96 protein-coding genes and 1 pseudogene (1 of these 97 running past the window's edge) are annotated in these 103,206 nt (G+C 62.5%); 44 read left to right on the top strand and 53 right to left on the bottom strand.

All coding sequences use genetic code 11. The features are described from left to right. Window positions 1–58: 58 nt before the first annotated feature. The 7 genes from V3W39_RS20560 to V3W39_RS20530 are packed head-to-tail and all read right to left on the bottom strand — an operon-like array spanning window position 59 to window position 4,625. Entirely contained in the window at window positions 59–1,381 is a 1,323-nt protein-coding gene (locus tag V3W39_RS20560; protein WP_330213222.1) for a FliI/YscN family ATPase, read from the bottom strand. Further along, window positions 1,378–1,956 (bottom strand): FliH/SctL family protein, encoded by a 579-nt coding sequence (locus tag V3W39_RS20555; protein ID WP_330213221.1) that lies wholly within the window; start codon window positions 1,954–1,956, stop codon window positions 1,378–1,380. Before V3W39_RS20555 ends, V3W39_RS20560 begins: the two co-directional genes overlap by 4 nt. Next, window positions 1,949–2,566 carry a type III secretion protein gene (locus V3W39_RS20550; RefSeq protein ID WP_177048577.1) on the bottom strand — a complete coding sequence of 206 codons (618 nt, stop codon included), beginning with the start codon at window positions 2,564–2,566 and terminating at the stop codon, window positions 1,949–1,951. Before V3W39_RS20550 ends, V3W39_RS20555 begins: the two co-directional genes overlap by 8 nt. Beyond that, window positions 2,563–3,345 (bottom strand): type III secretion system inner membrane ring lipoprotein SctJ, encoded by a 783-nt coding sequence (gene sctJ / locus V3W39_RS20545; protein WP_330213220.1) that lies wholly within the window; start codon window positions 3,343–3,345, stop codon window positions 2,563–2,565. Before sctJ ends, V3W39_RS20550 begins: the two co-directional genes overlap by 4 nt. Window positions 3,346–3,349: 4 nt before the next feature. Continuing rightward, a complete protein-coding gene (locus V3W39_RS20540) occupies window positions 3,350–3,787 on the bottom strand; it encodes a hypothetical protein (protein ID WP_330213219.1) in 438 nt (145 codons plus the stop codon). A 9-nt stretch (window positions 3,788–3,796) separates the two neighbouring features. After that, entirely contained in the window at window positions 3,797–4,027 is a 231-nt protein-coding gene (locus V3W39_RS20535; protein WP_177048583.1) for a hypothetical protein, read from the bottom strand. A gap of 31 nt (window positions 4,028–4,058) precedes the next feature. Further along, window positions 4,059–4,625, bottom strand: coding sequence for a type III secretion protein (locus V3W39_RS20530; RefSeq protein ID WP_177048585.1), 567 nt, complete (start codon window positions 4,623–4,625; stop codon window positions 4,059–4,061). Between the two features lie 48 nt (window positions 4,626–4,673). On the opposite strand from V3W39_RS20530, the gene V3W39_RS20525 reads away from it, so the two are divergent. After that, window positions 4,674–5,438 (top strand): tetratricopeptide repeat protein, encoded by a 765-nt coding sequence (locus V3W39_RS20525; RefSeq protein ID WP_330213218.1) that lies wholly within the window; start codon window positions 4,674–4,676, stop codon window positions 5,436–5,438. Between the two features lie 545 nt (window positions 5,439–5,983). Here V3W39_RS20525 and V3W39_RS20520 read toward each other — a convergent pair. From V3W39_RS20520 to V3W39_RS20490, 7 genes are all read right to left on the bottom strand, one after another. Further along, window positions 5,984–6,364 carry a hypothetical protein gene (locus tag V3W39_RS20520; RefSeq protein ID WP_177116252.1) on the bottom strand — a complete coding sequence of 127 codons (381 nt, stop codon included), beginning with the start codon at window positions 6,362–6,364 and terminating at the stop codon, window positions 5,984–5,986. Window positions 6,365–6,378: 14 nt separating this feature from the next. Beyond that, entirely contained in the window at window positions 6,379–7,659 is a 1,281-nt protein-coding gene (locus V3W39_RS20515) for a type II and III secretion system protein family protein (protein WP_177122132.1), read from the bottom strand. Further along, on the bottom strand, window positions 7,656–9,794 hold the full coding sequence (gene sctV, locus V3W39_RS20510) for a type III secretion system export apparatus subunit SctV (protein WP_330213217.1): 2,139 nt from the start codon (window positions 9,792–9,794) through the stop codon (window positions 7,656–7,658). The genes V3W39_RS20515 and sctV overlap by 4 nt, the downstream gene beginning before the upstream one ends. After that, the gene (locus V3W39_RS20505; protein WP_371132102.1) at window positions 9,791–10,126 is read right to left on the bottom strand and encodes a tetratricopeptide repeat protein; all 336 of its coding nucleotides are present in this window, start codon (window positions 10,124–10,126) and stop codon (window positions 9,791–9,793) included. Before V3W39_RS20505 ends, sctV begins: the two co-directional genes overlap by 4 nt. Then, window positions 10,126–10,482: a hypothetical protein gene (locus V3W39_RS20500; RefSeq protein ID WP_177080035.1), complete on the bottom strand. Its 357-nt coding sequence runs from the start codon at window positions 10,480–10,482 to the stop codon at window positions 10,126–10,128. Before V3W39_RS20500 ends, V3W39_RS20505 begins: the two co-directional genes overlap by 1 nt. Before the next feature lie 28 nt (window positions 10,483–10,510). After that, window positions 10,511–11,404, bottom strand: a complete 894-nt coding sequence (locus V3W39_RS20495; RefSeq protein ID WP_259199702.1) for a SctD/MshK family protein — start codon at window positions 11,402–11,404, stop codon at window positions 10,511–10,513. A 115-nt stretch (window positions 11,405–11,519) separates the two neighbouring features. Continuing rightward, entirely contained in the window at window positions 11,520–11,681 is a 162-nt protein-coding gene (locus V3W39_RS20490) for a hypothetical protein (RefSeq protein WP_003207273.1), read from the bottom strand. Window positions 11,682–12,244: 563 nt separating this feature from the next. Here V3W39_RS20490 and V3W39_RS20485 point away from each other — a divergent pair. The 4 genes from V3W39_RS20485 to V3W39_RS20470 all read left to right on the top strand — a co-directional run bounded on the left by V3W39_RS20485 (window position 12,245) and on the right by V3W39_RS20470 (window position 16,832). Beyond that, on the top strand, window positions 12,245–15,463 hold the full coding sequence (locus V3W39_RS20485; protein WP_330213216.1) for a type III effector HrpK domain-containing protein: 3,219 nt from the start codon (window positions 12,245–12,247) through the stop codon (window positions 15,461–15,463). 72 nt (window positions 15,464–15,535) lie between these two features. Then, window positions 15,536–15,991: a winged helix-turn-helix domain-containing protein gene (locus V3W39_RS20480; RefSeq protein WP_177080036.1), complete on the top strand. Its 456-nt coding sequence runs from the start codon at window positions 15,536–15,538 to the stop codon at window positions 15,989–15,991. Between the two features lie 434 nt (window positions 15,992–16,425). Next, on the top strand, window positions 16,426–16,554 hold the full coding sequence (locus V3W39_RS20475; RefSeq protein WP_330213215.1) for a hypothetical protein: 129 nt from the start codon (window positions 16,426–16,428) through the stop codon (window positions 16,552–16,554). A gap of 143 nt (window positions 16,555–16,697) precedes the next feature. Beyond that, window positions 16,698–16,832, top strand: a complete 135-nt coding sequence (locus V3W39_RS20470) for a hypothetical protein (protein WP_330213214.1) — start codon at window positions 16,698–16,700, stop codon at window positions 16,830–16,832. A gap of 255 nt (window positions 16,833–17,087) precedes the next feature. Here the strand turns inward: V3W39_RS20470 and V3W39_RS20465 are convergent, their stop codons facing one another. Both V3W39_RS20465 and V3W39_RS20460 read right to left on the bottom strand, forming a co-directional pair. Continuing rightward, window positions 17,088–17,954 (bottom strand): Dyp-type peroxidase, encoded by an 867-nt coding sequence (locus tag V3W39_RS20465; RefSeq protein WP_177048062.1) that lies wholly within the window; start codon window positions 17,952–17,954, stop codon window positions 17,088–17,090. Between the two features lie 28 nt (window positions 17,955–17,982). Continuing rightward, window positions 17,983–18,705 (bottom strand): ArsR/SmtB family transcription factor, encoded by a 723-nt coding sequence (locus V3W39_RS20460; protein WP_177112698.1) that lies wholly within the window; start codon window positions 18,703–18,705, stop codon window positions 17,983–17,985. Window positions 18,706–18,831: 126 nt separating this feature from the next. Here V3W39_RS20460 and V3W39_RS20455 point away from each other — a divergent pair, with 126 nt between their 5' ends. The 3 genes from V3W39_RS20455 to V3W39_RS20445 all read left to right on the top strand — a co-directional run bounded on the left by V3W39_RS20455 (window position 18,832) and on the right by V3W39_RS20445 (window position 23,024). After that, window positions 18,832–20,094 carry an MFS transporter gene (locus V3W39_RS20455; RefSeq protein ID WP_330213213.1) on the top strand — a complete coding sequence of 421 codons (1,263 nt, stop codon included), beginning with the start codon at window positions 18,832–18,834 and terminating at the stop codon, window positions 20,092–20,094. 78 nt (window positions 20,095–20,172) lie between these two features. Then, a complete protein-coding gene (locus V3W39_RS20450; RefSeq protein WP_177112694.1) occupies window positions 20,173–21,798 on the top strand; it encodes an NADP-dependent glyceraldehyde-3-phosphate dehydrogenase in 1,626 nt (541 codons plus the stop codon). 164 nt (window positions 21,799–21,962) lie between these two features. Further along, the gene (locus tag V3W39_RS20445; RefSeq protein WP_177112692.1) at window positions 21,963–23,024 is read left to right on the top strand and encodes an FUSC family protein; all 1,062 of its coding nucleotides are present in this window, start codon (window positions 21,963–21,965) and stop codon (window positions 23,022–23,024) included. Here the strand turns inward: V3W39_RS20445 and V3W39_RS20440 are convergent, their stop codons facing one another. Next, window positions 23,025–23,888, bottom strand: coding sequence for a LysR family transcriptional regulator (locus V3W39_RS20440; protein ID WP_177112690.1), 864 nt, complete (start codon window positions 23,886–23,888; stop codon window positions 23,025–23,027). Between the two features lie 105 nt (window positions 23,889–23,993). Here V3W39_RS20440 and V3W39_RS20435 point away from each other — a divergent pair, with 105 nt between their 5' ends. After that, window positions 23,994–24,839 carry an alpha/beta fold hydrolase gene (locus V3W39_RS20435; RefSeq protein WP_330213212.1) on the top strand — a complete coding sequence of 282 codons (846 nt, stop codon included), beginning with the start codon at window positions 23,994–23,996 and terminating at the stop codon, window positions 24,837–24,839. 32 nt (window positions 24,840–24,871) lie between these two features. On the opposite strand, the gene V3W39_RS20430 is transcribed toward V3W39_RS20435, so the two are convergent. Continuing rightward, the gene (locus V3W39_RS20430; protein WP_330213211.1) at window positions 24,872–26,212 is read right to left on the bottom strand and encodes a hypothetical protein; all 1,341 of its coding nucleotides are present in this window, start codon (window positions 26,210–26,212) and stop codon (window positions 24,872–24,874) included. Window positions 26,213–26,317: 105 nt separating this feature from the next. Next, window positions 26,318–27,073 carry a TetR/AcrR family transcriptional regulator gene (locus V3W39_RS20425; protein ID WP_177134350.1) on the bottom strand — a complete coding sequence of 252 codons (756 nt, stop codon included), beginning with the start codon at window positions 27,071–27,073 and terminating at the stop codon, window positions 26,318–26,320. Window positions 27,074–27,436: 363 nt separating this feature from the next. On the opposite strand from V3W39_RS20425, the gene V3W39_RS20420 reads away from it, so the two are divergent. From V3W39_RS20420 to V3W39_RS20405, 4 genes are read left to right on the top strand one after another with little or no spacing between them, the layout of a single operon-like run. After that, entirely contained in the window at window positions 27,437–28,144 is a 708-nt protein-coding gene (locus V3W39_RS20420) for an ABC transporter ATP-binding protein (protein ID WP_177048044.1), read from the top strand. Beyond that, the gene (locus tag V3W39_RS20415; RefSeq protein ID WP_177112682.1) at window positions 28,141–29,340 is read left to right on the top strand and encodes an ABC transporter permease; all 1,200 of its coding nucleotides are present in this window, start codon (window positions 28,141–28,143) and stop codon (window positions 29,338–29,340) included. The genes V3W39_RS20420 and V3W39_RS20415 overlap by 4 nt, the downstream gene beginning before the upstream one ends. Further along, window positions 29,333–30,814, top strand: coding sequence for a TolC family protein (locus tag V3W39_RS20410; RefSeq protein ID WP_177048040.1), 1,482 nt, complete (start codon window positions 29,333–29,335; stop codon window positions 30,812–30,814). The genes V3W39_RS20415 and V3W39_RS20410 overlap by 8 nt, the downstream gene beginning before the upstream one ends. Beyond that, entirely contained in the window at window positions 30,804–32,069 is a 1,266-nt protein-coding gene (locus V3W39_RS20405; protein WP_177079890.1) for an efflux RND transporter periplasmic adaptor subunit, read from the top strand. Before V3W39_RS20410 ends, V3W39_RS20405 begins: the two co-directional genes overlap by 11 nt. Before the next feature lie 103 nt (window positions 32,070–32,172). Here V3W39_RS20405 and V3W39_RS20400 read toward each other — a convergent pair whose 3' ends face one another. The 6 genes from V3W39_RS20400 to V3W39_RS20375 all read right to left on the bottom strand — a co-directional run bounded on the left by V3W39_RS20400 (window position 32,173) and on the right by V3W39_RS20375 (window position 38,095). Beyond that, window positions 32,173–33,591 carry an FAD/NAD(P)-binding protein gene (locus V3W39_RS20400; RefSeq protein WP_330213210.1) on the bottom strand — a complete coding sequence of 473 codons (1,419 nt, stop codon included), beginning with the start codon at window positions 33,589–33,591 and terminating at the stop codon, window positions 32,173–32,175. Window positions 33,592–33,691: 100 nt separating this feature from the next. Then, entirely contained in the window at window positions 33,692–34,279 is a 588-nt protein-coding gene (locus V3W39_RS20395) for a hypothetical protein (protein WP_177121816.1), read from the bottom strand. Between the two features lie 183 nt (window positions 34,280–34,462). Continuing rightward, a complete protein-coding gene (locus V3W39_RS20390; RefSeq protein ID WP_177079893.1) occupies window positions 34,463–35,842 on the bottom strand; it encodes an LLM class flavin-dependent oxidoreductase in 1,380 nt (459 codons plus the stop codon). Next, window positions 35,842–36,168, bottom strand: coding sequence for an acyl-CoA dehydrogenase (locus V3W39_RS20385; protein WP_177048030.1), 327 nt, complete (start codon window positions 36,166–36,168; stop codon window positions 35,842–35,844). Before V3W39_RS20385 ends, V3W39_RS20390 begins: the two co-directional genes overlap by 1 nt. A gap of 12 nt (window positions 36,169–36,180) precedes the next feature. After that, window positions 36,181–37,377, bottom strand: a complete 1,197-nt coding sequence (locus V3W39_RS20380; protein WP_177048028.1) for an SfnB family sulfur acquisition oxidoreductase — start codon at window positions 37,375–37,377, stop codon at window positions 36,181–36,183. 154 nt (window positions 37,378–37,531) lie between these two features. Further along, window positions 37,532–38,095, bottom strand: coding sequence for a helix-turn-helix domain-containing protein (locus V3W39_RS20375; RefSeq protein WP_177112674.1), 564 nt, complete (start codon window positions 38,093–38,095; stop codon window positions 37,532–37,534). 92 nt (window positions 38,096–38,187) lie between these two features. Here V3W39_RS20375 and V3W39_RS20370 point away from each other — a divergent pair, with 92 nt between their 5' ends. The 10 genes from V3W39_RS20370 to V3W39_RS20325 all read left to right on the top strand — a co-directional run bounded on the left by V3W39_RS20370 (window position 38,188) and on the right by V3W39_RS20325 (window position 47,792). After that, window positions 38,188–39,108 (top strand): DMT family transporter, encoded by a 921-nt coding sequence (locus tag V3W39_RS20370; protein ID WP_330213209.1) that lies wholly within the window; start codon window positions 38,188–38,190, stop codon window positions 39,106–39,108. A gap of 126 nt (window positions 39,109–39,234) precedes the next feature. Then, window positions 39,235–42,156 carry a monovalent cation/H+ antiporter subunit A gene (locus tag V3W39_RS20365; protein WP_177048022.1) on the top strand — a complete coding sequence of 974 codons (2,922 nt, stop codon included), beginning with the start codon at window positions 39,235–39,237 and terminating at the stop codon, window positions 42,154–42,156. Continuing rightward, a complete protein-coding gene (locus V3W39_RS20360; RefSeq protein WP_003192163.1) occupies window positions 42,156–42,500 on the top strand; it encodes a Na+/H+ antiporter subunit C in 345 nt (114 codons plus the stop codon). The genes V3W39_RS20365 and V3W39_RS20360 overlap by 1 nt, the downstream gene beginning before the upstream one ends. Next, entirely contained in the window at window positions 42,497–44,179 is a 1,683-nt protein-coding gene (locus tag V3W39_RS20355) for a monovalent cation/H+ antiporter subunit D (RefSeq protein ID WP_177048020.1), read from the top strand. Before V3W39_RS20360 ends, V3W39_RS20355 begins: the two co-directional genes overlap by 4 nt. Beyond that, entirely contained in the window at window positions 44,176–44,664 is a 489-nt protein-coding gene (locus V3W39_RS20350) for a Na+/H+ antiporter subunit E (protein WP_177048019.1), read from the top strand. Before V3W39_RS20355 ends, V3W39_RS20350 begins: the two co-directional genes overlap by 4 nt. Then, complete coding sequence (locus V3W39_RS20345; protein ID WP_177048018.1) at window positions 44,661–44,939, top strand: K+/H+ antiporter subunit F; 279 nt, start codon at window positions 44,661–44,663, stop codon at window positions 44,937–44,939. The genes V3W39_RS20350 and V3W39_RS20345 overlap by 4 nt, the downstream gene beginning before the upstream one ends. Beyond that, the gene (locus tag V3W39_RS20340) at window positions 44,936–45,304 is read left to right on the top strand and encodes a Na+/H+ antiporter subunit G (protein WP_177079896.1); all 369 of its coding nucleotides are present in this window, start codon (window positions 44,936–44,938) and stop codon (window positions 45,302–45,304) included. The genes V3W39_RS20345 and V3W39_RS20340 overlap by 4 nt, the downstream gene beginning before the upstream one ends. A gap of 106 nt (window positions 45,305–45,410) precedes the next feature. Further along, on the top strand, window positions 45,411–46,340 hold the full coding sequence (locus V3W39_RS20335; protein ID WP_177048016.1) for an alpha/beta hydrolase: 930 nt from the start codon (window positions 45,411–45,413) through the stop codon (window positions 46,338–46,340). A gap of 85 nt (window positions 46,341–46,425) precedes the next feature. Beyond that, entirely contained in the window at window positions 46,426–47,178 is a 753-nt protein-coding gene (locus tag V3W39_RS20330; RefSeq protein ID WP_330213208.1) for a 3-oxoacyl-ACP reductase family protein, read from the top strand. 26 nt (window positions 47,179–47,204) lie between these two features. Continuing rightward, on the top strand, window positions 47,205–47,792 hold the full coding sequence (locus tag V3W39_RS20325; RefSeq protein ID WP_177079898.1) for a TetR/AcrR family transcriptional regulator: 588 nt from the start codon (window positions 47,205–47,207) through the stop codon (window positions 47,790–47,792). A gap of 8 nt (window positions 47,793–47,800) precedes the next feature. On the opposite strand, the gene lepB is transcribed toward V3W39_RS20325, so the two are convergent. Continuing rightward, window positions 47,801–48,469, bottom strand: coding sequence for a signal peptidase I (gene lepB / locus V3W39_RS20320; protein ID WP_330213207.1), 669 nt, complete (start codon window positions 48,467–48,469; stop codon window positions 47,801–47,803). Between the two features lie 330 nt (window positions 48,470–48,799). On the opposite strand from lepB, the gene V3W39_RS33815 reads away from it, so the two are divergent. Further along, window positions 48,800–49,117 carry a DUF6124 family protein gene (locus tag V3W39_RS33815; protein ID WP_442968413.1) on the top strand — a complete coding sequence of 106 codons (318 nt, stop codon included), beginning with the start codon at window positions 48,800–48,802 and terminating at the stop codon, window positions 49,115–49,117. Between the two features lie 581 nt (window positions 49,118–49,698). On the opposite strand, the gene cysS is transcribed toward V3W39_RS33815, so the two are convergent. Continuing rightward, on the bottom strand, window positions 49,699–51,087 hold the full coding sequence (gene cysS / locus V3W39_RS20315) for a cysteine--tRNA ligase (RefSeq protein ID WP_330213206.1): 1,389 nt from the start codon (window positions 51,085–51,087) through the stop codon (window positions 49,699–49,701). A 21-nt stretch (window positions 51,088–51,108) separates the two neighbouring features. Further along, complete coding sequence (locus tag V3W39_RS20310; protein WP_330213205.1) at window positions 51,109–52,809, bottom strand: glutamine--tRNA ligase/YqeY domain fusion protein; 1,701 nt, start codon at window positions 52,807–52,809, stop codon at window positions 51,109–51,111. Window positions 52,810–53,055: 246 nt separating this feature from the next. Here V3W39_RS20310 and V3W39_RS20305 point away from each other — a divergent pair, with 246 nt between their 5' ends. Beyond that, complete coding sequence (locus V3W39_RS20305; protein ID WP_010166979.1) at window positions 53,056–53,559, top strand: peptidylprolyl isomerase; 504 nt, start codon at window positions 53,056–53,058, stop codon at window positions 53,557–53,559. Beyond that, window positions 53,556–54,305 carry a UDP-2,3-diacylglucosamine diphosphatase gene (gene lpxH / locus V3W39_RS20300; protein ID WP_259199065.1) on the top strand — a complete coding sequence of 250 codons (750 nt, stop codon included), beginning with the start codon at window positions 53,556–53,558 and terminating at the stop codon, window positions 54,303–54,305. The genes V3W39_RS20305 and lpxH overlap by 4 nt, the downstream gene beginning before the upstream one ends. A gap of 120 nt (window positions 54,306–54,425) precedes the next feature. Here the strand turns inward: lpxH and V3W39_RS20295 are convergent, their stop codons facing one another. From V3W39_RS20295 to V3W39_RS20265, 7 genes are all read right to left on the bottom strand, one after another. Then, on the bottom strand, window positions 54,426–55,958 hold the full coding sequence (locus tag V3W39_RS20295) for a DHA2 family efflux MFS transporter permease subunit (protein ID WP_010166975.1): 1,533 nt from the start codon (window positions 55,956–55,958) through the stop codon (window positions 54,426–54,428). A gap of 64 nt (window positions 55,959–56,022) precedes the next feature. Further along, window positions 56,023–57,240 (bottom strand): HlyD family secretion protein, encoded by a 1,218-nt coding sequence (locus V3W39_RS20290; protein WP_177079683.1) that lies wholly within the window; start codon window positions 57,238–57,240, stop codon window positions 56,023–56,025. Window positions 57,241–57,255: 15 nt separating this feature from the next. Further along, window positions 57,256–58,719 (bottom strand): efflux transporter outer membrane subunit, encoded by a 1,464-nt coding sequence (locus tag V3W39_RS20285; protein WP_330213204.1) that lies wholly within the window; start codon window positions 58,717–58,719, stop codon window positions 57,256–57,258. Next, window positions 58,716–59,189 (bottom strand): MarR family winged helix-turn-helix transcriptional regulator, encoded by a 474-nt coding sequence (locus V3W39_RS20280; RefSeq protein ID WP_177048564.1) that lies wholly within the window; start codon window positions 59,187–59,189, stop codon window positions 58,716–58,718. Before V3W39_RS20280 ends, V3W39_RS20285 begins: the two co-directional genes overlap by 4 nt. A 232-nt stretch (window positions 59,190–59,421) precedes the next feature. After that, a complete protein-coding gene (locus V3W39_RS20275) occupies window positions 59,422–63,093 on the bottom strand; it encodes a translocation/assembly module TamB domain-containing protein (RefSeq protein WP_330213203.1) in 3,672 nt (1,223 codons plus the stop codon). Continuing rightward, entirely contained in the window at window positions 63,093–64,820 is a 1,728-nt protein-coding gene (locus tag V3W39_RS20270) for an autotransporter assembly complex protein TamA (RefSeq protein WP_177048543.1), read from the bottom strand. The genes V3W39_RS20275 and V3W39_RS20270 overlap by 1 nt, the downstream gene beginning before the upstream one ends. A gap of 64 nt (window positions 64,821–64,884) precedes the next feature. Next, window positions 64,885–65,535 (bottom strand): GNAT family N-acetyltransferase, encoded by a 651-nt coding sequence (locus V3W39_RS20265; RefSeq protein WP_177048541.1) that lies wholly within the window; start codon window positions 65,533–65,535, stop codon window positions 64,885–64,887. 203 nt (window positions 65,536–65,738) lie between these two features. Here V3W39_RS20265 and xthA point away from each other — a divergent pair, with 203 nt between their 5' ends. Together xthA and V3W39_RS20255 are read left to right on the top strand one after the other, a co-directional pair. After that, the gene (gene xthA / locus V3W39_RS20260; protein WP_294733894.1) at window positions 65,739–66,551 is read left to right on the top strand and encodes an exodeoxyribonuclease III; all 813 of its coding nucleotides are present in this window, start codon (window positions 65,739–65,741) and stop codon (window positions 66,549–66,551) included. A 97-nt stretch (window positions 66,552–66,648) separates the two neighbouring features. After that, window positions 66,649–67,989: a phosphate ABC transporter substrate-binding/OmpA family protein gene (locus V3W39_RS20255; protein ID WP_330213202.1), complete on the top strand. Its 1,341-nt coding sequence runs from the start codon at window positions 66,649–66,651 to the stop codon at window positions 67,987–67,989. 114 nt (window positions 67,990–68,103) lie between these two features. Here the strand turns inward: V3W39_RS20255 and V3W39_RS20250 are convergent, their stop codons facing one another. Continuing rightward, window positions 68,104–69,333: an acyl-CoA dehydrogenase gene (locus V3W39_RS20250; protein WP_177048535.1), complete on the bottom strand. Its 1,230-nt coding sequence runs from the start codon at window positions 69,331–69,333 to the stop codon at window positions 68,104–68,106. Between the two features lie 150 nt (window positions 69,334–69,483). On the opposite strand from V3W39_RS20250, the gene V3W39_RS20245 reads away from it, so the two are divergent. From V3W39_RS20245 to V3W39_RS20235, 3 genes are all read left to right on the top strand, one after another. Next, window positions 69,484–70,413, top strand: coding sequence for a LysR family transcriptional regulator (locus tag V3W39_RS20245; protein WP_177048533.1), 930 nt, complete (start codon window positions 69,484–69,486; stop codon window positions 70,411–70,413). 167 nt (window positions 70,414–70,580) lie between these two features. Beyond that, a complete protein-coding gene (locus V3W39_RS20240; protein ID WP_177048531.1) occupies window positions 70,581–70,979 on the top strand; it encodes a MerR family transcriptional regulator in 399 nt (132 codons plus the stop codon). A gap of 12 nt (window positions 70,980–70,991) precedes the next feature. Further along, window positions 70,992–71,891 (top strand): hydroxymethylglutaryl-CoA lyase, encoded by a 900-nt coding sequence (locus V3W39_RS20235; protein ID WP_330213201.1) that lies wholly within the window; start codon window positions 70,992–70,994, stop codon window positions 71,889–71,891. Window positions 71,892–73,266: 1,375 nt separating this feature from the next. On the opposite strand, the gene V3W39_RS20230 is transcribed toward V3W39_RS20235, so the two are convergent. After that, window positions 73,267–74,898: an AMP-binding protein gene (locus V3W39_RS20230; protein WP_330213200.1), complete on the bottom strand. Its 1,632-nt coding sequence runs from the start codon at window positions 74,896–74,898 to the stop codon at window positions 73,267–73,269. 145 nt (window positions 74,899–75,043) lie between these two features. On the opposite strand from V3W39_RS20230, the gene V3W39_RS20225 reads away from it, so the two are divergent. Genes V3W39_RS20225 through V3W39_RS20210 form a run of 4 tightly spaced genes read left to right on the top strand, consistent with a single transcriptional unit; the run spans window position 75,044 to window position 80,585 of the window. Next, complete coding sequence (locus tag V3W39_RS20225; RefSeq protein WP_003212472.1) at window positions 75,044–76,207, top strand: isovaleryl-CoA dehydrogenase; 1,164 nt, start codon at window positions 75,044–75,046, stop codon at window positions 76,205–76,207. Window positions 76,208–76,221: 14 nt separating this feature from the next. Next, on the top strand, window positions 76,222–77,829 hold the full coding sequence (locus V3W39_RS20220; RefSeq protein WP_259198604.1) for a carboxyl transferase domain-containing protein: 1,608 nt from the start codon (window positions 76,222–76,224) through the stop codon (window positions 77,827–77,829). Between the two features lie 15 nt (window positions 77,830–77,844). Continuing rightward, complete coding sequence (locus V3W39_RS20215; RefSeq protein WP_177048339.1) at window positions 77,845–78,651, top strand: gamma-carboxygeranoyl-CoA hydratase; 807 nt, start codon at window positions 77,845–77,847, stop codon at window positions 78,649–78,651. Beyond that, window positions 78,648–80,585, top strand: coding sequence for an acetyl/propionyl/methylcrotonyl-CoA carboxylase subunit alpha (locus tag V3W39_RS20210; RefSeq protein ID WP_330213199.1), 1,938 nt, complete (start codon window positions 78,648–78,650; stop codon window positions 80,583–80,585). The genes V3W39_RS20215 and V3W39_RS20210 overlap by 4 nt, the downstream gene beginning before the upstream one ends. On the opposite strand, the gene V3W39_RS20205 is transcribed toward V3W39_RS20210, so the two are convergent. Next, entirely contained in the window at window positions 80,582–81,229 is a 648-nt protein-coding gene (locus V3W39_RS20205; protein WP_177112775.1) for a LexA family protein, read from the bottom strand. The two genes, V3W39_RS20210 and V3W39_RS20205, sit on opposite strands and share 4 nt — an antisense overlap. Before the next feature lie 129 nt (window positions 81,230–81,358). Between V3W39_RS20205 and V3W39_RS20200 the strand changes: the two genes are divergently transcribed. Continuing rightward, the gene (locus tag V3W39_RS20200; RefSeq protein WP_330213198.1) at window positions 81,359–81,721 is read left to right on the top strand and encodes a DUF6124 family protein; all 363 of its coding nucleotides are present in this window, start codon (window positions 81,359–81,361) and stop codon (window positions 81,719–81,721) included. 466 nt (window positions 81,722–82,187) lie between these two features. Continuing rightward, on the top strand, window positions 82,188–83,339 hold the full coding sequence (locus V3W39_RS20195; RefSeq protein WP_177112779.1) for a M14 family metallopeptidase: 1,152 nt from the start codon (window positions 82,188–82,190) through the stop codon (window positions 83,337–83,339). A 54-nt stretch (window positions 83,340–83,393) separates the two neighbouring features. Here V3W39_RS20195 and V3W39_RS20190 read toward each other — a convergent pair whose 3' ends face one another. Both V3W39_RS20190 and V3W39_RS20185 read right to left on the bottom strand, forming a co-directional pair. Further along, complete coding sequence (locus V3W39_RS20190) at window positions 83,394–83,933, bottom strand: cytochrome b (RefSeq protein WP_177048331.1); 540 nt, start codon at window positions 83,931–83,933, stop codon at window positions 83,394–83,396. Then, on the bottom strand, window positions 83,930–85,012 hold the full coding sequence (locus tag V3W39_RS20185) for a catalase family peroxidase (protein ID WP_330213197.1): 1,083 nt from the start codon (window positions 85,010–85,012) through the stop codon (window positions 83,930–83,932). The genes V3W39_RS20190 and V3W39_RS20185 overlap by 4 nt, the downstream gene beginning before the upstream one ends. A gap of 170 nt (window positions 85,013–85,182) precedes the next feature. On the opposite strand from V3W39_RS20185, the gene V3W39_RS20180 reads away from it, so the two are divergent. Then, the gene (locus tag V3W39_RS20180) at window positions 85,183–85,689 is read left to right on the top strand and encodes an RNA polymerase sigma factor (protein WP_177048328.1); all 507 of its coding nucleotides are present in this window, start codon (window positions 85,183–85,185) and stop codon (window positions 85,687–85,689) included. Continuing rightward, the gene (locus V3W39_RS20175) at window positions 85,686–86,438 is read left to right on the top strand and encodes an anti-sigma factor family protein (protein ID WP_330213196.1); all 753 of its coding nucleotides are present in this window, start codon (window positions 85,686–85,688) and stop codon (window positions 86,436–86,438) included. The genes V3W39_RS20180 and V3W39_RS20175 overlap by 4 nt, the downstream gene beginning before the upstream one ends. On the opposite strand, the gene V3W39_RS20170 is transcribed toward V3W39_RS20175, so the two are convergent. From V3W39_RS20170 to V3W39_RS20140, 7 genes are read right to left on the bottom strand one after another with little or no spacing between them, the layout of a single operon-like run. Then, a complete protein-coding gene (locus V3W39_RS20170) occupies window positions 86,435–87,388 on the bottom strand; it encodes a Csu type fimbrial protein (RefSeq protein WP_330213224.1) in 954 nt (317 codons plus the stop codon). The genes V3W39_RS20175 and V3W39_RS20170 overlap by 4 nt on opposite strands. Before the next feature lie 52 nt (window positions 87,389–87,440). Beyond that, complete coding sequence (locus V3W39_RS20165) at window positions 87,441–89,834, bottom strand: fimbria/pilus outer membrane usher protein (protein ID WP_330213195.1); 2,394 nt, start codon at window positions 89,832–89,834, stop codon at window positions 87,441–87,443. A gap of 41 nt (window positions 89,835–89,875) precedes the next feature. Continuing rightward, a complete protein-coding gene (locus tag V3W39_RS20160) occupies window positions 89,876–90,661 on the bottom strand; it encodes a fimbrial biogenesis chaperone (protein WP_330213194.1) in 786 nt (261 codons plus the stop codon). Window positions 90,662–90,687: 26 nt separating this feature from the next. Continuing rightward, a complete protein-coding gene (locus V3W39_RS20155; protein ID WP_177079362.1) occupies window positions 90,688–91,188 on the bottom strand; it encodes a Csu type fimbrial protein in 501 nt (166 codons plus the stop codon). 4 nt (window positions 91,189–91,192) lie between these two features. Continuing rightward, entirely contained in the window at window positions 91,193–91,729 is a 537-nt protein-coding gene (locus V3W39_RS20150; protein ID WP_177048319.1) for a spore coat protein U domain-containing protein, read from the bottom strand. Between the two features lie 18 nt (window positions 91,730–91,747). Continuing rightward, window positions 91,748–92,293, bottom strand: coding sequence for a Csu type fimbrial protein (locus tag V3W39_RS20145; RefSeq protein ID WP_177120290.1), 546 nt, complete (start codon window positions 92,291–92,293; stop codon window positions 91,748–91,750). Continuing rightward, a complete protein-coding gene (locus V3W39_RS20140; protein WP_442512585.1) occupies window positions 92,287–92,787 on the bottom strand; it encodes a Csu type fimbrial protein in 501 nt (166 codons plus the stop codon). Before V3W39_RS20140 ends, V3W39_RS20145 begins: the two co-directional genes overlap by 7 nt. 221 nt (window positions 92,788–93,008) lie before the next feature. On the opposite strand from V3W39_RS20140, the gene zapE reads away from it, so the two are divergent. Both zapE and V3W39_RS20130 read left to right on the top strand, forming a co-directional pair. Further along, a complete protein-coding gene (gene zapE, locus V3W39_RS20135; RefSeq protein ID WP_330213193.1) occupies window positions 93,009–94,124 on the top strand; it encodes a cell division protein ZapE in 1,116 nt (371 codons plus the stop codon). A gap of 10 nt (window positions 94,125–94,134) precedes the next feature. Beyond that, entirely contained in the window at window positions 94,135–95,448 is a 1,314-nt protein-coding gene (locus tag V3W39_RS20130; RefSeq protein WP_330213192.1) for a leucine-rich repeat-containing protein kinase family protein, read from the top strand. A gap of 123 nt (window positions 95,449–95,571) precedes the next feature. Here V3W39_RS20130 and V3W39_RS20125 read toward each other — a convergent pair whose 3' ends face one another. Further along, window positions 95,572–96,279, bottom strand: coding sequence for a YebC/PmpR family DNA-binding transcriptional regulator (locus V3W39_RS20125; RefSeq protein WP_177048312.1), 708 nt, complete (start codon window positions 96,277–96,279; stop codon window positions 95,572–95,574). Window positions 96,280–96,388: 109 nt separating this feature from the next. Next, window positions 96,389–97,702 carry an MFS transporter gene (locus tag V3W39_RS20120; RefSeq protein WP_026077889.1) on the bottom strand — a complete coding sequence of 438 codons (1,314 nt, stop codon included), beginning with the start codon at window positions 97,700–97,702 and terminating at the stop codon, window positions 96,389–96,391. A 267-nt stretch (window positions 97,703–97,969) separates the two neighbouring features. On the opposite strand from V3W39_RS20120, the gene V3W39_RS20115 reads away from it, so the two are divergent. Beyond that, entirely contained in the window at window positions 97,970–98,842 is an 873-nt protein-coding gene (locus V3W39_RS20115) for a LysR substrate-binding domain-containing protein (protein WP_003212428.1), read from the top strand. Window positions 98,843–98,960: 118 nt separating this feature from the next. Here the strand turns inward: V3W39_RS20115 and V3W39_RS20110 are convergent, their stop codons facing one another. Then, the gene (locus tag V3W39_RS20110; RefSeq protein WP_330213191.1) at window positions 98,961–99,818 is read right to left on the bottom strand and encodes a LysR substrate-binding domain-containing protein; all 858 of its coding nucleotides are present in this window, start codon (window positions 99,816–99,818) and stop codon (window positions 98,961–98,963) included. Window positions 99,819–99,930: 112 nt separating this feature from the next. Here V3W39_RS20110 and V3W39_RS20105 point away from each other — a divergent pair, with 112 nt between their 5' ends. After that, window positions 99,931–101,040: a 2-aminoethylphosphonate--pyruvate transaminase gene (locus V3W39_RS20105; RefSeq protein WP_259198580.1), complete on the top strand. Its 1,110-nt coding sequence runs from the start codon at window positions 99,931–99,933 to the stop codon at window positions 101,038–101,040. A 14-nt stretch (window positions 101,041–101,054) separates the two neighbouring features. Here V3W39_RS20105 and V3W39_RS20100 read toward each other — a convergent pair. Next, a pseudogene (locus V3W39_RS20100) lies at window positions 101,055–101,159 on the bottom strand (outer membrane lipoprotein carrier protein LolA); the annotation flags it as partial. Between the two features lie 23 nt (window positions 101,160–101,182). On the opposite strand from V3W39_RS20100, the gene phnX reads away from it, so the two are divergent. Beyond that, complete coding sequence (phnX, locus tag V3W39_RS20095; RefSeq protein WP_330213190.1) at window positions 101,183–102,010, top strand: phosphonoacetaldehyde hydrolase; 828 nt, start codon at window positions 101,183–101,185, stop codon at window positions 102,008–102,010. Between the two features lie 135 nt (window positions 102,011–102,145). Here the strand turns inward: phnX and V3W39_RS20090 are convergent, their stop codons facing one another. Continuing rightward, window positions 102,146–103,123: a hypothetical protein gene (locus V3W39_RS20090; protein WP_330213189.1), complete on the bottom strand. Its 978-nt coding sequence runs from the start codon at window positions 103,121–103,123 to the stop codon at window positions 102,146–102,148. 58 nt (window positions 103,124–103,181) lie between these two features. Further along, on the bottom strand, window positions 103,182–103,206 hold the end of the coding sequence (locus V3W39_RS20085) for a hypothetical protein (RefSeq protein ID WP_330213188.1). The gene runs 890 nt beyond the window's last position; 25 of the gene's 915 nt are visible here — the last part of the coding sequence; the start codon falls outside the window, past its right edge; the stop codon is at window positions 103,182–103,184.

The raw sequence follows: 103,206 nt of genomic DNA, 5'->3' as shown, positions 1-103,206 counted from the left end.
GGCTGCACTGACGCCATCGCAGCCTCGCTGAAGCTCGACAGCTCCCACACTTTCGGGCTCATGCCAGCACCTGGCGCATGCGGATCAAGGTGTGTTCGGGGCTGCTGGGCTCGTCGGCGTTCTGGCGCAGGAAGGCTTCGATTGCAGCGTGGCGGCTGATCGCTTCGTCGGCCAACGGGTCGCTCCCGGCGGAGTACTCGCCGACGCGGATCAGCATTTCAATTTCGCCGTAGCGCGCCATCAGTTCACGGATGCGCATCGCCAGGCGCTTGTGTTCGTCACCGGCGACCTGCTCCATCAAGCGGCTGCGACTGCGCAGCACGTCCACCGCCGGGAAGTAGTTGCGCTGGGCCAGTTCGGCGCTCAGGGCAATGTGCCCGTCGAGGATCGAGCGCGCTTCCTCGGCCACCGGGTCGCTGGCGGCATCGCCTTCGGTAAGCACGGTGTACAGCGCAGTGATGCTGCCACCGGGGCCCGGGCCGGCGCGCTCCAGCAGCTTGGGCAAGGTGGCAAAAAACGACGGCGGATAACCGCGACGGGTCGGCGGTTCACCCACCGCCAGGCCGATCTCGCGCTGGGCCCGGGCGAACCGTGTAAGGCTATCCATCAGCAGCAGCACGTTGCGACCCTGGTCGCGGTGGTACTCGGCCAAAGTGGTGGCGACAAATGCCGCCCGCACCCGCTCGGCGGCAGGACGATCAGAAGTGGCGACGACGGCGACGGTACGTGCACGGGCCTGGGCGTCCAGTTGCACGTCCAGCAGTTCGCGCACTTCCCTGCCCCGCTCGCCGATCAGGCCGATCACAATCACGTCGGCCTCGCTGTTGCGGATGATGCTCGCCAGCAACGAGGATTTGCCCACCCCGGGTTCGCCGAAGATGCCCATGCGCTGGCCCTGGGCGAGGGTCAGCAAGCCGTCGATGGAGCGAATGCCCAATGCCATGGAGCGCACGATCAGTTGCCGGGAGAACGGCGCCGGTGGCTCGGCATGCAAAGGGTAAGTCTGCAAGTTCAGGGTCGGCGGTATGCCGTCGCCGTCGAGAAACTCGCCCATGGGGCTGATCACCCGCCCCAGTTGCGCGTCCCCCACCGCCACGCCGAGGCTTTCACCGGTGGCGATGATCTGCGTGCGGGTCGACAGGCCCTCCATGGACCCGATGGGCGACAGGATCGCTTCGTCACCGTCAAAACCGATCACTTCGGCACTCAGGCTGCGGCCGCTGACCGGGTCCCGCAGATGGCACAGCTCGCCGATGCTCGCGCCCGCGACACTGGCCCGCAACAACACCCCACGAATACTCAGTACGGTGCCTTGCATCGGGCGCAAGCGGGCCTGTGAAAGGCGCTCGGTCAAGCGTGGCAGCAAGTGATTGAGGTTCATGCAACGCCCTCTTCGGCAAAGGGCAACAGGCTGCGGCGCAGTGTTTGCAGTTGCGCCTCCAGCCCCAGCTCAACCGAACCCGCCGGGCTGCTCAGGCGGGCCTGGCCCGCGCTCAATTGCGCATCGGCTTCTACCGCTATGCCGTCCTTGAGCAACTGTTGACGCAAGGCATTCACTTCCGCAGACGGCACCCACAAGGTCAAGGCCTGTCCCTGGCGAAACGCACTCAAGGCCTGGCGCGTGCAACGCACCACGCGGTCGGTGTCGTCCAGTTCGCCGAGCACTTCACGCACGATGCCCAGGGCCAGGTCCGCCAGCGACGCTTCAAGCCCGGCCAGGTAATGCTGGACCTGGAACTGGGTTTCCAGCAGCAACTGCGCGACCTGCTCCGCGCCTTCCCGGCGCGCGCTTTCAAACCCTTCGGCGCGGGCGGTGTGCAGCCACTGGTCGCTGTCAGCCTTGATCTGCTCGGCGTGGTCCCTGGCGGCTTGCACAAAGGCAAAACCATCGGTCCACAACGCCGCCTCCTCGGCACGCAGGATCCGCGCGGCGGGACGGCTGGGTAATTCACTCATGGGCAAGTTCCTCGGCGAGCAACCGGGCGGCGACGGTCTGGACAATTTCCAGGTCGCGGGGCAAGCGCCCGCTGTAACCCTTGGGCGCCGCAAACCGCAGTTGCAGCCAGCCTTGCAACTCGGCGGGCTGGGCTTGCAGCCAGGCGGCGACGCAGGTGAGGCCATCGCGGTCGATGGCATCGATCAATTCGGCGGGCTCGCGCAACAGGTCGGCCGCGCCACCCAACTGCCGGTTCGCCAGGGCCAGGGCAAAGGCTTCCTGGCCGAGGCCTTCACGCAGTTCATTGACCACCTCGCGGCGGATCTCCCGGCTCAGGGTCGAGCCATGCCAGATCGCCCCGCACAGCCTGGGCAGGCGCTCGAATTGCGCCGGGTTCAGCAACAGCACCGGCAAATCGGCGGCCGGTGGCGTGACCAGATGCGCCAGCGGCGCCAACTGATAATGACTCGCCAGCAACTGCTCCAGCCGCGAGCGAAAACGCGGTTGCACATGCAGGGCTTGCAGCACCTCGACCGGCAGGCCTTCGCCGAAACACTCGCCGAGGCTTTGCTCGCGCACAAACTGCAACGGCTGGGCGATCAGGCCCTGCCAACGCTCAAACAGGCTCATTCACCCTCCTTGAGCACATACAACGCCTGGGACTGGCGCCGCGCCCATTGCTGGCGGGCCAACACGCCACAGGCGCCGAGGGCCAGCAGCAGCAAACCACCGAACAGCAATCGCGCCTGGTTGAGGTTGTCTTCCAGCAGCCACAAGCCCATGAAGCGCGCCAGCCGCGGTTGTGCCGGGTTCTGGCTGATGGACACCGCGGCCTTGATCGCCGTCACCGACACGCCGTCGTAGCTCAGGCCGGAAATGCCGTTGGCCACCAGGGTCTTGATCTGCGGGATCAGCGTATTGATGTCGGTGCCCGGATCGTAGCGCACCAGCACCGAGGCCGACGACGGCGAGATCACGCGCTTGAGCAGGTCATTGTCCGGCAGCACCACGTGCACCCGTGCCGAGACGATGCCGTCGATCTGCGACACCGAGTGGGACAGTTCTTCGCTCAAGGCGTAGATCATCTGTGCCCGCTCCTGCACCGGCGACGACACCAGGCCGTTGCCCTTGAAGACCTCGCCCATATTGGAAAAGCTCTGCTGGGGCAGGCCGGCGTTGTCCAGCAGGGTCATGGCTTCGGCGAAGCGCTGTTCGTCGACCACCACTTTCAACTGGCCGTTGTCCTGCACCTTGCGCGTGGCCGGGATGCCGTCGCGCAGCAGCACCGCGACCATGGCGTTGGCATCGCGCTCGCTGAGGTTGGTGTAGAGGTCCATGTCGCAGGCCTGCAACAGGCTGGCGAGCACGCTGATCAGCAGCAGGCGCAGGGCACGATTCGGGCTTGGCATGGCGTTATTGACCCTTGAGCAGCGTGTTGGCGGAACCGGAAATCTGCGTCGCACCACGCACCACCATCTGGGTTTCGATGGAGTAGTCGAACATCTTGCCCAGTGAATGGACGATCTGGTCGACCTGCTGCTCGGCGACTTTCTTGCCCGGCTCTGCCGTGGGTGAGGCACCCGAGGTGCGGATGTCCGCAGCGGCCACTTGGGGTGGCGCCGACGGGTTATTGGTGAGCACATCGGCGCGCTCGGAAAAGGTCCGGGAGCGGTCGATAAAACTGTTCAGGCGCTCCATCAGGCCCGAGCCGATCTGATGGGGGCTGGCGCCCTCGGGCATACCCTTGGCCGTATTGGCCATGTGCTCGAACAGATTCTGCGAGGCCCCCGCGGGCCCCGCGCCGACGGACGGCGGCAAGGCCGCGGCGCCGGCTGCGAGACTGATGGTCATGGCTGCGCCCTACTCTTCGTCGTCATCGGACAGGGCGTCATTCAGCATTTCCTGCGCCTTGGGCATGATGATGAATTGACCGCCGATGGTGACCGCCTGGGTGATCAGGGCATCGGTGAATTCGGCGTCGGTCATCTCCGGTTTGTCGGCGCTCTTGGCGTTATCCACCGCGGCGTTGAACTTGGCTTCAGGGCTCGCGCCACCGGGGGCGAGGTTGCTGTCTACGGCGGTTACGGACATGGTCATGCTCCTTTGCTGGGGTTGGGGTGAATCAGGGGGTTTCGGTGCTCACCTGGGCGCCGCGAAATACCCGCACGCCGTGCTCGCGTGCAACAACGGGCGCGGCGGCCTTGGGTTGCAGGTGATCCACATGCTGCTGGACCAGCGCCAGGTACGGCGGCGGCCCGGAAACGAAGACTTCATCGCCCTCGGGGCCGTTGCGCATCGACAACTGCTGGCCGAACACATCGAGGTTGTTCAAATAGGCTTGCAACTGGTCCAGGTTCAGGGCGCTGGCCTTGAACAGCCTGGTGCTGATTTCGTCGCTGGCGTTGAGGTACAGCAGGTTGCCGTCGAAGTACCAGGTCAGGCCGTTGGTGCTGCACAGCGTCTGCAGGAACTCCCCGGCGGTGGCCGCGCGCACGGTGCTGCGGGCCTTGCCGCGAACCTTGTCGGAGAGCACCAGCGGGATGTCGAGGTTGTGGCCGAACTCTTCGAGGGCGGCGCGCACGTCCTGGTCCACCAGCACGTAGGCGTAGGGTTTGGCGAACCATTCCGGCTCTTCGTCGGCGTGGGCGATCGAGGTGCCAAACAGCACCGACAGACATAGGAGCGCCATGGAAAATATGCTTACATGGCGTCCGCCTTCGCCCAACGAGTTGTGACGATGACCAAACACTTTTTGCTTGCCGGCAGCCTGTTGCTGGCCGCCTGTTCCAGCCCTGCCCCGAGCGATTCCGACCGTTCGGTAAAGCTGGCCAACGACCTGAACAAACGTGGCGACTACGCCAGCGCGGCGGCGCTGTATGAACATGCGGCCCAGCAACCGGGCGCCGGCATCGACCTGTGGCTCAAACTCGGCCAGGCACGGCTCGACGGCAACGATGCGGCCGGTGCCGAGCGCGCCTTCCAGCAAGCCCTCGGCCTTCAGGCCCACAACGCCGACGCCTTGCTGGGGCTGGGCACCGCACAACTGCGACTGGGCAGAACCCAACGCGCCGTGACGGCCCTGGGGCAAGCTGCAGAGGCCAGCCAAACGCCGGTCGCCTACACCCGGTTGGGCATCGCTCAAGTGCTGAATGGCCAGGCCGTCGCGGCACAAACCGCCTTCGCCAAAAGCCTGAGCCTGCAACCCGACGACCTCGACAGCCGCTGCAACCTGGCGCTGGCCTATGCCCTTGGCGGCCAGGCGCAGCAGGCGCTGGACACCATCGCCCCGGTCACCCAATCGCCCCGCGCGTTGCCACGGCATCAGCGTAATGAGTTGTTGGTGCTGGTGTTGGCGGGTTACGAACAACGAGTGGCCAGCTTGCCACTGGACGACATTCCGGCGGCTGAGCGAGTACGGCTGGTTGCCGAAGCCAATCGCATCAAAGCCATCAGCGACCCGGTTGCGCAGGCGCGGGAGTTGGGGTTGGTGGATACGCACTAAACCCAACAGCTTTTGATCTTGCTGTTGCACTGCTTTTGACGTTGCTTTTGATCTATCAGGCCCCGTCAACCACGATGGCCGCAAGCAGGCACGGTGGAGCGGGTAAATCGGCAGGGATGCCGATTTAGCCGCGACGGGCCAGGGACGGGCCGTCGCGGCGGCCCGCGGAATCGGGCCGGAGTGCGGGCATGCCGAGCCTGGGCGAGGCACCGAGTGGTGGGGCAAAGACCTTTTGGTTACTTTTGGGGCGTTTGCCAAAAGTGACCCGCTGTAAGAGCGGAACCCTAAGTGGCCGTTACCGCAGGAATGGATATGTACTCGGTCTGCTTCAAGAAACTCACCGACCGTTAGGCCGCTTTCGCGAGCAAGCCCGCTCCCACATTTGGATTGTGGTGTGACAGATAAATCTCCTTGGCCTGGAATACCGTTATCGCAGGCAAGCCAGCTCCCACATTTGGATGGCGGTGTGACAGACAGATCTCCTTGGTCTGGAATACCGTTATCGCTGGCAAGCCAGCTCCTACAGGGGGAATGCGTACGCAGGGTCATTGCTGTGCTCCCGGTGCGCCAGCCTTGGCCTCTTGCTGAGCCTGCCGCCGCTGCAACTGCTCCCGATCAAACCCCTCGATATACACCTGCGCCGCCCGCCCAACCGGCGCGGCCATCGCAGGCCCCGTCGCCCGCCCCTGATTCAAATCCTGACGCTGCTCCACCATCTGCATCAAATTCAAATTGTTCGCACAACCCAACGGCAAGGTCGCCTTGAAATCCTCATCCAGCCCGATCTCATCCTTGGCCGGCGGCTGCTGGCACTGGCTCGGCAACCCGTCCGCCTGATACTGCGGCGAGTAATACACCGGCGCCAAATGCGTCTTGCAACCCATCACCAACAGGGGCAAACACATCAACAAACGCGAAACTTTCATGCCATGCCCCCTCATCAATTCATGTAGAACCCAAACGCCCCACCACTGCGCGGCCCCGCCGCTGCGGCGGTGGCAGGCTGCGCATCCAGCGGCGTGGCCAGGGTGCGACTGCGCACCGGTTCCACCAGGTACGGCGTGATCAAAATCACCAACTCGGTTTCGTTACGCTGAAAACGCTTGGAGCGAAACAGGTTGCCCAGGATCGGCAAGTCGCCCAGCAACGGCAGCTTCTCGATGTCCTGGCTGCTCTCGCGCTGGAACAACCCGGCAATCGCAAACGTCTGCCCGCTGCCCACTTCCACCCGTGTATCGGCGCGGCGCACGCTGAACGACGGCACATGGAAATTGCCGAAATCCACCGTGCCGCCACTCACCACACTGCTGACCTCGGGACGCACTTGCAGGGCGATACGGCCGTTGGGCAGCAGGGTCGGGTTGAACAGCAGCGACACGCCGAACGACTTGTATTCGATCCCCACCAGGTCCCGGTTCACCGGCACCGGAATCGCCACTTCGCCGCCCGCCAGGAAGCTCGCGGTCTGCCCGGTCATGGCGGTGATGTTCGGCTCGGCCAGGATTTGCAGGATGCCGTTGGCCTGCAACGCGTCGAGCATGCCGTCGATATTGGTATTGCCCGAGCCGCTGCCCGCTGCCGCCAGGCCGCCGGCAGTCGCGGCTGCCAGCGGCCCGCCGGTAATCAGGCCGAAGGAGAAGGTGCCGTTGCTGAACATGGCGTTCCAGTTCACGCCGTAGTGCAGCAGTTCCGAGCGCGACACTTCAGCGAAGCGCACCCGCAGATTGACCTGGGCCGCACCAGCATATTCGGTGGTGTTGACCGCGCTCTGAAAACCCTGGCCTTGAGGGTTGAGCAACGCATTCAAGTCCGTCGCTTCGCCCACCGAACGCACCGTGCCCCTGGCGATCAAGCGGTTACCGGCACCGCTGATCTGCGCGCCATTGCCGGGATGCAATTCCTGCATCGGCGCGGTCACCGCCTGGGTCGCGCTGCTGACCGCCAGGCTCAGGCTGGCGAGCTGTTTGCCGTCACTGCCAAGGGCAATCAGGCTGGTATTGCCCGGCGCCTTGCCGAAGATATAGATCACCCCCGGCGACACCACTTGCAGGTCGGCAATCCCCGGCTCGGCCACCAGCACCGACTCCACCGGCGCCACAAAATGCAGGATCCGGCCTTCACCGGAGGCCAGGCTGATGGAGCCCTGGGCACCGTTGGCGATGTCCTGGGCATTGCAAAAAAACGAGACCAACGTCAGCAACAACAGACAAAAACGGATCATGAGGCAGACGCCAGGGAAGTGACGGAAGCCGCGGCAGGTGCACGGCGGTTGGAGATATCGGTGAGGCTGATGGTCACCAGGGCTTGCAGGTTGTATTCAGTGGCCAGCTCGCGAAACGACAACACCGCCAGCTCCAGTTCACCGCGCAGCACCAGGCGCCGCAGGCTGCGGCGCAGCTCCGGGTGCACCAGCAACACCGCGCTGTTGGCTTCGGTAGTTTTGTCGCAGGCCTGGCGCAACTGGGCGAGCAAGGCGCGGTTGACCTCCTCGGGGATCACTTCGCGGCTGGGTTCCTGGCGACGCAGGGATGCGCGCAGTTGGTCTTCCAAACCCGGCGCCAATACCAACGCGCCAATCACCCGATTACGATCGGCGTATTGATGGCTGATCTGCCGTGCCAACGCGGCCCGCAGGTGTTCGGCCAGGCGGCTGGCGTCGGTTTCGCGGGCGCCCCACTCCACCATGGCTTCCAGCAGGGCTCGCTGATTGCGGATCGACACACCCTCGCCCACCAGCAGGCGCAGGGTTTCGGCCACCCGCTGCAACGGCACCAGGCGCAGGGCTTCCTTGACCAGTTCGCCGTAGGTGGCTTCGGTGCGTTCGAGCAGCAGGCGGGTTTCCTGGATCCCGAGAAAGTCCGCGGCATAGCGGCGCAGGCTGCGTTCCAGCACGCCGCGCAGCACTTCGTCCGGCAGCAGGAAACCGATGCCGGCGTTGCGCAAGGCGTCTTCGTGCTGGCGTTCGATCCAGTGCGCGGCACGGCCATTAAGCGGTGAATCGGCTTGCAGGGTAGCGATGTCCAGCAGTTGCACGTGCACCGGATCGTCCTGCAACAGCAGGCAGTTGACCGGCATCTCGCCCTCGCTCACCGGCACGCCTTCCAGGGACACCCGGAAACTGCCCGGTGTGGCCTTGGCGTCCATGTGCACGCCCGGCACCGGCACGTCGACGCCGAGGTCGCTGCGAATGTCGTGGCACAGCGCTTCAATGCGCTGGGTCAGCAACTGGCGCGGTGCGCTGAGGGCCAGGGCGCTGCCGAGGGTCAGCAATACGCGGGTGTCGGGGGCCACGCCGTACTCCTGCTCGGCCGGCGCTTCTACTACCGGCTCCAGGGTTTCGATCAGCACTTCAGGCTCCACCTGGTTTTCCCGGGTATGGCGGCGGTACATCACGAACGCCGCGCCACCAAACACCAGCGACAAACCGAGGAACACCCAGGTCGGAAAGCCCGGGATCACACTGACGCCGACCATGATCAACGCCGTCAAACCGAGGGCTCGATAACTGGCGCCCAACTGCTTGAGAATCTCGCTGCCAAGGTCGCCCGCCTCACCGTCGCTGTTGACCCGTGTGACCACGGTGCCCGCCGCCACGGAGATCAACAGCGCCGGGATCTGTGCGATCAAACCGTCGCCCACGGTCAGCAGCGAATAGGTGTGCACCGCTGCGCCGAAGGCCATGTCGCGCTCGATCATGCCGATCAGCATGCCGCCCAGCAGGTTGACCGCGAGGATCACCAACCCGGCAATCGCATCGCCCTTGACGAACTTCATCGCCCCGTCCATCGCGCCGAACATCTGGCTCTCACGCTCCAGGCGCGAACGCCGGCGGCGGGCTTCGGCCTGGTCGATATCGCCGTTGCGCAGGTCGTTGTCGATGCTCATCTGTTTGCCGGGCATCGCATCCAGGGTGAACCGCGCCGCCACTTCCGCGACCCGTTCGGCGCCCTTGGTAATCACCACGAATTGCGCCACGGTGATGATCAGGAACACCACCATGCCCACCACCACCTGGCCGGCAATCACGAAGTCACCGAAGGCCTTAACGATATGCCCGGCGTCGCCGTGCAGCAGAATCAAACGGGTGGTGGTGATGGACAGCGACAGGCGAAACAGGGTGCTGAGCAGGATCAGCGGCGGCAGCGCCGAGAACTCCACCGAGTGACCGATGTAGAAGGCCACGATCAGGATCAGGATGCTCAGGGCAATGTTCAGTCCGATCAGCATGTCCACCAGGTAGGTGGGCAACGGGATGATCATCATCACGATCGCCATCAGCATGAACGCGACGATGATCACGTCGGTGCGCTGGGCGGCCATGCGCGCGATGCCGTTCAGGCGATTGAGCAGGTTCATGGCGCCACTCTCCGTGCGGCCAGGTAGCGTTTGAAGCACTGGCGTGCCTCGTCCTTGCGTTCGCCGTACCACAGCGCTCGGGCGCGCAGCAGCAACAGGCTGGCGGACTCGCCTTCCAGCGCCACCAGGCGGTCCAGGGCCGAAAGTGCGCGGGTGGCGTCACCGCTGTCGGTGAACGCCAGCACCAGCGAACGCAGCAACAGGCCGTCGTCGGGCGCCACGCTCACGGCAATCAGCAGCATCACCAGAGCACGCTGTGACTGCCCGTTGCGCCGGTACAGCTCGCCAATGCCCTTGAGCAATTGCACCGCATCGTTGTTATCCCGGGACATCAGGCCTGGACCTCCGAGCGTTGTTGTTCGAGGGTGCGGCGCATCTCGATTTCCTCGCTGATCAGGTCGTGGGCCAGTGCCTTGATCTCCGGCTCGGCGTCGAGGTTCGGCAACAGGTGCTGCATCACGTGTTCCAGCAGCTCCAGGGAGCGCGCGCTGCCGAACAGCAGCGAGTCGACGCCGGCGGCGCTGGTGAGTTCTTCCAGGTCGCTGCGCAGGGAGCGCCGGGACTGGACCTTGCGGGTTTTCAGCACTGCTTCGAAGGCAGTGGCCTGGCGCGAGTTGACCGGGCGAATCGCCTCGACCGGTGCGCTGCGCACATCACTGGGAATCAACGGACGCGGTTCGACTTTCATCCCGGGGCCTTAGCTGAAAAAAGCAGCGTCATAAGGTGAAGGTGAAGCGCTCTTCGCCACGGGCGAGGATCACCTGATTGTTCTCGATGCGGTCCAGCACCCAGTTGTCGGCCAGGGCCGCGCCGGGGTACAGGCGCTTGCCGCTGTCGTTGATCACGTAGGGATTGGCGCCGAACCACACCGCTTGAAAGCGCACCCGTGGCCGGGCCGCATCCGCGCGCACCGCGACCCGTGGGTTGAGCACGATCTGCTGGCCGTAACGCTGGTCGAAGGCTTGTTGCAGGGCGACCCACTGGGGCTTTTGTGCCCGTTCGAAGGAGCCGCTGGCATTGAGTTGGCCGTCGGTATCACTGACCTTCACCGCGTCCAGGTGGGCGGCCTGCAGTTGCCCTTCGAACCAGGCCTTGGCCTCGGCGCGGGATGGCTTGGCCACGGTTTTTTCGGCGACGGGCATTGCAGCCTGGGCCTGAGGCGGGTCGTTGCGAAAAGCCAGGGCGCCGGCGCAGACAAACAGCAAGGCGGTGGCGATGATCCAAGGGGTAAAAGTGCGTGTCGCCGCAGGTGGTTTTTCCGGGCTGCCCGGCAGCGCCAGGCTCACACCCGCCGTGCCGATACGCAGTTGCAGCGGCAGCCGCGCGCGATGGCCGCTGCCCTGGGGAATGCGGATATCACCGGCAGTGCCGGTGATCAGTACCTCACCGCCGAGGGCTTCGACGGCCACCTGCGCACCTTCAAAACGCAGGCGCAGGTGCAACTCGGCAATCCCGGGATCGCTGAGCTGAAGGTCGGCAGCCAGCGCGGCGCCAAGGGTGTAGACCGGCTGGTCGAGCATCAGGGAACTGCCCTGGTGCAAACCGTGGGTCACAAGCAGGGTCGGCGCGCCGTTCACGGCGGGCAGGCCCAGGGAAATCAAGGCTGTCATGGTTGGGTTTGCCCCCTTGAGAATCACAGGCCGCAACGGCACCTGTGCCGATCAACAACGGTGCAACGGGGTAAGGCAGGTATGCGGGCAGCGCCGGCGCTGCCCGCAAGGCGAATCAGTTCTGCGGACGCTGTTTGGTGGCGTCGAGCTCTGCTTTTTTCGCGGTGCTGATCTCGGTGATCTTGGCCGACTTCTCAATAGCCATGTTGAAAGTTGCTTCCATCTTCGCGATAGCGTCGTCGGCGCCGCCTGCACTTACTGGTGGAGTAGTAGCCATGTTCAATCTCCTTGCATCGATAGGGAAGTTAAGCCGCATGCAAACCGAACCGAACTCCCAGCGTCAGACAGTGAGTTGGCAATGCAGCTGTCGGTTTGCATGGGACCCATACTACTCACGAATAAAACGCCTTCGCTGTGAAAGCTTGTGAAACGTTCACCGCAGGCGCTGTGAAAAATCCGGCTCAACACGCCGTTGAGCCAATCTCATCGCCGCGCAGGTGCGGAACTTTTATTGAAAAACCGATACACACCACACCCCAATGATTACGGGGCTTGCGCCATCTAAAATGAACGTTATTGAACAATTCGATGCCGTTAAGCGCCACGCAAATCCGTTGATCGCCCATTATTATTCGGAAAATAAGCCGACAACTTCACACTTTTAACTAATAGCCATTTGCCCAACTTTGCAGATATTGCCATTTGTAACAAAAGCGACTTGATCATCGCGTTTGATAGCTCGGCGCGGGCTCGTTCAATAACACTTCGTAACTTTCGCCCGCCCAAGTTAGTGCACTTGCACTAAATGCCGACTTATATAAAACAACTTCCAGGTGATCTATGACTGCGATCCCGAATGGCCTTGATCCTGCCGATAACAAGGGCCCGGATGGTTCCCGGAGCACGTTTGAAAAAGCCCTGTTCACCGCCGTCGACAAGCCCGTATTCGACCCCTCGAAAATCCGCGGCCCCTCGATCCCTCTGCCCTACCAGAATGTGCAGGCACCGGTGAACAACAGCATCACCTACACCCCGCTGGGCAGCGACAAGCCGGTGACCCTCAAGCAAATCGACAACCCCCGGCTGTTTGAGCAACTGGTGAACCAGTACAACGCCCAGCAAAGCGACGCGACCCTTGAAAAGAACCTGGCCGACAGCAAAAGCGCCGGCTACAAGGAGGCCGACGCCAGCACCGTGGCGCCGGGGCTGGGCAACTACAAGGCGATCGGCAGCACCACCGAACTGGGCCCGGGGCTGATCCGCTACGAGACCAGTGCCGGCGACAAAATCGTGGTCAGCCAGAAGGAGACGCCTGCGCTGTTTGCCCAGGTCAGCGGTGACTCGGCCAAGCTGTTCGCGATCAACGCCAGCCAGGCCGAGGGCTATCGCCTGGCCGGCCCCACCGAAACCATGGACCCGGCGGCTAATATCGGTCCGCCCGAGGAAGTCGGGCCGGGGTTGATTCGCTACACCACCGCCTCCGGCGACAAGGTGATCGTGTCCCAGGACATCACCCCGGCGCTGTACGACCAGGTGGCCAAGCTGTACGCCGGCAGTACTGGTGCGGCCGGCGCCTCGGACACCTCCTGGATCGACACCTCGTCGTTCGGCGTATCCGGCGCCAAGGACTGGGACACCATCACCGGCAACACCAGCGGCACGCCGACCAAGGAAGAATTGGACCTGAACCGGCCCAAGGCGGCCGCCCAATTACTCTCGCAAAACTGGGACGCCTGGGGCCTGCACGGCGCGCCGATCGACTTCGCCAACCCGCCCACCACCCTGCCGCCGGAAGCCCAGGCCGTGCTCAAGTACGTGGCCAGCAGCCCGAGCCTGATGGCCGCGCTGGACACCGGCGGGCGCGGCAAGGCCGACAATGTGATCACCCATTCGGATGTCGACCACTTCATCGACAACGCCGGCAAGGACCTCGGCGCCGCGTCGAAATCCTATGGCAGTTTCCTCGGCAGCCACCCGGGCGACCTGGCCAAGGCCAACGCCAAGTCGGCGGCGATCCTGATGGCCAACGAGAGCCTGGCCGCTGGCGCAGGCTCCGCGATGCGCCCCGGTGACGCCAACCAGCGCAGCAACGACGGCATGCTGCGCAGCGACAACCTGGAAGCGTTGGGCAGCGATTCGGCCCTGAGTACCGAGCTGACCGGCGCGGCGGCGATGTGGTCCAAACCCGGGATGTTCCACGCCCTGGAAACCGGCGGCGACAACCCGGCCACCGGTAAGTCGGATGGCATCGGCACCCGCGACAACATCGGCGCCTGGCTGGAAAAACAGGCACCGAAAACCGACAGCGACACCCTGACCTTCCTCGACGGCGCCGCCACCCGTGACGCCGTCGCCGGCGTCGACACCTCGGGCCTGACCGCCGATATCCTGGCCAACCCGCAGAACTACAGTGGCGAGCAAAAAGCCGCGGTGCTGGTGCAACTGACCGATGCGCAAACCCGCCTGCTGGTGAGCGATTACGTGCCCCACGCCGGCCTGATGGACAAGTACACCTCGCCCAACTACGGCCTCAACCCCAACGAAGACAAGATCAAGGCGCAGCTGCAAAGCGGCATCGAAACCCTCTCGGCCGACCCGGACGTGCAAGGCTTCCTGCAAAACAACCGCGGCCCGGCACTGGCCGACATCGTCGACAGCAACCCGAGCCTGAAAGTCGCGATGCAGGACTACTACACCAATAGCATCGAGACCGGAAAAAACCTCAACGACAACCTCAATGCCAAGGACCAGAACGGCAAGCAGATCGACATGGGCATAGGCCTGCAAAACGCCGCCAACGATACGACCATCGCCAACCTGGCGCTGGGGGGCAACGGCCATGTGGACCTCACCGGCATCGCGGACAAGGCTGGGCAAAGCGACAACATCCAGCAGTACTACAAGAACGAACTGGTGACCGGCAAAGCCTTCACCGACGCGGTGGCCGGCGGAATGGACCCGACCGTCGCCGCCAGCAGCTTCGCCGCCAGCACCGCCTCGGCCCAGGCCTTCCTGGGGGGCAAGGCATCGGCGGAAGACGCCGCCACCTTGCAGGTGAATTTCAACGAAGCCCTCGGCGATGCGCTGCTCGGCGGTGCGACCACCGACACCCTGAACATCACCCTCGGGGACGGCAAGGGCAACTTCGACGAAGCCAAGGTGACTGCTGCGATCAACGACGCCCAGCAGAAAGACCCCGAGATGTTCGTCACCTCCGACGGCGGCAAGATCGACCCGGCGCAAGTGGTGTCAATGCTGCGCTCGGTATGGGACATCGGGCGCCAGGGCAACAAGATTGCCGATGCACTGCCCAAGGCTATCGAAGGCATGAAGTTCGGCGACGTCAGCCCGGCGTTCAAGCAAGGCCTGTTGCACATCGGCAGCGCCGTGCTGATGAGCGGCGTGCTGATGGCCCGCTCGGCCAGCGGCAGCAACACGCCCATCGCCGATGCCAACCGGGTATCCGCCGGGCTGCAATTTGCCGGGTTGTTGATGGAAGGCGGCACCAAATACGCCAAGGAAGCCGGATATGGCATCACCTGGGTCAACCGCCCGGACGGCGGCACCATTGGCGATTTCCCCGGCAAGGTGCCGGTGGGCAAGGGCCCGCTCAGCCCGCAGCAAATCGCCAATCTGGGCGCGGCCGGCAAGATCATCGGCTCGGCGGGCGGGATTATCGGCGGCGTGATCGGGGTGATTGGCGGTGTCGACTCGCTGAAAAAAGGTGACTACCTGAGCGGCAGTTTCTCCGTCGCCACGGGCGTGCTCGGCACGGGTGCGGCGGTGGCCGGGCTGGTGGAAGCCGGGGCCGGGTTGTACGGCGCCACGGAAATCGGCGCGGTGGCGGGGACGATCAGCGGCATCCTCGGCGGAGCTACGGCGATCCTGGGCGGGATCGGCAGCGCCTTCCTGCCCTTTGCCCTGGCGGATGCCCATGGCAAGGCGCAGGACGCGTTCTACGGTCAGCTTGCACCGGTGCTCAAGCAATACGGTTTGACCGGCGGCCCGACAGAACCCGGGGATTACCCGGAAGACCCGATCCCGGCGATCAACACCTGACCCTCCCTTGCAGCCCTGCGCGAAAGGGAGGTGCGCGGGGCTGTGTCTTGAACATGCACAAAGGTTAATCACATGACGTATTCACAACGCAGACACCAGGAAGACAGCGGCGCTTTTGAAATTCACTTCGGCCCTTATCAACTGCTGCCCAGACGTCATCTGCTGCTGAAAAACGGTGAGCCGGTGAGTTTGGGCAACCGCGCCCTGACCTTGCTGATTGCCCTCGCCTCACGGCCTGGGGAGTTGCTGGAGAAAACCCAATTGCTGGACATTGCCTGGCCACGGCTGGTGGTGGAGGAATGCAACCTGCGGGCGCAGATCAAGGCGATCCGCCGGGCGTTGGGGGATGAAGATTCGGCGTATATCGCCACGGCGACGGGCCAGGGGTATCGGTTTGTCGCGACTACCTGGGTGGAGCGTGGGGCGGTGAAAAAGCCTGTGGTGTTGGGGGTTTATAGCTGTCGCCGGTGTTTGGGTGGTGAGGTGGCGCCGGTGCGCGGGGGGTTGCTGGAGAGGCTTAATAGCTGAGCCTTGGTGATTTGGATCGGGGGGGGGGGCATATCCGTTGCTTCGGTCAGGGCCGCTATTGGTTCCGCTCTTACAGCGGCTCACTTTTGAAGAGCGCAAAAGTAAGCAAAACGCTCTTGCCCCACCACTCGGCACCTCGCCTAGGCTCGGTGTGCCCTCAGCTCCGGCATTACTCCGCGGGCCGCCGCGACGGGGCGTCCCTGCCCCGTCGCGGCTAAACCGGCGTCCTGCCGGTTTACCCGCTCCGTACTACCTGCGTTCGGCCAGCGTGGTTTAACGGGGCGCCTAAGATCAAGATCAAAAGCAGATCAACAGCACAGCGGCCTGAAAGCCGACCTGAGTGTGGTGAAGCAAAGGCAAGATCAACATCTGAAGCGAGCACGTTCTACTGTAGGAGCTGGCTTGCCGGCGATGGCATCAACTGGACGTATCTGATGCACCGAGTCGCCTGCATCGCCGGCAAGCCAGCTCCTACAGAAAAGCAGCTTTTGCCTTTGCTTCACCACACTCAGGTCGGCTTTCAGGCCGCCGTGCTGTTGATCTTGATCTTGCTTTTGATCTGACTTCCCCATTCAGCCCGAGGCCGAACGCAGGGATTGAGGAGCGGGTAGAGTGTGGTGAAGCAAAGGCAAAATCAAAATCTAAAGCGACCACGGTCCACTGTAGGAGCTGGCTTGCCGGCGATGGCATCAACTGGGTGTACCTGATGCACCGAGTTGCCTGCATCGCCGGCAAGCCAGCTCCTACAGAAAAGCAGCTTTTGCCTTTGCTTCACCACACTCAGGTCGGCTTTCAGGCCGCCGTGCTGTTGATCTTGATCTTGATCTTGCTTTTGATCTGACTGCCCCATTCAGCCCGAGGCCGAACGCAGGGATTGAGGAGCGGGTAAACCGGCAGGACGCCGGTTTAGCCGCGACGGGGCAGGGACGCCCCGTCGCGGCGGCCCGCGGAGCAATGCCGGAGTGAGGGAACACCGAGCCTAGGCGAGGTGCCGACAGGCGGGGCAGAGCGTTTTGGTTACTTTTGCGCTTTTCAAAAGTGACCCGCTGTAAGAGCGGAACCATAAGCCGCCGTTACCGCAGCAACGGATATGTACTCAACCCAAAAAAACCAAACCCAAATCTACCCGCCCATCGCGCACAGGCGGGCACCAATAATACCCCCCAGTCAACGGCTTGCTGATGCGATACAACCCATCAACAATCCCATCCTCAAGCCCACTCATCCGCCGCAACTGCGCTTCAAACGCATCAAACGAATGCCCAAACGCCAGGAACATCAACCCCGCCTGCCCATTCTCGGCCCAAGGCATCGACCGACGCACCACAAACGCCTCCGGACTAAAACTCTCCTGGGCCGTACGCTTGGTGTGCGCCGACTCCGGCGCATCCTCCAGCTCCTCGTTATCACCATGACGCCGACCAATAATGTGATCCCGCTCCACCGCCGGCAAAGCAGCAAACCCATCCAGGTCATGCTGCCACTGCTGGATCGCCGCAAAGCTCGCCCCACCCGGCGCCACCGCCGCATCCACCGCCGCATCATCATGCGGATTCTCGGTGCCATCCTCATAGTCAGTCAGGTCAAACCCGGTCTTGTAGCGAAAACCCTCGGTCATCTGCACCAGACCAAACCCCGGCGCCAGAGCCTTCTCAAACGCCCGGCTGCGCAACAGCAACTCACCGCGATCCACACCGTGCAACCAGACCCACAGCGCCTGCTGGGTCGACGGATTCTCCGCCCCCGGCCCGCTCACATGAGGGAACGCCCGCAGCCCTTCAATCCGGGCACCCAAGGCGTTGACCAGCGGCTCACCGAAACCAACCACTGCATTGGCGTCCACCAAGTGCACCAGCGCATCCAGTGCAGCAGGCACAGCGTCCACGGACTCAATGGCAAAAAACAGATGGCGTGCCTGCAACGGCACCGGTGCGGCAAGAATGCCCGGCTGGTACTGACTCATGTGAACTCCTTCAAGAAAGCCGCGCAGTTTACCCGGCCAGTGCCGGGTTGTGCTCAAGGTTTTCCAGGCTTCGCGGGTCGAGGTTCAACTGTGCCTTGAGTTGCGCCCAGCCTTTGGGCGTGACCAGCACCGCCCGGGAGTTTTTCGAGCGGCGCAGCCAGTCGGCCTCGCACAGCGCGTTGAGCAGTTGTACCCCCAGCGGGCCGGCCAGGTGATGGGTGCGCTCGGTCCAGTCCAGGCACTGCTGCGCCAGGCCCTGGCGCGAGGGTTTGAGCGCCGCCAGGTCGATGCCCAGCGCGGCAAACCACTGCGCCCCTGCCGGCAGCAGTTCGTAGCGTTTGTCCTCCACGGCCAGGAGGTACCCGCAGTGTTCCAGGGCCTGGGTGATGGCGACGCCCATTTGCCCGGCCAGGTGGTTGTAGCAGCAGCGCGCAAACCGCAGTCCCTGGGCCTGGCGTGCCAGGGGTTTGGCCGGCACCGGGGTGATCACGCTGAGGTACTCGATGGCCCGCGCCACATGGGCGCCGGCCAGACGGTAATAACGGTGACGGCCCTGGGTTTCACAGGTCAGCAAGCCACCGGCCAACAGTTTGGCCAAGTGGGTGCTGGCGGTCTGCGGCGTGACGGCGGCAGCATGGGCCAGTTCGCCGGCTGGGAGCGCGCGGCCGTCGAACAGTGCGAGCAGGATCGCAGCGCGGGCCGGCTCGGCGATCAGCGCGGCGACATCGGAAAAGTTGGCAGCAAGGGGCATGGCAGGTCTCCAGCAGGACCGCGCCAGTATAGGCGCAGCGAACGACGCCATGCTTCGATCACCGTCGAAACATCGGCACCGGCGCCCGCGCTAGATTCGCCGCCTGGTTCTTCAAGGATGATCGCAATGCCCTCTCCTCTTCTTGCACAACGCCGGGTACTGGCCGCCACCAGCCTCAGTTATGTGCTGGTGATTCTCGACACTTCCATCGTCAATGTCGCCCTGGAGCGCATCGCCGACACACTGCACACCGGCATCAGCGGGCTGCAATGGGTGGTCAGCGCCTACACCCTGAGTTTTGCCAGCCTGCTGCTCAGTGGCGGCGCATTGGGGGATCGCTTTGGTGCCCGCCGGCTTTATCTGGTGGGCCTGGTGGTGTTTACCCTGGCCTCGTTGCTGTGCGGCGTGTCCGGCGACTGGATGACGCTGGTGGCGGCGCGGGTACTGCAAGGGGTTGGCGCAGCGCTGTTGGTGCCCGGCTCACTGACGCTGATCAACCAAGCCTTTGCCAACGATCCGGCCGGACGTGCGACGGCCATCGGCGTATGGGCGAGTTGCGGCGGTATCGCCATGGCAGCCGGCCCGTTGGTGGGCGGCGTGCTGATCGAGCTGTTTGGCTGGCGCAGTATTTTCCTCGCCAACCTGCCGCTGGGGCTGATTGCGATTGGCTTGAGCGCCCGGCTCAACGCCAGCGAGCGCTCGCCAAGGGCGCTGGATGTGCGCGGGCAATTGAGCGCGATCCTGGCGCTGGCGACCTTGATTGGCGTGCTGATCGAAGGCCCGGTTCGCGGCTGGTTCTCCACGCCAATTCTGTTGGCCGGCCTGCTGAGCGTGGCGGCCTGGGGCACCTTCATCCGGATTGAAATTCGCCACGCCCAGCCGATGCTACCGCTCAAGCTGTTCGCTAATCCGGTGTTCAGCGCCTGTGTGGCGGTGTCGCTGATCTCGGCGTTGATGCTCTACGGCCTGGTATTTCTGCTGAGCCTGTATTTCCAGCGGGTGCTGGGTTACTCACCATTATGGACGGGCCTGGCGTTCCTGCCGCTGACCGCACTGGTGAGCCTGGGCAGCCTGGTCGCCGGCCGACTGGTCAAGGCCTGGGGCAGCGAACGGTTGATCGGTGTGGCACTGCTTTTATACCTGGCGGGTTTCGGCCCGCTGTTGCTCTATGGCCCCACCACGTCCTACCTGTGGATCGCCCTGCCGATGCCGGTGATCGGCCTGGCCGCCGGGTTGATCACCCCCGCTGCCACCAGCGCCTTGATGGGCACTGTGGACAAGCACCGCGCCGGTATCGCCGCCGGCACCCTCAACGCCGCCCGACAGGTGGGCGCGGCGCTCGGGGTGGCGCTGTTCGGTGGCTTGTTGGCGGGCCACATCCGGGCGTAATGCGTCTAGCCCTTGCCACACGGGGCGTTGATGGGTGAATCTCTAGTCACGTTTTGCAACCACTTAAGGGGTAGCGACATGACCACCGACAACCTGCTCGCCCAGCTGTTTCCCACTGCCGCCGAGATTCCCGAGCAATTCCGGCTCGCGGCGCCCATTGAACAACGTGATTACCTGGTCGGCGGCCAGTTGCATGTGTGGAACGGCCCCTTGGCCGAAGTACGCAGCCCGGTGCAGTTGCGCGGTACCGACGGTGACACACCGGTGATCATCGGCAGCACCCCGCTGCTGGACGCCGACACCGCCCTGACCGCCCTCGACGCCGCCGTTGCCGCCTACGACCGTGGCCAGGGCGCCTGGCCGACGATGCGCGTGGTGGATCGCATCCAGCACGTCGAAGCGTTTTTGCGGCGCATGCGTGAACAACGCGACGCGGTGGTGAAGCTGTTGATGTGGGAGATCGGCAAGAACCTCAAGGACTCGCAGAAAGAATTCGACCGCACCTGCGACTACATTACCGACACCATCAACGCCCTCAAGGAACTCGACCGCCGCTCCAGCCGCTTCGAGCTGGAACAGGACACCCTCGGGCAAATCCGCCGAGTGCCGCTGGGCGTGGCGCTGTGCATGGGCCCTTACAACTACCCGCTGAACGAGACCTTCACCACGCTGATCCCGGCGCTGATCATGGGCAACACCGTGGTGTTCAAGCCGGCCAAGCTCGGCGTGCTGCTGATTCGCCCGTTGCTGGAAGCGTTTCGCGACAGCTTCCCCGCCGGCGTGATCAACGTGATCTATGGCAGCGGCCGCGAGACCGTCAGCGCGCTGATGGCCAGCGGCAAGATCGATATCTTTGCGTTTATCGGCACCAACAAGGCCGCCAGCGATTTGAAGAAGCTGCACCCAAAGCCTCACCGTCTACGTGCGGCACTGGGCCTGGACGCGAAGAACCCCGGGATCGTGCTGCCGCAGGTCGACCTGGACAATGCGGTCAACGAAGCCGTCACCGGTTCCCTGTCGTTCAACGGCCAGCGTTGCACCGCGTTGAAGATCCTGTTTGTACACGAGGATGTGGTCGACAGTTTTATCGAGAAATTCAACCGCAAGCTGGCCACCCTCAAGCCGGGCATGCCGTGGGAAGACGGTGTATCGCTGACGCCGCTGCCCGAGCAGGGCAAGGTTGATTACCTCGGAGGCCTGGTCACCGATGCACTGGCCCACGGCGCCAAGGTGGTGAATGAAAATGGCGGCGCCAGCCGTGGCTCGTTTTTCTACCCGGCGGTGCTGTACCCGGTGAACCCGCAGATGCGCGTGTACCACGAGGAACAGTTCGGCCCGGTGGTGCCGATCGTGCCGTACCGCGATTTGGAGACGGTGATCGACTACGTGCTGGAATCGGATTTCGGCCAGCAACTGAGTATCTTCGGCACCAGCCCGGGTGAAGTCGGGCGGCTGGTGGATGCGTTCGCCAATCAGGTGGGCCGGATCAATATCAACGCCCAGTGCCAGCGCGGGCCCGACAGCTTCCCGTTCAACGGGCGCAAGAACTCGGCCGAGGGCACGCTGTCGGTACATGATGCGTTGCGGGTGTTTTCGATCCGTACCCTGGTGGCGACCAAGTTCCAGGCGAGCAACAAGGAACTGGTGAGCGACATTTTGCAGGAGCGCACGTCGAGCTTCCTGACCACTGACTATATTTTCTGAACCCTGAAATAGGTCGCCGAACTCCTGTGGGAGCTGGCTTGCCTGCGATGACGGACTCACCTCCAACAGTGATGTTGGCTATGACACCGCTATCGCAGGCAAGCCAGCTCCCACCCTGAGTCGACGGCGCCTGTTCGACCGAGGCCACCTTGAGACCGTTTTCATTGCACTTACCCCTCTTCGCCCGCCGCTTGCTGCGCCCGCTGCTGGACCCGTACCGGCGTTACCGCCACGCCAAACTGATCCACGCGGTACGGGTTTCCATCGGCTTGCTCGCCACGATCCTGCTCACCACCGGCATCAACCTGCCCCACGGTGAGTGGGCCTCGGTAACGATGCTGATCGTGATCGGCGGGTTGCAGCACCACGGCAATATCGGCAAGAAAGCCGTCGAGCGTGCCTACGGTACGTTGATCGGGGCCAGCGTCGGGTTGCTGTTGGTGGTGCAGGAGACCTACCTGGGCCAGCCGCTGTTGACCTACCTGCTGATGTCGGTGGTGTGCGGGTTCTTTTCCTATCACGCCATCGGCAAGGGCGGGTACATCGCGCTGCTGTCGGCGATCACCGTGTTTATCGTCGCCGGCCATGGCGACAACCCGCTGTCGGACGGGTTGTGGCGCACGGTGGACATCCTGATTGGCATCGTCCTGGCGTTGGCGTTTTCCTTCGCCCTGCCGCTGTACGCGGTGTATTCCTGGCGCTACAACCTGGCCAGTGCCTTGCGCGATTGCGCGGCGATCTACAGCCGGATCATCAGCGGCCAGTCGGTGACCGATGATGAACACCTCAAGCTGCTCAATCGGCTTAACGCCGCCATGCTGCAACTGCGTTCGCTGATGCCGTCGGTGTCCAAGGAAGTGCGGATTTCCATGACCGAACTGGACATCATCCAGCGGCACCTGCGCATGTGCATCAGCACCCTGGAGATCCTCGGCAACACCCGGCCCGACCCACGGGACAAGGAAGCCCTGGCGCGGATGCAGGTGGCGTTGAAGAGCGAGCATCGACAGATACGGGTGCAGTTGATCGGGATGGCACGGGCCTTGAAGTCGGGGGTAACCGAGCGACTGGAGCGGCCGAGCAACACGACGCCCCACGAGCAGACCTTTGAAGTGCCGGTGGTCAACCCGCTGGACGGTTACCGGTTATTGACTCTGCAACTGGCAGCCAACGTTGATGACATGCGCCAGCGCCTGGCCAAGACCGCCAGCCACTGGAAAATCTGATCAATCCCGGTGCAGCGCCTGGACCAACAGGTGCTGCAACGCCTGTAGCCGGGGCTCGGGGCTGTCTTCGGCGAAGCGCAATACATTGGCCACTTCGGGCAGCGGCATCTGCTGTTCGAAAGGTCGGTGCACTGCCACGCGCTTGTCGAGGTGATCGCTGCTGAGCAGGCCCACGCCCAACCCGGCGGCGATGGCCGATATCACGCCCTCCACCGAACCGCACTCTACCGCCACCTGCCAGGGAATGCCCAAGGCACTCAGCCGTTCCTGGGCCAGTTGCCGGTAGAAACAGCCAGGCCCGAACGTGATCAGCCGCACGCAATCATCCGGTGCGTGGTGCCAACCGGGTTGGGCGCACCAGTGCACATGTTCGCTCCACAGCAACTGGTCCCGCGCTTCGACGCGGTGGGTGAAATCCTGATGCAGCGCCAGGTCCAGTTCACGGTCCACCAGGGCCTGGCGCAGCACGTGGCTCTGTTCCACCACAATCCGCACATCAAGCTGGCGATGCTGCCGGGAAAACTGGCCCAGCAGGTTCGACAGCTCGGCCATCGGCACCTGTTCGGTGGCGCCCAGGCGGATGGTGCCTTGCAGCTGCACCGGATTGAAGTGCGCCAGGGCCGCGTCGTGGGCTTCAAGGATGCGCCGGGCGTGGATCAGCAACTGCGCACCGTCGTCGCTGGCCACCAGGCGCTGGCCTTCGCGCTGGATCAGCGGCCGCTCCAACTGTTTCTCCAGCCGCTTGATCTTCCAGCTGACCGCCGACTGGCTGAGATTCAGCCGCTCAGCCGCCCGGGTGACACTGCCGGTTTCCACCACGGTTTGCAGGGCCCTCAGTACATCGATGGGCAGTCGCTGGTTCATGAGCATGGCCTATGACAAAAACAGGATTGGCAGAGAGTAAGTTGTCATTGGTGTCATGGCCAGCGGCGCTTTAGGGTAAAGCCTTCATCACCGCGAGGATTTGCCATGACTGCCCTGCTGAACGAAGTTGCCTTGATCAACGGTTGGCGCATTGCCACAGGCCGCCACGGTGACGGGCTGCCGGTGCTGTTGCTGCACGGCACGCCCGCCCACTCCATCATCTGGCGCAATGTGGTGCCACATCTGACCGCCGCCGGTCTGCAGGTTCACCTGTTCGACCTGCTGGGGTTCGGCGCTTCGGAACGCCCCGTGCAAGCAGACACTTCAGTGGCGGCGCAAAGCCAGCTGATTGGCAGTTTGCTCGACCACTGGGGGCTTGAGGACGTGCACTTGGTGGGGCATGACATCGGTGGCGTCATCGCGCTGCTGTTTGCCCTGGAGCACCCACACCGGGTGCGCTCATTGACGATCGCCGACGCGCCCAGCTATGACTCGTGGCCATCACCCACCTGGCGCGGGATTCACCAACGGTTTGCCGAGCACGGGCGCATGGCGCCGCACGAACATCAGGCGTTGATGAGCCGGCAATTGGCCATGGCCGTGTTTGACAAGAGCGTGATGCAAGGTGAGTTGCTGGAGGCGTACCTGGCACCGATCAGCGGTGTGGTCGGCCAGCCGGCGTTCTACCAGCATCAGGTGGCACATTACGACGCACGGTACACCGCCGATTTTGCCGAACGTCTGCCAGGCATGGATTTGCCGGTGCAGGTTCTGTGGGGCGCCGAAGACGAGTGGCAGCCGCTGGTGTATGCGCAGCGCCTGCAAAGGGATATTCCGGGGGCTGCCCTGCATGTGCTGGAAAACGCGGGACACTTTCTGATGGAGGACGCGCCGGGACGGGTGAGCGAGTACCTGTTGGACTTTATTGGCCGCGTTCACACAAGCGATTAACTTCACACTTTTTCTTACATATTTTTCACGTTTTATTCACATCCCCAGCCGTAGTGTGAAGCCTCATCCGTTACAAATGCTGCACTTAAAAACCCGCCGCCCCAGCGGGTTTTTTTTGCCTGTGATTTATCCAGACCCGCCACCTGCGGGTGTAAGGATTGCAAGGTGTTATCACCCCTGTTGCTGACGAAGATACAGGTACCGTCCGGGCTGATGCTCACATGACGGGGGCCCTCACCCGCCAGGGTCAGGACCTGTTCTTTTCTCGAGGTATCGATTGCCGCCAGAAAACCTGTGATCACAGAGGTGCCATTGGTGGTGTATAGCCAGTTTCCGTCAGGACTGGCGGCCAAGGTATCAAACAGACTGTTGGTCAGCAGGATGTAGTCGCTTACCTGGTTGCTGGCAGTGTCAAACACCGCCATCCGCGCAAGACCGGAAAGGTTGATATACACCAACGCACCATCAGGGCTGATTGCCATGCCTGTCCCCGCAGCAATCAGCGGGATGGCCCTGACCTGCCGCCGTTCAAGGATGTCGATGACCGACAGTGTTGCGCTCAATCGGCTGCAAACGAATCCATGGCGGTTATCCGGGCTGACGACGATGGCATTCGGTGTTGTAGGGGTCATCTCGACTGTATCGACCTCCTGGGTCAGCGTATCGAGAACGGCAACGCCCCCTCCCTGAACACAGAAACACAGATTACGTCCATCAGGGCTGAGGACCAGGCCGGTATCATGGCGTCCCAGTCTCATGGATATCACTTGCAGGCTGCTCAGCGTGATAATCAACAACCCTTGCTGATGGCTGACGTATGCATGAGTACCCTGGGGGTTGATCACGACCTCAAGAGGGGGAAAGTCCAGGACAATTCGATAGAGGATGCGCAGCATGAGCGTATCCAGCACGGCAATGTATCGATCGCTGAAAGCGCACACATAAAGCCGCGTACCGTCAGGCGTCAAGGCACTGCCCTGGGGAGATCGGAGCGGTATCTTTTCATCGGGCCCGTTAGCCACCACTGCCAGCGAGGCAGAGGCGAGTTTCGAGCCGCTCTGTGCATTAAAGGTATAACGCCCCGTTATCCCAGGCCCTTGAATACCTTCGACCAGCAAAAAACCAGCCGCGTCGGTTACAAAACTGCGAACGCCGCTGCTGCCGTCATCAAAGAACGCCCCGTCCGGTAATGTGATGAGTACCGCACCTTCGGGGACTGGCCGGTAGGCGTCATCGTGCAGGCTCAGACGAAGCCTCAAGTGCCCCAAAGGGGTGATTGTGTAGGGGCCGTTGATAAATAGCGGCGTACCCACTGGCGCAGTCAAATCCTCAACGGTCGGCGGGTTGGGTCCGGGGTTATGCTGCTCAGCCATATTCGGGCACCTGCAAATCGGGCGAGGGTGTCTGCCCGATTTAGCAATGCATCGGATTGCTTGTATAGCTGTGAAATTTGACAGTGGCGACCGACGGACGACAGGTCAGCGAGCGGCCTTTCCGGCGCTCGGGGCAGCCGCTTGCTCGCGGATCGCACGTTGCGTGTCCAGCACCCGCGCCAGAGCCGTTTCGGCCTCAGGGCTTTGCTGGGGCACGCGAATCGCCGCCGACACCAGGGTGATCAGTTTGGCCATCACTTCGGCATCGGTCGCCGGCCGCCCCAGGCTCATGGAGTTCATCAGCAAGCGCAGCTCGGTGCCGGCCATTACCCCGGAAATCGCCTTGAGGGCAAATTGCAGGCGCACCCCCAGTTCGTTGCGCGGCAAATCCGGCAGGGCCAGGGCGAACGCTTCAAAGAAGCGCTGGAACACCGGCTGGTAATGCACCTTGAGGTATTCCTGGATAAACGGCGAGGTGTCGCTGTACACACGCCCCAGGAAACGGATGAACGAACGCCCTTCCCCGCTCGCCGGGTCGCTGCGCTCCAGGCCCATGGCCGGGGCGAACAGCACGCCCAGCAAGGTGTCGCAGTCCAGCGGGCCGTCGGATTCGGCTTCGCACCGCGCGAGCAGCTCCAGGCGCTGCTCGTTGAGCGGCTCCAGGCGCTGCATCAACAGGGTTTTCATCAGGGAATCCTTGTCCCCGAAGTGATAATTCACCGCAGCGAGATTGACCTGCGCCCTCTCGGTTATCTGCCGCAACAAAACGGCGTCATAGCCGTATTTGATGAAAAGAGCCTCTGTCGCATCCAGCAATCGGGTCTTGGTAACGTTTGGAGCGCTGAGTTTCTTCGCGACCATAGGGATTGGGGTTCCACTGCGGAAATATTGTTTTAAAAATTAATTTGATTTTTTATACCGGGGCCGCTGCCTGAAAGCAAGTAGTGACACTGCGCCATACCATCCAAAGCCAGCAATGACGGGCTCGTTGAGGGTAGCTGATGGATTTTTCCGGCGCCTGAAATGCCCCGTAGAGGAATCGTTTCAAAGGGTAAAACCGCTCTATATCCATGGCTGGCGGAACGGCGGGATCGCGGTTAGTATTCAAACAATATTTTAAAAACAAGAAATAAAACCAGTCCGTGACGTGTACCAGGCAGCCCCTGAACTTGTTACAAGGATTTTCAGGGGATGCGCGGTGCTGTCGAGGCTGCAGGCGTAGTCATGATGACAGATACCCCCGCGCACCCAGGCTTCATTTCCCTGCAAGGCATCGGCAAAAGCTATCAGTTGGCCGGTCAACACCTGTCGATTCTCAATGATGTATGCCTGGCCATCCAAAGCGGTGACAGCTGCGGCATTCTCGGCGCGTCCGGCTCCGGCAAAAGTACCCTGCTCAATATTCTGGGCCTGCTGGATTTGCCCGACTGCGGCCAGTACCGTTTTGCCGGCCATGACATTTTCAGCGCCAGCCCCGACCAGTTGGCGGCGATCCGCAATCAGCAGATCGGTTTCGTCTTTCAAAGCTTCAACCTGCTGCCGCGCCTCAGTGCCCTGGACAATGTCGCCCTGCCCCTGAGCTACCGTGGCGTGTCGCGGCATGACTCGGTGGAACAGGCCCTGCGCATGCTTGACCAGGTGGGCCTGGCCGAGCGTGCGCATCATCGCCCGGCGGACCTGTCCGGCGGCCAGCGCCAGCGCGTCGCCATCGCCCGCGCCCTGGTGGGCAATCCCTCGGTGATCCTCGCCGACGAACCCACCGGCAACCTCGACAGCACCACCGCCCAGGAGATCATGGACCTGCTGCTGGCGCTCAATCGCGAACAGCAGGTGACGCTGATTATCGTCACCCATGACCCGCACATTGCCGAGCGCCTGAATCGCAAGATCCTGGTGCGCAACGGCGTGGTGCAAGAGGCCGGGCGCCTATGAGCCTGCGGGTCGAACAAAGCCTGAGCCAATTGCTGCACGAGGCATTTGTCAGCCTGCGCACCCTGGGCAAGCGCTCGATCCTGGCCTTGCTGGGCATCGTCATCGGCAGCTCATCGGTGGTGGCGCTGATCAATATCGGGCACAACGCCGCCGAAGACGCAGCGATGATTTTCAAAGACATGGGCACCGACACCCTGGTGGCGCAATTTCCGCCCAAGGGTGCCAGCACCGCACAGATGCCCGCCCGCCTGGACCTGGAGGCCGTGCGCCGCAGCGTGCCCGGTATCGCCCATATCGGCGCGGTCTCGTTGTTCAGCGGGCCGGCGGTGTTCCATGGCCGCACCGTCAACACAAACTTTGTCGGCAGTACGCCGGACTTGAAAGACGCGATGCGCCTGTCGGTACGCGAGGGGCGTTTCCTGTCGAGCTTCGATGCGGGGGAAACCTACGCGGTCATCGGTGACCAGATCGCCCAGGCCCTGAGCGCGCCCGGCGACCCGCTGCAATTGGGCGACCGGGTGCGCATCAACGATTACCTGTTCCTGGTGGTGGGCATCCTGCACAGCCAACCCCGGGCAATGCTGATCCCGGTGCAGGCCAACGAATCGCTGTTCGTGCCCGCCCAGGGCATGCGCCGCATCTACGCCAATCCGCAAGTTGCCAACGTGATTATCCGCGCAACCTCCGGGCAGGACATGGAGCGTGTGGCCCAGGACGCAGCGGCGGCGCTGCGAACCCAGCTCACCGACCACGATGTCGACATTCAGGTGCCCCAGCAAATGATCGATGGCATGACCCGGCAAAGCCGTACCTTCGCTTACCTGCTGCTGGCCCTGGGCGCGATTTCCCTGGTGGGCGGCGGCGTCGGCGTGATGAACGTGATGCTGATGAACGTTTCGGAGCGACGCCGGGAAATCGGGATTCGCATGGCCCTCGGTGCGCGCCAGCGGGACATTCGCAACCTGTTCCTGCTGGAAGCGGTGACCCTGACCGCCGTCGGCGCCGTCTGCGGCGCGGTACTGGGCATGACCGCCGCGTACCTGTATGCCTGGCTGTCCGGCTGGCAGTTTTCCCTGGCGGTGGCCGCGCTGCCGCTGGGGGTGGGCAGCACGTTGCTGGTGGGGCTGTTTTTCGGGATCTATCCGGCGGTGTCGGCCTCGCGCCTGCAACCGGTGGAGGCCCTGCGCGATGAATAAACGGCTGCTGTTGTTGAGCGCTCTGGTGAGCTTGCACAGCGTGGCCGCCGACGTGGTGATTCGCCCGTCGGCGCCCAGCACCACCCGCAGCGGTTATGAGCGCGGTGTGTCGCTGAACGCCCAGTCCACCACCTTGACCCTGGGCGACGCGGTGTACCTGGGCCTGCGCAACAACCCGGCAATTCGCAGCGCGTACCTGCAACGTGTGGCGCAGAAATTCGACCTGCGGGTGGCCGAAGACACCTTCAACCCCAAGCTGACCCTGAACAGCTACTACCGCGCCAACAAAGGCAGCGACGACAACGCCCGCAACGCCAACCTGGCGCCCAACGCCACCTTGCTCGGCGAATACGGCACGCGCCTGAGCATGAACTGGACCCAGCAACTGAACAACGCCGACCGTGCCGGGCGCTACCGCAGCGACGGCCTCGACCTGTCGGTGATCCAGCCGCTGATGCGCGGTGCCGGCTGGGACGCCACCACCGCCCCGCTGCGCCTGTCACGCCTGTCGGAGCAGGCCAACCGCCTGAACCTCAAGGCCAACGTGGCGCAGACCATCAGCAACATCATCACCACCTACCGCGAATTGCTGCGGGCCCAGGAACAGCTGAGCATCGTCCAGGACGCCCTCAAACGCTCCGGCACGCTGCTGGAAGTGAACAAGGCGCTGATCAGCGCCGGGCGCATGGCCGAGTTCGAGATTGTGCAGACCGAAGCCGACATCGCCACCCAGCAACTGGGGGTGGAAGAAGCCCAGAACCAACTCGACACCAGCCGCCTGGCCCTGCTGCGCCTGCTGGCCCTCGACCTGTCGACGCCGATCCGCGCCACCGAAGCCCTTGAAGCCAAGCGCATGGACATCGACAAGCACCAGGCCTTCGTACTCGCGCAGAACCAGCAACCGAACTACCTGGCCACCCTGCTCGGCAGTCAACAGGCCGACCTCAACCTGGTGATCGCCAAGGACTCCGGCCGCTGGCAGGTGGACCTGGTGGCCGGCGCCAACCAGATACGGGCCGACACCAATGACGATAACGGCCACTCCAATAACCGGCGCTGGGACAGCTATGCCGGCGTGCAGGTGCAGATTCCCATCGGCGATATCAGCACCCGCCAGGCCGAAGTGCACGCGCGGGTCGACGCGGAGAATCAGGAAATCATCATCGCCGACGCCCGCCAGCAACTGGAGCGCGACGTCAACGATGTGGTGCGTGACCTGGGCACCCGCTGGCGCCAGTATGAAATCTCCCAGCGGGCGGTGGAGCTGTCCAAGCGCAAGATCGAAATCGAACGGGAAAAACTCAGCGCCGGGCGCTCCACCAACTTCCAGGTATTGAGTTTCGAAACCGACCTGCGCAACGCCGAGAACTCACGGCTCAATGCCTTGATTGCTTATTTGAACGCCCAGACTCAGTTCGACCTGACCCTGGGCATGACGCTGGAAAGTTGGGAAATCGCCCTCAATGACTACTAATAAGAAGCGCCTGTTGGGTGTCGTGTTGATGGTGCTGGTGGCCGGTGTCGGCATCACGCTGCTCAGCCGCCAGAGCCCGGCCGCCAACCCGCCCGGCAACGCCGAACAATGGCTGGCGGTAAAGGTCGACCCGCTGGTGCACCAGATCGGCCTGGTGGGCAAGATCGAGCCCGACACCACCATCACCCTCACCGCGCCCTTCGACGGCAATGTGCAGGCCAACCTGGTGGAACAGGGCCAGCGGGTGGAAGCCGGCCAGGTGCTGCTGCGAATGGACCCGGCCACCCTCGAAGTGCAACTGCGCGACGCCCTCTCCGCGCAGCTCAAGGCCCGGCGCACGGTGCAGGAAATGCAGGACTGGGACAGCGGCCAACAAGTCGGCCGCGCCCGCCGCAACCTGCGCACCGCCGAAATGAGCGCCAGCAACACCCAGCGCAAACTCACCGAGAGCGAAAACCTGTTCAAGCGCGGCATCATCCCGCGCAACGAACTCGACGACCTCAAGCAACAGGCCATCCAGCAACAACTCGACCTGGCGGCGGCCCGTGGCGAGTTGCAGCAGGCGATGGAACAAGGCCAAGGCGAGTACCGGCAGATCGCCGATATGGAGCTGACCAACGCCACGGTGAAATATGACGCCCTGCGCACCCTGCTCGATGGCAAGGAGGTCAAGGCACCGTTCTCCGGCATCGTGGTACCGGCGCCGGGCGGCAGCTCATCGTCCCAGGGCGGCGGGAACAACAACGCGCCGGTGCAGGCCGGGAGCAAGGTCAGCCAGGGCCAGGTGCTGTTTGGGCTGGCGAATATCGAGAAGCTGAAAATCGTTGCCAAGGTCTCGGAGCTGGACATCAACCAGCTGCACCAAGGGCAAGCGGTGGAGGTCATGGGCGACGGGTTTGACGGGGAGCGGCTGACGGGGTCGGTGAGTGTGGTCAGCGGCTTGGCAATTGCCAGCGACAGCCAGGGCAGCGCGCAGTTTCCGGTGACCCTGTCGATTCCCAAGCTGACGCCGCAGCAGTTGCAACGGGTGCGGCTGGGGATGAGTGCGCGGTTGACCATCGTGACTTATAACAATGACCAGGCGATTGTGGTGCCGGCCCAGGCGATCAGTCGCGGGGATGGGGTGATGACGGTGGAGTATCGGGCCACGATGGATAAACCGGTGGAGCGGGTGACGGTGACCACCGGGCAGTCGACGGCGCAAGGCGTTGAGGTATTTGGGTTAAAGCCGGGGTTTGTGAAGGTCGGGCCATAACCCCGACCTGTAGGAGCTGGCTTGCCTGCGATAGCAAGCTGTCAGTTGATAAAGATGCAGCTGACCCACCGCTATCGCAGGCAAGCCAGCTCCCACATTAGATTTAGAGGTGTGCCAACCTGGCGGCGAGTGCCTTGGCCTGAATCGCCACATCCGTCACTGCCGTACTTTCCCACCACATCCCGCGCAGCGGTGGGCCCATGGCAAACAGCCGCCGGCTGACATTCCCCTGGGCATCCAGCACCGCCCCGGAAGTATCCGCCGCAATCCCCAGCGCCAACGGCCCGGGCTGAATCAACCCGCGCTTGAGCAACTGCCGGGGCAACGGCCGGGCCACGCGCCGCCAGTCGTATTCAATTCCGCTGGAGTTGATCAGCGCTGCCCCCGACACCTCGACGACGGCCTGCTCGCCCCGATGGCGCAGGCGAATCGTGACATCACCTTCAGATGGCACCAGCCCCTTGTACGAAGCTGCCTGAATCCGCAACCGCCCTTCCCCATGCAACCGTGCCACCAACTCGGCACTCAAGGGCGGCGAGCGGTGGTGATGGCTTTCCCACCAGGGCCGAATATGCCGCACGAACTGGCGCTTCTCGCCCTCGCTGGCCTGGCTCCACAAACGCCCGATGTTGGCGCGCACGGTGTCCAGCGGTGCTTGCCAGTCGATCCCCTGCGCCAGCGCGAGCCGGCATTGGCGACGCACTTCCCGCAGCAATTGCCGGGGGCTGCGCAGGCTGTGGTCTTCCCCCAGGAAGTCGACCCAGGCCGGCGGCTGCCGACGCACATGGGGCAACAGGCCGTGGCGTGAAAAAATCTCGATGGGCCCACGGTGACCGGCCTGTTCCAGGGACACCACGGCGTCGACCATGGTCAGCCCGGAACCGATGATCAGCACGGTGGATTGCGGGTCGAGTTGGGTCATGGCCTGCACATCCCACGGGTCGACTGCCGCGGCATTCAAGCCGCTGGACTCGGTCTGGGGCGTGCGCGCCGCCGGGAACATGCCGGTGGCCAATACTGCAACGGCACCACGCAGTTGCTGGCCGTCGCTCAGGATCAGCCGTGTGGCGTGTTCATCCACTTCAAGGTCCACCACCTCGGCGCGGATATGCTCGACGGTCGACGTCGAAAGCGCCTTGGCCTCGGCCAGCCGTTGTTGCGCGTACAGGCCAAAAATCCCGCGGGGCGGAAACAGTTCGCTGATGGGCACGTGTTGCTGGTCTGACTCCGGCCAGCCACCGCCGGCGATGTAGGCGGTCAGCCATTGGGTCAGGTCATCGGCGTTGTCCGGGTCGACGCTCATGCGGGCGGCGTTGCCGTTCAGGGTGTGGCCCAGCTCCACCGCGCTGTAGGCCTCGCCGCGCCCCAGTTCCTGGCGCGGCTCGATCACCAGGATCTGCCGCGTGCCCGGCAGGCGCAGCAACTGCACCGCCAGCATCGTCCCGCTCAGGCCGCCGCCGACAATCAGCACATCAGCGTTGCGAATGGCGCTCGTCGCCTGTCCGCGTTCGGTTTCACTCATGAAATTGCGCCCTTACTGTCTGCCTGAATGGTTATGGTAAAAATCGCCCCGTGCAGTATCCAGCACATCGACCCGGGGCGCATAGCTCGGCCCGAATAGCTCAGCCCGACTGGGGAAAGCCCAGGCTCTGACCGCTGTTCAGCCATTGCTCCAGCACCGCCGCCAGGCCGCCTTGCCCGTGGGTGCTTTCCTCGCTCCACAGCTCGGTCTTGCCGGAAGGCTGCCACCAGCGGCACAGCCGCTGGGACGTGTCCACGATGCCGACCTGTTGCACAACCGCCACCGGCTGCAGCCCCGGGACATACGCGTGGGTAGGTCGAATGCGCCACAACTGCTGCTGCAAGGCGGCAGGTTCCAGGTCATCGGCCAGGGTCAGGATCTGGCCACCGATCACCTGGGCGGCCAGCGCCAGCAGCAACAAATGAGGCTCGAAAGCCCCGCTGAGGGCCAGCCGCGACTCTTCGGTAAAGCCCTGCTGGCGCAAGCCATCGGCCTGACGCTCGACATCCCGCAGGGCATCAATCCAGCGCCAGGCGTACCACTGGCCGTCGCGCTTGTGACGCAGGGCATTGTGCAGCGGGGTCACCTGCGCCCAGTGGCGCAACTGCGCCAATGCCTTGGGCAACACCGTGACCCGTTCAGCGGGCCATTCCACATCCAGTGGTAGTTCACGTTCATGCACGCTCATAGGGTGATGCTCCTATTGGTGGAACAAGCATGCGGTGGTCCGCTGGCCGAAATCGTTGGCTTGATGAAGATCACCTGTGGGAGCTGGCTTGCCTGCGATAGCGGGGTGTCAGCCAACACAGATGCAAGCTGACTCACCGCTATCGCAGGCAAGCCAGCTCCCACATTGATCCGGTTTCTCCAGTCAGATCGCTGTGGCTTTAAGGTCGCGATAGCTGGCGCCCGGATGGTTGTCCGGCAAACGCGCGCCTTCCCCGAACAATTTCTCCCGCAGGGTGCCCTGGGCATATTCAGTCTTGTACACCCCGCGCTTCTGCAACTCCGGCACCAGCAAGTCGACCGCGTCGATAAAGGTCTCGTGGGTCAATGCATAGGCCAGGTTGAAGCCATCTACATCAGTCTCTTCAACCCACTCCTGCAACAGGTCGGCCACGGTTTGCGGGCCGCCGACAAACAACGGGCCGAAGCCGCCAATACCGACCCAGTCCGCCAGTTCATTCGGCGTCCAGACCTTGTTTGGATCAGCAGTGGAAAACGCTTCCACCGCCGACTGAATGGCGTTGGTGTGCACGTGCTTGAGGGGTTCATCAGGCTTGAACTGGCTGAAGTCGATACCGGTCCAGCCGGAGATCAATGCCATCGCGCCTTCGTAGCTGACGTAGGATTTGTATTCGTCGAACTTGGCCTTGGCCTTGGCGTCGGTTTCGCCAACGATCACGGTCTGCAAGTTGAAGATCAGGATTTTCTTCGGGTCACGCCCTGCCTCGGCCGCACGCCGGCGGATGTCGGCGACGGTTTTCTTCAGCAGCACTTTCGACGGTGCCGCCACAAATACACACTCGGCCTGCTCGGCGGCGAACTGTTTGCCCCGGCTGGACGCGCCCGCCTGGTACAACACCGGCGTGCGTTGTGGCGAAGGCTCGCAGAGGTGAATGCCGGGCACCTGGAAGTGTTTGCCGACGTGGCGAATCTCGTGGATCTTGCTCGGGTCACTGAAGATCCGTCGCTCGCGGTCCCGCAGCACGGCGCCCTCTTCCCAGCTGCCTTCCCAGAGTTTGTAGCAAACCTCCAGGTATTCCTCGGCGTAGTCGTAACGCGCATCGTGTTCGGTCTGGGCTTTCTGGCCGAGGTTCTTCGCGCCGCTTTCCAGGTATGAGGTGACGATGTTCCAGCCGATACGGCCCTTGGTCAGGTGATCGAGGGTGGAAAGACGCCGGGCGAACGGATACGGGTGTTCGAAAGACAGCGAGGCGGTCAGGCCAAACCCCAGGTGTTCGGTGACCAGTGCCATGGGTGCGATCAGCGACAGCGGGTCGTTGACCGGCACTTGGGTGGCCTGGCGAATCGCCGCGTCACCGTTGCCGTTATAGACGTCGTAGATGCCCAGCACGTCGGCGATGAACAGGCCGTCGAACTTGCCGCGCTCGAGGATTTTTGCCAGGTCGGTCCAGTACTCCAGGTCCTTGTACTGCCACGAGCGGTCTCGCGGGTGGGCCCACAAACCGGGGGACTGGTGGCCGACGCAGTTCATGTCGAAGGCATTCAAGCGGATTTCACGGGACATCAAAGCACTCCGTTGAGGTGGTAGTTGCCGACAATCTGGTATTTGCGGCGCAACGGGTCATCGAGGGTCGGCGGCAGCGCGGTGCGTTGGCCGGTGAGTTCGAATTCGGCATTGCTCGCGGCGATGAGGGCTTCGGCCGCCGCGATCTGCGCTTCGGTGAGGGCCACCGGGCTCGGGTGGGTTTCGGCACGCTCAAACAGAGCGGCCGCTACGTCCACGCGAATCTGCAGATCGCCGAAGCGGCTGATCACGTAGGGGTCATCACTTTTCTCGACAAAGCGCCGGGTGCTTTCCAGCAGTTGGCGCGCCTGATTCAGTGCGGTCATGGATAAAGCTCCTCAGTTCCAGGCGTGGCGCGCAGGCTTGACGCCGTTGAGCACGAAGTTGCCGATCAGGTGGTATTTCCAGCGGGCCGGGTCGTGCAGGGTGTGGGTGCGGGCGTTGCGCCAGAAGCGGTCAAGGTTGTGCTTGCCGGTGACCGAGCGGGTGCCGGCCAGTTCGAAGAGTTTGCTGCTGGCAAGCAACGCGGTTTCCGCCGACAACACTTTGGCCTGGGCGACAACGAGGGAGGCATTGGCCACGGTGTCTTCGTTGGGGTCGGCCAGGGCCCGGTCGACAGCCACGCCGGCCTTGGCGAGGATCGCTTCAGTGCCGTGCACGCGCCATTCCAGGTCACCGATGGCCGCGATGGTGAAGGGGTCTTGCCAGCCGTGATCCTGTTGGCTGTCGATCCACGGACGGGCCTGGCGCGCATAAATCTTGGCCTGTTCCAAAGCGCCAAGGGCGATGCCGGTGTCGACGGCGGCCTGGATGATTTGCGAGATCGGGCCGTTGGCGGTGGGCTGGTCGAAAGCCTGGTGGGCCGGGATCACCGCACTCAGCGGCACGGTGACGCCATCGAGGGTGACCCCGCCGCTGGCGGTGGTGCGCTGGCCGAAGCCGTCCCAGCTGTCGACCACCGTCAGGCCCGGCGCATCACGTTCGACGAACGCGATAAACGCCTGGCCGTGTTCGTTGTTGCCGACGGTGGGCACCAGGTGGGCGAAGAGTGCGCCGGTGCAGTAGAACTTCTCGCCGTTGATCTGGGCCGTATCGCCGTGGAAACGGATTTGCGTGTCGAAGGTGCCGGCGTTTTTGCTCCCGGCTTCGGAGAAGGCATTGCCGAAACGGTAGCCCTGCAAGACCTTGGCGAAGTAATGCTGCTTTTGCTCCTCGCTGGCGGTTTGCAGGAGGATGTCCACCACCCCGAGATGGTTCTGCGGAATTTGCCCCAGGGACGGATCGGCGGCGGAGATCAATTTGATCACCTCGGCCACCGTCACATAGGACACTCCGGCGCCGCCGTAAGCCTTGGGAATGGTGATGCCCCACAAGCCGCTGGCGGAGAATTCGTCCAGCTCGGCCACCGGCAGGCGTCGCTCGCGGTCGCGTACGCCCGCTTCCACGGCAAAACGCTTGGCCAACTCGGTGGCAACGGCGATGGCCTCGGCGTCCGAGCGGATGATGTGGGCAGGGTGTTGGGGTTGGGCTGACATGGGCCGACTCCAGGCTCCAGAGAGATACCGGAGTAATTGCAGGAGTCGTGCCTGAATCCAATGATCAATTAAATCAGCGGGTTGCCGGCAAATCGGGGAAGTTGTCGGCGGTTCAAAACAGCAAAGTGTCCAACCACTGTTGCGCTGCCAACAGTTAGATCACCACGTTGCGCACAAACCGCACCGCCACCTCGCCGTCATTGCGATAGGCGTGAAGGTGGCGGCTGGCGAACATCAGGAACTCACCGGTGGCGACGTGTTTTTCCTCGTCACCCAGCCCCAGCGTCAGCGTCCCTTCGAACACAAACAACTGCACGCTCCAGCCCTCGGGGTCCGGCTCGGGCATGTAGCGGTCACCGGGTTCCAGGCGCATCTCCCACAGCTCCACCTCGCGGCGCGCGGTGGCCTTGGCCAGCAGCACGGCCTTGCTGCCGGGAATTTCGCCGGCCCAGGCCAGTTCGTTGATGCGGCTGTGATCGGGGGCATCCGGGGCCTGGATCAGGTCGCTGAAGGCCACGTCCAGCGCTTCGGCCACCCGGTCGAGGGTCGACAGGCTGACGTTCTTCTCCCCCGCCTCGATCGCCACCAGCATGCGCCGGCTGACGCCGGACTTTTCGGACAAGGCCGTCTGGCTCAACTGCGCCGCATGGCGCAGGCGCCGAACGTTCTGGCTGACGTGTTGCAGGACCGAGGCCCGTTGCGGATTTTCTTTGTGCACTATATTGCTCACAGGGTGGGGTTGCGCAGTATACTGCCCAGCTTGCGGCGCATTGTGCGGTCCGCGCCCCTCCTGTGCAAGACCGAGCCGCCATGACCACCTCCCCGTTGTTTTCCCGTTTCAGCAAAGCCGAATGTGTATTGGTGGTGATCACCATGATTTGGGGCGGCACCTTTTTGTTGGTGCAGCACGCCATGGCCGTGAGTGGCCCGATGTTTTTTGTCGGCCTGCGGTTTGCGGCGGCGGCGCTTATCGTCGGGGCGTTCTCGTTGCGCAGCCTGCGGGGCCTGACCCTGTTTGAGCTGAAGGCCGGCTGCTTTATCGGCGTGGCGATCATGTTTGGCTACGGTTTGCAGACCATTGGCTTGCAGACGATCCTGAGCAGCCAGTCGGCGTTTATCACCGCGCTGTATGTGCCGTTCGTGCCGCTGCTGCAATGGCTGGTGCTGGGACGGCGGCCGGGGTTGATGCCGAGCATCGGCATCATGCTGGCGTTTACCGGGTTGATGCTGCTGACCGGCCCGGCGGGCGCGTCGCTGAATTTCAGCCCCGGTGAAATCGCCACGTTGATTGGTGCCGTGGCGATTGCTGCCGAAATCATCATGATCAGCGCCTTTGCCGGCCAGGTGGATGTGCGCCGGGTGACGGTGGTGCAACTGGCCACGGCGTCGGTGCTGTCGTTCCTGATGGTGGTGCCGATGGGTGAGGCGCTGCCGGGGTTCTCGTGGTTGCTGCTGTTCAGCGCAGTGGGCCTGGGACTGACCAGCGCGGTGATTCAGGTGGCCATGAACTGGGCGCAGAAAAGCGTCTCGCCGACACGGGCCACGCTGATTTATGCCGGTGAGCCGGTGTGGGCCGGCGTGGTCGGGCGGATTGCCGGGGAGCGGTTCCCACCGATTGCCATGGTGGGTGCGGCGTTGATTGTGGCGGCGGTGATTGTCAGCGAGATGACGACGCGGGGGCAGAAGGCGCTTGAAGCGCGCAATGAGCTGGAACAGGAAACCCAAGGCTAAGGCTACTGAAACAATGCCAAACAAGCTTTTTCAGCCTACCTTGTAGGATCCTGCCACATCTTGCCGTTTGGTGATCAAGATTCCGGCACGTATGATGCATCCCAAACTCCCGCAGATTAGAAGCCTATGTCCCTGATAGTTCTACTGCTTCTGCCCTTTGTCGGCAGCTGTCTCGCGGCCTTGCTGCCGCACAACGCACGCAACACAGAGTCCCTGCTGGCCGGCCTTGTCGCCCTGGTGGGGACGGTCCAAGTCGCCCTGCTCTACCCCCAAATCGCCCACGGTGGCGTGATTCGCGAAGAATTCATGTGGTTGCCCAGCCTCGGGCTGAACTTCGTGCTGCGCATGGACGGTTTTGCCTGGTTGTTCTCGATGCTGGTGCTGGGCATCGGGACCCTGGTGTCGCTCTACGCCCGTTATTACATGTCGCCGGAAGACCCGGTGCCGCGCTTCTTCGCGTTTTTCCTGGCGTTCATGGGTGCCATGCTTGGCTTGGTGATCTCCGGCAACCTGATCCAGATCGTGTTTTTCTGGGAACTCACCAGCCTGTTCTCCTTCCTGTTGATCGGCTATTGGCACCATCGCGCCGATGCCCGGCGTGGCGCCTATATGGCGCTGATGGTCACCGGCGCAGGCGGTTTGTGCCTGCTGGCGGGGGTGATGCTGCTCGGGCATATCGTCGGCAGCTATGACCTGGACCAGGTCCTGGCTGCCGGTGACCAGATCCGTGCCCATTCGTTGTACCCGATCATGCTCGCCCTGGTGCTGATCGGCGCCCTGAGCAAAAGCGCGCAGTTCCCCTTCCACTTCTGGCTGCCCCACGCCATGGCTGCACCGACGCCGGTGTCGGCCTACCTGCACTCGGCGACGATGGTGAAGGCCGGCGTGTTCCTGCTGGCCCGCCTGTGGCCGTCGCTGTCCGGCAGCGAAGAATGGTTCTGGATTGTCGGCGGTGCCGGCGCCATTACCCTGCTGCTCGGCGCTTATTGCGCCATGTTCCAGAACGATCTCAAGGGCCTGCTGGCCTACTCCACCATCAGCCACCTCGGGCTGATCACCTTGCTGCTGGGGCTCAACAGCCCGCTGGCCGCCGTCGCCGCGGTGTTCCATATCCTCAACCACGCCACCTTCAAGGCGTCGCTGTTCATGGCCGCGGGAATCATCGACCACGAGAGCGGCACCCGCGACATCCGCAAGCTCAGCGGCCTGGTGAGGCTGATTCCGTTTACCGCCACCCTGGCGATGGTCGCCAGTGCGTCCATGGCCGGGGTGCCGCTGCTTAACGGTTTCCTGTCCAAGGAAATGTTCTTCGCCGAGACCGTCTTTATTTCCTCCACCGCCTGGGTGGAAATCGCCCTGCCGGTGATCGCGACCATCGCCGGTACCTTCAGCGTGGCCTATGCCCTGCGCTTTACCGTGGATGTGTTCTTCGGCCCCACCGCGACCAACCTGCCCCACACCCCGCACGAACCGCCACGCTGGATGCGTGCACCGGTGGAACTGCTGGTGTTTACCTGCCTGCTGGTGGGAATTTTCCCCGCGCAAGTGGTCGGCTCGATCCTCGCCGCCGCCGCCCTGCCGGTAGTCGGCGGGGTACTGCCGCAGTACAGCCTGGCCATCTGGCACGGCTGGAACGCGCCGATGATCATGAGCCTGGTGGCCATGTCCGGCGGCGTGGTGCTGTACCTGCTGCTGCGCAAGCAACTCAAGCTGGGCCGCTTCAAATACCCGCCGATCATCAGCTACTTCAACGGCAAGCGCGGCTTCGAGCGCTGCCTGGTGGTGATGATGCGCGGGGTGCGCAAGATCGAAAAACGCATCAGCACCAAGCGTCTGCAAACCCAGCTGTTCCTGCTGGTGCTGGCGGCGGTGATCGCCGGGTTGATCCCGATGCTGCACAGCGGCCTCAGTTGGGGCGATCGGCCGAAGATCCCGGGCTCCATCGTGTTCGTCACCCTGTGGTTGCTGGCAATCGCCTGCGCCCTGGGCGCCGCCTGGCAAGCCAAGTACCACCGGCTGGCAGCCCTGACCATGGTCAGCGTGTGCGGCCTGATGACCTGCGTGACCTTCGTCTGGTTCTCCGCGCCGGATCTCGCGCTGACCCAACTGGTGGTCGAGGTGGTCACCACCGTGTTGATCCTGCTGGGCCTGCGCTGGCTGCCACGGCGGATCGAAGAGGTTTCGCCATTGCCGAGTTCGTTGCGCAAGGCACGCATCCGCCGCCTGCGGGACTTGCTCCTGTCCACCGTGGTCGGCGGCGGCATGGCGCTGCTCTCCTACGCGATGCTGACGCGCCAGACGCCCAACGATATCTCCTCGTTCTACCTCAGCCGCGCGCTGCCCGAAGGCGGTGGCAGCAATGTGGTGAACGTGATGCTGGTGGACTTCCGGGGCTTCGACACCCTGGGGGAAATCACCGTGCTCGGCGCCGTGGCGCTGACCGTCTACGCCCTGCTGCGCCGCTTCCGCCCTTCGAAAGAAAGCATGGAATTGCCCGCGCAACAGCGCCAGCTGGCGCCTGACGTGGCCACCGACCTGGTCAACCCGCGCCAGGCCAGCGACACTGCCCTGGGCTTCATGATGGTGCCGGCGGTGCTGGTGCGCCTGCTGCTGCCGATTGCCCTGGTGGTTTCGTTCTACCTGTTCATGCGCGGCCACAACCAACCGGGCGGCGGTTTTGTCGCCGGGTTGGTGATGTCGGTGGCGTTCATCCTGCAATACATGGTCGCCGGCACCCAGTGGGTCGAGGCACAGATGAGCCTGCGGCCGATGCGCTGGATGGGCTTTGGCTTGCTGTCGGCAACCCTCACTGGGCTTGGCGCACTGTTCGCCGGCTACCCGTTCCTGACCACCCACACCTGGCACTTCAGCCTGCCGGTGCTGGGCGACATCCACGTCGCCAGCGCGCTGTTCTTCGACGTCGGCGTGTACGCCATGGTGGTCGGCTCGACCCTGCTGATGCTCACCGCCCTGGGCCACCAATCGGTGCGAGCCCATAAACCCAGCAACCAGGCGAAAGCCGTTGCCAGCCAAGGAGGAGCCGCCTGATGGAAGAAGTCATCGCAATTGCCATTGGGGTGCTGGCAGCCTCCGGCGTCTGGCTGATCCTGCGGCCACGGACGTTCCAGGTGGTGATGGGCCTGTGCCTGCTGTCCTACGGGGTCAACCTGTTTATCTTCAGCATGGGCAGCCTGTTTATCGGCAAGGAGCCGATCATCAAGGACGGCGTGCCGCAAGACTTGCTCAACTACACCGACCCGCTGCCCCAGGCCCTGGTGCTGACGGCGATCGTGATCAGCTTCGCCATGACCGCGCTGTTCCTGGTGGTGCTGCTGGCGTCCCGGGGCCTGACCGGCACTGACCATGTGGACGGCCGGGAGCCCAAGGAATGACCTGGATGAATCAACTGATCATCGCGCCGATCCTGCTGCCGTTGCTGACCGCCGCGCTGATGCTGATGCTCGGCGAGAAACACCGCCCGCTCAAGGCGCGGATCAACCTGTTCTCCAGCATGGTGGGCCTCGGCATCGCGGTGCTGTTGCTGTACTGGACCCAGAAAGGTGGCCCCGGCTCCATCGGCGTGTACCTGCCGGGCAACTGGCAAGTGCCGTTCGGCATCGTGCTGGTGGTAGACCAGTTGTCGGCCATGATGCTGGTGCTCACCGGGATCATCGGCGTCAGCGCTCTGCTGTTCGCCATGGCCCGCTGGGACCGTGCCGGCACCAGTTTCCATGCGCTGTTCCAGATCCAGCTGATGGGCCTTTATGGCGCCTTCCTGACGGCGGACCTGTTCAACCTGTTCGTGTTTTTCGAGGTACTGCTGGCGGCCTCCTACGGCCTGATGCTCCACGGCTCGGGCCGGGCGCGGGTGTCGGCGGGGCTGCACTACATCTCGATCAACCTGCTGGCCTCGACGTTGTTCCTGATTGGTGCGGCGCTGATCTACGGCGTCACCGGCACCCTGAACTTTGCCGACCTGGCGCTGAAAATCCCCCTGGTGCCGGAAGCCGATCGCGGCCTGCTGCACGCCGGTGCGGGCATCCTCGCCGTAGCGTTCCTGGCCAAGGCCGGCATGTGGCCACTGAACTTCTGGCTGGCGCCCGCCTACTCCTCGGCGAGTGCGCCGGTGGCGGCGATGTTTGCGATCATGACCAAGGTCGGCGTGTACACCGTGCTGCGCCTGTGGAACCTGCTGTTCTCGGGCCAGGCCGGTGCGTCGGCGCTGTTCGGCGGCGACTGGCTGATCTACGGCGGCATGGCGACCATCGTCTGCGCGGCGCTGGCGATGATCGCCGCGCAACGCCTGGAACGCATGGCCAGCCTGAGCATTCTGGTGTCCGCCGGGATCCTGCTGTCGGCGGTGGGTTTTGCCCAGCCAAGCCTGACCGCCGGGGCGCTGTTTTATCTGGTCAGCTCCACCCTGGCCTTGAGCGCGCTGTTCCTGCTGGCTGAATTGATCGAGCGTTCGCGCTCGGCCAACGACATGCCCCTGGACGATGAAATCGAAGCCCTGCCCAAGGCCATGGAATCCCTGCATCCGCCGCCCGGCACCAACCTCGACGATGAGCAGAAAGCCGTGGTCGGCCAGGTCATCCCCTGGACCGTAGCCTTCCTTGGCCTGAGCTTTATCGCCTGCGCCCTGCTGATCATCGGCATGCCGCCGCTGTCCGGGTTTATCGGCAAGCTCAGTCTGCTCAGCGCCTTGATCAATCCGATGGGCCTGGGCAACGCCATCGACGAGCCGGTGCGCCCCGCCGCGTGGGGCCTGGTGGCGCTGTTGATCTTCTCGGGCCTGGCCTCGCTGATCGCCTTCGCCCGCCTCGGCATCCAGCGCTTCTGGACCCCGGAAGAACGCCCGTCGCCGTTGCTGCGCCGTTTTGAATGCGTACCGATCTTCTTCCTGCTGGGCCTGAGCATCGCCCTGACCTTCAAGGCCGAGCCGCTGATGCGCTACACCCAGGCTGCTGCCGAAAGCCTGAATAATCCGGAACATTACGTGATGGCCGTGATGGCGACGCGACCGGTGATGAGCCCTGAGGCCAAGGCCGCCGCATTGGAGGTGCAGCCATGAAGCGCCTGTTTCCTGCCCCGTGGCTGTCGTTGGCGCTGTGGCTGTTGTGGCTGGTGCTGAACCTGTCCGTGAGCCCCGGCAACCTGCTGCTGGGGGCGATCCTCGGTTTTGCAGCGCCGCTGATGATGGCGCCGCTGCGACCGCTGCCGATCCGCATCCGCCGCCCGGGTGTGATCATCCGCCTGTTCTTCCTGGTGGGCCGCGACGTGATCATCTCCAACCTCGCCGTGGCCTGGGGCATCCTGGTCTGCGGCTCGCGTGCGCCACGCTCGCGCTTTATCAAAATCCCCCTGGACCTGCGGGACGCCAACGGCCTGGCCGTGCTGGCGATGATCACCAGCGTGACGCCTGGCACCGTGTGGTCGGAACTGGCCCTGGACCGCAGCATCCTGCTGATCCACGTGTTCGACCTGGATGACGAAGCGCAGTTTATCGAGCACTTCAAACACGCCTACGAACGGCCCCTGATGGAGATCTTCGAATGAGCGCCCTGCTCTCCAATGCGATCCTGTTCAGCCTGTTCCTGTACTCCCTGGCCATGGTGCTGACCCTGGTGCGCCTGTTCAAAGGTCCCTCGGCCCAGGATCGGGTTCTGGCGCTGGATTACCTGTACATCCTGGCCATGTTGATGATGCTGGTGCTGGGCATCCGGTATGCCAGTGACACCTATTTTGAAGCGGCGCTGTTGATCGCGCTGTTTGGTTTTGTCGGGTCGTTTGCCCTGGCGAAATTCCTGCTGCGTGGGGAGGTGATCGAATGATCAATGTCGACGTGTTGCCGCTGTGGGTTGAAGTGATCGTCGCGGTGCTTCTGGTGCTGAGCAGCGGGTTTGCGCTGATCGGAGCGATCGGGTTGTTGCGGATGAAGGATTTCTTCCAGCGCATGCACCCACCGGCACTGGCCTCGACGCTGGGTGCATGGTGTGTGGCGCTGGCCTCGATCGTCTACTTTTCGGTACTCAAGTCCGGGCCCGTGTTGCACGGTTGGTTGATCCCGATTCTGCTGTCGATCACGGTGCCGGTGACTACGTTGCTGCTGGCCAGGACTGCGTTGTTCCGCAAACGTATGGCCGGGGATGATGTGCCGGCTGAAGTCAGCAGCCGCCGGGCTGACAGCGGTAGCTGATCCCGCCAGGCGCTTCAGTGGTGAAATTCGTTCTCCAATAGAATCCATAAAATAGAACCTCAATCGCCAATCCCGGTATCGGGATCACTTTATGAGGTTCTCTCCCATGGCATTCGCTCCCCTTGTCCAGGCTCGTCTCGACGCCTGGGTTGCATCAGCCGCTGACTTCGGGCCCTTTCTCACCGGCCAAGCAACCACCCTTACCCTCGATGAACAGCGCAAGGCTTACGAGCAGGTGCTGAGCGCTCATCCGATTCCCGCCGGTGTACGCTTTCATGAGGTCGACATGGGCGGCGTACCGGCCATGGTGGTAGTGCCTGATGCGATGGAGGGTGATCGAGTGTTGCTGTACATCCACGGCGGTGGTTATGTCGGCGGCAGCCCACGGGGTTATCTGGGCCTTGCCGGCCACTTCGCCAAACTGCTGGGGGCAAAGGTCTACTTGCCTGATTACCGCTTGGCGCCCGAGCATCCGTTTCCGCTGCCCATCGATGACACGCTGCAGGCCTATCGTTGGTTGCTCGACCAGGGCAACGATCCCAAATCCATTGTGTTCTCCGGTGACTCGGCCGGCGGCGCGATGGTGGTGTCGGTGATGGTCAAGGCCCGCAACGCCGGCTTGCCGCTGCCCGCCGCGGGCGCCGCCTTGTCGCCGTGGGCCAACCTGGAACACACCGGTGCCTCCATCGACAGCCGTGACGGCCTCGACCCGCAAGCCTCCCGCGCAGGGCTGACGCTGCTGGCGAAAGCGTTTCTCAACGGCGCGCCGCCGAACGACCCCGATGCATCGCCGGTGTTCGCGGACGTCAGGGGCTTGCCGCCGATTCTGGTGCAGATCGGCGAAAACGAAGTGATGCTCAGCGATGCCATGCGCCTGGCCACCCATCTGGGGGAAAACCGGGTGCGGGTGTCGCTGGAAGTTTGGCCCGGGATGTTCCACGTCTGGCACCTGTTTGCGGCGATTTTGCCCGAAGGAATGCAGGCGCTGGAGAATGCGGCGCTGTTCCTTGAGCAGACAATGGCGATTAGAGATTAATTAATCCAAAAAGAGCTTGGCGCGCTTCTTTGGGCCTGATACGGTTTAGTGGATTATTTAATCCACTAAACTCAGGCGCTCTTTCATGACTACTCCTACCCCTCGTTTCAGCAACAAGGTCGCCCTGGTCACCGGCGGTTCCCGCGGGATTGGCGAAGCCATCGTGCGCCGTCTGGCCGCCGAAGGCGCAGTGGTTGCGTTCACCTATTCGGCCTCCTCAGACAAGGCGCTGGCACTGGTAAGCCAGATCGAAAGCACGGGCGGCAAAGCCCTGGCGATTCAGGCCGACAGCGCTGATGTCGTCGCGATTGAGCGGGCGGTGTCCACCACCGTTGAACGGTTTGGCGCGTTGAATATTCTGGTCAACAACGCCGGCATCCTGCAGTTGGGCAGTGTCGACGAGTTCAGCCTGGAAGACTTCGACAGGATGTTTGCGGTCAACGTCCGCGCCACCTTTGCCGCCGCCAAGGCGTGTTCGCCGGTGATGCAGGCCGGTGACCGGATCATCAGCGTCGGCAGCGTGGTTGCCCAGCGTTCGGGCTTCCCGGGTTCCAGTGTCTACAGCATGACGAAGTCGGCGATCGCCGGTATGATCCGCGGCCTGGCGATTGATTTCGCCCCGCGCGGCATCACCGTCAACAACGTGCAACCGGGCCCGACCAGCACCGACATGAACCCGGCGGACGGGCCTCACGCGGGCATGATCAAAAATTTGATCCCCTTGGGCCGCGTAGGCACCGCCGACGAAGTAGCCGGTATGGTGGCTTACCTCGCCTCCGAGGAAGCGGCCTTTGTCACCGGCGCAAGCCTGACCATCGACGGTGGTTACCTGGCCTGACCCATCACTCGCAACCGAGGTACCCCATGGCAAGACCCAGAGCATTCGACCGCGACCAGGTGCTGCGCGAAGCCATTCGGGTTTTCTGCGACAAGGGTTTTGCCGCGGCCTCAACCGAAGAGCTGATGCAGGCCATGGGGTTGAGTCGCCAGAGCATGTACAACACCTTTGGCGACAAACGCCAGTTGTACCTGCTGGCGATGGCCGAGTATCAGCGCACCGGTGTCGACGACCTGATCGGGCGCCTGAATCAGGGCCCGACGCCGCTGCAAGCGCTGCATGACACCCTGCAATCCTTCGCCACCCGCGCTCTGCGCGAAGGGACCGCAGGGTGCATGGGCGTCAACGCCATCTGCGAGTTCGGCCAGGCCGATGATGAAATCAATCAACTCACCGCCCACAGCGCCGAGCGCTTGCGCAACGCATTCGAACAGACCCTGGGACAGGCGCAGGAACAGGGTGAAGTGGGAGCAGATACCGACCTGACCGGCGCGTGTGATTTTCTGATGGCCACCCTCAGCGGCATGAAAATCGCCAGCAAGGGCGGCGCAACCACTGAGCAACTGGAAGGCATCGCGGGGTTTGCGTTGCGGGCGCTGAGCGCGAAAGCGTGATCAACCCACTACAGGATCGGCGCGCCAAATCGGCCCAGTCGCGGCATCCAGTGATCCAGGATCTGCGCTGACGCCAGGATATGGTGGGCGTGCCCGATCAACAGCCGACGCGGCACAAACCCGATATAGCGTGAGTCATCGCTGTTGTCGCGGTTGTCACCCAACATGAAATAACTGTCGGCCGGCACCGTCACCGGGCCGAAATCGCGCAGCGCCCGGACTGTCGGCATGAATTGAATCGTGCGCTGGCTGTTGTTCGCACGCTCCGTCACCTTGATCCCCGGAACTGTTTGGCCAGGCGCGATGGGCTCGCGTATATCCTGCCCATTGCTGTAGGTGGCCGGCGTGCCGTTGACCCACAGCACCTCATCGCGCATTTCCAGGGTGTCGCCGGGAATGCCGACGATGCGCTTGATCAAGCGCATGCCGTCCTTGGGTGAGGAGAACGTCACCACATCGCCGCGCCGGGGGTTATCCAGCTTGGCCAGGGAAATATCGGTGAGGGGCAGCTTGAGGTCGTACGCCACGCGATTGACCAGTACTACATCGCCCTCCAGCAAGGTCGGGCGCATGGAGCCGGATGGGATCGGGTTCCAGTCGGCCAGGGAGGTCCGGAACACGCCGAAACACAGCCAGAAGATGATTGCGTAACGGTAACGGATTAACCAACGGCCCATAGATCCTCGCACTACAAAAAAGGGGCGCCAACGTACGCCAGGCAACCCGTGGTGATTTTTGGCAATGGTCGCTTATTGCACCGCCAGATTAAATTAACATTAGCGTTGCCGACCAATGACAGCCGGTGTTTTCAAGCGCACAGAAAAGGAGTTTCACGCTCTATGGATAGCAAATGTTCGGTCTTTATCGCAGGCAGTGTCGACGGCTTTATTGCCCGGCCAGACGATTCAGGCGTTTCTTAAGGCGGGCTTGACCAACGGGTGGGTCATCACGAGTATTCCGGTTTTTTTGGCCCGGGGATTCCCTTGTCAGCCAGGTGGGTAGCGAGCATGAGCTTCGGCATATCGGCACGTATGCGTCGGACGGCGGGTTTGTTCAAAGCCGGTATGAGGTCGGTGGCAAGCGCTGATGCTCGTGGGCCATACCCCGGAATTCCCGACAGCTTTTTAGGGTTGTCGCTCAGAAGATGGCTCCCTACTCTTCGGTGGTCGCTGCAAACTCAGCGACCGGGTTTCGCTATGAATTTGCCATTTGAAATCGACGGGGCTCCCCGGAGTGTGGCGTTGGGAATTTGTCGGATGTTGGAGGGGATTCAGTTGTTGGTGGACAGGGCTCTGGATCGATGTGAGGCCCCTGTTCAGAGGTAGGGATTAGGTAGGGTACATATCCGCTTTTTTGTCAGGGCTGCTATTGGTTCCGCTCTTACAGCGGCTCACTTTTGAAAAGCGCAAAAGTAAGCAAAACGCTCTTGCCCCACCACTCGGCACCTCGCCTAGACTCGGTGTGCCCTCAGCTCCGGCAGCACGAAGCGGGCCGCCAGCGTGGTTTAACGGGGCGCCTAAGATCAAGATCAAAAGCAGATCAAGAACACAGCGGCCTACAGGCCGGCTTGAGTGTGGTGAAGCAAAGGCAAAATCAACATCTGAAACCAGAGCGGGCACGGTCAACTGTGGGAGCAGGCTTGCCTGCGATGGCATCACCTCGGTGTGTCTGATTCACCGAGCTGTCTGCATCGCAGGCAAGCCAGCTCCCACATTAAGCGGCTATGAGCTTGATCTTGAACTGGCCTAATCTGTCCTTGAATGTGTCAACTATGTCCCCGCACAGGCGTCCGGCCCGTGGTCCGCTGCAAGCATTGCCCCCATAGCAGCCACTCCCTGAATAACGGATATATAGGCAAAAAAACGCCCCGAACCAGTCGGGGCGTTTTTCATTCAGCAATCACCGATCAAGCCTGATCAGCCAACCGCCACGTCGTCCCGCCCTTCCCGTCTTCCAACACCACACCCATCGCGGTCAGTTGGTCACGGATACGGTCAGACTCCGCCCAGTCCTTGTCGGCCCGGGCAGTCAAACGTGCCTGGATCAGCGCATCAACTTCAGCCGCATCCACACGCCCTTCAGCGCCCGCTTGCAGGAAGTCATCGGCTTCCATCTGCAGCACGCCCAGCACGCTCGCCAGCTCTTTCAAACGTGCCGCAAGCCCCGCCGCCGCGTCGAGATCACTCTCGCGCAGTCGGTTGATCTCACGCACCATTTCAAACAGCACCGCACAGGCTTCCGGTGTGCCGAAGTCGTCGTTCATCACTTCGGTAAACCGTGCAACAAACGCTTCGCCGCCCGCAGGGGCCACGGATGGCAGGCCTTTCAGCGCGTGGTAGAAGCGCTCCAGGGCGCCCTTGGCGTCCTTGAGGTTGTCTTCCGAATAGTTGATCGCGCTGCGGTAGTGGCTCGACACCAACAGGTACCGCACCACTTCCGGGTGGTATTTCTCCAGCACGTCACGAATGGTGAAGAAGTTGTTCAAGGACTTGGACATCTTCTCGCCATTGATGCGGATCATGCCGCAGTGCATCCAGGCATTGGCGTAGGTCTTGCCGGTGGCCGCTTCGCTTTGGGCGATTTCGTTTTCGTGGTGCGGGAACTCAAGGTCGCTGCCGCCGCCATGAATGTCGAAGGTCTCGCCCAGGCAGCAGGTGGACATCACCGAGCATTCGATGTGCCAGCCCGGACGCCCGGCGCCCCACGGCGACTCCCAGCTCGGCTCGCCGGGCTTGGTGCCTTTCCACAGCACGAAGTCCAGCGGGTCTTGCTTGGCTTCGTCGACTTCGATCCGCGCACCGATGCGCAGGTCTTCAATCTTTTTGCGCGACAGCTTGCCGTAACCCATGAACTTGGCAACGCGGTAGTACACGTCACCATTACCCGGGGCGTAGGCGTAACCCTTGTCGATCAGGGTCTGGATCATCGCGTGCATGCCAGGGATATGGTCCGTAGCGCGCGGCTCCATGTCCGGCTTGAGGATGTTGAGGCGGGCCTCGTCCTCGTGCATCGCAGCAATCATGCGCTCGGTCAGCGCGTCGAACGACTCGCCGTTTTCGTTGGCGCGATTGATGATCTTGTCGTCGATGTCGGTGATGTTGCGCACGTAGGTCAGGTCATAACCGCTGAAGCGCAACCAGCGGGTCACCAGGTCGAAGGCGACCATGCTGCGGCCGTGGCCGATGTGGCAGTAGTCGTACACGGTCATGCCGCACACGTACATGCGCACCTTGTTGCCATCCAGCGGCTTGAAGACTTCTTTGGTCTTGCTGAGTGTGTTGTAGATCGTTAGCACGACGAATCCCTTAAGACTTGATCACTGGCCCCACGAATCACGCAAGGTCACGGTACGGTTGAATACCGGAGCACCGGGTTTCGAGTCCTTGATATCCGCGCAGAAGTAACCTTCGCGCTCGAACTGGAAACGGTCTTCCGGCTGTGCGTCGCCAAGCGATGGCTCGGCACGACAACCAGTGAGAACTTGCAGCGAGTCAGGATTGATGTTGTCCAGGAAACTGGCGCTGTCTTCGGCCTTCTCGGGGTTAGGCGAGCGGAACAGACGATCGTACAGGCGCACTTCGCATTCGATGCTGGCAGCGGCCGGCACCCAGTGCACCACACCTTTGACCTTGCGGCCTTCAGGGTTCTTGCCCAGGGTGTCCGGGTCGTAGGAGCAACGCAGTTCGACGACGTTGCCATCGGCGTCCTTGATGGCTTCGTCGGCACGGATCACGTAGCTGCCACGCAGGCGCACTTCGCCGTTCGGCTCCAGGCGCTTGTAGCCTTTTGGCGGCTCTTCCATGAAGTCATCGCGGTCGATGTAGATTTCACGGGCGAACGGCAGCTTGCGCACGCCGAGTTCTTCTTTTTGCGGATGACGCGGCAGTTCGAGGTTCTCGACCTGGTCTTGCGGATAATTGGTGATCACGACTTTCAACGGACGCAGCACGCACATGGCGCGCGGGGCGTTCGCGTCGAGGTCCTGACGGATGCTGAATTCGAGCATGCCGTAGTCGACCACGCCATCGGAACGGTTGGTGCCGACCATGTCGCAGAAACTGCGGATCGACGCCGGGGTGTAGCCGCGACGGCGGAAGCCCGACAGGGTCGACATGCGCGGGTCGTCCCAGCCGTGTACGTGCTTTTCATCTACCAGCTGCTTGAGCTTGCGCTTGCTGGTGATGGTGTAGTTGAGGTTCAGGCGACTGAACTCGTACTGACGCGGGTGCGCCGGTACCGGCAGGCTGTCGAGGAACCATTCGTACAGCGGTCGGTGGCTTTCGAACTCCAGGGTGCAGATGGAGTGGGTGATGCCTTCGATGGCGTCCGACTGACCGTGGGTGAAGTCGTAGTTCGGGTAGATGCACCACTTGTCACCGGTCTGGTGGTGATGGGCGTGGCGGATGCGGTACATGATCGGGTCGCGCAGGTTCATGTTCGGCGAGGCCATGTCGATCTTGGCACGCAGTACACGGGCGCCGTCCGGGAACTCACCGGCGCGCATGCGGTTGAACCAGTCCAGGTTCTCTTCCACCGAGCGGTCGCGGAACGGGCTGTTCTTGCCCGGCTCGGTCAGCGTGCCACGGTATTCCTTGGCCTGCTCAGGAGTCAGGTCGTCGACGTAGGCCTTGCCGGCCTTGATCAGCTCGACAGCCCAGTCGAACAACTGGTCGAAATACTTGGAGGCATAGCGCACTTCACCGGACCATTCGAAGCCCAGCCACTTGATGTCGCTTTCGATGGCGTCGATGTATTCCTGGTCTTCCTTGGCCGGGTTGGTGTCGTCGAAACGCAGGTGCGTGACGCCACCGAACTCCTGGGCCAGGCCGAAGTTCACACAGATCGACTTCGCGTGGCCGATGTGCAGGTAACCGTTGGGCTCAGGCGGGAAACGGGTGACGATCTGCGTGTGCTTGCCCGAATCCAGGTCCGCCTGGATGATCGGGCGCAGGAAATTGACCGGGACGGCAGGTCCGGCCTTGGAATTCGAGGTAGGGTCGACAGTGGGCTTGCTCATAGGATCCTTGAACAGACGAAGTACTTGGCCGGGTGAGGCCGACAAACAAAGGGCTTATCATAGCCGATGCTGTCAAGGCCCTGACAGAGCGCGGCCAAAAACTGCTGCATTTATTGCATGGGCGGTAAAAAACCACCTCGAAATTCCCGCAGGTCACGCTAAACTGCGCGCCTTGGTTGCGGTTTTTGCCAAGCAGGTAAGGCGCAAAACGCCCAAACCCACGAATTCCTTGAAAGAGTAGTGAACATGACTCAAGTCAAACTGACCACCAACCACGGTGACATCGTCATCGAGCTGAACGCCGAGAAAGCGCCGATCACCGTCGCCAACTTCATCGAGTACGTTAAAGCCGGCCACTACGAAAACACTGTTTTCCACCGTGTCATCGGCAACTTCATGGTCCAGGGCGGCGGTTTCGAGCCTGGCATGAAAGAAAAGAAAGACAAGCGTCCAAGCATCCAGAACGAAGCGGACAACGGCCTTTCCAACGACAAGTACACCGTCGCCATGGCCCGTACCATGGAGCCGCATTCGGCCTCCGCGCAGTTCTTCATCAACGTGGCCGACAACGCCTTCCTGAACCACAGCGGCAAGAACGTGCAGGGCTGGGGCTACGCGGTATTCGGTAAAGTCACCGAAGGCCAGGACGTTGTCGACAAGATCAAGGGTGTGCAAACCACCGGCAAGGCAGGTCACCAGGACGTACCGGTAGAAGACGTAATCGTCGAGAAAGCCGAGATCGTTGAGTGATATTGCTGATTTCAGATTTGCATCTGGAAGAGGAGCGCCCGGACATAACCCGGGCGTTTCTGGATTTACTGAACGGCCGCGCCCGTTCCGCCCAGGCGTTGTACATTCTGGGGGACTTCTTTGAAGCCTGGATTGGCGACGATGGGATGACGCCCTTCCAGCGTTCGATTTGCCTGGCTCTGCGCGAGCTGAGCGACAGCGGCACCCAGATTTTCATCATGCATGGCAACCGGGATTTCCTGATCGGCAAGGCGTTCTGCAAAGCGGCAGGCGCCACCTTGCTCAAGGACCCGAGTGTGGTGCAGCTCGCAGGCGAACCCGTGCTGTTGATGCACGGCGACAGCCTGTGTACCCGCGACGTCGGCTATATGAAGCTGCGGCGCATCCTGCGCAACCCCATCACCCTGTTCATCCTGCGGCACCTGCCCTTGCGCACGCGGCACAAGCTGGCGCGCAAGCTGCGCAGTGAAAGCCGGGCGCAGACGCGAATGAAGACCAACGACATTGTCGATGTGACACCCGAGGAAGTGCCAAGGGTGATGCAGCAGTTTGGCGTGCGGACGTTGGTGCATGGGCATACCCACCGCCCGGCGATCCACAAGTTGCAGATTGGCGAGCAGGCGGCCAAGCGCATTGTGTTGGGGGATTGGGACAAGCAAGGGTGGGCGTTGCAGGTGGATGAGCAGGGGTTTGCGTTGGCGGCCTTTGATTTCGTCAATCCACAGTTGGCACTGCCCGGCGCATAACAACCACCCAAATTCCCGTAGCAGCTGTCGAGCCTTGGCGAGGCTGCGTTCGCGGTGTATCAGGTATACCGCAAACGCAGCCTCGCCAAGGCTCGACAGCTGCTACGGGAGGATGGGGGCTTAGTGGCCTGAAGCCTCCGGCCCCGCCTTCGCCGCAAACGGCGGTTTCGCCAGCCACACAATCACGATCAAGGCCATGAACATCCACCCCAGCAACGTGAAGTAGTCCACGGTGGACATCATGTATGCCTGGCTCGTCAGTATCTGGTCCAGTTGCGCATAGGCCTTGTGCCCTGCCCCACCGAGCGCCTGCAAGGCGTCCCGGGTGGCCGAGTCGTAGGTGGTCATGTTCTCGCTCATGTAGGCATGGTGCTGGTCCGCCCGGCGAATCCAGATCCAGGTGGTCAGCGATGCCGCAAAGCTGCCGCCCAGGGTCCGCAGGAAGGTGGCCAGGCCCGCACCGTCGGCGATTTGCGCCGGCGGCAGGTCGGACATCAGGATGCTCAAGGTCGGCATGAAGAACAACGCCACGCCGATGCCCATGAACAGCTGCACCAGGGCGATGTGGGTGAAGTCGACTTCATTGGTGAAGCCCGCCCGCATGAAGCAACTCAGGCCAATCGCCAGGAACGCCAGCCCGGCCAGCAGGCGCAGGTCGAACTTGTGCGCGTACTTGCCCACAAACGGCGACATCAATACCGGCAGGATCCCGATCGGTGCCACCGCCAGGCCCGCCCAGGTGGCGGTGTAGCCCATCTGGGTTTGCAGCCATTGCGGCAGGATCAGGTTGATCCCGAAGAAGCCCGCATAACCCAGTACCAACACAATCGTGCCGATCCGGAAGTTGCGGTAGGCGAACAGCCGCAGGTTGACCACCGGGTGCTCGTCGGTCATTTCCCAGATCACGAACACCGCCAGGGCGATGGCCGAGATCACCGCGCCGATGATGATGAAGTTCGACTCGAACCAGTCCAGGTCGTTGCCCTTGTCGAGGATGATCTGCAAGGCACCGACGCCGACAATCAGGCTCAGCAGGCCGACGTAATCCATCGGCTGGTAGCTGGTAACCACCGGGCGTTTCTTCAGTTGGGAACGCACCACCATCACCGCAAAGATGCCGATGGGTACGTTGATAAAGAAGATCCACGGCCAGCTATAACTGTCGGTAATCCAGCCGCCGAGGATCGGCCCGGCAATCGGCGCCACCACCGTGACCATCGCCAGCAACGCCAGGGCCATGCCGCGCCTGGCGGGGGGATAGACCGCGATCAGCAGCGTCTGGGTCATCGGGTACAACGGGCCGGCCACCAGGCCTTGCAGCACCCGAAAGCCGATCAGTTCGGGCATCGAGGTGGAGATGCCGCAGAGAAACGAAGCCAGCACAAACAGGATGGTGGCCCACAGAAACAGCTTCACCTCGCCGAAGCGACGGCTCAGCCAGCCAGTCAGCGGCAGCGCAATCGCGTTGCTCACCGCAAACGAGGTGATCACCCAGGTGCCCTGCTCCGAACTCACGCCGAGGTTGCCGGAAATCGTCGGCAACGCCACGTTGGCGATGGTGGTATCGAGCACCTGCATGAAGGTCGCCAGGGACAAGCCGATGGTGGCCATCAGCAAGCTGGGCGGCGTGAAGGAGGCGTTAGCGTTACTCATCGCGAATCCTGTGCAACATGATGGGCGCTACGGCCGCCGGGGCCGTAGCTGATGGATTGGCGAATCAGCGCTGGGCAGCCTTGGGAGCGGCGACGCTGTTGTCATGGATCAGTTGGGTGATCATGGCGTCGGCTTCGGCCAACTGGCGGTCGTACACATTGGTGGTGAACGAAGCCTTTTGCGGCGCCTGCTGGGCCAGTACCGGGCCGCTCTGGTCGTGCAGGTCGACGTTGACCACGGTGGACAAGCCCACCCGCAGCGGGTGCTTGGCCAACTCTTCGGCGTTTACATGGATGCGCACCGGCACCCGCTGCACGATCTTGATCCAGTTACCGGTAGCGTTCTGCGCCGGCAGCAAGGCAAACGCGCTGCCGGTGCCTGCGCCGAGGCTGTCGACGGTGCCGCTGAATTTCACGTCGCTGCCGTAGATATCAGATTCGATATCCACCGGCTGGCCGATGCGCATATTGCGCAGCTGGGTTTCCTTGAAGTTGGCGTCGATCCACAGTTGATCCAGCGGAATCACCGCCATCAGCGCGGTGCCCGGCTGAACCCGCTGGCCCAGTTGCACGGTACGCTTGGCCACATAGCCGGTGACCGGTGCGATCAAGGTGCTGCGGGCGTTGGTGAGGTAAGCCTGGCGCAACTGCGCGGCGGCGGCCTGCACGTCCGGGTGGGACGAAATCACCGTGTCATCCACCAGGGCGCTGGTGGTCTTGAACTGTTGTTGCACGTTGGCCAAGGCGTTCTGCGCCGAGGTCAGGTCGTCGCGGGCGTGGGACAGCTCTTCCTGGGAAATCGCCCCGCCGGCAGCGAGGTTCTTACGCCGGTTGTAGTTGTCCTGGGCCTTTTGCACGTTGGCTTGTTGCGCCAGCACCTGGGCTTTCATGCCATCGACGTTGCTGTACAAGCCACGCACCTGGCGCACGGTGCGGGCCAGGTTGGCCTGGGCACTTTGCAGGCCGACGGCTGCGTCGTTGGGGTCAAAGTTGATCAGCACCTGGCCTTCATGCACCAGGTCGCCATCATCGGCACCGATGCTCACCACAGTGCCGGTCACCAGCGGGGTGATTTCCACCACGTTGCCGTTGACGTAGGCGTCGTCGGTGCTTTCGCTGAAGCGGCCATACAACTCATACCAGCCCCACACGCCCACAGCGCCGAGGATGACGATCAGCGCCAGGACAAACAGCATGACTTTGCGTTTGCGCGGGTTGCTGGTGTTGGGTTGTTCAGCCTTGTTTGTTTCAGGAGCGTTGTTGCTGGTTTCGGCAGTGGCCATGACAAGTACCTTGAATTATTCAGTGCGCGTGGCTGGGGTGGTCGAGGCCACGTTATCGGCGTGGAAACCGCCGCCCAGGGCCTGCATCAGTTGAATCGAAAGATCGATTTGCTCAGCATTCAGGGTGGCCAACTGACGTTGGGCCTGGAGTAATTGCTGCTCGATGCTGAGCACGTCCAGGTAATTCCCGATGCCTGAGCTGTAACGCTGCACCCCGGTGTCGTAGGACTGCTGGGCAATGTCCGCAGCATGCTGCTGGGCCTGGATCTGCCGGCCGGTCTCGCGCAATTGCACGAGGGTGTTGCCGATATCGCCCAAGGCTTGCACCAGGGTTTTGTTGTACTGGGCCACGGCCAGGTCGTAGTCGGCGTCGCGGGCATCGAGGTCGGCGCGCAGACGGCCGCCGTCGAAGATCGGCAGCGAGATGGTCGGCGCAATGCTGAAGAAACGGCTGGCCGAACCAAACATCGCATCCCCCAGCAACGACTCGGCCCCGGCGCTCGCGCTCAGGTTGAGGTTGGGGAAGAAGCGGGTCTTGCTGGCCGCGACGTTCTTGCTCGCCGCCTCCACACGCCAGCGTGCGGCGATCAGGTCCGGACGACGGCCCACCAGTTCGGCAGGCAACACCGACGGCACGGCAACAGCGCTCGGTTTGAGCACGTTGGGGCGTACCAGTTCGCTGCCACGGTCGGGGCCTTTGCCGAGCAACACCGCGAGGGCGATCTTGGCGCTCTGCAGTTGTTTTTCGGCATCGATCAGTTGCGACTGGGAGCTGGCTTCCAGGCTTTCGGTTTGCTGGTACTGGTACTGGCTGTCGATCCCGGAGTTCAGGCGACGCTGGCCCAGGTCGAGCATTTGCCGGGTGCGCTTGAGGTCATCATTGGCCAGGTCACGCACGATATGGGCCTGGCCCAGGTCGCTGTAGGCCTTGGCGACGTTGGCCGCCAGGGTCAGACGCGCGGCCTGTTGGTCGACTTCGGCGGCGCGGGCCTGGCCCAGTGCCGCTTCCCAGGCGGCACGCTGGCCACCCCACAGGTCGAAGTTGTAGTTGAAGCTGGCACCGATGTTACGCACGGTGGCGTAGGCATCGCCCTGGCCCAACGGGTCCTGGTCCTTGGCCAGACGCGAACGGCTCACACCGGCGCTGGCATCCAGGGTCGGCATGCGCTCGGCGTCGGCGGCATAGGCCGCGGCTTCGGCCTGGTGGGCACGGGCGCTGGCCACTTGCATGTCGGGGCTGTTTTGCAGGGCTTCCTGGATCAGGCCGTCGAGCTGTGGGTCGCCGAGGCCTTTCCACCAGTCGGCGGCCGGCCAGGCAGCGGTGGACAGGGTGACGCCGCTGAGGGATTTGCCGGTTTGCAAGGTGTTGGCTTCGAGGCGTTTGCCTTCTGTGTTCAAGCCGCTGAAATTGGCACAACCGGCCATAGTCATGGCCACCAGCACAAGGCTGAGGCCGGCACGCAAGGAGCGATTGTTCATGCACCACCTACCCGCTGAATGGTGATGGGGTCACCCGCAGCTATCAGAATTTTCTTCAAGATTTTTTCCAGGGTTTGCAATTCACCCGGCTCCAGCGCGCCCGCCAATTGGTTCAGCGCCTGGGCGCCGATCTCCGGCAGCATGTCGGCTACGCGCTGGCCTTCCGGGGTCAGTACCAACTGCACCTGGCGCCGGTCCTGCTCGGAACGCTTGCGCGCCAGCAGGTCCTTTTGCTCCAGGCGGTCGAGCATGCGGGTCATGGAGCCGCTGTCCAGGGACAGGTTGCGGCACAGCTCGGCCGGGGTGTCGACGCCGTACTGGGCCATGATGATCAACACCTTGAACTGCGCGGCCGTGATGCCGTGGGGCTCCATGTGGGTGTCGATGATCTTGTCTTTAAGCAGCGCAGCCCGACCCAGCAGCAGGCCGAGGTGGCAGTTGTGGAAGTTTTCGGGGGTGAAGTGCTTCATCGTGATCAGCCTATTAACTGCCTAAGCAGTGAATGTGTGTCACGATGTTACTGCCTAGGCAGCGAATGTCAAACAAATAGTTAGGTTGCTTGCTAATTAGCGGATAAGTGGCGCTCTCGTGTAGGAGCGAGCTTGCTCGCGAAGAACTGAAGGGCAACGCGTGCATCCAGGGCGCACGCGTTATCGTTGACGTTTTTCGCGAGCAAGCTCGCTCCTACAAGGAGAGGCGCCCTTAGAAATCCCGCTTGTAGAAAATATCCAGAGAGCTGGCCACACCGCTGGCCACTTCCAGGTACACCTTTTTGCTCAGCAAATACCGCAAGGCAATGGTGTTGGCCGGCTCGAACACCCCCACGCCATAACGCAGGCTGAGCTTCTCCGAGATCTTGCCGCTGGCCACCACGGCGGTGTTGTTGCCGCTGCCCTGGGTGTCCAGCTCAAAGTCCTGGATGCCCAGGTTCTTGGCAATGTCCGACGTCACCCCGGCGCTGCCCATCAACCCAAGGCCCAGCGCCGCCTGGGCCAGCATGTTGTTGTCTTCACCGGTGGTGCTGAGGGGGCGGCCCAGTACCAGGTAGGACAGCGCCTGCTCCTGGCTCATGGCCGGTTCCGAGAAGATCTGCGTGGTGGGCTGCTCGGCGCTGCCGCTCAGGCGGATACCGGCGGTTACGTCGTCGGTCTGGCGGATGGCTTCGATGTCGAGGTACGGCTGGTCGATCGGCCCGGCGAACAGCAACCGCGCACGGCGCACCGTAAGGCGCTGGCCGTAGGCGCGGTAGCGGCCGTCGTTGAGCCAGAGTTCGCCACGGGTGTCCATATTGTCGCCGATGTGTACGTGGCCTTGAAGGTTGGCGGTGAGGCCGAAGCCGGCGAAGCTCAGCTTGTCCTTGCCCACCTCCACATCGATGTCCATCGCCATGGCCATCGGCGGCTTGCCCTCTTCGGTCTGGCTGCCGACGATCACCGTGTCATCCGAGACCTTGACCGTCGATGGCGGCAGTTCGCGCACGGTGATCTCGCCCGTGGGGATCTGCACCTTGCCGGAAATCGCCAGCTTGTCGTTTTTCATGCTGATTTTCAGGTCGGGCGCCACTTCCAGGGCCGCGTAGGGCTCCACGGTGACCGGCAGTTGCGTGCCTTGCAGTGCAATGTCCACCGCCAGGGCCTGGCCCCAGTCGATCTGGCCCTTGATAGAGCCCTGCCCGGCCTTGCCGCTGCGCCAGCCACCATTGAGCTGCACGCTTTCGCCGGCAATCAGCGCCTGGATATTCAGGCCTTCGAAGCTGGTGGGCAGTTGCGGACCGGAGATTTCGCCGCCCACCAGGTTGATGCTGCCGTTGACCTGAGGCGCCAGCAGGCCGCCGCCGATGCGCCCGTTGCCGTTGAGCTTGCCATTGAGCTTCTCGACCATCGGTACAAACGGCCGCGCCACGGCGAGGTCGAGGCCGGTCAGGGTGAAGGTGCCGGTGATCGGTTTGTTCTTCGGCAGCGGATTGATCTGCGCCTGCAACAGCAATTCGCCCAGCTTGCCGCCGCGGAAGTTCAGCTGGGTGTCGATGCGTTTGGGGTTGAGGGTGGTTTCCAGCTTCAAGGTGTCGTAGGGGAAATCCAGCCACTGGTCCTTGTCCTTGACCCGCAGGGTGCCGCCGCTGGCGTCCACCGAGACCACGCCTTTGGGGCCGCTGGCCGGCAGGTCGAGTTGCACGTCGGCATTGAGCTTGCCCTGCCAGGCGAAGTCTTTCGGCAAAAAGGCCGCCAGGCTGTCGATGGGGAACTGCTTGAGGTGGTAACGCAGCTTGGGCTCGGGCATCAGGCGCTGGTCTTCGCCGCACAGGCTCGCCGCGCCGGACACCCAGCAATGGGCAGCAAAGGTCAGCTTGCCATCGGCCATGCGCTCGATTTTCGCCGGGGCTTGCAGCTTCCAGTCCTGGCCACCCGCTTGCACATCACCGCTGGCCAGGCGCCCGCGCCAGTTGCCTTTGTCGAGGTTGCCATCCAGGGCCAGGGCCAGCTTGAGCAGCGGGCCGGCCAGGTCGAGCTGGACCTTTTGGTTTTTGATATCGCCCTGGGCACTGGCGGTGAAGGTGCCGACCTGGGTTTCACCGGCCTGGATGCCGCTGCCCTTCAGGTCGATTTTGGCGCGTTGGGCATTATCCAGGTTCGCGTCCAGGGTCAGGTTTTGCAGGCGGTTATCCTCAAACGCCAGTTGCTGGCCAACCAGGTTGAGCTTGCCTTGCGGCGCTTTCAGGGTGCCGGCGACGTCGAGGCGACCATTCATCTGCCCGCGCAGCTGCGGCCAGAGCTGGGCGAGGCGCGTCAGCTTGATGTCGATCTGCCCGGCGAGGCGCTGTTGCAGGCTGCCGCTGCCATAGATGCGGTTGTCGCCGAGGCGAATGTCGAGGGCGCCGAGGGTCCACTGCTCGCCTGCGCCTTCGGCCTTGGCCTGGAGTACGGCGGGCTGGCCCCGCAGGCGGCCCTTGAGGTCGAGGTCGGCGTTGAGCTTGAGCTGCTCGTTCTTCATCTCACCCTTGCTGCGCAACGGGCCCGCGAGGGTGCCGGGCAATTCCGCGACCCAATACGCCGGGTTGATCGCCGACAGGTCCAGCGCGGTATCCCAGGCGATGCCGTCGGCAAATTGCAGGTTCAGGTGGCCTTCGGCCTTGCCTTGGCCGGCGGCGAGTTTCAGCTCGGGGAGGAACACTTGCTTGAGGTCGCCGCTGAACGGGCTGGCCAGGCTGAACTTGCCCGCCGGGCCGTCGAGGTCGGCCTTGAAGTTGCCCAGGTAGTTGCCGTCCTTGTAGGAAACTTCGCCATTGAAGGTACGCAAGGCTACTTGGGGTTCGTCGATCACCGGGTACAGGCGATGCCAGGGGAAATCCAGCCAGTCGATTTTCGCGTCGGCGCTGAAGCCTTGCTGCCAGTCCAGATTGGCACTGACCTTGAGGCTTTGTTTATCGCCGGCATTCAAATCCAGCCCGGCGATCTGCGCGCCCTTGGCGTCGACCTTGCCTTGCAGCAGCAAATCCACCGGGCCTTTTTCCGCCGGCAGTACGGCTTTGCCCAGCAGTTGGTAACCGTTGCTCAGGTCGCCCTTGGCCGTCAGGTCCAGTTGATTGAGTTGCAGGGTATCGGGCAGATCGGCACTGGGTTTGAAGCCATCGGCGGTGATGTGCAACTGCGCCGGGAGGTTTTCCACCAGCGGTTGCAACTCGCCGCTGAGTTTGGCCGGCAGGTAGCCGCTGCTGTCGGCGTCGAGCTTGAGGGTCTTGAGCAGATCGCCATCGACCTTGAGCGCCAGCGTCCACGGCGCGCCGCCCGGGGCGTACGGCAGGCTCAGGTTACCGGCGGCGGTCAGCGGCCAATTGCCGGTTGGTTGCAGTTGGCCGGACAGGTCGAGTACCAGGCCGTCCCGTTGCAGGTGCACCGAGTCGATCTGCATCCCGGCGGCCGTCCAGTGCGCCGCCAGTTGCAGGCCCTGGAGTTCTTCGCTGCCGTTGAACAGCAGGCTGCCAACGCGGATGTCGCCCAACTGGATAGCGAGCGGCAATTTCAGGTCCGGCAGGGTAATCGGGCCGCTGCTTTCTTCGGTACTGGGCGCAAATTGCAGGCTCACCTGTTCCACATCCAACTGGTTGATGCACAACGTCATGCGCATCAGGCACGCGGGCGACCAGTCGAACTTCGGTGCCTGCAGCTCCACGCGGCTGCCGTCTTGTTGCCATAACAGATGGTCGGCACTCCACTGGCCGCCCAGGCGACCCTGGAAATTCTCCACGGCCAAACCCGGCACCTGGCCCAGCACCCAACGGCTGCCGACTTGGGTACCCAGCACCGTCCACAGCGCCAGCACTATCACCGCGAGGACCGCCAGCACGGCCAGCCCCGCTATTTTCAAACCACGCATCACAGCTCAGGCCCCATGGAAAAGTGCAAACGAATGCCGCCCGGATCTTCGAGGGCATGGGCCAGGTCGAGGCGGATCGGACCGACCGGCGACACCCAGCGCACGCCCACACCCACACCGGTTTTCAGGCTCGGCATTTCCAGGGTGTTGAACGAGTTGCCTTGGTCGATAAAGGTCGCGATCCGCCATTTTTCGGCGATGGAATATTGATACTCGGCGCTCAGGGCCACCATGTAGCGGCCACCGATGCGGTCGCCACGGTCGTTTTCCGGGGACAGGGTCTGGTATTCGTAACCGCGCACGCTCTGGTCGCCACCGGCAAAAAACCGCAACGACGGCGGTACGGATTTGTAGCCGTTGGTGGCGCTGCCGCCAAACTGCGCCCGGGCCAGGAAGCGGTGGTTGTCCCACAGGGTGGTCAAGCCCTTGATGGTCGCCGTGCCGTACAGCAGGTTGGTGTCGGAACCCAGTCCTTCCTTGGCGACCTTGGCGTCGAACAGCAGGCGATAGCCATTGTGAGGGTCGATGCGGTTATCACTGCGCAGGTAGGAGTAGCTGACCCCCGGCATCACAAGGTTACTGAGACCAGAGTCATTGCCCAGGCGATATTCTTCGCGCTGATACTTGAGCGAAATCACCCGCGTCCAGCCGCTGGGCAACTTGCTGTGCCACTCGGGGCCGAGGGTCAGCAATTTACTCAAGGTGTCGGTGTTGGCGATTTCTTCATTCTGATAGCCGCCGGCAAAGCGCAGTTTGTCGGTCAGCGGCGGGTCCAGGGGAATGTCGTACCACAGCCCGACGTTCTGCCGGGGTGCCGACAGCTCGGCTTCCCAGCCATAACTGTGGCCCTGGGGGTTGACCCAGTGGCGCGTCCAGTTGGCCTTGCCGCGGGGGCCGACGTCGGTCGAATAACCCAGGCCCAGGCCCATGGTACGGGGCTTGCGGGTTTCCAGTTGCACGGCTACCGGGATTACGTCGTTGGTGGACGCGGCCGGGGCGGCGTCCACGCGCACGCCTTCAAAAAAGCCGCTGCCTTGCAGGTTCTGGTTGAGTTCGGCGATCAGCTCGGAGTCGTAGGGCGCGCCGCTCTTGAACGGCACCATGCGTTGCAGCAGGTCTTCATCAAACGGCGTGTCGCCGGCAAAGCTGACCTTGCCCAGGGTGTAGCGCGGGCCGCTGTCATAAATGAGTTCGATATCGGCCACGCCCGCCTTGGGGTCCACCGAAAGTTTCTGACTGGTAAAGCGCCCGCTGAAAAAGCCGTAGCGTGACGCCTGGTTCTGGATAACGCGCTTGGCGTCTTCGTAGTTGCCGTGGTTGAGCACGGCGCCGGGTTTGAGTTGGTCGTTGCTGGGCACGCGAAAGCCTTTGAGGTCGGCGGCCTGGCCATCGACCCGAATGGTCACGTTACGCAAATGCACCGGTTCGCCGGGGTCGATGGTGAGGATCAGGCGCGGGTTCTTGCCGCCCTTCACATCGCTGGCAATCTGCGGCTGATAGAAGCCCAGCGCCTGGGCGGCCTTGCGGGCCTGCTCCTCGGCGCCACGGCTGAACCGTTGCAAGGCTTCTTCGTCACGATCGCCGACCCCGCCGATGTAGCCTTCGATGTTGGCTTTCAACGCGTCGTTTGAAGGTTTGATGCGCACATCCAATTCGCTTTGCGCCAAGGCGCCGCAGCTCGTGAACAGCAGGATCAAGCCGCTGGTAAATCTTCCTGGAAACTTCATAGGCCGGGATGCTACACGAGCTTGGGAGCGTCTTAGAACCCTGATTTGTCTGAACAATTCTGTCTTAAAGCGTTGCAGCCTGTAACACCTGCGGATTTGCGTGAAAGAACACGTGTTCCAGGACGGGTCCTACAGCCACCTCGCCGATCTCTTCATAGCCCTGACGTTTATAGAACTCCAGGTAGCGAGAATTCCCAGTGTCCAACACCACGCCGGAGGAATGCGGGTCTTCGGCGCACCAGTTATGTACCGCTTCCAGCAACTGTTCACCGTAGTGCTTGCCCTGGAATTGCGGGTGAATCCCCAGCAGCGGCAGTACATGCACCGAGTCCGAAGGCAGGCACGCCAGCACCGCCTGATGGTATTCCAGATAGCGCCGGGTGCCGCGCACGCCAGTACTCAGCCACATGCGCAATTGCCAGGCCCAGCTTTCTGTAATGCCCAGGCGCCGCGTGGGTGGCGCGATCAGGGCGATGCCGATCAGCCGGTCGTTGACCAGCAGGCCAATGGCCGGCAGGTTCTGGAAGAAGTGTTGCTTGACCAGTTCACGCACGGTGGCGCGCACCCGCTGTTCGTAGCCGGGACGTTCGGCTTCGAAGATGTAGGCGAACGTCGGCTCATGGCGATAGGCCTGGTACAACAGGGAGCGGGCTTCGCGGGAATAGCCGCTGTCGAGCATGTGGATCTGGGCGATGGCAGTCGAGGTGTCAGGCATAACAGTGAATCTCCCCTGGGCGCTGACTCAAAAAGGTTGCGCTCTTGTTATTACGAACGTCTGCGGCACTGGTTCGTTCAGTGTAGCCATCGAGGGCCGCTTCGCAGCCCAACGCAGCCTCGTGCCTCGGCAGCTGCTACAAGGCTGGCCCCCGTCCGACTTGTCGGCTAGCATCGCCCTTTTGCCAGACTGGACTGCCGACCATGAAAATCGTGTCTTTCAATATCAACGGGCTGCGCGCCCGCCCTCATCAGCTGGCGGCACTGATCGAGAAACACCAACCGGACGTGATCGGCCTGCAGGAAACCAAGGTCCACGACGACCAGTTCCCGCTGGATGAGATCAAGGCCCTGGGTTATCACGTGTATTACCACGGGCAGAAAGGCCACTACGGTGTTGCCCTGCTCTCGCGTCAGGAACCGCTGGCACTGCATAAAGGCTTTGCCAGCGACGAAGAAGACGCCCAGCGCCGGTTTATCTGGGGCACCTTCGCCGATGCCAACGGCAACCCGATTACCATCATGAACGGCTATTTCCCACAGGGCGAAAGCCGCGACCACCCCACCAAGTTCCCCGCCAAGCAACGCTTCTACGAAGACCTGCAGACCTTGCTGGAATCGCAGTTCAGCAATGACCAGGCCGTGGTGGTGATGGGCGATGTGAATATTTCCCCGCAAGACTGCGACATCGGCATCGGTGCCGACAACGCCAAGCGCTGGCTGAAAACCGGCAAGTGCAGCTTCCTGCCGGAAGAGCGCGAGTGGATGGCACGCTTGAAGAACTGGGGCCTGGTGGACAGCTTCCGTCACCTTAACCCGGACGTGGCAGACCGCTTCAGCTGGTTCGATTACCGCAGCCGTGGCTTTGAAGACGAGCCCAAGCGCGGGCTGCGGATCGACGTGATCATGACCTCTCAAGGCTTGCTGCCTCGGGTGAAGGATGCCGGCGTAGACTACGATCTGCGCGGCATGGAAAAACCCTCCGATCATGCGCCGATCTGGCTGGAATTGAGCTGATTTAGCATAGAGGGCCGGCAAACCGGCCCTCGTCATATTTATGCAACCTGCCTGACTTAATCTCGCGGCACTCCCTTTGGCTCGAGAAGGTGCCGGCATGATGCTGCGCGTTCTATCCCTGCTGGCCCTGCTCAGCGCATTCCCCCTCGCCGCGTCCTCCGCCCCATTGCCCTTTCCCGAAAACGGCCCGGCCTTGCGCATCCAGGGCTCCAACACCATTGGCGCGGCACTGGGCCCAGCGCTGGTCAAGGGACTGATGGAGCAACAGGGTTTGCAAGGCGTGCACAGCGAGCCGTCTGACCGAGACAACGAACAGCACATCGTCGGCAAGACCCGCCAGGGCCAAAGCGTGACGATAGACGTGGCCGCCCATGGCTCCAGCACCGGGTTTGCCGCGCTGAAAAAAGCCAGTGCCGACCTCGCCGCGTCCTCCCGGCCGATAAAAGACAGCGAGCTGGTGGACCTCGAATCCCTCGGCGACCTGAAAAGCCCCGACGCCGAGCAAGTCATCGCCGTTGATGGCCTGGCGATCATCCTCAACCCGCGCAACCCGCTCAATACCCTGAACACTGTGCAACTGGCGCAGATTTTCAGCGGCGAGGTCGCCACGTGGGAACAGATCGGCGGTATCGGCGGCAAGATTCACTTGTATGCGCGGGATGATCAGTCGGGCACCTACGATACGTTCAAGGAGCTGGTGCTCAGCCGGCGCGGCAAGTCGCTGGATGGCAGCGCCAAGCGGTTCGAGTCCAGCGAGCAATTGTCGGATGCGGTCAGCCACGATCCTCAGGGCATCGGCTTTATCGGCTTGCCCTATGTGCGCCTGGCCAAGGCGGTCGCCATAGTCGATGGCGACTCGCAGCCCATGCTGGCGTTAAACAGCCTGATCGCCACTGAGGATTACCCGCTGTCGCGCCGGTTGTTCTTCTATCTGCCACCCGCCGGGCAGAACCCGTGGGCCAAGGCGTTGGTGGACTTTGCCCAAAGCAGCAAGGGCCAGGCGATCGTGGCCGCCAACGGCTTTATCGCGCAGCAGGTGCAGGCCATGGCGGTGGAGCCCCGCGCGCCGATGCCGGCGGATTACCAGGCGATTGCCCGGCAGGCGCAGCGGCTGACCGTGAACTTCCGGTTCGAGGAAGGCAGCGCGAGCCTCGACAACAAGGCGCGTCAGGACCTGATGCGGGTGGTGGCTTATATAAAGAGCCACGGCAAGCTGGACAAGCAGGTAACGCTGGTGGGGTTTGGGGATGCCAAGAATGATGCGCAGCGGGCGGCGCTATTGTCGAAGCTGCGGGCGATGGCGGTGCGGCGGGAGCTGGTTAAAAGCGGCGTGGTGCTGAGGGATATCCGCGGGTTTGGCGCCGAGATGCCGGTGGCGGCGAATACGGCGGATGAGGGAAGGATCAAGAACCGGCGGGTGGAGGTTTGGGTTTACTGAGGACTTAGAGATCTTTATTGCCCGGACTGGCCTCATCGCGGGCAAGCCCGGCTCCCACAGTTGACTGCATTCACCTGTAGGAGCTGGCTTGCCTGCGATGAAGACACCTCGGTCTTACTGCCCGCTGCGCATCATCTCCCGCGGCACATACTTGCCGATCTCGAACTTGCCGATCGCCGCCCGGTGCACTTCGTCCGGGCCGTCGGCCAGGCGCAGGGTGCGCTGCATGGCGTACATGTAGGCCAGCGGGAAATCATTGGAAACACCGGCACCACCGTGGATCTGGATCGCGCGGTCGATCACCTTCAACGCTACGTTCGGCGCCACCACCTTGATCTGGGCGATTTCGCTTTTCGCGACCTTGTTGCCCACGGTGTCCATCATGTAGGCGGCCTTCAAGGTCAGCAGGCGCGCCATGTCGATTTCCATCCGCGAGTCGGCGATCTTGTCGATATTGCCCCCCAGGCGTGCCAGCGGTTTGCCGAAGGCGGTACGGCTGACGGAACGTTTGCACATCAATTCCAGCGCACGCTCGGCCATGCCGATGGAGCGCATGCAGTGGTGGATACGGCCCGGGCCAAGGCGCCCCTGGGCGATTTCAAAGCCCCGGCCTTCACCCAGCAGGACGTTTTCGTACGGCACGCGGACGTTTTCAAACAGCACTTCGGCGTGGCCATGAGGGGCGTCGTCGTAGCCGAACACCGGCAGCGGGCGCAGGATCTTCACGCCGGGCGCATCCACCGGTACCAGGATCATCGAGTGCTGCTGGTGGCGCGGCGCATCCGGGTTGCTCAGCCCCATGAAGATCAGGATCTTGCAGCGCGGGTCGCAGGCGCCGGAGGTCCACCATTTTTTGCCGTTGATCACCCATTCGTCGCCATCGCGTACCGCACGGGCGGCCATGTTGGTGGCGTCGGAGGAAGCCACGTCCGGCTCGGTCATGGCGAACGCCGAGCGGATCTCGCCCCGCAGCAGCGGTTCGAGCCAGCGTTGTTTCTGTTCCTCATTGGCGTAGCGCACCAGCACTTCCATGTTGCCGGTGTCGGGTGCCGAACAGTTGAACGGCTCCGGCCCCAGCAAGGAGCGGCCCATGATTTCGGCGAGTGGCGCGTATTCGAGGTTGGTCAAACCGGCGCCCAGTTCGGATTCCGGCAGGAACAGGTTCCACAGGCCTTCGGCTTTGGCCTTGAGCTTCAACTCTTCCATGATTGCGGTGGGCTGCCAGCGGTCTCCTTCGCTGACTTGGCGTTCAAACACCGGCTCGGCCGGGTAAACGTAAGCGTCCATGAACGCGGTGACACGTTCACGCAGTTCCTGAACCTTGGGCGAATAGGCGAAATCCATGGGCAGCACCTTCTCAATGGAGGTTGTTGAGGTCATGAATCGATGCTAGAACAGCGTTGATAATTTACCTAGCCTATTCTCGGCGTGTATTAACATTCATCACCGATATATGATCGGCGTATGGACACCTAACAATAAGAGCGCAGCGAAATGAATCTGAGCAAGGTCGACCTTAACCTTTTCATCGTCTTTGACGCGATCTACACCGAAGCCAACCTGACCCGCGCCGGGCAGATTGTCGGAATTACCCAGCCGGCCGTGTCGAACGCTCTGGCCCGCCTGCGGGAAACCTTTAACGACCCCCTGTTCGTGCGTACCGCCCAAGGCATGGTGCCCACGCCCATGGCCCAGAACATCATCGGCCCGGTGCGCAATGCGCTGTCGCTGTTGCGGGTGTCGGTGCAGGAAAGCCGGATTTTCAACCCGCAACAGGCCGCCAAGACCTACCGCATCAGCATGACCGACCTCACCGAAGCGGTGATTCTGCCGCCGCTGTTCCAGCGCCTGCGCCGCCTGGCGCCGACGGTGGTGATCGAGAGTTTTCTGTCCAAGCGCCGGGAAACCACCAAGGAGCTGGCGGCCGGTCGCCTGGACTTTGCCGTTGATGCGCCGCTCAACACCGACCCGCAAGTGCGCCACGTCAAGCTGATGGAAGACCGCTACGTGTGTGCCATGCGCAAGGGCCACCCGATGGCGGGCAAGGAAAAGCTGACCCTGGATGATTACCTGTCCCTGACCCACATTCATATCTCCAGCCGGCGCAACGGCCTGGGCCATGTCGACCTGGCGCTGGGCAAGATGGGCCTGCAACGCAAGATCGCCCTGCGTTCCCAACATTATTTGATGGCCTCGCAAGTGCTGCAGCAGACCGACATGGTCATGACCGTGCCGGAGCGCTTTGCAAGGCGTCATGAACTGCACTGGTTCAACCTGCCGGTGAACGATGTGCCGATGGTGGAAACCCATCTGTACTGGCACGAAAGCACCGACCAGGACCCGGCCAACCGCTGGATGCGCGAGCAGATGATCGAGTTGTGCCAGCAAGTGACGGCCCATGAGAAGAAGCTGGACAAACTGTAGGAGCGAGCTTGCTCGCGAAAAACCTGAGAACGCCGCGTTGAACCAGACAGCCTGCGTTACCGTTAGCGTTTTTCGCGAGCAAGCCCGCTCCTACAGTGGGCAATGTGCTTGACGTTAACGTCAAGCACCCATTAGCTTAGCCCTCAAGACACTCCTTGAGCGCCCCCATGAGCACGACCTACAGCATCTCCGATCTCGCCCGCGAGCTCGACATCACCACCCGCGCCATTCGTTTCTATGAAGAACAAGGCCTGCTGTCCCCGGAACGCCGGGGCCAGGAGCGCATTTATTCGCCCCGGGACAAGGTCAGCCTGAAGCTGATCCTGCGGGGCAAGCGCATCGGTTTCTCCCTGGCCGAGTGCCGGGAGCTGATCGAACTCTACGACCCCACCAGCGGCAACCAGAAACAGCTGCACAGCATGCTGGCGAAAATCGCCGAACGCCGCGAGCAGCTGGAGCAACAGTTGCTGGACATCGAACAGATGAAACTGGAACTCGACACCGCCGAAGAGCGCTGCACCCAGGCGCTGGAACAGACCCTTCAGAGCCAGGTTGGCCATTTATAAAAGGTAGCTGCCATGTCCCTCCCCTCTCACGTGCGCCTGGTGGAAGTCGGTCCGCGCGACGGCCTGCAGAATGAAGCACAACCCATCAGCGTCGCCGACAAGGTGCACCTGGTGGACGCCCTGAGCGCCGCCGGCCTGGGCTACATCGAAGTCGGCAGCTTTGTGTCGCCCAAATGGGTGCCGCAAATGGCCGGTTCTACCGAGGTGTTTGCGCAGATCCAGCGCAAGCCGGGTGTGACCTATGGCGCGTTGGCGCCGAACCTGCGGGGGTTTGAAGATGCCCTGGCTGCAGGCGTGAAGGAAGTCGCGGTGTTTGCGGCTGCCTCCGAGGCGTTTTCACAGCGCAATATCAACTGCTCCATCAGCGAAAGCCTGGAGCGCTTCGTGCCGATCATGGACGCGGCCAGGCAGCATGGGGTGAGCGTGCGGGGTTATGTGTCGTGTGTGCTGGGTTGCCCCTATGAAGGCCAGGTCGCTGCGGAGCAAGTGGCAGCCGTGGCCCGGGAGCTATTTGCCATGGGCTGCTATGAAGTCTCCCTGGGCGACACCATCGGCACCGGTACTGCGGGCGCCACGCGGCGGATGTTCGAGGTGGTTGGTGCCGAAGTGCCTCGGGACAAGCTGGCCGGGCACTTCCATGACACCTATGGCCAGGCCATCGCGAATATCTACGCCAGCCTCTTGGAAGGCATCCAGGTGTTCGACAGCTCTATTGCCGGCCTTGGCGGCTGCCCCTATGCCAAGGGCGCCAGCGGTAACGTCGCCACCGAAGACGTGCTGTACCTGCTCAATGGCCTGGGCATCGAGACCGGTATCGACATGGACAAGCTGATTCTGGCGGGCCAGCAGATCTGCACGGTACTGGGCCGACCCACCGGTTCACGCGTGGCCAAGGCGCGTAACGCCGGTTGAGTAGCCCGCTTGTGACGATGTGTTACCTCGCGGCTACACATCGGGTAACACGGGAACATATTTTGTCGCATTTCCTGAAAGAAATTTCCTACTCAAAAATCAAATCATTGATTTTAAAGGACTTTATAAAGTTGGCACGGCTTCTGCTATCTCTATTGCATAACAAGAATAAAAAGCACCAAACCTAATAAAAATAAGACGTAACGACTCTGACATAACAAAAACAACACAGCAGAGACGCAGCTAACAGATTTTTTTGGAGAAGATGTGCTTCGCAGGGTACGGCTAGCCGAAACCCGCAACCGGATAGAGAAGAACAAAAAACTACCTCAAGGTAGCTACCCACTGGTTGGATCGCGTGCGAAGAAGCAGATCAGCGCTCAAAAAAATACGTTTGCTCTTGACCCCGGATGGGGGTCGCCAAAAACAGCGGTAAAGGGCCACGGTTGCCAAAAACAACAACAGACCGCCCCTCAATAATAAAAAAAGAGCACGCAACGACAAATTAAAGGGGACCCTCGGGTCCCCTTTGTGCTTCCTCGTGGAAGGTGATTTGCGTGTATATCCGTTTTTTGGGTAACGGCTGCTATGGGTTCCGCTCTTACAGCGGCTCACTTTTGAACAGCGCAAAAGTAAGCAAAACGCTCTTGCCCCACCACTCGGCACCTCGCTTGGGCTCGGTGTGCCCTCAGCTCCGGTAGCACGAAGCGGGCCGCCGCGACGGGGCGTCCCTGCCCCGTCGCGGCTAAACCGGCGTCCTGCCGGTTTACCCGCTCCGTACTACCTGCGTTCGGCCAGCGTGGTTTAACGGGGCGCCTAAGATCAAGATCAAAAGCAGATCAACAGCACAGCGGCCTACAGGCCGGCTTGAGTGTGGTGAAGCAAAGGCAAAATCAAAATCTAAAGCCAGAGCGGGCACGGTCAACTGTGGGAGCTGGCTTGCCTGCGATGGCATCGCCTCGGTGTATCTGGAAGACCGAGTTGCCTGCATCGCCGGCAAGCCAGCTCCTACAGAAAAGCGGCTTTTGCCTTTGCTTTTAACACTCAGGTCGGCTTTCAGGCCGCCGTGCTGTTGATCTTGATTTTGATCTGACTGCCCCATTCAGCCCGAGGCCGAACTCAGGGATTGAGGAGCGGGTAAACCGGCAGGACGCCGGTTTACCCGCGACGGGGCAGGGACGCCCCGTCGCGGCGGCCCGCGGAGCAATCCCGGAGAGAGGGCACACCGAGCCTAGGCGAGGTGCCGACAGGCGGGGCAGAGCCCTTTGCTTACTTTGGGCTGGGCCGGCATTCCGGCTTTTCCAAAGTGAGTCGCTGTAAGAGCGAAACCATAAGCCGCCGTTACCTAAATAACGGATATACACCCAGAGCCCCCTCACCCCCCCTTCAACTCTTCAATCATAATTTCCCGCATCCGAAACTTCTGAATCTTCCCCGTCACCGTCATCGGAAACTCGTCAACGAACTTGAAGTGCTTCGGCGTCTTGAAGTGCGCAATCCGCCCCTTGCACCACGTCTGCAGCTCAAGCTCATTGGCCACATGCCCGGGATGGAACTTGACCCAGGCAACGATCGCCTCGCCATAACGCTCATCGGGAATCCCGATCACCTGCACATCCGCCACCGCCGGGTGCGTGAAGAAGAACTCCTCCAATTCCCGCGGGTACACGTTCTCGCCGCCGCGAATGATCATGTCCTTGTTGCGGCCGGCGATGCACACGTAACCGTGCTCGTCCATGGTCGCCAGGTCGCCGGTGTGCATCCAGCCCGCCTCATCAATGACCTCGCGGGTGCCCTCGGGGTTGTTCCAGTAACCGAGCATCACGCTGTAGCCACGGGTACACAATTCGCCCACCTGGCCCCGTGCAACCGTGTTGCCCGCCTCGTCGATGATCTTGCTTTCCAACTGTGGCTGGGTGCGGCCGACGGTGGTCACGCGCCGCTCAAGGTCGTCATCCGGCCCGGTCTGCAATGACACCGGACTGGTTTCGGTCATGCCGTAGGCAATTTGCACCTCGCTCATGTGCATCTCGCTGATGACCCGGCGCATCACCTCGATCGGGCAGGTGGCGCCCGCCATGATCCCGGTGCGCAGGCGCGACAGGTCGAACTCGGCGCGGCGTGGGTGATCGAGCATTGCGATAAACATGGTGGGCACGCCGTAGAGCCCGGTGGCCTGTTCTTCGGCGACGGCGGTCAAGGTCAGCAGCGGGTCGAAGCTGTCATTCGGGTAGATCATGGTGGTGCCGTGGGTGATACAGCCCAGGTTGCCCATCACCATGCCGAAACAGTGATACAGCGGCACCGGGATCACCAGGCGGTCTTGCGCGCCCAGGCCCAGGCTTTCGCCGACCATGTAGCCGTTATTGAGGATGTTGTGGTGACTGAGGGTGGCGCCCTTGGGGAAGCCGGTAGTGCCGGAGGTGTACTGGATGTTGACGGGTTGATCAAAGTGCAGGCTGGCCTGGCGGGTGTGCAGTTGCTCGGGCGGGACGCCTGCGCCGAGGGCCGCCAATTGTGACCAGGGCGTGAACCCCGGGGGTGGAGTGGCATCAAGGCTGATGATGCCGCGCAAGTCAGGTTTCAGCTCCTGCAACATGCCATGGTAATCGGAGGTCTTGAACGACCCGGCGCACACCAGCCATTGGCAACCGGATTGCTTGAGTACGTACTCCAGCTCACTGCTGCGATACGCCGGGTTGATATTGACCAGGATCACCCCGACCTTGGCGCTGGCGATTTGGCTGATGCACCACTCGGCGCAGTTGGGAGCCCAGATGCCCAGGCGGTCGCCGGTTTGCATGCCCATGGCCAGGAACGCACGGGCGTGCAAATCAACCGTCTCGGCCAGTTGCCGCCAGGTGTAGCGACGCTGCTGATGGCGCACCACCAACGCTTCGCCGTCGGGATAGCGCGAAACCGTGTCATCGAAGGCTTGGCCAATGGTCATGGCGAGCAAGGTCTTGTCCTGACAGCCACGGCTGTAGCTCTGATTCGGTTGATCCATAACGACCCCTGTTGTCTTTTTTGTAGGTTGACGTAAACGTAAACTACGATTGACAGCCCTGCAACGCAAGTTTACGTTAACGTAAAGGTGATCGCCCTCCTCCGGCGCATCAGCCACACAAAAACAACGCTAAAGGTGCCCGTCCATGAGTTACCCCTCCCTGAACTTCGCCCTCGGTGAAACCATCGACATGCTGCGCGACCAGGTGCAGTCCTTCGTGGCCAAGGAACTGGCGCCCCGCGCTGCGCAGATCGACATCGACAACCTGTTCCCCGCCGATATGTGGCGCAAGTTCGGCGACATGGGCCTGCTGGGCATCACCGTGCCGGAAGAATATGGCGGCGCCGGCCTGGGCTACCTGGCGCACGTAGTGGCCATGGAAGAAATCAGCCGGGGCTCGGCTTCGGTGGCGTTGTCCTACGGCGCGCACTCCAACCTCTGTGTCAACCAGATCAACCGCAACGGCACCCACGAACAAAAACTCAAGTACCTGCCCAAGCTGATCAGCGGCGAACACATCGGCGCCCTGGCCATGAGCGAGCCGAACGCCGGCTCCGACGTGGTCTCCATGAAGCTGCGCGCCGATAAACGCGGCAGTGTGTATGTGCTCAACGGCAGCAAGACCTGGATCACCAACGGCCCCGACGCCAACACCTACGTGATCTACGCCAAGACCGACCTGGAAAAGGGTGCCCACGGCATCACCGCGTTTATCGTCGAACGCGACTCGAAGGGCTTCAGCCGCAGCAACAAGTTCGACAAGCTCGGCATGCGCGGCTCCAACACCTGCGAGCTGTTTTTCGATGACGTCGAAGTGCCGGAAGAAAACATCCTCGGCGCGCTGAATGGCGGCGTGAAAGTGCTGATGAGCGGCCTCGACTACGAGCGCGTGGTGCTGTCCGGCGGCCCCACCGGGATCATGCAGGCCTGCATGGACCTGATCGTGCCGTACATCCACGACCGCAAGCAGTTCGGCCAGAGCATCGGCGAGTTCCAGCTGATCCAGGGCAAAGTCGCCGACATGTACACCCAGCTCAACGCCAGCCGCGCTTACCTGTATGCAGTGGCCCAGGCTTGCGAGCGCGGCGAGACCACGCGCAAGGACGCCGCCGGGGTGATCCTCTACAGCGCCGAACGTGCGACCCAAATGGCTCTCGACGCGATCCAGATTCTCGGCGGCAATGGCTATATCAATGAATTCCCGGCTGGCCGTCTGTTGCGTGACGCCAAGCTGTATGAAATCGGTGCTGGCACCAGTGAGATCCGACGCATGCTGATCGGTCGCGAACTGTTTAACGAAACCCGCTGAACGGAGCGCGCCCCATGGCCACCCTGCACACCCAGCTCAACCCGCGCTCGGCGGAGTTTGCCGCCAACAGCGCGGCGATGCTCCAACAGGTCGACGCCCTGCACAGCCTGCTCGCCCAGGTGCAGCAAGGCGGCGGCGCCAAGGCTCAGGAACGTCATACGTCCCGGGGCAAGCTGTTGCCGCGCGAACGGATCAATCGCTTGCTCGACCCGGGCTCGCCGTTCCTTGAGCTCAGCCAACTGGCGGCGTATCAGGTATATGGCGAAGACGTACCCGCTGCCGGCGTGATTGCCGGGATTGGCCGGGTGGAAGGCGTCGAATGCATGATCGTCGCCAACGACGCCACGGTAAAAGGCGGCTCCTACTACCCGCTGACCGTCAAAAAACACCTGCGTGCCCAGACCATCGCCGAGCAGAACCGCCTGCCCTGCATCTACCTGGTGGATTCCGGCGGCGCCAACCTGCCGCGCCAGGATGAAGTGTTCCCGGACCGTGAGCACTTCGGGCGGATCTTCTTCAACCAGGCCAACATGAGCGCCCAGGGCATTCCACAGATTGCCGTGGTGATGGGTTCCTGCACCGCCGGTGGTGCGTATGTGCCGGCCATGGCGGATGAAGCCATCATGGTCCGCCAGCAAGCCACCATCTTCCTCGCCGGCCCGCCGCTGGTGAAGGCCGCGACCGGTGAAGTGGTGAGCGCCGAAGACCTGGGCGGTGCCGATGTGCACTGCAAGATTTCCGGGGTAGCCGACCACTACGCCGACAGTGACGAACACGCCCTGGCCCTGGCCCGGCGCAGCGTGGCCAACCTCAATTGGCGCAAGCTCGGCCAGTTGCAACAGCGCACGCCGGTTGCGCCGCTGTATTCCAGCGAAGAGCTGTACGGCGTGATCCCGGCCGACGCCAAGCAACCGTTCGATGTGCGCGAAGTCATCGCGCGGCTGGTGGACGGTTCGGTGTTCGATGAGTTCAAGGCCCTGTTCGGCACCACCCTGGTGTGCGGGTTTGCCCACCTGCACGGCTACCCGATTGCGGTCCTGGCCAACAACGGCATCCTCTTCGCCGAGGCTGCGCAAAAAGGCGCGCACTTTATCGAGCTGGCTTGCCAGCGCGGGATTCCGCTGCTGTTCCTGCAAAACATCACTGGCTTTATGGTCGGCCAGAAATACGAGGCGGGCGGTATCGCCAAGCACGGCGCCAAGCTGGTGACGGCGGTGGCCTGTGCCAAGGTGCCGAAATTCACCGTGATCATCGGTGGCAGCTTCGGCGCCGGTAACTACGGCATGTGTGGCCGCGCCTACGACCCGCGCTTTCTGTGGATGTGGCCCAACGCTCGCATCGGCGTGATGGGCGCTGAACAGGCGGCCGGCGTGCTGGTACAGGTCAAACGTGAACAGGCCGAGCGCGCAGGCCAGAGTTTCAGCAGCGATGAGGAGGCCGCGATCAAGCAGCCGATCCTCGACCAGTACGAAACCCAGGGCCACCCCTACTACTCCAGCGCACGGCTGTGGGACGACGGCGTCATCGACCCGTTGCAGACCCGCGACGTGCTGGCCCTGGCCTTGTCCGCTTCGCTGAACGCCCCCATCGAGCCGAGCCGCTTCGGCGTGTTCCGCATGTAAATGGAGCTGCACCCCATGAGCGATTTCAACACCCTCGAACTGATCACCGACCCGCGTGGCTTTGCCACCCTGTGGCTCAGTCGTGAAGCCAAGAACAACGCGTTCAACGCCGAAATGATCCGCGAACTGATCATTGCCCTGGACCAGGTGCAAGGCGATCCGGCCCTGCGTTTCCTGGTACTGCGCGGGCGCGGCAAGCATTTCAGCGCCGGTGCCGACCTGGCCTGGATGCAGCAGTCGGCCGAGCTGGATTACCACACCAACCTGGACGATGCCCGTGAGCTGGCGGAGCTGATGTACAACCTGGCCAAGCTGAAGATCCCGACGCTGGCGGTGGTTCAGGGCGCGGCCTACGGCGGTGCCCTGGGGTTGATCAGTTGCTGTGACATGGCGATTGGCACTGATGAGGCGCAGTTCTGCCTGTCGGAAGTGCGCATTGGCCTGGCGCCGGCGGTGATCAGCCCGTTCGTGGTGCAGGCGATCGGCGAGCGGGCAGCCCGTCGATATGCCCTCACGGCAGACCGTTTTGGTGGCCAGCGCGCACGGGAAATCGGACTGCTGGCGGAAAGTTATCCGACGGCCGAGCTGGATCTGCAGGTCGAACTGTGGATCACCAATCTGCTGCTCAACAGCCCGGCCGCCATGCGCGCCAGCAAGGATTTGTTGCGCGAGGTCGGCCATGGCGCACTCACCCCGGCACTGCGCCGCTACTGCGAAAACTCCATCGCGCGGATCCGCGTCAGCGCCGAAGGCCAGGAAGGCTTGCGCGCCTTTTTGCAAAAACGTGCGCCCAACTGGCAGCCTCAGGAGCCGCGTTCATGAAGACGCTTACCACTGTATTGGTGGCCAATCGCGGCGAAATCGCCTGCCGGGTGATGCGTACCGCCAAGGCCATGGGCTTGACCACCGTGGCCGTGCACAGCGCCACCGACCGCGATGCGCGGCATGCCCGCGAGGCTGATGTCTGCGTGGACCTGGGCGGCAGCAAGGCCGCCGACAGCTACCTGCAAATCGACAAACTGATCGCTGCGGCCCAGGCCAGCGGCGCCCAGGCCATTCACCCGGGTTATGGGTTCCTTTCAGAGAACGCCGGGTTCGCCCGCGCCATTGAAGCCGCCGGGTTGATCTTCCTTGGCCCGCCCGCCTCGGCCATTGATGCCATGGGCAGCAAGTCTGCGGCCAAGGCCTTGATGGAAACCGCCGGCGTGCCCCTGGTGCCGGGTTACCACGGTGACGCCCAGGACCTGGAGACCTTTCGCCAGGCGGCCGAGCGCATCGGTTACCCGGTGCTGCTCAAGGCCACGGCGGGCGGTGGCGGCAAGGGCATGAAAGTGGTCGAGGACGTCAGCCAACTGGCCGAAGCGTTGGCCTCGGCCCAGCGTGAAGCACTGTCCTCGTTTGGCAATGCGCAGATGCTGGTGGAGAAATACCTGCTCAAGCCGCGCCATGTGGAAATCCAGGTGTTTGCCGACCAGCACGGTCACTGCCTGTACCTCAACGAGCGCGATTGCTCGATCCAGCGCCGCCATCAAAAAGTCGTCGAGGAAGCCCCGGCACCCGGCCTGAGTGCAGAACAACGCAAGGCCATGGGCGAAGCGGCGGTACGTGCAGCGCAGGCCATCGGTTACGTGGGTGCTGGCACCGTGGAGTTTCTGCTGGACGCCCGGGGCGAATTCTTCTTCATGGAGATGAACACCCGGCTGCAGGTGGAACACCCGGTGACCGAAGCCATCACCGGCCTCGACCTGGTGGCCTGGCAGATCCGTGTGGCCCAGGGCGAGCCGTTGCCGATGACCCAGGAACAAGTCCCGCTGCTGGGGCATGCGATTGAAGTGCGCTTGTACGCCGAAGACCCGGCCAATGATTTCCTGCCGGCCACCGGGCACCTGGCGCTGTACCGCGAATCCACTCCAGGGCCGGGGCGTCGGGTGGACAGTGGCGTCGAACAAGGCGATAACGTGTCACCCTTCTACGACCCGATGCTGGGCAAGCTGATTGCCTGGGGCGAAGACCGCGAGCAGGCGCGTTTGCGGCTGCTGGGCATGCTGGATGAATTTGCGGTGGGTGGGCTGAAGACCAACCTGGGTTTTTTGCGGCGCATCATCGGCCATCCGGCATTTGCCGCGGCTGAACTGGATACCGGGTTTATCCCGCGTTATCAGGATGAGTTGCTGCCCGCGCCGGGGGAATTGAGCGATGGGTTCTGGCAGGCGGCGGGCCAGGCGTTCATGCAAACCCGGGCGAGCAGTGACCCCCGTTCGCCCTGGGCGGACACTCGCGGCTTTCGCGCCGGCTTGCCGGCCGAGGTTTCCCTGCATTTGAGCTGCAACGGCCAGGATCGCCTGGTGACGCTGCAAGCCGGCACCAACCCGCCCCAGTTGCGCGGCGAACAGTTGCTGATCGACCTGCAAGGCGTGCGCCGCGCCCATCTGGCGGTACGCGAAGGCGATAGCCTGTTTCTGCGTTGGGACGGCGAAGTGCACAGCGTCAGCCTGTTCGACCCAATCGCTGCCGTCGACGCCAGCCAGTCTCATCAAGGCGGCCTGACCGCACCGATGAACGGCAGCATCGTGCGGGTGCTGGTGGACGTCGGGCAAACGGTGGACGCCGGTACGCAGTTGGTGGTGCTGGAAGCCATGAAGATGGAACACAGCATCCGCGCGCCCCATGCAGGGGTGGTCAAGGCGCTGTACTGCCAGGAAGGTGAAATGGTCGGTGAAGGCAGCGCGCTGGTAGAGCTGGAAGCCGCGAGCTAAAACCTCGTGACCGCCTGCACCACCACGCCGATGATCCGGCATTCCTCGCTGAACAGCATTTTCGGGTAAGTCGGGTTGAGCGGTACCAGGTAAAGCTGGCCGCTTTCCTTCACCAACTTGCGCAACATCGCCTGGGGATTGAAAGCCCATTGCGCCACCACCAGCTTGCCCGGCTCGGGCGGGATGGCCGGGTCCACCAGAATCATCATGCCCTCGCGGATACTCAAGCCGCCCGGAGCGGTCATGGCATCGCCGATCACCCGCAGCCAGAACGCCTTGCCACGGGCCTGGTAGTCACTCATCTGGAAACGGGCAGCGGCATAAGGCCGAGATTCTTCCTGCAATGGGTACCCTCCTTTTCCTTCGCTCACCGGGTAACGGTAATTCGGACTGTAGTGGGGCGCCGGCTCCAACGCTTCCTCCACCGGTGCGAGCGCTTTTTCGCGCACCACCAGCGCAACCTCGAGGTCGCCCAGGCCCAACTCCTGCATCACCCGGTTCATATCGGCAAGGCTCGGCACCCGGCGCTTGTTCAACCAATGGCCAACCCCGCCCTGGGACATGCCCAGGCGTGAGGCCAATTGATCCTGCGTGACCTTGCGGTCTTTCATGTTGGCCTTGACCAACGCTATCCACTTATCCATGGGCCCCGACAATACGTTGTGTACTCCCAGCGACAATAAACAGTTTGTAGTAATCAATAAAACGCCATAAATACGATTAGTACTAATATCGATTGCAGGCTTTCGACATCCACCCAGAGCACCGACCTTATGACGACCACCCCGTATCCCCTGCCCGAAACCTGCGACGAAGACGAGCTGCTGTTCATGCGCAGCAGTGGCGCTGCCCAACGCGCGCTGGACTATTACCTGAAAGACGATCTTGCACCGCCCGCCGTTGACGATGGCCTGTTCGAGGCCAAGCCCGGCATCAGCGACGAGGAAGCCCTGGTCCACGCTTCCGACCTGCTGCGCAGTGCCGCGGCCACCGCCTACGAATCGGCAAACAGCGCCCACGGCAATAGCCGGGATCTGGCGTTTTCAGTGGTCTATTTGATTGATATGGCGAAGGTGATGGTGGAGCGGTCGCTACGGCTTTCGACCCGGGAGGCCGAACACTCGGCCAGGGTGTAACAGACGCGAAGGAAAAATATTTCTATCTGACGGATAAAAACATTTGACTTGCAAATGATAATGATTATTATTGGACCTAGCTGATCGCGAGATCAGTCGATAGACCAAGAGACCTTAGGTCGGACTCTTGGAATATCTCCTCATCAGGCTAATCACGGTTTTTGACCCGGCTCTTTGGCCGGGTCTTTTTTTTGCCAGTTTTTCCTGGCGTGGCTTCAGGCTAATGAAGACTGTGTGTTGCTTGATGGCGCGCATGGTAGCAAAAGACCATCGCCAAAAGAAAGTCGATCGAGGGCTCTAGGCCGGTTCTTTGAAAAATAGCACTTGAGAATCAATCTCATAGATTCTAAGCTGCTGCGGCGTCAAGGACGACGCCCCCCTCCTCCCCCGCAAAAATTGCATCCAGGCTTTACCCCGCTCCGGTGTAAAATGCCCGCCACAACACTCATATTCAGGCAACCAGACTATGACCGTGGCCTTGACCTCCATCAAGATCAGCACCAACTTCGACAGCGGCAATATCCAGGTACTCGACGCCAGTGATGCCCACCAGTTGCTGCTGGCCATCGAGCCCGACACCCGCAGCCAGCACTTCCAGTGGTTCCACTTCAAGGCCGAAGGCATGCACGTGGGCCACAGCCACACCTTCCGCCTGAGCAACGCCAGCCATTCTTCCTACAAGCACGCCTGGAGCGGCTACAACGCCGTAGCGTCCTACGACCATATCAACTGGTTCCGGGTGCCCACCCGCTTTGATGGCGAGACCCTGCACATCACCCTCGAAACCCGCGAAAAGCAGGCCTGGTTCGCCTATTTCGAACCCTATAGCCGCGAACGCCACGACTGGCTGATCGATCAGGCACTGAACCGCGCCGGCACGCAGTTGCTGGCCACCGGCAAAAGTGTCGAAGGCCGTGATATCCAACTGCTGCGCCGTGGCAAAGGCGAGGCCAACAAGCGCAAAGTGTGGATCATCGCCCAGCAGCATCCCGGCGAGCACATGGCCGAATGGTTTATGGAAGGCATCATCGAGCGCCTGCAACAGGACGGTGACGCCGAGCTGAAAAAACTGCTGGCCGCCGCCGACCTGTACCTGGTGCCGAACATGAACCCCGATGGCGCCTTCCATGGCCATCTGCGCACCAACGCGATGGGCCAGGACCTCAACCGCGCCTGGCAAAGTGCGAGCCAGGAGATCAGCCCGGAAGTGCTGTTCGTCCAGCAGCAAATGGAGAAATACGGCGTTGACCTGTTCCTGGATATCCACGGCGACGAGGAAATCCCCTACGTGTTCACCGCCGGTTGCGAAGGCAACCCCGGCTATACGCCGCGTATCGAGCAGTTGGAGAAACACTTTCGCAGCCACCTGAGCGGCCTCACCCGCGACTTCCAGACCGTCCACGGCTACACCCGCGACCTACCGGGCGAAGCCAACATGACGCTGGCGTGCAACAGCGTGGGCGAGAAGTTCGATTGCCTGTCCCTGACCCTGGAAATGCCCTTCAAGGACAACGACGACGCACCCAACCCGCATACCGGCTGGTCGGGCAAACGCTCCATGCAGTTGGGCAAGGACGTGTTGAGCAGCGTGGCGGATATCGTCGACGTACTGCGCTGACCCTGCGCAGTGTCGGTGACGGCTGCATCACAGCAGCCGTCACCCGGCACGGCATCAGTCCTTGGTGCCGGTCATGCTTTGCAGCACCCCGTCACGGCGGATCAAACCGTGGAACAGCGCCGCCGCCAGGTGCAACAGCACCGTCAGAAACAGCAGATACGCCAGATAACCGTGGGCCTTGCGCAACACGGCAAACAACGGCGCGTTGGCGCCCACCAGCGCCGGCAATTGCACTGAACTGCTGAGCATCACCGGGTCGCCGGCCGCCGAAATCATCGCCCAGCCCAGCAGCGGCAACACCAGCATCAACGCATACAGCACCACGTGGGACGCCTTGGCCGCCAGCACCTGCCACAGCGGCAAGTCCGCGGGCAGCGGTGGCTGGCGCGTGGAAAAACGCACCACCAACCGCACGATCACCAACGCCAGGATCGCAATGCCCAATGGCTTGTGCAGGTGGATCAGCCACTCATGGCGCTCCGACACCGAGGCCACCATGCCCGCGCCGATAAACAGCATGGCGATGATCATCAGCGCCATCAGCCAGTGCAGCAGCCGCGCCAGCGGGGCAAAAAACCGGGGTTGGGCATTCATGGCTTCGACTCCTGAGGGGCGCTGTGCAACTGGCTGACTTCGCTGGTGCGACGCAGGTAAGAACTGGCGTACGCCGCCGAACGGGCGGCCAGCAGCGGGTCGTTCGAGGCTTCGATACCGCTGGGCAAAACCAGTGGATCAAAGTTGATGTCGCGGCAATCGCCGTCCATTTGCGGCTGGCTGCTGTCCAGCACCAGGGTCCCGGCGTTCAACACCTTGTGCTCGCCGGTCCAGGTCTTGCTGGCGTCGTCCACCGGGTCGCCCGGGTTGGCGAGGGTGACGTTCAACTGCCAGCGCAACGGGCCGGCCGTCAGGCGCTGCACCAGGTCTTTTTCGAGGAAGTCGCTGCCGGCCGGCGCCGTGGCACCCGCTGCATCCTGGCTTTGTGGCACCACGCCCCAGCGCACCGCCTGGCGCTGGCCGCTGGCGTTCACCAGGTAGAACGCATTGATGCCGTTATAGGTTTCGGTAGCGTAACTGGCGGAGGGCTTGGCGGTCTTGACCCAGGCCAGGAACGGCGCAGTCTCGGGATGCGCCGCGAAGAACGCCGGCATGCCTGCCGGGTTCGGCTTGCCGGTGGCCGGGTCCGGGGCTCCGGCCTTGAGCATCGCGAAGAAGGCCTCAGGCGTGCCCACCGGGAACACCGGCATGCTGTTCATCCCGGTGCGCCACTGCTGGCCGTTGGCCAAGCTGAATTGCAGGGCAAAACTGCGGATCGGCACGCTGCTGTCCGGCGCATACGGGTTACCGCTGGGCAGCGCAAACCGCCCGATGACCGGCGTGCGTGCCTCGCTGAATACCTGGGCACTGGAGTACTGGCGCGCCTCGGGGCTGCTCTCGAAATAACCGGCCACGCACACACCCTTGGCATGGTTACGACGGTAGCCAGGGTGCAGGCCGTTGTTGGTTTCCAGGGCGTTGACCAAGGTTTTGGGGCGCAACCGCTGTGGGTCGAGGCTGCCGTTGACGTAGGCAAAAGCGCCGGCCACAACCGCAACCACCACGCCGATACTGGCCAACCGGATTATCAGGCTTGCGGTGCTCAGCGGCGGACGGGGCGGTGATGAGTGATCTACCATGAAATAACTCCAGGGCCGGAGGCCTTGAGGGGTGAAACATAAGGTCGGAACACTTGGGACGAACGCCAGCGCACTCTATTCCCTGGCCGGCTGTTTATTTTTATTGGCCTGGAATAACCTTCGACGCCGGACGTCTTCCTAGTCCCAGCGTAGTGACTAGCCAGAACCCCATGCACGAACTCGACGAACAGTTACGTGAACTCATCCCCAGGCTGCGGCGTTTTGCCGTGTCCCTGACCCGTAACGCCAGCAGCGCCGACGACCTGGTGCAGGCGAGCCTTGAGCGCGCGATCATCAGTTGGGCCGACAAACGCCTCGAAGGCGACTTGCGCGCCTGGCTGTTCTCGATCCTCTACCGGCAGTTTCTCGACGCCCATCGCCGCTCCCGGCGGTACACGCGCATGCTGGAATTTTTTACCGGCCGCGATGATTCGCAGCCGTCGGTCGAGCGCACGGTCATCGCGCAATCGACCCTGCAAGCCTTCGACAAATTGAACACCGAACAGCGTGCCCTGCTGCTGTGGGTCTCGGTGGAAGGCTTGAGCTACAAAGAAGTCGCCGACATCCTTGAGGTGCCCGTGGGCACCGTGATGTCTCGGCTATCCCGTGCGCGCCAGGCCCTGCGCCAGCTCAGCGACGGCGAAATCACCAGCCCTGCCCTGCGGATACTCAAATGATCAGCCTGCCCCCCAGCGAACGCGATTTGCATGCCTACGTCGATCACCAGTTGCTGGACGCCGATCGCCGCCAGCTTGAAACCTGGCTGGCGGCCCACCCGGATGTCGCCGCCCAGGTGCACGCCTGGCAACAGGACGCGCAGCACCTGCGGGCGTCCTTGAGCGGCGCGCTGCAACAGCCGGCCAATCCAGAGCTGGACCCGGCCCTGATTCGCCAGCGGGTCAAGCGCCAGTCACGCCGTCACCTCGCGACCGCTGCCGTGCTGTTGATCGCCGTGAGCGTAGGCGGCCTGGGCGGCTGGCAGGCTCGCCAGGCAACCCTGGCCGACACGATGCTGCCCATGACCGACGCGATGCAGGCCTACCGCCTGTTCGCCCAGGACGGCATCCTGCCTGCCGACTACCACGTGCAAAGCGGCGGCGACATGCAAGGCTGGCTCGACCGTTACTTCAACCAGGCCTACCGCCTGCCGGACTTGAGCCAGGCCGGGTTCAAGGCCGTCAGCGGGCGCCTGCTCAGCACCGAACAGGGCGCGGCAGCCATGGTGCTGTATGAAGACACCCAGGGGCGGCGCATCAGTTTCTATATCCGCCCGCCGGGCCCGGAGAACAAATTCCTGCCCCGTGGCAGCCGCAGTGCCGACGGGCTGCAGGCCGAGTACTGGTCGGGCGCGGGCTACAACTATGCGATGGTCAGCCCGCAAGACCCGTCAACCACACAGATGCTCAAGCAGACGATGCGGTTCTAGAAGGCCACATCCAGCACCACGTTGTCGACGTAGGTGCCGGCCGGCGGTGTGATCTGGTTGGTATAGATCGCGGCGTTGTAGTTGAACACCTGGCTGCCGGTGCCCAGGCCATTCCCGGGATTCACCTCGGCCGTGGAGCTCGCGCGCCGGGCGCTGGTCACGCTGCCCCAGCGGGTAGTGGTGGCGCTTTTGAAAATGTCATAGGCCAGGAAGTTGCCGCCGGAAACCATCCGCCGTTGCCCACCCACGCTCACCGCATTCTGGCCGTCGCTGATGCCCACGGTGTAGGCACTGCCCTTGGTGCAGGCGATGGTGGCCTGCCCGCTCACGCTGGAAAAACCACTGACCACCGGGGCACTGCCAAAACTGATGTTGGGGGCGCTGATCGTGCAGTCATTGGCCACGGTCATGCTGACGGTCAGGGTCGTGGTGCCGCTGTTGATATCCCGCCCCAGGCAAATACCGCCGATACCAATGCCCGAGCAGTAGTTCCAGTTCCAGAAAATACTCAAGGTCTCGCTATAGGTGCCCGCTGCCACGTTACTGCCGATGGTGGTGCTCATGTAGAGCGGCAAGGTTTTTGTGCCCGGCCCGGCAATCAGCCCGGCGGTTTGCGCAACGCCGCCGGGGCCGCCAAAGTCGAACGCCGTGCCGCGAGTCATTGGAAAACTGGCGGTGTTGTTGGCGTAGACCGTATAGGCGATCACATCGCCGGTCGGTCCTACCATGCCACCTTGGGAAGAACCGGTGATGGTGCCGTAGAAGTGGTCATTCGTCGTCAACAACGAAATCAGCGCCGAAGTGCAGTTCAACCCGGCCGTGGTGGTGGAACTGGTCTGGGGGGTCGTGCGCACGTTAATCGAGCTTACCGCCGTGCCAAAACTGGCGGGTGAAGTTGTCCCCACCGAACACAATGCGCGTGCCTGCTGCGTAAAGCCCAGGCCCGCCATCACCAGCACGCCAACTACCCATTCCTTGCCCCGCACACCCACACTCCTTATGTCATTGGCAAACCAGCGGCCCGATCAGCGGTACCTGCTCCTCGTTGATGTCCAGGTCGAACGTTGCCTGGCAGGTGCGGCCCTCCCCCACGGTGACTTGCAAGGTGTTGTGAGCCGCCAGGTTCTCCAGGTACACCAGGCCATCCCAACCCACCACCGCCCGCGCGCCCGTTTGCTCATGGCGCACCTGGCTGCCCAGGGGCAGGTCCTGATGCCGGGCATCCACCAGGGTGATACTGGCCGCGACTACCCGGCGCAACGGGAACTCCAGCAGGTAGCCACTGCCACGACGCACCGCCACGCGCTGCTCGACGTTGGGGGTCTGCACGTTGACCGGCAGGTTCAGCGGGTCGATTTCATACTTGCCGCGGTAGTAGGCGCTGCTCCACGGCACCAGCAGATGCCCATTGCGGTCGGTCTCGCCCACCAACTGGTTTTCGTAGAGCACCGGCACCCCGGCATAACCGTCGGTGCTCACCACCACGAATGCGTCATTGACCCGGTTGGCCGTGAACACTTGCTTGTCCATCAGCACCAGTGAGCCGCTGGCGTCCGCCCAACGGGTCTCGGCGTCGCTGCTGCCGTACACGCCCGCCTGCAATTGCACCGACTGCATGCGCCAGGTCAGGTCGGCCTGGCGATACGCCGGCCCGTCGCCACTGGCGTACCCCAGGTTGTAGCCCACGCCGCCCTCGGAGGGCACCGCCCGGCTGTAGTTGACCCGCTGGCGGCTCTCGCCGGCCTGGCTGCGTTCGCTGCTCAGGGCCAGGCTGCCGTAGATGTCGAACGGGATCACCAACTGCGCCTGCACGGCCCAGTTGCTGTCGCCGACCTCGCGGTTGGCCGACAGGTAGAAACTGGTGTTGCGCCACAGCTGCTTGCTCCACGTGAGGTTCAACAGCCGGGTACGTGAGTCATCGGCGGCCTGCACATCGAAATAGCCGGCACCGATACTGCCAAAATCGTTGAGATTGAGGCTCAGGGTCACCTGTTCGCTGCGTTTGCTCAGGCTGGCGTAAGGGGTGTCGACCAGGGTCAGGTCAGCGTACTGGTCGCGTCGCTCTACCCGCTGGTAAGACAGGCTGTAGCGCTGGTTGCTGTATTGATAACCGAAGCTCAATTGCTGGCCGGTCTCGCCATCGAACTGGCTTTGGCTGAGGGCCGTGTTGAGCACCCCGAAGTTGCCCAGCCGTACGTTGCCGCCCAGCCCGCCCAGGGTCAGGTCGCCCGCGGCTTCGGCATGGCTTTCCAGGGTGAAGTAGTCCGACACGCCGTAACGAAACGTGCCGCTGGCCACGCCAGGCCCGTAGCCAAAATCCCGGATGGTGTAGTCCCGGCGCAAATTACCGGCCGCCACCGAAAAATCCGTCAGGCCTTTTTGCAACAAGGTGCTGGTGACGTAGAACGGTACCGTGGTTGAAACCTGTCGGCCCAAGGCATCGGTGGTGACCACCACGGCTTCGCCGGCACCGTTGATAAACGGTACGTTGGTCAGGGTGTAGGGGCCCGGTTGCAGGTCGGCGCTGCTGGATTTGTAGCCGTTGATAAACAGGTCCACCGACGACGGCACCGCCGCCTCCCCGGCAAACTGTGGCAAGGGATACGTCACCAGGTCCGGGCGAACGCCAAAGTCCCGCGACACTTGCACCCCGCCCAGGCGCACCGAACTGCTCCACGGCAACGCGCCGCTGATCACGTCGCCCGCTTCGTAGGTCAGCAGGCGCTCATCGTCGGAAAAGCGCCAGGTGGTATCATAACGCCGGTAGCCATTATCCAGGGTGCTGCCGCTGGTTTGGCCGCCAAAGGTGGTGCGGTACTGGCCGGTATTGGAAATCGTGCCCCAGGTATCGAACAGCCGTACTTCGTTGAAGATGCCCAGGTAAGTGCCGGCATCATCGGTGTCATTCAGGTAGGCGTCGTAGTTGAGCAACGCACCGAAACTGGTGAGCGCCTGGGTACGCGGGTAGTTATCGCGGTTGCCGATGAACTGCTCCGGCAACCACGCCGGCGGCACCGTCAGCATCAGGCGCTGGGCCTGGCTGTCGTAATCGGTGTGCAGGCCGGGTACGTGGTCCAGCGCAACTTCGGTGGTGATCTCGGCCGGCAGTTTCATGCCGACGTCCCGCAACGTCGCCGCCGGCACAAACAAGCCGCCGGCCCTTTGATCCACCGCGACCACCCGGCCGGTGTCCATCTGGTTGACCACCAGTTCGAGGAACAACTGTGCATCGGCAACAGCCTCCATACTGCTGGGGGGCGGTGGCAACGGAGCGGCCACGCCAAGCGGCGCAAGCGCCAGGCCAGACAGGCCGCCCACCACCCACACCGATCGCCATCGACTACGAGCCCAATCAAGGCTCACCAAGGCATTGTGTCCATCAATGGACATCTCCATCCGTTAAGACCAAGGGCTGCTCCCTGCCCTATTTCGTTGCGTTACCGTGCGGGTGCAAGGCTCTCCAGTTGCGTCGCGCCATTGACCCGCACCTGCAACGGCTGGTCGCCCGCCACACCTTCCGGCACCGGCCAGCGCATGGTCGCCCCCGGCAACACATAGCCCAGCAGACCATCCACCAGCGGCAGGGTCTGCCCGCCCTGCTTGAAGGCGACGTCGGTCAGTCGCGCATGCACCGCGCCCTGGTTGCGCATCTCCACATAGTTGCGCCCGCCAACGGTGACTTTTTTCCAGCTCAGGTCAGGCTTGCCCGCCCCTTTGGGGTCGCGCTGACGGGTCGCATCTTCCTTGCTCCACAGGCCTGTACCGTAGGCGAACAAGGGCACGGAATAGCGCATCTGAAAGCGGATCGCGGCGGCGGTCTTGCCATCGGCAGCGGGGGTTTCAGGGGCCGCGGCAGGAATTTCATCGATGATGATCCGGTAGGCCAACTCCTGGCCCGGCGGCACTTCCCGGGTACGGGTCAGGCGCACCAACTGCTTTTGTCCCGGCTCGATCTTCGCCACCGGCGGGCTGCCAATCACATCGCGCTGGTTCTGGTACTGCTCGTCAAATCCGCCCTGGCTCCAGGCAAATACCCGAATCTGCAGGTTGGCGGTCTCGTTACCCCGGTTCTCCAACCACAAGGCGCTGGCCTGTTGATCGGCCTCCAGCACCGGGTCAATAGGCCAGATCAGCACGGAGCTGGCGGCCTGTACCTGTCCTGCGCCCAACACCACCCAGCCAACCAAACCCGCAACCCACAACCGCCGGGAAGCTGCACACATAAATCCCACTCCTTCTGCCAATCGCCTTACCAGGACAGCTGCACCTGCAGCACGTCGCTGTACGTCCCCCCAGGCTGATTACCCGGTAACACCACCCGGCCGTAAATCGGCAGGGTTATCGCGTTTGCATTGCTGTAGGCCACGCTCACGCTTTGGCTGATCCCCAGGCTCTGGCTCAGCGCCGCGTCCCGAAACAGTTGATACGCCACCTGGGCACTGCCGCTATTGAGCTGCATGTGCCGGCCGCTGACGTTGTACTTCCCCCCGTCGACGCTCATGTTCAGGGTGACCCCCGGCGTGCATTGCAGCGTGACCCCGCTGCTCAGCGCCACCGACACCGTGCTGGTGGCCAGCGCCGAATAAGTGCCGAACGCCAGGCTGCCGTAATTCGTGCCGCCGCCCACCACCAGGCAGCCCGCGGCAATCGTCGCGCTGACCTGGATCGTCTGGCTGGTCACCGCCAACAACGACAACGGCATCCCGCAACCCGTGATGACCGCCAGCGTCGCCCAGCAAGCCCGCTTCATCGCATTAGAACGTCAGTTGCACGGACACCGTGTCGGTGTAGGTACCGGCCGGCAGCCCCGCCTTGCCCACGGCCTGGCCGTAGATATTCACGGTTTGCGCAACGCCGGTGCTCGGGGCCAGGTTGATGGTGCCGTTGATCGCCAGGATCGATGAGTGCCCGGTGTCGGTGTAGAAGTCGTACGGCACGTAATTGGCGACGCCGTCGTACAACGCCCGAGTGCCGCCGGTGGATTGGCCGTCATGGGAACCCGCGCCCACGGTGATCACCGGCGAGGTGCCCGAGGAACACTGCACCGACAACGCCCCCCCGCCGCCGCCCAGCACCTGGCCGGACTGCGTGGTGAACTGGCTGTTGGTGGTACCGAAATTGATCGTACCGAAGTTCAAACCGGTGGTGCCGCCCGCGCCGTTGACCAGGCAACTGTTGGTCAGGATCAGCGTCGAGCTGATCTGCCCGGTGACCGTGGTGGCCGCCTGGGCCCCCGACACCCACACCAGCGCCATTAATGGAAAAACTGCTTTCGAGACAAGTGCATGCATGATGTCCATCCTCATGGTTTACCAATCCAGAGTCACCGTCAGGGTGTCTGTGTAGATGCCGGCCGGTAGGGCCCTGGTATTCGCCACCACCGAGCCGAATACCGGGATCGGTACTTGTGCGCCCTTGGTCACGACGAAATTGCGTTGCTGGCCGATGCTGTAGGTGTTGCGGCCCGCGGGGTCGGCCGAGAGCCGATACGGTATGGTTTGGCGGCCATTGCTCAGGCGCCGGGTAGTGCCGTCGCCATGGGCGCCGCCGTCGATGGTCACGGTGAAACTGCTGACCAGCGAAGGGTTGCAAGACACCGCCAGTGCCGCCTTGTCGCCGTCACTGACGCTGGCCCCCAGGCGGTTGTCCCAGGTGGGCCCATGGCTGCCAAAGTCCAGCACGGCCGAGCCGCCATCGGGGCTGACCGGTGCGCTGTCGGTGCCTTTGCTCACCTGGCAACTGGCGGTGATTACCAGCCGCGCATGAATCTGCCCGTTTACGGTGGCCGCCTGGGCGTCATCCGCCAGGAGCAACAGGCCGCCCAGCGCGATGCAGGCCACGACGCGGCTTACCATGTCACCGTCACTTTGAGCAGGTCGGAATAACGCCCCACCGCCGGGATGTCCTTGAGCGGCTCGATGCGCCCATAGAGGGGCAAGTCCACGCTGCCGGAGTCGGGTACGCGGCCACTCACCGGCACGTCCACGGCCAAGGGGATGCGGCGCGCGGCGTCGGCATAAATTCGGTATGGAATGGGTTTGATCGAAGGGGTAGCGGCGCCCAGGTAGCGCACTTCACCCACGCCGCCATGCAGGCCGCCGTCGACGCGCATCTGATACGGCGTGTCCGGATTGCACTCCAGGCGTGGCTGGCGCTGGCTGATCAAGGCGGCACTCAACGGGCCTGCCGGGTCATCCAGACGGGAACTGCTGCCAAAATCCAGCACCCCAAGCTGCTCGATGCCGGCCTCGCGGGCGGTGCCCACCAACTGGCAGCCCCGCTGCACGTCGATGCGCACTTCAACCTGGAGCTGAGCGCCATAAACCGTGTTGCAGAGCATCGCGCTCATGAATGCCAAGACTGCTTGTCCCTTCACTGCCCCAAATCCTTATACAGGGGTGACTGCTTTGTATGAGGGTAGTCACTCAAGGGGATTCCGCCAGTCAGGTCACCGGTTTGGATCCCATCGAGCCATGCCTTTTCCAGATAGCTCGCGGCGCACTTCTCTATTGGTCAAACCGCAACCGGCGCTCTAAAGTGAGCGACCACCGAAACACAGAGTGACAAACATTGGCTGCTTTACCGCCCCTGCTCAAACGGTTGCTGGGTAAACCTGCGGCGAGCGACGCCGACCCCGGCATCGCGGCATTTTTCCAGGACAAGGCCCGCCAACAGGGCTACACCCTCAGCCCCAGCCAGGTGCAGGTCATCGAGACCATGGCCCGGCAAACCGCCCACCTGCTGGCCAGTCGCCCTGCCCGCAGCCTGTACCTGCACGGCGCCGTGGGCCGGGGCAAAAGCTGGCTGCTGGACGGTTTTTTCCAGGCGCTGCCGATTGCCGAGAAGCAGCGCGTGCACTTCCACGACTTTTTCGCCCGCCTGCACCGCGGCATGTTTGCCCATCGCCAGCAGCGCGATGCCCTGGCCACAACCCTGGATGAGCTGCTCGAGGGCTGCCGCGTGCTGTGCTTCGACGAGTTTCACGTGCATGACATCGGCGATGCGATGCTGATCAGTCGCCTGTTCAAGGCCCTGTTCCGGCGCGGGGTCTGGGTGCTCGTGACGTCCAATTACCCGCCCGCCGGGTTGCTGCCCAATCCCTTGTATCACCAGCGCTTCAAACCGGTGATCGAGCTGATCAGTGCACGCATGGACGTCATGGAAGTCAGCGCCCCGCAGGACTATCGAGGCCTCGCCCAGGCCCATGGCGACCAACGCTTCACGGCGGGCCAGTTCGTGTGGCCGGGTACTCCCGCACAACGTGAAGCCCTGGAACTGCCCTCAGCCGATCACGCGCCGATCAGCCTGACTGTCGGTGCCCGGCAACTGGTCGCCCGCTGGCAGCAGGGCCGCAGCATCGCCTTCACCTTCAGCGACCTGTGCGACCAACCGACCGCCGTCATGGACTACTTGCAGCTGTGCCGCGATTACGACCGCTGGATCATCGACGGCCTGCCGTACCTGGCGGACTGCCCGATTGCCGCGCAGCAACGGTTCATCAACCTGGTGGACGTGCTCTACGACCAGGACAAACATCTGGTGCTGATCGCCGAGCAGCCGCTGGAGCAATCCCTCAGCGGCCAGGCCATCGATCTGGCGCGCACCGCCAGCCGCCTGGGGCAGTTGCAGAAGATCGGGCCACAACCCGCTATCATGAGCGCCATTCACGCCCCTATTGCCGAGTGACGCGCTGTTCATGGATACCCTTGCCCAACTCAAGGCCGGCCAATTGGCCGGTATCAAACGCCTGGACCTGCGCTGCGGGCTGACCGAGTTCCCCCGGGAAATCTTCGACCTGGCCGACTCCCTGGAAATCCTCAACCTCACCGGCAACGCCCTCAGCAGCCTGCCGGATGACCTGCACCGCCTGCCCCATTTGCGCGTGCTGTTCTGTTCGGAAAACGCCTTCACCGAACTGCCGGAATGCCTGGGCCAGTGCGCGCAGTTGAGCATGATCGGCTTCAAGTCGAACCGGATCAGCCACGTTCCGGCGGCCGCCCTGCCGCCCTTGCTGCGCTGGCTGATCCTCACCGACAACCGTATCACCCAGTTGCCAAACGAGCTGGGCGAACGGCCGTTGCTGCAAAAACTGATGCTGGCCGGTAACCACCTGGAACACCTGCCGCAAAGCCTGGCCCAGTGCAAAAACCTCGAACTGATCCGCATCGCCTCCAACCGCCTGACCCGCCTGCCCGACTGGCTGCTGACACTGCCGAGCCTGACCTGGCTGGCCTACGCCGGCAACCCGGTGGAGATGGCCGTGGAAGAGGCTCGCGTTGACGCGACACCGAACATTCCCTGGTCCGAGCTGGTGCTGGGCGAAGTGCTGGGGGAAGGCGCTTCCGGGATCATCCGCAAGGCGTCCTGGACACCGCCCACCGGGCCCGCCAAAGCGGTGGCGGTCAAACTGTATAAAGGCAGCATCACCAGTGACGGCTCGCCGCTGCACGAAATGCACGCCTGCATCGCTGCCGGGTTGCATGCCAATTTGATCAAGGTGGAAGGCCGAATCGTCGAGCATCCCGAAGGCCAGGCGGCGCTGGTGATGCAACTGATCGACCCGAGCTACCGCAACCTCGCGGCACTGCCGAGCCTGGCGTCGTGCACCCGCGACGTCTACGAACCCGCGACCCGCTTCAGCGCCGAAGTGGCGCAGCGCATGGCCCGGGGCATCGCCTCGGTGGCGGCGCACCTGCACGAGCAAGGCATCACCCATGGCGATTTGTACGGCCATAACATTCTATGGAATGAAGCCGGTGAGTGTCTGCTTGGGGACTTTGGCGCCGCGTCGTTTCATGCCACTGCCGACAGCCTGGAAACCAGGGCGTTGCAGCGCATAGAAGTGCGGGCGTTCGGGGTGTTGCTGGGGGAGTTGCTGGAACGGATTGATACGGGGTTAAGCGAGGAGAAACGCTCGGCGCTGGAGGCCTTGCGGGATAACTGCTGCCAGCCGGATGTGCTTGCCCGGCCTGGATTTGCCAAGATAGAGGCTATTTTAGCTGCACGGTAAACCTTGCTTTGAAACTCGGCTCATGTGGGAGCTGGCTTGCCTGCGATGCGGTCACCTCGGTTTCTCTGAACAACCGCGGTGATGCCATCGCGGGCAAGCCCGGCTCCCACACAAGTCGAGGCGTTAGCCCGCCAACCCGACAAACATGTCCTGCACATCATCATGGTTGTCCAGGCCTTCCAGGAAGGCTTCGACTTCAGCCATCTGCTCATCGCTCAAACCGCTCACCGGGTTCTTCGAGATGTAGCCCAGCTTGGCCGACAACACGGTGAAACCCTGCTCCGGCAAGGCTTTCTGCACGGCGTCCAGGTCGGTGGTCTCGGTGATGAACAGGGTCGTGCCTTCTTCTTCGCCTTCCTCGAAATCCTGTGCACCGGCTTCAATCGCGGCCATTTCCGGATCGGCGTCCGGGCTGTCCGGCGAGGCTTCGATCAGACCCACATGGTTGAAGTCCCAGGCCACGGAGCCGGAAGCGCCGAGCTGGCCCTTGCGGAACGCCACGCGGATTTCCGCCACGGTGCGGTTGATGTTGTCGGTCACGCACTCAACAATCAGCGGCACCTGGTGCGGGGCAAACCCTTCGTAGGTCACGCGGTGGTATTGCACGGTCTCACCGAGCAGACCGGCGCCCTTCTTGATCGCGCGTTCCAGGGTTTCCTTGGGCATCGAAGCCTTTTTGGCCTGTTCCACCACCAGGCGCAAATGTGCGTTGGTGGAGGTGTCGGCACCGTTGCGGGCGGCAATGGTGATCTCTTTCACCAGCTTGCCAAAGATCTTGCCCTTGGCATTGGATGCCGCTTCTTTATGTTTGACTTTCCACTGTGCGCCCATGACTCACTCTCTTATGTCCATCGCGCCGAGACGTCTACTGGCCGGCGCTTTGGGGGCAGAGTTTATAGCGCTGAAACACTCTAATCCACCAAAAAACCGGCCATGCCCCTCAGGTACGCAAGGGATTGATTGCGCGCTCGCGGTCCGGCACGAAGTCGCCCACCTGCGCCAGCACCGCCGGCCTGGCGTTCCAGTAGGGCATCAACACCAGCGAGGAAAACAGCGCGGCGCCGGCAAACACGATAAACACCGTGACCGTGTCGAAGTAGCCCGGCAACAAGCCGCCGAGCACCGCGCCTACCGAGCCGCAGCCATTGACGAACCCCGCCGCCGTCGCGCCGGCCTTGGCGGTGCCGAAGTCGATGGCCGCAGTGCTGCTGATCATCGAATCCGGCCCGTACAGGGTCAGGCCCATCACAAACAGCAGCGCCATCACCAGCACCACGCTGCCGGTGTGCAAGGCGCCCATGAACAACGCAAGGGCCACGGTCAGCGCCAGCAGGCTGAGGACACAGGCCGGCATGCGCCGGGCGCCGAAGAGTTTGTCGGAGGCCATGCCGATCATGATCGGCCCCAGCAACCCCGCCAACTCGAACGCCGTGGGCACAATCGCCGCGCCGACCTTGCCCACCGACGGCATCTGCTCATACACAATCACCGGCCCCCACAACAGGATGGCGTAGCGCGCCGGTTTCAACAGAAAGTACGCCAGCCCCAGGGTCAACACCGTGCGGTTGCGCAAGATGGCCCGCAACGGCTCCAGCACACTGGCGTTCTTTTCGGCGACGGTCTGCTCCGGCTCGGGCTCCACCGCCGGCAACCCCACATCTTGTGGCGTGTTGCGCTGGAAGATGAAAAACAGCACTGCCACCACCGCGACCACGGCGGCACTGGAAATAAACGCCGCGTGCCAGGTGCCGATCAGCGTATACGCCCACCATCCGGCAAACGGCGACGCCACCAGGCCGCCAAAGGCGTAGCACGAACTCCACAAGCCCAGCACCCGCCCACGCTGCTGCGCCGGGAAGAAACTGCCAAGGTTCTTGCACAGCCCCGACCAGCCGGTGGACTGGGCCAGGCCCTGGATCAACATGCAGGTGACAAAGATCGGCAAGGTCGCAAACGTGCCCATTACCAGGGCGGCGGCCGCTGAAATCAGCAACCCGCCGAGCACCACCACACGCGGCCCGAACCGGTCGGCAAGCATGCCCCAGGTGAACTGGCCCACGGCGTAGGCCGCCAGGTAAATGCCATCCAGGTTGGCCATCATCATCTTGTCCAGCGGGAAACTCGGGTCGTCGACGATCCCCAGTTTGGCCACCGAAAAAGCTTTGCGGGTGAAATAGAAGGCCGCGTACGCCAGCCAGGTGATGGCGAAAATCTGCACGCGCCAACGCTTGATGTTACTCAAGGGAGTATTCATGGTGGTTCTGACCTCAGGTGTGAGTGTGCCGGCAGAATGGAAAGCAAACGCCTGTATTTTTATTGTTGAGCACTGCAGTACCGGCGCCTCGGAGGGCGCGGTACTGGTCAGATGAGTCCCGCTGGTAAGCACGCAAAAGACCCATGGCCGCCGAAGTTGTAGGACTCAACCTACGGCGACTGAGGGCTATCAAAGCAATGGCTGACTAATAGGTAAAATCGATTTATCGTATTTCAAATATAAGCTGAGCTTGTAAGAGGATTCGCGATGTCGGTGTCCCACGCCCAACTCAAAGCCTTCCATGCGGTGGCCGTACACGGCAGTTTTACCCACGCCGCCGAACGCCTGTTCCTCAGCCAGCCGGCCATTTCCGACCAGGTGCGCAAACTCGAAGAACGCTTCGGCGTGCTGCTGTTTCACCGCAACAAACGCTCGGTGCGGTTGACCGACCTCGGGGAGCGGCTGCTGAGTATCACCCAGCGCCTGTTTGCGGTCGCAGCCGAAGCCGAGGAGCTGCTGCAGGATTCCCGGGCCTTGCAGACCGGCACCCTGACCCTGGCGGTGGATGCGCCTGTGCACGTGCTGCCGCAGATTGCGCGCTTCTGCCAGTTATACCCGGGCATCAGCGTGAAGATCGAAACCGGCAACACCGATGAATCACTGTTTCGCCTGTACAACTACCAGGCCGACCTGGCGCTGCTGGGCCGCGATGTGGACGACGAGCGGCTGCTGTCACTGCCGTTGCCGGATGACCAATTGCTCGCGTTCGTCGCCCGCAACCACCCGTGGGCGGGGCGCGAGTCGATCTGCCTGGCAGACCTGGACGACACGCCGCTGGTGTTGCGGGAAATCGGCTCGGTGACCCGCCAGACCCTGGAGCAGGAAATGCACCAGGCCGGGTTGCGGATTCGCCCGGCGATCCAGGTGGAAGGCCGGGAAGCGGCGCGGGAGGCCGTGGTAGTGGGGATTGGCGTAGGCGTGGTGTCTGCCGCGGAATTTGGTGCGGATTCGCGGGTGTATGCGATGCCGATCCGCGACTGTACCCAGCGGATGAAGGAAACGTTGGTGTGCCTGAAGGAGCAGAGTTCACGGCGGGTGGTGGCGACTTTTCTGGAGATTGTGCGGGAAAGTTTGCGGTGAACTCAGGGGCCTCATCGCGGGCAAGCCCGGCTCCCGCATGTTGATTTGTGAACATCATTCAACTGTGGGAGCGGGCTTGCCCGCGATGGTGCCTACTCGATCTTCAGCCAACACCCACTCAGGGCGCCAACTCGAAAAACGCCTGAATCAACCGCAACTCCCGACGCCTTTCCATGCACCCGATCACATGCCGGTTCACCAGCCCGTCGCCCTGGATCGGAATCGCATGCACCCGTGGGTCCCGGCTGACCTCCATCGACGACACCACGCCCACACCCAATTCAGCCGCCACCGCTTCCGTCACCGCCTCGCGGCTGTCCAGCTCCAGCAACACCTTGGGCTGCACGCCGGCCATGGCGCAAGCATCGTCAAACGTGCGGCGGGTGATCGAGCTCGGCTCACGCAGCACCATGATCACCTGATCCAGCTGCTCCAGCCGAATCCCCGCAGGCTCTGCCAGCCAAGGATGCCCGGCAGGCACCAGCGCGCAAATCCGTGACTCGATCAACGGCTGCAGGTGCAGGCCCTTGCGCGGTTCCACCTCCGTCAACACCGCCACATCGGCCCGTTCCGACAACAGCGCCGCGAGGGTTTCCTGGGCGTTGCCCAAGCGCAAATTCACGGTAATCCCGGGGTAGCGCTCCCGCAGGCTGGCCAGCATCGGCATGACCATGTGCGGCCCGTCCGCCGCCACCTCCAGGCGCCCGGTGAGCAGTTGCCGGTTGGCCTCCAGCAAGGTCTGCGCCTCTTCCACCAGGCCGAAGATCGCCCGGGTGATGGCCGCAAGCTTGGTGCCCTCCTCGGTCAACTCCACCCGCCGCGCGGTACGCCGCAGCAGCGCAATCTGGTAGTGCTCCTCCAGCGCCTTGATATGCCCGGTCACCGCCGGCTGGCTGATGAACAGCCGCTCGGCCGCCCGGGTAAAACTGCTCTCCCGGGCCACGGCATCAAACGCACGCAGTTGAAACAGGTTCATAGCTATCGGCCTCACTGATAGCTCGCATAACAACAAACAATTTGATTGATGACAAGCCAAACTGCAATTTAGGCGCCGTAACTTCATCCCATTGTTTTGCGAGGACACAAGAATGAGCACTGCCGCGCCGATCCTGCTGACCCCCGGGCCCTTGACCACCTCGGCCCGCACCCGCCAGGCCATGATGGTCGACTGGGGTTCATGGGATGACCGCTTCAATCAACTGACCGCCAGCCTGTGCGAGCAACTGCTGGTGATCGTCAACGGCACCGACAGCCACCATTGCGTGCCCTTGCAAGGCAGCGGCACCTTCGCCGTGGAAGCGGCCATCGGCACCCTCGTCCCGCGTGACGGCAAGGTGCTGGTGCTGATCAACGGCGCCTACGGCAAGCGCCTGGCGAAGATTTGCGAAGTGCTCGGCCGCCCGTTCAGCACCTTTGAAACCGCCGAAGACGAACCCACCACCGCCGCCGACGTCGACCGCCTGTTGCAGGCCGACAAGGGCATCACCCACGTCGCGCTGATCCATTGCGAAACCAGCACCGGGATCCTGAACCCGCTGCCCGAGATCGCCCAGGTCATCGCCCGTCACGGCAAGCGCCTGATCATCGACGCCATGAGTTCCTTCGGCGCGCTGCCGATCGACGCCCGTGAAGTGCCGTTCGACGCACTGATCGCCGCCTCCGGCAAGTGCCTGGAAGGCGTACCGGGCATGGGTTTTGTGTTCGCTCAAAAGCAGGCATTGGCCGCCGCCCAGGGCAACAGCCATTCCCTCGCGATGGACCTGTTCGACCAGCACACCTACATGGCCAAGACCGGCCAATGGCGCTTCACCCCGCCAACCCACGTGGTGGCCGCACTGCACGAAGCCCTGCTGCAATACAACGAAGAAGGCGGCCTGCCCGCCCGTCACCGGCGCTACGCCGACAACTGCCAGGCATTGCTGGACGGCATGGCCGAACTGGGCCTGCGCAGCTTCCTGCCCACCGCGATCCAGGCACCGATCATCGTCACCTTCCACGCGCCGAAAGACCCGCGCTACCAGTTCAAGGAATTCTACGAGCGGGTCAAGGCCAAGGGTTTCATCCTTTATCCCGGCAAATTGACCCAGGTGGAGACCTTCCGCGTGGGCTGCATCGGCCATGTGAACCAGGCCGAAATGCAAGCAGCTGTGGCGGCAGTCGCCGAGGTGCTGCAAGAAATGAACGTGCTCGACATCTGAGACTGAATCCCCCCTGTAGGAGCGAGCTTGCTCGCGAAAAACCTGAGGGCGCCGCGTTCATCCAGCATGCCAGCGTCATCGTTAACGACCTTCGCGAGCAAGCTCGCTCCTACATGAATCCCCTTTAAACAGGATCTGAACCATGAACTACGCAAACCCAACCCAGCTTCAAGCCGCGATCCTCGACTGGGCCGGCACCGTGGTCGATTTCGGCTCGTTCGCACCAACGCAGATTTTTGTCGAAGCCTTCGCCGAGTTCGATGTGCAGGTCTCCATCGAAGAAGCCCGAGGCCCGATGGGCATGGGCAAGTGGGACCACATCCGCACCCTGTGCGACCAGCCGCAGGTGGCCGAGCGTTACCGCAAGGCCTTTGGCCGCACGCCCACCGACGATGACGTCACCGCCATCTATCAGCGTTTCATGCCGCTGCAGATCGAGAAAATCGCCGAGCACTCGGCACTGATCCCTGGCGCCCTGGAGACCATCGCCAACCTGCGCCAGCAAGGGATCAAGATCGGCTCGTGCTCCGGCTACCCCAAGCAGGTGATGGACAAGGTGGTCGAACTGGCCGCCACCAACGGCTACATCGCCGACCACGTGGTGGCTACCGACGAAGTGCCCAACGGCCGACCATGGCCGGCCCAGGCTTTGGCCAACGTGATCGCCCTCGGGATTGATGATGTAGCGGCCTGTGTGAAGATCGACGACACCGTGCCGGGCATCCTCGAAGGCCGTCGCGCCGGGATGTGGACCGTGGCGCTGACCTGTTCCGGCAACGCCCTGGGCCTGACCTACGAACAGTTTCGCGCCCTGGACGCCGGTACGCTGGCCAGCGAACGCACGCGCATCCAGGCGATGTTCGAAGGCTCGCGCCCGCACTACATGATCGACACCATCACCGACCTGCCTGGAATCATCGCCGATATCAACAAACGCTTGAGCGAAGGTGATATGCCCCAGAGCAGTTGATACCCAGCCAGCAGGTGAAAAGCGCTTGCAAAGCAAAAAATCTCACCTTGCCCCTGCAAGGTGAGAAATGAATCATTCATTCTTGCCATCGGACTCTCAATAAAAGAAGTCTCCAGCGAGTTGTAAGCAGTACAACTAAATCAATTCGAATGCACGGTGAGTGAATGACAGACCGCCATAGCCGTAAATGCTCAAATCCTTTAATTTGCTGGGTCCGAACATATCCACATAGCCTCCCTTCATCAGCCCCCCATCTTGCCCTATATCTACCACTCCAATACCACCTTTGGCTTCAAGCTCTTGCCACGTCACTTCACGCATCTGTCCACCCAAGCCTAAACGTTCCAACCCATGTGTAACTATCGAGTCTCCCATGCTATCCAACGCCCCTTCAAAACTTTTGCGCGTGTACTCGGAGCTTTCTATGTCCTGAACTCGTTTGGCGCTCACCGCAAACATAAACACCGTGTCCTGAATCATCCCCGGGTCCGTCCCTCGGAAGTCCAAGGTCAATCGAGCGTGTTCAAGCTCCTCTTTAGTCAAAGTAACTTTATAACCATCTCTCATTTCAATCACGTAAGCATCAGCAGATTCAGCTATGCTTTTATATATGCCAAGTGGGCTCTGGCCATACTTTTCCATTGCCGCCTTAACGCCTGAAAGGTAATGACTGGTACGCTTGATCCCTTCAGTCACCCCATGCCAAACGTCAGTGGGTTTCTCCCCCAGCGGCTTGTCGGAAATACCCGAGATTCGCTCGCTCTTCACATTAACCACCGGTACCTCTTTGCTCACCGGATGTATACCCACACTGTTATTATTTGAGTTCACCGAGGTTTTCTGATCAGTCCTCTTCTCGTCGCCCGGGAGTGAATTCTGCAAATGTTCAATAAGGGACATCAACAGAGTGACGAGGCTAACCAAAGTTTCTGCTATACCCGGCGTTGCCGCAGATGGCTGATTGACCAATGGTCCACGCAACACCTCCACATTAGAACTTATAGGGTTCACCGACGGCTTGCCAGGAACAGAAAATCCATGAGGACGTGAAAGACTTAAACATTCACTATTAACTGTCTGACTGGCAGGGCAGGACGTTGAAATACCGCTCATTTTTTACCTCGCATTAATTATAATATTTCTATTTTTTTGTAAAGCGACGTAGAATCGATCAAACCAATTCAAAATACTCCCCA

Source organism: Pseudomonas sp. Z18(2022), assembly GCF_036346535.1.
Classification (GTDB): Bacteria; Pseudomonadota; Gammaproteobacteria; order Pseudomonadales; family Pseudomonadaceae; genus Aquipseudomonas; species Aquipseudomonas yamanorum_A.
Note: the sequence above shows the minus strand (reverse complement) of the source record. Positions and strands in the feature narration are given on the sequence as shown.

Excerpts from the sequence above, each read along its gene's own strand:
- V3W39_RS20235 (WP_330213201.1), top strand. The coding sequence starts at position 70,992 with ATGTCCCTCCCCTCTCACGTGCGCCTGGTGGAAGTCGGTCCGCGCGAC.
- V3W39_RS20480 (WP_177080036.1), top strand. The coding sequence starts at position 15,536 with ATGACGTATTCACAACGCAGACACCAGGAAGACAGCGGCGCTTTTGAA.
- V3W39_RS20435 (WP_330213212.1), top strand. The coding sequence starts at position 23,994 with ATGACTGCCCTGCTGAACGAAGTTGCCTTGATCAACGGTTGGCGCATT.
- V3W39_RS33815 (WP_442968413.1), top strand. The coding sequence starts at position 48,800 with ATGAGCTTCGGCATATCGGCACGTATGCGTCGGACGGCGGGTTTGTTC.
- V3W39_RS20275 (WP_330213203.1), bottom strand. The coding sequence starts at position 63,093 with ATGCGTGGTTTGAAAATAGCGGGGCTGGCCGTGCTGGCGGTCCTCGCG.
- V3W39_RS20290 (WP_177079683.1), bottom strand. The coding sequence starts at position 57,240 with ATGGCCACTGCCGAAACCAGCAACAACGCTCCTGAAACAAACAAGGCT.
- V3W39_RS20495 (WP_259199702.1), bottom strand. The coding sequence starts at position 11,404 with ATGACAGCCTTGATTTCCCTGGGCCTGCCCGCCGTGAACGGCGCGCCG.
- V3W39_RS20415 (WP_177112682.1), top strand. The coding sequence starts at position 28,141 with ATGAGCCTGCGGGTCGAACAAAGCCTGAGCCAATTGCTGCACGAGGCA.
- V3W39_RS20165 (WP_330213195.1), bottom strand. The coding sequence starts at position 89,834 with ATGGAGATGTCCATTGATGGACACAATGCCTTGGTGAGCCTTGATTGG.
- V3W39_RS20230 (WP_330213200.1), bottom strand. The coding sequence starts at position 74,898 with ATGGATCAACCGAATCAGAGCTACAGCCGTGGCTGTCAGGACAAGACC.
- V3W39_RS20190 (WP_177048331.1), bottom strand. The coding sequence starts at position 83,933 with ATGAATGCCCAACCCCGGTTTTTTGCCCCGCTGGCGCGGCTGCTGCAC.
- V3W39_RS20535 (WP_177048583.1), bottom strand. The coding sequence starts at position 4,027 with ATGTCCGTAACCGCCGTAGACAGCAACCTCGCCCCCGGTGGCGCGAGC.
- V3W39_RS20350 (WP_177048019.1), top strand. The coding sequence starts at position 44,176 with ATGAAGCGCCTGTTTCCTGCCCCGTGGCTGTCGTTGGCGCTGTGGCTG.
- V3W39_RS20270 (WP_177048543.1), bottom strand. The coding sequence starts at position 64,820 with ATGAAGTTTCCAGGAAGATTTACCAGCGGCTTGATCCTGCTGTTCACG.
- V3W39_RS20265 (WP_177048541.1), bottom strand. The coding sequence starts at position 65,535 with ATGCCTGACACCTCGACTGCCATCGCCCAGATCCACATGCTCGACAGC.
- V3W39_RS20465 (WP_177048062.1), bottom strand. The coding sequence starts at position 17,954 with ATGAGTCAGTACCAGCCGGGCATTCTTGCCGCACCGGTGCCGTTGCAG.
- V3W39_RS20485 (WP_330213216.1), top strand. The coding sequence starts at position 12,245 with ATGACTGCGATCCCGAATGGCCTTGATCCTGCCGATAACAAGGGCCCG.
- V3W39_RS20550 (WP_177048577.1), bottom strand. The coding sequence starts at position 2,566 with ATGAGCCTGTTTGAGCGTTGGCAGGGCCTGATCGCCCAGCCGTTGCAG.
- V3W39_RS20125 (WP_177048312.1), bottom strand. The coding sequence starts at position 96,279 with ATGGGCGCACAGTGGAAAGTCAAACATAAAGAAGCGGCATCCAATGCC.
- V3W39_RS20450 (WP_177112694.1), top strand. The coding sequence starts at position 20,173 with ATGACCACCGACAACCTGCTCGCCCAGCTGTTTCCCACTGCCGCCGAG.
- V3W39_RS20280 (WP_177048564.1), bottom strand. The coding sequence starts at position 59,189 with ATGAAGCACTTCACCCCCGAAAACTTCCACAACTGCCACCTCGGCCTG.
- V3W39_RS20115 (WP_003212428.1), top strand. The coding sequence starts at position 97,970 with ATGTCGGTGTCCCACGCCCAACTCAAAGCCTTCCATGCGGTGGCCGTA.
- V3W39_RS20145 (WP_177120290.1), bottom strand. The coding sequence starts at position 92,293 with ATGGTAAGCCGCGTCGTGGCCTGCATCGCGCTGGGCGGCCTGTTGCTC.
- V3W39_RS20250 (WP_177048535.1), bottom strand. The coding sequence starts at position 69,333 with ATGGATTTCGCCTATTCGCCCAAGGTTCAGGAACTGCGTGAACGTGTC.
- V3W39_RS20325 (WP_177079898.1), top strand. The coding sequence starts at position 47,205 with ATGGCAAGACCCAGAGCATTCGACCGCGACCAGGTGCTGCGCGAAGCC.
- V3W39_RS20430 (WP_330213211.1), bottom strand. The coding sequence starts at position 26,212 with ATGGCTGAGCAGCATAACCCCGGACCCAACCCGCCGACCGTTGAGGAT.
- V3W39_RS20560 (WP_330213222.1), bottom strand. The coding sequence starts at position 1,381 with ATGAACCTCAATCACTTGCTGCCACGCTTGACCGAGCGCCTTTCACAG.
- V3W39_RS20090 (WP_330213189.1), bottom strand. The coding sequence starts at position 103,123 with ATGAGCGGTATTTCAACGTCCTGCCCTGCCAGTCAGACAGTTAATAGT.
- V3W39_RS20305 (WP_010166979.1), top strand. The coding sequence starts at position 53,056 with ATGACTCAAGTCAAACTGACCACCAACCACGGTGACATCGTCATCGAG.
- V3W39_RS20110 (WP_330213191.1), bottom strand. The coding sequence starts at position 99,818 with ATGAACCTGTTTCAACTGCGTGCGTTTGATGCCGTGGCCCGGGAGAGC.
- V3W39_RS20380 (WP_177048028.1), bottom strand. The coding sequence starts at position 37,377 with ATGTCAGCCCAACCCCAACACCCTGCCCACATCATCCGCTCGGACGCC.
- V3W39_RS20215 (WP_177048339.1), top strand. The coding sequence starts at position 77,845 with ATGAGCGATTTCAACACCCTCGAACTGATCACCGACCCGCGTGGCTTT.
- V3W39_RS20295 (WP_010166975.1), bottom strand. The coding sequence starts at position 55,958 with ATGAGTAACGCTAACGCCTCCTTCACGCCGCCCAGCTTGCTGATGGCC.
- V3W39_RS20460 (WP_177112698.1), bottom strand. The coding sequence starts at position 18,705 with ATGCCCCTTGCTGCCAACTTTTCCGATGTCGCCGCGCTGATCGCCGAG.
- V3W39_RS20390 (WP_177079893.1), bottom strand. The coding sequence starts at position 35,842 with ATGTCCCGTGAAATCCGCTTGAATGCCTTCGACATGAACTGCGTCGGC.
- V3W39_RS20130 (WP_330213192.1), top strand. The coding sequence starts at position 94,135 with ATGGATACCCTTGCCCAACTCAAGGCCGGCCAATTGGCCGGTATCAAA.
- V3W39_RS20470 (WP_330213214.1), top strand. The coding sequence starts at position 16,698 with ATGCACCGAGTTGCCTGCATCGCCGGCAAGCCAGCTCCTACAGAAAAG.
- V3W39_RS20330 (WP_330213208.1), top strand. The coding sequence starts at position 46,426 with ATGACTACTCCTACCCCTCGTTTCAGCAACAAGGTCGCCCTGGTCACC.
- V3W39_RS20530 (WP_177048585.1), bottom strand. The coding sequence starts at position 4,625 with ATGGCGCTCCTATGTCTGTCGGTGCTGTTTGGCACCTCGATCGCCCAC.
- V3W39_RS20540 (WP_330213219.1), bottom strand. The coding sequence starts at position 3,787 with ATGACCATCAGTCTCGCAGCCGGCGCCGCGGCCTTGCCGCCGTCCGTC.
- V3W39_RS20335 (WP_177048016.1), top strand. The coding sequence starts at position 45,411 with ATGGCATTCGCTCCCCTTGTCCAGGCTCGTCTCGACGCCTGGGTTGCA.
- V3W39_RS20425 (WP_177134350.1), bottom strand. The coding sequence starts at position 27,073 with ATGGTCGCGAAGAAACTCAGCGCTCCAAACGTTACCAAGACCCGATTG.
- V3W39_RS20245 (WP_177048533.1), top strand. The coding sequence starts at position 69,484 with ATGAATCTGAGCAAGGTCGACCTTAACCTTTTCATCGTCTTTGACGCG.
- V3W39_RS20455 (WP_330213213.1), top strand. The coding sequence starts at position 18,832 with ATGCCCTCTCCTCTTCTTGCACAACGCCGGGTACTGGCCGCCACCAGC.
- V3W39_RS20120 (WP_026077889.1), bottom strand. The coding sequence starts at position 97,702 with ATGAATACTCCCTTGAGTAACATCAAGCGTTGGCGCGTGCAGATTTTC.
- V3W39_RS20490 (WP_003207273.1), bottom strand. The coding sequence starts at position 11,681 with ATGGCTACTACTCCACCAGTAAGTGCAGGCGGCGCCGACGACGCTATC.
- lepB (WP_330213207.1), bottom strand. The coding sequence starts at position 48,469 with ATGGGCCGTTGGTTAATCCGTTACCGTTACGCAATCATCTTCTGGCTG.
- V3W39_RS20170 (WP_330213224.1), bottom strand. The coding sequence starts at position 87,388 with ATGGCGGGCCTGGGCTTTACGCAGCAGGCACGCGCATTGTGTTCGGTG.
- V3W39_RS20555 (WP_330213221.1), bottom strand. The coding sequence starts at position 1,956 with ATGAGTGAATTACCCAGCCGTCCCGCCGCGCGGATCCTGCGTGCCGAG.
- V3W39_RS20220 (WP_259198604.1), top strand. The coding sequence starts at position 76,222 with ATGGCCACCCTGCACACCCAGCTCAACCCGCGCTCGGCGGAGTTTGCC.
- V3W39_RS20365 (WP_177048022.1), top strand. The coding sequence starts at position 39,235 with ATGTCCCTGATAGTTCTACTGCTTCTGCCCTTTGTCGGCAGCTGTCTC.
- V3W39_RS20440 (WP_177112690.1), bottom strand. The coding sequence starts at position 23,888 with ATGAACCAGCGACTGCCCATCGATGTACTGAGGGCCCTGCAAACCGTG.
- V3W39_RS20520 (WP_177116252.1), bottom strand. The coding sequence starts at position 6,364 with ATGAAAGTTTCGCGTTTGTTGATGTGTTTGCCCCTGTTGGTGATGGGT.
- V3W39_RS20155 (WP_177079362.1), bottom strand. The coding sequence starts at position 91,188 with ATGAAGCGGGCTTGCTGGGCGACGCTGGCGGTCATCACGGGTTGCGGG.
- V3W39_RS20185 (WP_330213197.1), bottom strand. The coding sequence starts at position 85,012 with ATGGTAGATCACTCATCACCGCCCCGTCCGCCGCTGAGCACCGCAAGC.
- V3W39_RS20385 (WP_177048030.1), bottom strand. The coding sequence starts at position 36,168 with ATGACCGCACTGAATCAGGCGCGCCAACTGCTGGAAAGCACCCGGCGC.
- V3W39_RS20160 (WP_330213194.1), bottom strand. The coding sequence starts at position 90,661 with ATGTGTGCAGCTTCCCGGCGGTTGTGGGTTGCGGGTTTGGTTGGCTGG.
- V3W39_RS20285 (WP_330213204.1), bottom strand. The coding sequence starts at position 58,719 with ATGAACAATCGCTCCTTGCGTGCCGGCCTCAGCCTTGTGCTGGTGGCC.
- V3W39_RS20355 (WP_177048020.1), top strand. The coding sequence starts at position 42,497 with ATGACCTGGATGAATCAACTGATCATCGCGCCGATCCTGCTGCCGTTG.
- V3W39_RS20345 (WP_177048018.1), top strand. The coding sequence starts at position 44,661 with ATGAGCGCCCTGCTCTCCAATGCGATCCTGTTCAGCCTGTTCCTGTAC.
- V3W39_RS20405 (WP_177079890.1), top strand. The coding sequence starts at position 30,804 with ATGACTACTAATAAGAAGCGCCTGTTGGGTGTCGTGTTGATGGTGCTG.
- V3W39_RS20210 (WP_330213199.1), top strand. The coding sequence starts at position 78,648 with ATGAAGACGCTTACCACTGTATTGGTGGCCAATCGCGGCGAAATCGCC.
- V3W39_RS20150 (WP_177048319.1), bottom strand. The coding sequence starts at position 91,729 with ATGCATGCACTTGTCTCGAAAGCAGTTTTTCCATTAATGGCGCTGGTG.
- V3W39_RS20400 (WP_330213210.1), bottom strand. The coding sequence starts at position 33,591 with ATGAGTGAAACCGAACGCGGACAGGCGACGAGCGCCATTCGCAACGCT.
- V3W39_RS20420 (WP_177048044.1), top strand. The coding sequence starts at position 27,437 with ATGATGACAGATACCCCCGCGCACCCAGGCTTCATTTCCCTGCAAGGC.
- V3W39_RS20475 (WP_330213215.1), top strand. The coding sequence starts at position 16,426 with ATGCACCGAGTCGCCTGCATCGCCGGCAAGCCAGCTCCTACAGAAAAG.
- V3W39_RS20180 (WP_177048328.1), top strand. The coding sequence starts at position 85,183 with ATGCACGAACTCGACGAACAGTTACGTGAACTCATCCCCAGGCTGCGG.
- V3W39_RS20205 (WP_177112775.1), bottom strand. The coding sequence starts at position 81,229 with ATGGATAAGTGGATAGCGTTGGTCAAGGCCAACATGAAAGACCGCAAG.
- V3W39_RS20310 (WP_330213205.1), bottom strand. The coding sequence starts at position 52,809 with ATGAGCAAGCCCACTGTCGACCCTACCTCGAATTCCAAGGCCGGACCT.
- sctJ (WP_330213220.1), bottom strand. The coding sequence starts at position 3,345 with ATGCCAAGCCCGAATCGTGCCCTGCGCCTGCTGCTGATCAGCGTGCTC.
- sctV (WP_330213217.1), bottom strand. The coding sequence starts at position 9,794 with ATGAACCTGCTCAATCGCCTGAACGGCATCGCGCGCATGGCCGCCCAG.
- V3W39_RS20360 (WP_003192163.1), top strand. The coding sequence starts at position 42,156 with ATGGAAGAAGTCATCGCAATTGCCATTGGGGTGCTGGCAGCCTCCGGC.
- V3W39_RS20225 (WP_003212472.1), top strand. The coding sequence starts at position 75,044 with ATGAGTTACCCCTCCCTGAACTTCGCCCTCGGTGAAACCATCGACATG.
- V3W39_RS20515 (WP_177122132.1), bottom strand. The coding sequence starts at position 7,659 with ATGATCCGTTTTTGTCTGTTGTTGCTGACGTTGGTCTCGTTTTTTTGC.
- V3W39_RS20175 (WP_330213196.1), top strand. The coding sequence starts at position 85,686 with ATGATCAGCCTGCCCCCCAGCGAACGCGATTTGCATGCCTACGTCGAT.
- V3W39_RS20200 (WP_330213198.1), top strand. The coding sequence starts at position 81,359 with ATGACGACCACCCCGTATCCCCTGCCCGAAACCTGCGACGAAGACGAG.
- V3W39_RS20505 (WP_371132102.1), bottom strand. The coding sequence starts at position 10,126 with ATGTCCCGGGATAACAACGATGCGGTGCAATTGCTCAAGGGCATTGGC.
- V3W39_RS20370 (WP_330213209.1), top strand. The coding sequence starts at position 38,188 with ATGACCACCTCCCCGTTGTTTTCCCGTTTCAGCAAAGCCGAATGTGTA.
- V3W39_RS20140 (WP_442512585.1), bottom strand. The coding sequence starts at position 92,787 with ATGAGCGCGATGCTCTGCAACACGGTTTATGGCGCTCAGCTCCAGGTT.
- V3W39_RS20340 (WP_177079896.1), top strand. The coding sequence starts at position 44,936 with ATGATCAATGTCGACGTGTTGCCGCTGTGGGTTGAAGTGATCGTCGCG.
- V3W39_RS20525 (WP_330213218.1), top strand. The coding sequence starts at position 4,674 with ATGACCAAACACTTTTTGCTTGCCGGCAGCCTGTTGCTGGCCGCCTGT.
- V3W39_RS20195 (WP_177112779.1), top strand. The coding sequence starts at position 82,188 with ATGACCGTGGCCTTGACCTCCATCAAGATCAGCACCAACTTCGACAGC.
- V3W39_RS20105 (WP_259198580.1), top strand. The coding sequence starts at position 99,931 with ATGAGCACTGCCGCGCCGATCCTGCTGACCCCCGGGCCCTTGACCACC.
- phnX (WP_330213190.1), top strand. The coding sequence starts at position 101,183 with ATGAACTACGCAAACCCAACCCAGCTTCAAGCCGCGATCCTCGACTGG.
- V3W39_RS20395 (WP_177121816.1), bottom strand. The coding sequence starts at position 34,279 with ATGAGCGTGCATGAACGTGAACTACCACTGGATGTGGAATGGCCCGCT.
- V3W39_RS20255 (WP_330213202.1), top strand. The coding sequence starts at position 66,649 with ATGATGCTGCGCGTTCTATCCCTGCTGGCCCTGCTCAGCGCATTCCCC.
- V3W39_RS20410 (WP_177048040.1), top strand. The coding sequence starts at position 29,333 with ATGAATAAACGGCTGCTGTTGTTGAGCGCTCTGGTGAGCTTGCACAGC.
- xthA (WP_294733894.1), top strand. The coding sequence starts at position 65,739 with ATGAAAATCGTGTCTTTCAATATCAACGGGCTGCGCGCCCGCCCTCAT.
- V3W39_RS20240 (WP_177048531.1), top strand. The coding sequence starts at position 70,581 with ATGAGCACGACCTACAGCATCTCCGATCTCGCCCGCGAGCTCGACATC.
- V3W39_RS20500 (WP_177080035.1), bottom strand. The coding sequence starts at position 10,482 with ATGAAAGTCGAACCGCGTCCGTTGATTCCCAGTGATGTGCGCAGCGCA.